Origin of the sequence: Arthrobacter sp. CG_A4 (assembly GCF_035985125.1) — a bacterium.
GTDB lineage: Bacteria > Actinomycetota > Actinomycetes > Actinomycetales > Micrococcaceae > Arthrobacter.
The window spans coordinates 1-113,112 of the sequence record NZ_JAXCID010000006.1 but is presented as its reverse complement, the minus strand read 5'-3'; the positions used below and the strand labels follow the sequence as shown (position 1 = coordinate 113,112).

Here is a 113,112-nt window from a genome sequence, read left to right as displayed (position 1 = left end):
CCCGTACGGGCAGCTTTTCCTCTGGATCGAGCAGCTGGTGGTCTGGTCCACCAATGTGCACCCGGAAGCCAGCATTATGCTTTTCCGGCTGGCCGCGCTGGCCGGCATCGCGCTTTGCGTGATTTACGTGCCCCGGCTCGCCGAGCTCCATGGCGTCAACCCGCACCGCGCCCTGTGGCTGACCGCCGCCAACCCGCTCTTCCTCACCAACTTCATCGCCAGCGTCCACAACGACGCCCTGATGATCGGGCTGGCACTCGCAGGCCTGTACTACTGCGCGACCCGGCGCGTCATCCTCGGCATCGTGCTGGTGACGCTTTCCATCTCGGTCAAGCCCATTACCATCGTCTTCCTCCCGTTCATCGGCCTGCTCTGGGCCGGCAGGAACGCCGGCTGGCCCCGGAAGTTTGTGTTCTGGGGTCTCACGGCCGGCCTTAGCCTGGCGATCCTCTATGCCATGAGCCTGGTCAACGGATTCGGCTTCGGCTGGATCAACGGCCTGTCCGCCCCGGGCAGCATCTGGATCTGGTACGCCCCGATCGGCCTGCTCGGACTGGTCGTCGCTTCCCTCTTCAACGCCTTCGGACTCGATGGCTGGGGGATGGCCAAGTGGGTGTACGACGCCGGCAAGCTGCTGGCGCTCGGGATGGTCGCCTGGCAGATCTTCCGCGGCGATTACGACCGGCTCATGCGCCGCCTCACGCTGGCGTTCGCGGCGATCGTCGTCCTGGCCCCGATGATCCAGTCCTGGTACGTTGTCTGGCTCATTCCGCTCTTTGCCGTCACAGGCATCCGCGACGACTGGCAGGTCAAAGCGCTCTACTTCATCGTGTCCTTCTTTATGGTGTACGCCATCTCGGACCAGCTGGAAGTCTTCCCTTACCTGCAGACCGCTGACCTCGGACTGGCCCTCGCCCTGGCACGGAACGCCGCGGCTATCATTGCCCTGCTCTTTGCCCTCTACCTGATCTTCCTCGACCCGAAGACGAAGCTCCTGTTCAGCAAGGCGGAGGAACCGGTCACCACGCGGCCGGTGATCTGATCATTCCGGAGCGCTTCCCTGCGGGAGAACGGGCCGTGGTCCGCACCGCTGGGAGAAGTCCAGGACCCAGCCCGGATCCGTGGCGGAGTAATCACGCAATGACCAGCGGTTCGCCTTCCGGATGAAGGTGCGCCTGCGGCAGCGCGCACAGCGGGTGCGAAACGCTGTTTGCGGCCATGGGCCAACGCTGGCCACCAGGCAACTCTTAGCCACGGGTGACTTCAGCCGCGGTGCGGGCCGGGCCTACAGTTGAGGCCATGTCGATGATCAAGAGTCCAGCCGAGATTGCCCTGATGCGCGAGGCCGGCCGGGTGGTGGCGAACACGCTGGCGAAGGTCAGGGAGTCGGCCGCCGTCGGGGTCTCGCTGAAGGAACTTGACGAGCTGGCCGCGGCGACCATCGCCGGCGCCGGAGCCACGCCGGCCTTCCTGGGCTACACGCCGCGCTGGGCCTCCGTTCCGTTCCCCGGTGTGATCTGCACGAGCGTGAACGATGCCGTGGTGCACGGTATCCCCAACGACTACCGGCTCCGGGACGGCGACCTGCTCAGCGTGGACTGCGGCGCGTTCCTCGAAGGCTGGTGCGGGGACGCGGCCATCAGCTTCATCGTGGGAACGGCGGACCCCGTGGACCAGGCCCTGATCGACGCCACCGATGCCGCGCTGGCCCGTGGCGTTGAGTCCGCCCGGACGGGGAACAAGATGGGGGATCTGGGCTACTCGATCGGCGGGGCGTCTCGCAGCGCCGGCTACGGCCTGCTGGCGGACCACGGCGGTCACGGGATCGGCAGGACCATGCACGCCGAGCCGCACGTTCCCAATGACGGCAGGCCCGGCCGGGGCATCAAGCTGACCGCAGGGCTGGTCATTGCCATCGAGCCGATGCTGATCCTGGGCGGCAAGGAGGACTACTTCCACGACGACGACGAATGGACCCTCCGCTCGGCAAACGGCCGCCGCGCTGCCCACAGCGAGCACACTGTGGCCATCACGGCGGACGGGCCGGTTATTCTGACGCTGCCGTAGGGGCAGGCCGGAAGGCTTACCCCGCGGAGCTATGACGGGCTGCCAGCCGCGGAGGGCGATCGCGCCGGGAGCCGGCGCGCCGCCGTCGAACTTTATGGCAGTGATGGTTCCCGCGGAACCGCTCGTCAGCCCAGCGATGTTTACGGGCCCAGGGAGAGGGTGTCGGGTCAGCGTCGTCCGGTTGCCCGGACCCGCTGGCGGTGGGCCGCGATCCGGAGCTGGATGATGCGGGCGGCGCCGGCGATGGCGACGAGCACCCCGCCGCCGACGGCCGCGATGAAGAGGGCGATGCCGAGCGGGACGGCACCCTGCAGGCCAAAGAACTTCACCTGGACGTAATCCTGGTTCTGCAGGATGAACGCGATGAGCAGTATCAGGACCACGAGGGCGCTGGCCACAGCGGCCCAGACCATTCCCGCGCGGGTGACCTGGCGTGGCTCCGGTCCGGGGCCGGCTGCGGGCTCCGCCTTGTCTGCGGCGGGGCGCGGCGCCTCTACCGCTGCCGGTTCCGTGTCGGGGACCGCCTCTACGCCGCTGCGGGTCGCGGCGGTCGAGTCATCCCCGGCATATCCGGACAGGGCGTCAGGGGTTCCGGGTTGCCGGGCAGCGGCCGGGTCTGTCGGCTCGAATCCGCTAGGGGTTTGGGTCATGGCGGCCATACCTTTCCGTTGGGGGCAGAACGCACCGGCACTCCCGGGTAGCCCTGCCTTTCCGCTCAATCGTAGGCGTGCCGATAGCGGAAATGGGTGAGCGGGAGGACGGCGCGCTGCGGCCCCGCGGGGGTTCCCTTCACCGTCCTTGAAAAATGACGGTTGACGGCCAACTTACACCGGCGCCCCCATCGACGCTCTGGAAACCCGGAAACCCGGATGCCCCGATGCCGCCACCGTTGCCCCGAGGCCCGCCGTGGTCATCGTTGACAACGCCGTCTGCGGGGACGGACGCCGCACCGCGGATCCGGCGCCGCTGGTCGCGATTCTACGGTCTCTGATGATTGAGCCGCCGGACCGCAATAACGGCCCGGGACCGCAGGACCAGGTCCAGGGTGTTCTGGGCCACGTGCTGCGGCTGAGTGAACGGATCACGGTCTTCCGAGCCCTGCTGCAGAATGCGCTGGCGGTAAACCCGGCGCTCGCTGAGCAGCGGCAGAAGGACGAAATGCGGCTGGTGACCGAGCCCGGCTATGCCCGCAACCCGCAGAAACCGGATTCACATCAAACACCCCGGCAGAACGGTGGATCAAGGCTTAGGGCTGATGGTGGGCGCGGGCCTGGCTCTTCTGGGCCTTCAGGCACAACAAGTTCATCCGACCGGCCGGTGCGCGGCGTCATTTCCGTGGGGATCCGCGGCCCTGGCCTGCGGAAGGTTCCGGCAGGCCAGAGCCGCGTTCTGGTGCCCCAGGAGGGAATCGAACCCCCGACCGGCGGATTAGAAGGCCGCTGCTCTATCCCCTGAGCTACTGGGGCACTTTCGGCGTGCCGTCCGGCTGCTGCCGGGGGTCGCCTCCAAAAGTTTACCGTGCGTTGCGTGCCCCCGTGATCCGAGCGTCGGTGTGCCGCAGGACGGGCTGCACCGTCTGCTCCTCAACAGGTATCTCCGGCCCAGGTTTTCCACATACCGCATCTCTTCTCTCGCCGTCGGCTGGATCCGGTATGAAGCTTGAATTGCCTGCTAGGGCGGATCAATTTCGAGACAGGACATGAGAATGAGTGACAACATCACGGTCCGTGGCTTTGTTGCCTCGGAGATTAAGAGTTCGACGACGCCCGGCGGTGTGGGGACAGCGTCCTTCCGCCTGGGGTCAACCGAGCGACGATATGACAGGGCCTCCAGTTCCTGGGTTGACGGGAACACGAACTGGTTCACGGTCCAGGGCTACCGGCAACTGGCGGGAAACATCGGCTGCAGCATCAAGAAGGGCCAGCGCGTCATCGTCGTCGGCCGGCTGAAAATGCGGAGTTGGGAGAAGGACGGCAGGATCTACCACGTGGCCGAAATCGACGCCGAGTCCGTCGGCCACGACCTCATGTGGGGTTCCGCCAACTTCATTCGCACGGCCGGCATTGGCACTGTGGCCAGCGGCGGGCAGCCTGCGGACGCTCCCTCCGGGTCGGACGGCGGCCAGGGCGGGCAGCAGGCCCCCGGGGGTGAAGGCAACGAGGGCGATACCCCCGCTCCCGTTTTCGTCGAAGACGACAACGGCGAGTTGGAGGAGCTAGACGAGGCAACCGGAGAGCTGAAAGGGGTCGCTGCCTGACCCGGAGCGGCTGTGCTGCCGTCGTTCGCCTGGGTGCCGGGCCCGGACAAGACAGCCGGCGCCGTGGCCGGATGCCGGATGCCGGGTACCGGGTACAGCGCGGACCCGGACCGCAGTGACCGAAGCCGGTTTCTCCCCGGACGCAGAGGAAGTCACCGCGAGCCGGACGCCCACTGGCCTGGCCGCCGACGCCGCTAAAGCCGCGTTCAGGCGGACGGGAACCGCATCAATGCCCATGTCCGCCAAGGCAGCGTCAGTGCTGTCATCCTCCCGGTGCGGAACGACGGCGGGTGCCCCGTGGGCTCAACGGGGACCCGCTGAATGTGAGTTATCCCGGTTGAGCCACTAGGTTTATAGGCATGGCGGAATTTATTTACACAATGACCAAGGCCCGCAAGGCTGTTGGCGAAAAACTTATCCTCGACGACGTGAGCATGTCCTTCTTCCCGGGGGCCAAGATCGGTGTTGTCGGCCCCAATGGTGCCGGTAAGTCCACCATTCTCAAGATCATGGCCGGATTGGACACTCCCTCAAACGGCGAGGCCAGGCTCAGCCCCGGCTACACGGTGGGCATCCTGCTGCAGGAACCGCCGCTGAACGAGGAGAAGACGGTCCTGGGCAATGTCCAGGAAGGCGTCGGCGAGATCATCGGCAAGATCCAGCGCTTCAACGAGATCTCCGAGGAGATGGCCAGCCCCGACGCTGACTACGATGTCCTCCTTGAGGAAATGGGTCAGCTGCAGGAAGCGATCGACACTGCCGATGCCTGGGATCTTGACTCCCAGCTCGAGCAGGCCATGGACGCCCTCCGCTGCCCGCCGCCGGAAGCCGACGTCACGCTGCTGTCCGGTGGTGAGCGCCGCCGCGTCGCCCTCTGCAAGCTCCTGCTCCAGAAGCCGGACCTGCTGCTCCTCGATGAGCCCACCAACCACCTCGACGCCGAGAGCGTGCTCTGGCTCGAGCAGCACCTTTCCGCCTACCCCGGCGCCGTTCTCGCCGTGACCCACGACCGGTACTTCCTGGACCACGTTGCCGAGTGGATCGCCGAAGTGGACCGCGGCCACCTGTACCCGTACGAGGGTAACTACTCCACTTACCTCGAGAAGAAGCGAGCCCGCCTGGAAGTCCAGGGCAAGAAGGACGCCAAGCAGGCCAAGCGCCTCACCGAAGAACTCGAGTGGGTCCGTTCCAACGCCAAGGGCCGCCAGACCAAGTCCAAGGCCCGTCTGGCCCGGTACGAGGAAATGGCTGCCGAAGCGGACCGCACCCGCAAGCTGGACTTCGAAGAGATCCAGATCCCGCCGGGACCGCGCCTGGGTGGCCTGGTGCTGGAGGCGAAGAACCTCCAGAAGGGCTTCGAGGACCGCACCCTGATCGATGGGCTGTCGTTCACGCTGCCCCGTAACGGCATCGTTGGCGTCATCGGCCCCAACGGCGTCGGCAAGACCACCTTGTTCAAGACCATCGTCGGGCTGGAGCCCCTCGACGGCGGCGAGCTGAAGATCGGCGATTCCGTCAAGATCTCCTACGCGGACCAGAGCCGCGGCGGCATCGACCCGAACAAGACTCTCTGGGAGGTTGTCTCCGACGGCCTCGACTACATCCAGGTCGGCCACGTCGAAATGCCGTCCCGCGCCTACGTCGCCGCCTTCGGCTTCAAGGGCCCGGACCAGCAGAAGAAGGCCGGGGTGCTCTCCGGTGGTGAGCGCAACCGCCTGAACCTGGCTCTGACCCTGAAACAGGGCGGCAACCTGCTTCTCCTCGATGAGCCCACTAACGACCTCGACGTCGAGACGCTCAGCAGCCTTGAAAACGCCCTGCTCGAATTCCCGGGCTGCGCCGTCGTGGTCTCGCACGACAGGTGGTTCCTGGACCGGGTGTCCACGCACATCCTGGCCTACGAGGGCGACGAGGAGAACCCCTCCAAGTGGTACTGGTTCGAGGGCAACTTCGAGTCCTACGAGGAAAACAAGATTGAGCGTCTGGGCCCGGATGCGGCAAAGCCGCACCGTGTCACCCACCGCCGCCTCACCCGCGACTGATACAGCCGCCAACACAGCGACTAAAACGGCAGCCAAAACCGCGAGGCTCTGTGGGCCAGGCGGCGATAGAAAAGGCCGGCTCCCCCGCGGGGGAGCCGGCCTCTTCCATGTCAAGGTGGTGGGTCAACGCGGCAGGCGTGTCAGCCGCGCCCGGCCTTCCGCAGCCGGTGCTGCAACACCTTGGTCTGCACGGCGCCCCTGACTTTGTTCTTCAGGTCGGTGGGGACCCTGATCATACCCTCCTGCGCCACCGTGGCCACGTGCCGGCCGTCGCGGCTGAAGATTTTGCCCGTCGCAAGTCCGCGCGCGCCCTGGGCACTGGGGGACTCCTGGACATACAGCAGCCACTCGTCCACGCGCACCGGGCGGTGCCACCACATCGCGTGGTCCAGGCTCGCCACGGACATTCCCGGGGTAATCCAGCTCATGCCGTGCTGGCGGAGGATGGACTCCAGGATTGTGTAGTCGCTGGCGTAGGCCAGAGCCGCGCGGTGCAGTTCAGGGTCATCCGGCATCGGCCCGAAGGTCTTCATCCAGACGGCGTTGCGCGGCTCCTTGTCTCCCTCGGCCGAGACGTAAAGGGCCGGATCGACGTGCCGGATATCGAAAGGCCGCTCATAGGCCCAGTGCCGGGCCACCGGATGGTCATACTTGCCGAGCAAATCCGCGGTGCTCGGCAGCGACTCCGGCCCGGGGATCCCGGCGGGCATCTCGGACTGGTGCTCGATGCCCTCGTCCTCGTCCTGGAAGGACGCGATCATGGACAGGATGGGCACGCCCTCCTGGTAGGCATGGACCCGCCGCGCGGAAAAGGACCGCCCGTCGCGCAGCCGCTGCACACCGAAAGTGATGGGCTTGTTGGCGTCCCCCGGGCGCAGGAAATAGCCATGCATGGAGTGCACGCCGCGCCCCTCGGCGACGGTGCGGCTGCCGGCGATGAGGGACTGTGCCAGCACCTGGCCGCCAAAAACCCGGTGCCTGGGCTGCTGCTGCGAAGGTCCCATGAAGATGTCCTCATCCGTCCGGGCACCCTCAAGTTCGCCGAGGTTCAGGAGTTGGAGGAGCGAGGAGGTGGGGTCCTGCGTGGGCGGGCCCGGCAATCCGGCTTCGGGTTCAGTCATGGTTCGACTCTAGACGTCCCTGTGACACTGCTCAAAAAAGGCGGCGCCGCCCCAAGGAGGCACAGCCGGTAGAGTCGATATTGTGTCCGACGTCCTAACCCAGCCCCTGCAATTCACCGATCCCCGCGATCTCGCCGATCTGCGCACCTTTGCCACGCGCGCCAAATCCATCGACGACGGCGCCATCCGGCTCCAGGCATCCGGCGGCGTGCTCGCGGCCTACGTATGCGTGTTGCGGCCCCGGCTGCTGGGGGAGTCCACCCCCACCATTCTCGGGCTGCGGACCATGGCGCTGGCCCGGCCTGCCGACGCTGACGTGACCGTGCCGCTCGCCGCGGTGCTGGACCGGCTGGCGCGGGCGGGGGAGCACGACGTCGAGCTGCCGCTGCCGCCGGTGGCCGTCACCGAATCCTGGGCGGGGGTGGGCGCTCCCCGGACAGGCTGGGCGCTCGTAGGCGGGCTGCAGGATTCCGCGCTGCGGCTGGCCGCCGAGGCCGGCATCACCGAGGTCGCCGCAATCATGCCGGACAAGCCAGGTGCACTGATCGTCAACAATGCCCGCGCCAGCGTCTGGGGCAGGGAACTGCCGGGCGCCGAGGGACTTCCGCTGGGCGCCGCCTTCGCTGCTCTGACCCTGGGTTTCCTCGCCGATGGCGAACAAAAGCTCTACCGGGCAGGGCGCTGGTTCCGGCTGAGCGGGGCCCGCGGGCACGTGCTGGCCCGCTCCGGCTCCGGCCTCTGAGTGCAGCGGCGTCCGGGCCGAACGGCAGCTGACCTCACAGGGCCGGATCAGGCCCCGGAGGGGCTGTTCACCATGGAGAGGGCAGCCCGCTCCATGTAGTCCCACAAGGTTCCCTCGTGCAGCGGCGGGAGCTCCAGGTCATCCACCGCGGTGCGCATATGGTGCAGCCAGCGCTCCTTGGCCTCCGGAGTGACCCGGAACGGCTGGTGGCGCATCCGCAGCCGCGGATGCCCGCGCTCCTCACCGTACGTCGTCGGGCCGCCCCAGTACTGCTCCAGGAACATCAGGAAGCGCCGCTTCGCAGGCTCGAGGTCTTCTTCCGGATACATCGGCCGCAGCAGCGGATCCGTCGCGACGCCGTCGTAGAACACGTCCACGAGCTTGACGAACGTCTCGTGGCCGCCCACGGCGTCGTAGAAGTTGTCTGTGTAGCCGGGCTGGTTGAACGGATCGTTCTGCAGCAGCTGCCGGGGCTGCCGGGGTTCGCCGGCGCTGGGAGTCGTCATTGCCTTATTCTCCGGCCTTCTGCCGGGGTGCCCCGGCGTCCCGGGCTTCCCGGGCCTCCCGGGTTTCCTCGGTGTCCTCGACGGAGTCGGTGCCCGCCTGGTCGGGAGCGGGAGGGACGTAGGTGCCCTGGGAGCGGTTGCCCACGCGCAGGATTTCGCCGTTGCGCAGGTACCAGATGGTGCCGTCCTCGGCCCGGACCCGGGTGATCCGCAGGTTCATGGACTCCACTGTGCCCACCACCTCGGAGGTCTCGATGATGTCGCCGATCCCGTACTGGTCCTCGATGGTGATGAAGAGGCCGGCCAGGAAGTCCCGGATCAGCTGCTGGGCGCCGAAGCCGATGGCGATACCGAGGATTCCCACGCTGGTCAGCAGCGGGGCAATGTTCACATTCAGGTTGCTCAACACGTACATGATGGTGAGGACGGCCACCAGGACCCCGACCACGCTGTTGAGCAGTGCGCCGATGGTGTTGGCCCGCTGGACCCGGCGTTCGTGGTCGAGGGCACGCAGCGCGGGCGCCACCCAGCGGAAGTGCGGTTTCTTGAAGAACGTGGTTCCGGCGGCGACGCGCTTGGTAATTCCGGCGATCACGAAGGACGCCACCAGCCAGACGGTGACGCCGACCCCAATGCTGATGAGGACTCCGGGCAGGTTGATGGCCGACATATCCGGCGGCGTGATCGGTGCGGTGGTGGTCATGCGGTACATCGGCGGGGGTGCTCCTTGCTGCTGCTGCGTGCTGCTGCCGGCCGGCAGCGTTCGGCGGGGCGTGCGGTTGTGCGGCCGGCGTTCGCCGGCGGCATAACACTCTGTTCTCCTTCAACACTAGCGCCGTAGCGTGGCCCCATGCGCATTCTGGTTCTGGGCGGTACGGCCTTCCTGTCTGCAGAAATTGCCCGGCAGGCACTGGCCGCCGGCCACCACGTCACCTGCCTGGCGCGGGGGACCGTGTCCCCACCGCCGGACGGCGCGGCCTGGCTGCCGGCGGACCGCTCGCACGGCCCGGCCGCCTATGCCGCCGCTGCCGCTGCCGCTGCCGGCGGGTGGGACGCCGTTGTCGACGTCGCCTGCGATCCCGGACAGGCGCGTGAGGCGCTCGAAGCCCTGGCCGGTGCCGCCGGGCACTGGACCTTCGTTTCGAGCTGTTCCGTGTACGCGGACCATTCCGTGGCCGGAGCGGGGGAGGACGCTGCCGTGCTGGAGCCGCTCGCGGCCGGCACGGAACCCGGCGCCGGAAACTATGGCGAGGCCAAGTCCGCGATCGAACGGTGGACCAGGGAGCTGGCCGGGGACAAGGCCCATCTCTGCCGGGCGGGGCTGATCGGTGGCCCGGGGGACGGCTCGGACCGCTACGGATACTGGCCGGCGCGCTTTGCCCGGGACTCGGAGCCCGTGTTGGTCCCGGACATCCCGACGGACGCAACCCAGATTATCGACGTCCGCGACCTCGCCGCCTGGGTCCTCACCGCGGCAGCAAACGCAGTCACCGGGGCTTTGAACGCCGTCGGTGAGCCGGTGCCTTTTGCCGCCTATCTCGAAGAGTCCCGGCAGGTCGCCGACGGGGGAGCCGACGTCGTGGCCGCCCCCGAGGGCTGGCTGGCCGCGCACGGGGCAAACTATTGGGCCGGCCCGGATTCGCTGCCGCTCTGGCTGCCGCCGGGGCACGAGGGCTTCGCCGCCCGCAGCAACGCCGCCGCCCGGGCCGCCGGACTGCAGACCCGCCCCTGGATGGATACGCTGCGGGACACCCTGGCGGATGAGCGTCGCCGCGGACTCGGAAGGGAACGCAGGGCCGGGATGAGCCCGGAGACGGAGCGGAGGATCCTGGCCGGGTACAGGGCGGAGTTCGGCTAAGCCACTCAGCCCTGCAGGTGCTCCACCACCGCGGTGGGCCGGTGCAGGACGGGAAAGTTGACGCTGCGGGCGATGAAGCAGACCTTGTTCGCCTCGGAGTGCAGCTGCTCCATGAGTTCTTCCGCAACCGGAGCGGCCACCGTCACCCGGGGCTTGAGCGTGGCCGATTCGAACTGGCCGCTGCCGTCCCGGTTGGTCCGCATCAGGGCCTCGGCCCGGTCCTCGTACGCCGTAACCACCACGCCGTGTTTCACCGCGACGTGCAGGAAAGACAGCATGTGGCACTGGGACAGAGCGGCCAGAAGCAGCTGCTCCGGGTTGTAGCGGGTCCGGTCGCCGTGGAAGGTCGGGTCCGCTGAACCCTGCAGCGCGGGCAGCCCCGGGATCTCGACGTCGTGGTCGCGTGAATAGCCACGGTACGATGCCGTCCCCTCGCCGAGGTTCCCGGTCCAGCGGACAGTCAGGGCGTAGCGGTGCTCATCAAGGCTCATGGGTCCAGCCTAGAACGAAGGAACCCCGGCGCCACAAAGGTTTGCCGGGGTTCCAGGGTTCCGAGGACGGCTTAGCCGACGTCGGCCTGGCGGGCGCGCAGGGCGCGTGCCACGCCGTCGCGGTTTTCCAGCATCATCCGGCGCAGCGCGGCGCCGTCCGCCGGCAGTGCGGCGAGGAACGCATCCGTGCGGTCCACGGTTGCCTGCGCGGTCAGCTGTGCCGGGTAGAGCCCGACGACGATCTGCTGCGCGAGCGCGTGGGTGCGGTCCCTGACGATGCCAGGGACGGCTTCGAAGTATTTCTCGGCGTAGGGTGCCAGCAGCGACGTGTCCAGCACGCGGGTGAAGCCGGTCACCGCCGAGCCCTGGAGCGCGTTGGACAGCTCGCCCGTCACCACGATCGATTCCCAGGCCACGGCCTTGGCCTCGGCGGTGGGGACGGCTGCCGTGGCGAGGGCGGCCGCGTTCTGCCCGGTGGCCGTATTGTCCGTCGCCAGCTCGGCGTTGATCCGGTCCTGGCTGGCCCGGCCGCCGACGACGAGGGACGCGATTAGTTCCCAGCGAAGGTCCTGGTCCACCGTGAGGCCTTCGAGCGTCAGGGTGCCATCCAGCAGCCCGGCGACGGTGTCCAGCTGCCCGGCGCTGCGGGCCAGCAGGGCGTAGGACTTCACAAACTGCAGCTGCGCGTCGGAACCGGCCGGGACGCCCGAGGCGAGCTCCCAGAGCCGGTCGGCGGCGGCCACGGCGGTGGCTTCCTTGTGCTCCGCGGCGACGTAAAAGTTCAGCGTGGTAGCGAGCTGGCGGAGCTGGACCAGGATCACGGAGGAATCGGATTCCTCCGCAATGTTGGCGAGAATCAAATCCACGTAGCCGCGGGCCGGAGTTTCGCCGTCACGCGCCGCGTCCCAGGCCGAACCCCACACCAGGGTGCGGGGGAGGCTCTGGCTGAAGTCCTTCAGATGCGACGTGGCGGTCGCGAGGGACTTCGGGTCGAGGCGGACCTTGGCGTAGGCGAGGTCGTCGTCGTTGAGTAGGATCAGGTCGGGCCGGGCCAGACCGGCCAGCGCCGGAACTTCGGTGCGCCCGCCGTCGACGTCGAGCTCCTCGCGGTGCACACGCTCCAGCTTCCCTGCTGCGGTGACGTTGTAGAAGCCGACGGCGAGGCGGTGCGGCCGAAGGGTGGGCTGGGCCTCGGTGGCCGACTGCAGGATCGCGAAGGACGAAATCGTGCCGTCCCCGGCCACGGTCAGCTCGGGCTTGAGCGTGTTGACGCCCGCGGTCTCCAGCCAGAGGCGGCCCCACTGGTCCAGGTCGCGGCCACTGGCCGTTTCCAGTTCGGCCATCAGATCGCTGAGCTCGGTGTTCTGCCAGGCGTGCTTGCGGAAATACTGGCGGACGCCGGCCATGAACTCCTCTGGACCCACCCAGGCCACCAGCTGGCGCAGCACCGAGGCGCCCTTGGCGTAGGTGATGCCGTCGAAGTTCACCTCGACGTCCTGCAAATCGTTGATCTCGGCGAAGATCGGGTGCGTCGTGGGCAGCTGGTCCTGGCGGTAGGCCCAGGACTTCTCCACGGAGGCGAAGGTGGTCCAGGCGTGGTCGAACGTCGTGTTCTCGACGGCGGCCAGGTGGGACATGTACTCGGCGAAGGACTCGTTGAGCCAGAGGTCGTTCCACCAGCGCATGGTGACGAGGTCCCCGAACCACATGTGGGCGAGCTCGTGCAGCACGGTGATGGCGCGGCGTTCCACCTGGGCGTCCGTGACCTTGCTGCGGAAGATGTAGCCCTCCAGGATCGTGACGGCCCCGGCGTTCTCCATGGCCCCGGCGTTGAACTCCGGCACGAAAAGCTGGTCGTACTTTTCAAACGGGTAGGGGCAGCCGAACTGCGCCTCGTAGAACTCGAAGCCCTGGCGGGTGAGTTCGAAGATGTTGTCCGCATCCAGGTGCTGCATAAGGGACTTGCGGGCAAAGATACCCAGCGGGGTGACCTTGCCGTTGGCGGAGGTCACCTCGCTGCGGACCGACTGGTACGGCCCGGCGATCAGGGCGGTGACATAAGAGGAGAGCCGCGGCGTCGGCGGGAATTCCCAGACGGAGCGGGCGCCGCCGTCCGTACCGGGGATGGTCGGCACCGGCACGGGCGTGGGGGAGTTGGAGACGAGATCCCAGTGCGAGGGTGCTGTCACAGTGAAGGTGAAGCTGGCCTTGAGGTCGGGCTGTTCGAAGACGGCGAACACCCGCCGGGAATCCGGCACCTCGAACTGGGTGTACAGGTAGACCTCGTTGTCCACCGGATCCACGAAGCGGTGCAGGCCCTCACCGGTATTCATGTAGGGCGCTTCCGCCACCACCAGCAGATCGTTCACGGCTTCCAGGTTCCGGAGCTGGATGCGGACGCCGTCGGAGACCTCCGCCGGGTCCAGTTCGCGTCCGTTCAGGGTCACGCTGTGCACCGCATGCGTCACGGCATCGATGAAAGTCGAGGACCCCGGCGTCGCCGTGAATTTGACGGCAGTGGTGGAAGCGAAGACTTTCTCGCCGCGGGTCAGGTCGAGGCTGACCTCGTAGCACTCGACGGCGATCAGTGCGGCGCGCTCGCGTGCTTCGGCGCGGGTCAGGTTCATACCGGGCAAGGGTGTGCCTCCAGATAGTGAGAGCGGTAACGTGAAATCATTCTTTCACGTCAGCGGCGCTTGGCAAGTTGCGTGCATCACATCATCTCCCGCCGCGGCGGGAGTAGCGTGGAGGATATGGGAACGTTCCGTAACTCCGTCGACGCCAGGGCGCTGCGCTTCGCCGTGGGATTCCCTCTGATGCTGGCAACCGCCTTCGTGGTCTGCGCCTTCCTGATCCGTTCCGATCTGCCCGATCCGCTGGCCGTCCGGTGGGACGGGGCCGGCGCGGCGGGCTTCGCGCCCTTCGAGGCCGTGGTGAGCGCTGGGGCGGCCATGATCGTGCTGATTGGCTGGGCCGTGCTGGTGCAGGCGGTGCCGCTGTCGCGCCCGGCGGTGATGCGACGGATCATGATGGGCGCCGGCCTGACGATGAGCCTCTTCATCACCACCGTTCTCGCCGCCGTCCTCGTCGGCCAGGTAGGCCTGGAAAACGCCAGGGAATCCCGGGTGGACGCCGCAGTGCTGGCGCTGGGCAGCGGCGCGGCGCTGGGCCTGGGTTTTGTTATGGGCTTCGTGTTCAAGGCTGACGAGCGCTGGTCCACGGACGATGACCGCGCTTTGCAGGTGGCTCTGCAACGTGAACTCGACCCCGATCTGGCCAGGGACTCCGTGAGCCTCTGGGTCCATGCCCGCAGCTCCGTCTTCGTGATGCTCGGGATCGCCACCCTGCTTCCGGCCGCCCTCCTGACCATCGCCGTGCCCTGGCTGGCCGCCGTCCTGGCCGGAACGGCCCTGGGTGCGGCCGCGTTTCTGTTCGCCCGGATCCGGGTGGACCGCAGCGGCCTGAAGGTCTTCGCCGCGGGTTTCGTGCGGGTCATGGACGTGCCCGCCGCCGCCATCGACTCGGCGACGCCGAAAGAGGTCAAGGCCGCCGACTATGGCGGCTGGGGATACCGGAGCCATGGCACCACGACGGCGCTGCTCGTCAGCAGCGGTCCCGCCGTCGTCGTCGACCGCTCCGACGGACGAAAGCTGACGGTAAGCGGCGGCAGCGCCACGACGGCGGACAACGTCGCGCAGGCGCTGTCCCGGGTGGCGGCCCGGGCGCGACGCAACGGCGGCACTCCGGAGTCGTAACCCCGGCGACCCGGCACTAGTAGGCTTGGAGCCAGCCCTCACGACCAGCCCCGGCAGTTCACCGGTGCCCAACTGAACGGATCCGCCGTGACCCCCACTGATCTCCCGCGCGTGCACATCGCCACGGACCACGCCGGCATGGAACTCAGCGCCCACCTCGTGAGGCACCTCAGCGCCAAGGGCTACGACGTGGTCGACCATGGCCCCAGGGCCTACGACGCCCTGGATGACTATCCCTCCTTCTGCCTCAACGCCGCGCTCGCCGTCGTGGCCGACCAGGAGGCCGGGACCCCCGCCCTGGGCGTCGTGCTCGGTGGCTCCGGCAACGGCGAGCAGATTGCCGCGAACAAGGTCAAAGGCGTCCGTGCCGCGCTGGCCTGGAACCTGTCCACCGCGAAGCTGGCCCGCGACCACAACGACGCCAACGTGGTCGCCGTCGGCGGCCGGCAGCACAGCGTCGAGGAGGCCACCGCCATCATCGAAGCCTTCCTCGCCGAGCCCTTCAGCAACGACGAGCGCCACGTCCGCCGGATCACCAAGATTGCCGTGTACGAGCGCACCGGCGAGGTCATCGAGTAGTGCCGGAGGGGCATTCCGTCCACCGGCTGGCCCGCCAGTTCGGAGACGTCTTCGTGGGGGCGCAACTCGCGGTCACCAGTCCGCAGGGCAGGTTCGTGCACGGCGCGGCGCTGCTGGACGGCCACGTCCTGACCGGATCCACCGCGCACGGGAAACACCTCTTCCTCGAGTTCGCGCACGGACTGCTGCTGCACGTCCATCTGGGCCTCTACGGCGCCTGGAACTTCGGCGGCGACGCCGGCTTCCGCGGCGCCTCCAGCATCGGCGCGCCCCGCAAAGTGGGGGAGCGCGAAGTCTACGACGGCGACGGCGGCGGTTCGGGTGCGGATCGGGATGCTGCCTCTGGCTCCGGTCCTGACGGCTACGCCGGTCCGCCGCCTCCGGTAGGCGCCGTCCGGGTCCGGCTGGCCAGCGGGCACGGCTGGGCCGATCTTCGGGGTGCCACGACGTGCGCGGCGGTCACCGGGGCGGAAGCGGCGGCCGTTGTGGCCCGGCTCGGCCCCGACCCGCTGCGTAATCTGCCCGGCGACCGGGATGCCTTTGTCGCCCGGGTCCGGACCAGGCAGACGCCGCTGGCAGCACTGCTGATGGACCAGAAGCTGGTGGCCGGCATCGGGAATGTCTACCGCGCCGAACTGTTGTTTCGGCAGCGCCTTGACCCCTGGCTGCCGGGAACGGCGCTACCGGCAAAGGCGGCGCGGCTGCTGTGGGATGATGCCGTCGCCATCATGTCCGACGGCGTCCGGGACGGCCGTATCATCACCACGCCGCCGCGGTACTGGAGCGGGCCCGACGGCGGCCAGCGAGGCGGCGGCCAGTCGGGCGGCGGTGGATCAGCCAGCGGCCGGTTGGGCGGCGGTGGATCAGCCATCATGCTGCCGGTCCCCGACGAGTCACACTTCGTGTACCGAAGGCAGGGCCAGGATTGCCGCGACTGCGGCACCGCGGTGGCACTGACCGACCTGGGGGCCAGGAAACTCTACTGGTGCCCGTCCTGCCAGGCTCCCTGATCCGACACACGGTCCCAACCGCATCGATTGCTCCGCAACTGCCGTTTTGACCCGCCAGAAGGGCAGTTATGGAGCAATCGATGCGGTTGGGCACTAAAAAAGCCCCTCCGGAGAGGGGCTCGATACGGCTGGAGGGGACGACGGGAATCGAACCCGCGTCATCAGTTTGGAAAACTGAGGCTTTACCATTAAGCTACGTCCCCGGGAATCCGCTGGAATGTCAGCAAAAGTTCCGGACGGCTGTTCAAGCCGGATACAACTAAACCCAATTCAGGGCCCCGGTGTCAAATGTGCAAATCGACGCAGTATGGCCGTAGACTGTTCTGTGCACTTACGGGGTGTAGCTCAGCTTGGCTAGAGCACCTGCTTTGGGAGCAGGAAGTCGCAGGTTCAAATCCTGTCACCCCGACTCTGCAGCACCGCCAGAACGTGGCAAGGCAGAACCCCACCCCCTAAAAACCAGGAGTACCTAGACTGTGAAGAGCGCTGTCGAGAACCTCACCCCCACGCGGGTCAAGCTCAATGTTGAGGTCCCCTTTGAGGAATTGAAGCCCAGCATCGCAGAGGCATACAAGACTGTTGCTTCGCAGATCCAGGTCCCCGGTTTCCGCAAGGGCAAGGTCCCCGCCAAGCTCATTGACCAGCGCGTTGGCCGCGGCTATGTGCTGGAAACCGCAATCAACGACGGCCTCAACGGCTGGTACCAGGCAGCTGTCCAGGAAACCGGAATCCGTCCGCTGAGCCGCCCCGAGGTTGAAATCACCGAGGTTCCGGACCCGACGTCCACCGACGGCGAGCTCAAGTTCCACGCCGAGGTAGACATCCGCCCCGAGATCGAGCTGCCCGACTACGCCGGCATCAAGGTTGAGGTTGCCGCCGCAGAGTCCACCGACGGCGACGTCGACAAGGCCCTGGACGAGCTCCGCGGCCGCTTCGGCACGCTGAAGTCGGTGGACCGCCCGGCAGCTGACAAGGACTTCCTGACGATCGACATCGCCGCCACCATCGACGGCGCCGACGTCGATTCCGCCTCCGGCCTGTCCTACCAGGTCGGTGCCGGCACCATGCTCGAAGGCCTCGACGAAGCCATCACCGGCCTCAGCGCCGACGAAGACGCGATCTTCGACACCATCCTCGTCGGCGGCGAGCATGCCGGTGAATCCGCCCAGGTCAAGGTAGTGGTCAAGTCCGTCAAGGAACGCGAACTGCCCGACGCCGACGACGACTTCGCCCAGCTGGCGTCCGAGTTCGACACCCTGGCCGAACTGCGCGAGGACCTCGCCAAGCAGGCCGCCGAGTCCAAGATTGTCGAGCAGGGCGTCGAAGCCCGCGACAAGGTCCTCGACAAGCTCATTGAGCTCGTTGAGGTCCCCGTCCCGGCCTCCGTCGTCGAAGAGCAAATCGAGACACACTTCAACGCCGAGAACTCCCACGGTGACGGCGAGCACGACACCGAGGAGCACCGCGCCGAGGTCAGGGCCAACACCGAGCGGGCCTTCCAGAACGAGGTCATCCTCGACGCCATCGCTGAAAAAGAAGAAGTCAGTGTCAGCCAGAACGAGCTGATCGACTACATCGTCACCGCCGCCAGCGAGTACGGCATGGACCCCAACCAGTTCGCCCAGATCATCGATCAAAGCGGCCAGGTCCCCATGATGGTTTCCGAGGTGCGCCGCCGCAAGGCACTGGCCGTCGTCCTGGGCCAGGCCGAGGTCACCGACACCGAGGGCAACAAGATCGACCTGAGCGACTTCGTCCGCCCCGGCGGCGACGAGGCACCGGTTGAGGCCGATCCCGAGGAAGCAACGGCCGGGGAGGCAGCATCCGAGGAATCAGCAGCCGCCGGTGCCACGAACGATGACCCGGCGGCAGTGAAGTTCTAATGCCACCGGCGTCCACCTAGCTACCGCAGCCAGGTACGTTGGCAGCCCCCGGATCGTTGATCCGGGGGCTGCCGCATTTAAGCCCTGCGCTTCATGCCTCCGGAACTCCGCGGGACGCGCCCCGGCAATCGTGCGCCGTCAGCGAACAGCCCTGCGGCTGAGCACAAACGGGGTGGGAAAACCGTTAGTGTCCATGTAGGAAAGTTCAGTGATGTCGTCCAATGATGTCACCGTCGCCAGCGAGAGGTAAGTACATATGTCACAGCAAGCAGGGGCACCCCGGATGGCTACTGTCGATCCGGCAGCCCAGGATAACTACATTTACAACCGCCTGCTGAAAGAACGCATCATCTGGCTCGGCTCCGAGGTCCGCGACGAGAACGCTAACGCGATCTGCTCGCAGCTGCTGTTGCTTTCGGCGGAGAATCCTGAGAAGGATATCTACCTCTACATCAACTCACCGGGCGGCTCCGTCACCGCCGGCATGGCGATCTATGACACCATGCAGTTCATCCCGAACGACGTCGTCACCGTGGCCACCGGCCTCGCCGCCTCGATGGGGCAGTTCCTGCTCTCCTCCGGTACCAAGGGCAAGCGCTACGCCACCCCCAACGCCCGCATCCTCATGCACCAGCCCTCCGGCGGCATCGGCGGAACGGCTTCGGACATCAAGATCCAGGCCGAACTGATCCTGCACATGAAGAAGGTCATGGCCGAGCTGACCGCCAGCCAGACCGGGCAGACGGTGGACACCATCCTCAAGGACAACGACCGCGACAAGTGGTTTACGGCGAAAGATGCCCTCGAGTACGGCTTCTTCGACAAGATCGCGGCACACGCTGGATCCGTGGCTGGCGGCGGTGGAACCAACGCCGGTGGCGACGGTCCCGGCATGGGCAGCGGCACCGAGAACTGACCGGCATGCAGACAGCAATGAATTCAGGAGCAATGAACATGAACTACAACTTCGGTTCGACTGCCGGCAACCTGCCGAGCAGCCGCTACGTGCTGCCGCAGTTCGAAGAGCGCACGCCATACGGCTTCAAGCGCCAGGACCCGTACACCAAGCTGTTCGAGGACCGCATCATCTTCCTCGGCGTCCAGGTTGACGACGCCTCGGCTGATGATGTCATGGCCCAGCTGCTGGTGCTCGAATCCACCGACCCGGACCGCGACATCACCCTGTACATCAACTCCCCGGGCGGATCCTTCACCGCCATGACCGCGATCTACGACACCATGACGTACATCCGGCCGGAGATCCAGACCGTCTGCCTCGGCCAGGCCGCCAGCGCCGCTGCTGTGCTCCTCGCAGCCGGCACCCCGGGCAAGCGGCTCGCCCTGCCGAACGCCCGCGTCCTGATCCACCAGCCCTCGCTGTCCGGCGGGCAGGGTGGCCAGGCCTCAGACCTGGAGATTCAGGCCGCCGAGGTCATGCGGATGCGTGCCTGGCTCGAAGATACGCTGGCCAAGCACTCCGGCCGGACGCCGGAGCAGGTCAACAACGACATCGAACGTGACAAGATCCTCACCGCCGCCGAGGCCATGCAGTATGGCCTGATTGACCAGGTCCTGGATTCCCGCAAGATGAAGCCCCAGGCGATCACCAAGTAGGGATTCGCTGTTCCGCCGGGAGGCGTTCGATTCACAGCGCCGGTGCGGCCCACCTCAAAAAGGCCGCACCGGCGTCGGGGTTTCCACCCAACAGGGGAGAAGTGACCTAGAGTGGAACCTGTCACGGGGAACTTTCGGGATGATCCGTGATGTCTCAACGGGTGCACCGCTACGCAGTTGTTAATTTCACAGGTTGCTGATAACACCGGCAGCTGGTCACAGCGTGCAGCAAGATACAAAGGGGTTCACATATGGCTCGGATTGGCGAGAGCACGGATCTGCTGAAGTGTTCTTTCTGCGGAAAGAGCCAGAAGCAGGTTCGGAAGCTCATTGCCGGGCCCGGCGTCTACATCTGCGACGAGTGCATTGAACTCTGTAACGAGATCATTGAAGAAGAGCTCGCCGAAGTAGCAGACCTGGGCAGTTTCGACCTGCCCAAGCCCCGCGAGATCTTTGACTTCCTGCAGGAATACGTGATTGGCCAGGAGCCCGCCAAGCGCTCTCTCGCCGTCGCGGTTTACAACCACTACAAACGTATCCAGGCCGGCCACGCCCCCAAGAGCGGCAGTCTCGCCGAGGGCGTACACCACGACGACGTCGAGATCGCCAAGTCGAACATCCTCCTGATCGGCCCCACGGGCTGCGGCAAGACCTACCTGGCCCAGACCCTGGCCCGGCGCCTCAACGTCCCCTTCGCCGTCGCCGATGCCACCGCGCTGACTGAGGCCGGCTACGTGGGGGAGGACGTCGAGAACATCCTCCTCAAGCTCATTCAGGCCGCCGACTACGACGTCAAAAAAGCCGAACAAGGCATCATCTACATCGACGAGATCGACAAGATCTCCCGCAAGAGCGAGAACCCCTCCATCACCCGGGACGTTTCGGGTGAGGGTGTGCAACAGGCGCTGCTGAAAATCCTTGAGGGCACAGTCGCCTCGGTTCCGCCGCAGGGCGGTCGCAAGCACCCGCACCAGGAATTCATCCAGATCGACACCACCAACGTGCTGTTCATCGTGGCCGGCGCCTTTGCCGGCCTCGAGGAGATCATCGGTTCGCGCTCCGGGCGCAAGGGCATCGGCTTCGGTGCCCCGCTCATCGAGGTCAAAAACAACACGGATTCCTACGGCGAGGTCATGCCGGAGGACTTACTGAAGTTCGGGCTCATTCCTGAATTTATCGGCCGCCTCCCGGTCATCACCACGGTCTCCAACCTTGACCGCTCGGCACTGATCCAGATCCTGTCGACGCCCAAAAACGCCCTCGTGAAGCAATACCAGAAGATGTTCCTGCTCGACGGCGTGGAGCTGATCTTCGAGGACGAGGCGCTCAACACGATTGCAGACCAGGCCCTTGAGCGCGGAACCGGCGCCCGCGGACTGCGCGCCATCATGGAGGAAGTCCTGCTTCCGGTGATGTTCGACCTGCCCAGCAGGGACGACATCGCCAGCGTTGTGATCACGGAGGACGTCGTCTCAAAGAAGGCCGAGCCCACCATGATCCCGCACGACGTCAAGCGGCGTAAGTCCGCCTGATCTGGAATAAATCCGCTGCCCGGGCCGCTAACAGTAAGTGATTGCGCCCATGTATATAGGCGGCACAGCGCCAGCGGCGCTGCCTTAGTAACACTGCCATAGTGACGCTGCCTTAGTGACGCTGCCTTAGTGACGCTGCCTTAGTGACGCTGCCTTAGTGACGCTGCGCCACGCCCCCTGACTTTCCTGAGGAGATCATCCGTGTCTGAGACCACCAGCAACAAAGCCGAATTCTGGTTTGACCCGATGTGCCCCTTCGCCTGGGTGACCTCCCGCTGGATCGGCGAGGTCGAAGTTGTCCGCGACATCAGCACCGAATGGCACGTCATGAGCCTTGCCATGCTGAATGAAGGCCGCGAGGAACTCCCGGCGGAGTACAAGGCCTTCCTGACCAGCGCCTGGGCACCCGTGCGCGTCATCGTCGCCGCGGCGCAACAGCACGGCACCAAATACATCAAGCCGCTCTACGACGCCATGGGCACCAAGATCCACAATGAGGGCAACGGCGACATCGCCGAAGTCATCGCCAAGTCGCTCGCCGAGGTGGGCCTGCCGGCGGAGCTCGCGGCCGCAGGCCAGGGCACGGAAAACGACGCCACGCTGCGCACCAGCCACGAGGCCGGCATCGCACTGGTGGGCCAGGACGTGGGCACTCCGGTGGTGGCGTTCAACGGCATTGCGTTCTTCGGCCCCGTGCTGACCCGCATCCCGCGCGGCGAAGAGGCAGGACGCCTCTGGGATGCGGCCGTGACGCTGGCATCCTTCCCATACTTCTTTGAAATCAAGCGCAGCCGCACCGAAAGCCCGGTCTTCGTTTAGTCTCTGGGGGACGCCAACTGGCGCCAACAGACGGTGCCCAGGGGCCCCGGAAGAACTACTTTGATGTAGTTCTTGCGGGGCTCTTGTGTATCTGGAATTGCGGGAGAACAATAGAGCTTACCCACTTCGCAGGAAGTGGGACGCAGGAACCGAAGATTCAGTGACACAAATCCGACGCAGCCTTCGGCAAAGTCAGATGGTGGCTACCAGTGACGAGGTAGGAAGACCTGAAGATCAGAGGATCCCGCCAGATTGTCTGAGACGTCACGGGACAGTCGAAAGTCGAAGCCCCACCAACGGCAAAACGCTGATGGGGCTTCCCCTTTGCCCAATGATAAGGCCGGCCCTACCTGGGCCAGCCCAGAACAGCCAGCCCAGAACAGCCAGCCCTACACAGCAGGCCACATCGGTCGGCCGCACCGGTCAGGGTATGCCCATGAGCAGTGAACCCATTGCGGACTATGCCCTGCTGTCCGACTGCTCCTCCGCGGCACTCGTCAGCGCTGCCGGTTCCGTGGACTGGCTGTGCTTCCCGCGCTTTGACAGCCCCTCCGTGTTCGGACGCCTGCTGGGCCCGGATGCGGGGTTCTGGTCGATCCGCCCAGCCGGCGAATACTCCACCAGAAGGCGCTACCTGGACCCGACCATGGTGCTGGAGACCACCCACACGACCGGGGAAGGCAGCATTACCGTCACGGATGCCTTGGTCCTCGGCGACGGCACGAGGGGCCATGACCTCGGGGCGGAATCGCCCGGGACCCTCCTCCGTCAGGTGTCCTGCACCGCAGGAACCGTCGAGATCGACGTCGTCTTCAGTCCCCGCCCGGACTACGGCCTCACCAAGCCGGAGTTTCGCGCGGCGGACGGCGGCATCCTGGTCACCACCGGAAACGCCGTTCTCCTGGCGCTGTCCGCTGCGGTGACCTTCGAGTACAGCGGAGGTACCGCGCAGTCCCGCCTGGTGCTCGGCGCCGGAGAAAAATGTGGCTTCGCCCTCCAATACCAAACCAGGGGCAGCGCGGACCCCGCCTTCTGGAGCCAGCCGGAGATCGCACGGCGGCTCGCGGACACGGTGCAGTGCTGGAGCAGCTGGTCCAGGCTGCACCAGAACTACCGGGGTCCATGGCAGGAACTCATCGCCGGCAGCGGGCGCGTTCTGCAGGCCCTCAGCTACTTTCCCACCGGGGCCATTGTGGCCGCCCCGACGACGTCGCTGCCGGAGGTGGCCGGAGGAACGCGCAACTGGGATTACCGGTACACCTGGATCCGGGACGCGAGCATGACGCTGCAGGCACTCTGGGTGGCCGCCTGCCCGGACGAGGCCGGGAAGTTCTTCCAGTTCCTGGCAACGGCAGCCGCACGGCAGCTGGCCAGCGGCGAAGAGCTGCAGATCATGTTCGGCGCCGGCGGGGAACGCGAGTTACCCGAACGAGAACTTCCGCACCTGCCGGGCTGGCGTTCCAGTTCCCCGGTCCGGGTGGGAAACGGTGCGTGGGACCAGCGCCAGCTCGATGTCTACGGTGAACTGCTCGACGCCGCCGCCACGCTGCCGGAGTACCTCGCCGAGCTCGCACCGGAGACGCGGCGGTTCCTCGCCGACGCCGCTGATGCCGCGGCCTCACGCTGGCGCTCCGCCGACCACGGCATCTGGGAGGTCCGCGGGGAGCCGCGCCACTACCTGCACTCCAAGCTCATGTGCTGGGTCGCCGTCGACCGGGCCATCACCCTGGCAGAGCTCCTCCAGACACCCGAAAGGATTCAGCGCTGGGAGGACGCGCGGGAGCAGATCGCGGCGTCAATCCGCACCGAGGGCTGGAGCGACACCGCGAAAGCGTACACGCAGGCCTACGGCTCCGAGGACCTCGACGCGTCGGCGCTTATGCTCGCCATCGTGGGATTCCTCCCGGCCGATGACCCTCGCCTCCTCGCCACGATCGAAGCCATCGAGCAACGCCTCACCGATCCGCGCGGCCTGGTCTACCGGTACCGGGTCGAGGACGGGTTTCCGGGGGAGGAGGGCAGTTTCCTGCTTTGCACGTTCTGGCTGGCCCACGCCCTGGCCCTCGCCGGGCGCACCGAACACGCCCGGGCGGTCTTCGAACGGGCTGCCGGATTCGCCACAGACCTGGGCCTGATGTCCGAGGAAGTCGCACCGAACAGTAGCGAACTGCTGGGCAATTTCCCGCAGGCATTCAGCCACATCGGCCTCGTCAACGCCGCCTGGGCCATCCGCCAGGCCGAGGATCGGGCCGGCTATGGGGCATGATGGTTTCCAGCGGCTGGCTGGATCCTTGATCAACGGATCTATCCGGACCGCGGTATCCCCGGAGATCAAGGAATGAAAACCATGAAACGTCATCTGACACGTACGGCCGCCGTAGCGGCGGGAGCCCTGCTGACGCTGGCGCTGGCAGCCTGCGGCAGCGGGAGTCCACTGGACAGCGGGAAGTCAGCGCCGCCGGCCGGCTCGGCAAGCCCGGGAACCCCGCTGGTCATTGGTTCAGCCAGCTTCCCGGAGAGTCAGACCCTGGCTGAGGTGTACGCAGGGGCGCTGAACGCCGCCGGCATAGCGGCATCCACCAAACCGAACATCGGCTCGCGCGAGGTGTACGTCCGGGCGGTGCAGGATGGTTCCGTCGACATCGTCCCCGACTACAGCGGAAATCTGCTGCGTTACGTGGACAAGACGGCTACCGCCTCCAGCGCCGAGGACGTTATGAAGGCGCTCCCCGGAAAGCTCCCGGCCGATCTGTCGATACTCGAACCGGCCAAAGCCGAGGATAAGGACTCGATCGTGGTCACCAAAGCGACGGCGGAGAAGTTCGGGCTGAAGACGCTGGCGGACCTCGGCAGGATTTGCGACCAGATAGCCCTGGGTATGCCGGCCGAAGCCAAGGAGCGGCCGCAGGGTCTTCCCGGACTCAAGGCTGCCTATGGCTGTGTGCCCAAGGAATTCGTCCCGTTCAGCGATGGAGGCGGGCCCGTAACCATCAAGGCGTTGTTGGACGACCGGATCCAGGCCGCGGATGTTTTCACAACGTCTCCGCTGATCTCGAAGAACCAGCTGGTGGTCCTCGAGGACCCGAAGAGCAACTTCGCCGCGCAGCAGGTCCTTCCCCTCGTCCGCAAGGACCGGCTTGATGGCAAAGCCGCCGAGGTGCTCAACAAAGTCTCCGCAGTCCTCACCACGGATGATTTGTTGCGCCTTAACGAGGACGTGTCCGGTGACAAGAAGATGAGCTCCAAGGACGCTGCTGCGGCGTGGCTCAAGGAGAAGGGTTTCAGCAAGTAACACGCAGGCCGCACGCTGCGGCCGCTGCCCGTTGAAGGGCCCTCCGCCTGGCCAAAGCCGGACGGAGGGCCCTTTTTCGCCGCTGTGCCGCCTCGTCGTGGCTGTGCCGCCTCGTCGTGGCTGTGCCGCCTCGTCGGGGCGGCGGGCTACGCCTGTGCGGGTTCCTCAGGCGGCACCAGAACGACGTCGCTGACTGTCAGTTCGCCCTCTCCGGCCACCAGCGTCAGCTCGCGCGCGTTGGCCGCCGACTTCAGGTCGGTGAGTCCGGCCTTGAGCTGTGTGGTGAGGGATTCGGAGGCCGTGATAGTCGCGGACAGGACCTCCGTGCGCTGCTTGACCTTGGCCTCGGACTTGGCCTTGCGGAGGCCGCTCAGCGCCGCCCCCACGGTGGCCAGCAGAGTGGTGTCGCCGGCCATCTCCACGGCGGCGGGCCAGGCGGCGCGGTGCACCGAACCGGTACGCCACCAGCTCCAGACTTCTTCGGTAGCGAAAGGCAGGAAAGGGGCGAACAGGCGCAGCAGCGTATCCAGGCTCGTGGCCAGCGCGGCCAGCACGGAGGCCTGCTGGGCTTCGCCGGCGGCACCGTAGGCGCGGTCCTTGATCAGCTCCACGTAGTCGTCCGTGAAGTGCCAGAAGAAGCTTTCCGTGATCTGCAGGGCCCGGGCATAGTCGTAGTTCTCGAATGCCTTCGTGGCCTGCTGGACAACATCGGCGAGCTGCGCCAGCACGGCCTGGTCCAGGGGGTTAATCAACAATGAAAGGTTCGAAGACACCACCGAGTTTTCGGTGGCACCGAGGTTCAGCACGAACTTTGAGGCGTTGAGCAGTTTGATGGCCAGGCGGCGGCCGATCTTCATCTGCGCGATCTCATAGGCCGTGTCCGCGCCGAGCTTGGCCGAGGCCGCCCAGTACCGCACGGCATCGGAGCCGTACTCCTCGAGGACATCCGTGGGGACAATGACGTTGCCCTTGGACTTGGACATCTTCTTGCGGTCCGGGTCCAGGATCCAGCCGGAGATGGCGGCGTGCTTCCACGGGGCGGCGTCCTGCAGGGCATCGGCGCGCACGGCGGAGGAGAACAGCCAGGTCCGGATGATGTCGTGTCCCTGCGGGCGCACGTCGAAGGGGTAGACCTTGGCGAAGAGCGCCTCGTCGGTGCTCCAGCCGCCCACGATCTGCGGCGTCAGCGAGGACGTGGCCCAGGTGTCCAGGACGTCGGCGTCGCCGGTGAAGCCGCCCGGCACGTCGCGCCGGGCTTCCTCGTAGCCGGGGGCAGCGTCTGCGGCCGGGTCAACGGGCAGCTGCGCGTCGGACGGAACAATCGGGGCGTCGTATTCGGGATTCCCGTCGGCGTCGAGCGGGTACCAGACCGGCACCGGCACGCCGAAGAAGCGCTGGCGGGAGACCAGCCAGTCGCCGTTCAGGCCGGAGATCCAGTTCTCGTAGCGTGAGCGCATAAAGGCCGGGTGGAACTGGATCTCTTGACCGCGGGCAATGAGCCGCTCGCGGCGGTCGGCGTCGCGGCCGCCGTTGCGGATATACCACTGCCGGCTGGTCACCACCTCGAGAGGCTTGTCGCCCTTTTCGAAGAAGTTCACCGGGTGCATGATCTTCTTCGGCTCGCCCTCGAGCAGCCCGGCGCCGGTGAGGAGCTCCACCACGGCTTCCTTGGCGCTAAAGACCGTCTTGCCGGCGATCGCGGCGAAGTTGGCGCGGCCTTCCTCGCCGGTGATCCAGTCCGGGGTCTCACCGAGGATGCGGCCGTCGCGGCCCACGATCGCGCGGGTGGGCAGCTGGAGTTCGCGCCACCAGGTGACGTCGGTGAGGTCGCCGAAGGTGCAGACCATCGCGATGCCGGAGCCCTTGTCCGCCTTGGCAAGCGGGTGGGCCATGACCTCCACCTCGACGCCGAACAGGGGAGAGGTGACTTTCTTGCCGAACAGCGGCTGGTACCGTTCGTCGTCGGGATTCGCCACGAGCGCGGCGCAGGCGGCCAGCAGTTCCGGGCGCGTGGTCTCGATGTAGATTTTCTCGCCCTCGGCGGTGAAGAAGGGGTAGCGGTAGTAGGCGCCGGCAACTTCGCGGTCTTCCAGCTCGGCCTGGGCCACCGCGGTGCGGAAGGTGACGTCCCAGAGGGTGGGCGCTTCTGCCATGTAGGCGTCGCCAGCGGCGAGATTCGCCAGGAAGGCGCGCTGCGAGATGGCCCGGGACTTGTCATCGATGGTGCGGTAGGTCAGATCCCAGTCCACGGAGAGGCCGAGGGTCTGGAAAAGGTTTTCGAAGACTTTTTCGTCTTCGACGGCGAGTTCCTCGCAGAGTTCGATAAAGTTCCGGCGCGAGACGACGTCGAAGTCGCGCTGGTTCTTGGCGGGCTCGGCGGGCGGGCGGTAGCCGGCGTCGTAAGCGGTGGTGGGATCGCAGCGCACACCGTAATAGTTCTGCACGCGGCGTTCGGTGGGCAGGCCGTTGTCGTCCCAGCCCATCGGGTAGAAGACGTTCTTTCCGGTCATGCGCTGGTAGCGCGCCATAACGTCGGTCTGCGTGTAGGAAAACATGTGACCTACGTGCAGGGATCCCGACGCGGTGGGCGGGGGAGTGTCGATCGAGTAGACCTGCTCCCGGGTGGTGTCCGGGTTGAACTTGTAAGTTCCTTCGTCGAGCCAGCGCCGGGTGAGGGCGTCTTCCAGCCCCTCCAGGGCGGGCTTGTCCGGAACATTGATGGGGGCAGTGATGGGCGTGTCTGTACCCTGAGTGTCTTCAGCCATCCGGCAATTCTTCCACTAAATTCCCTCACACTCCCTCACCTCCGCTACTGAAAGGGATCATGGGGGCTGCCGTAGCATGCCAATATGGACAAATCTGCCGCCAGTTTTGCGATCAAGCGCGTCTATGACGCCCCCGCGGACGACGACGGCTGCAGGGTCCTGGTGGACCGGCTCTGGCCGCGCGGGGTCAGCAAGGAACGCGCGCAGCTGGCGCTGTGGCTCAAGGAGGTGGCGCCGTCGCCGCCGCTGCGCCAGGAATTCGCGCATCGGAAGGAACGGTTCGCTGACTTCAGCGTCGCCTACGCAGCGGAATTGGAAGACAATCCCGCCGTTCAGACGCTGCTGGACCTCGCGGCCGAACACGGGAAGGTGACGCTGCTCTTCGGTGCCAGGGATCCGGAGACCAACCATGCCCGGGTGCTGCAGGAGTTTTTGGCGCGTTGATTCAACCGCCGGCATAGCGGTTAGGGTGGTGCCATGACTGAGGGAATCCGTAACACGGCAGCAGTAGCCAAAGCAGCAGTTGTCACCGGTGCCAGCACCGGAATCGGCGAGGCGACCGTGCGTGCCCTCCGGTCCGAGGGCTGGACGGTCTACGCTGTCGCCCGCCGTGCGGACCGGCTGGCGGCGCTCGCGGCTGAAACCGGCGCCGTCGCCCTTCCGGCCGATGTGACCGACGATGCCGATATCGCGCGGGTTGTCGACGAGGTGACCCGCGCCGGCGGGATCGACACCCTCATCAACATCGCCGGCGGCGCCCGCGGCGCGGACAAGGTGGCCGAGGCAAAAACCGAGGACTGGGAATGGATGTTCGAGGTCAACGTGCTGGGCACCTTGAAGCTCACCCGGGCCTTCCTGCCGATGCTCCGGGCCGGCGGCGAGGGAACCGTCCTGAACCTCACCTCGACGGCGGGGCTGTCCGCCTACGAGGGCGGCGGCGGTTACAACGCGGCGAAGTTCGCCCAGCATGCCCTCACCGGTGCGCTGCGCCTTGAGGAGGCCGAGCACAACCTCCGGGTGATCGAGGTGGCCCCCGGCCTGGTGCAGACCGAGGAGTTCGCGCTGAACCGGCTCGGCGGGAATCCAGAAGCGGCAGCGAAGGTGTACGCCGGGGTCGAGAAGCCGCTGACCGCGGACGACGTTGCCGACGTCGTCCGCTACGCCGTCATCCTTCCGCATCACGTCAACCTGGACCAGATCGTAATCCGCCCGGTGGCGCAGGCAGCCAACCATAAGCTGATCCGCAAGGGCTAGGCCTCAGCCGCGGTATGACAGCCGGGACACCACGGCCAGATGGTCCGTGCCCGGGATGGAGACAGTGGTGAAGGACTCCACCGTCAGTTCCCTGCTGACCAGAACGTGGTCGATCTGCACGAACGGGAAAGCGGAGGAGTTCGCCGGCCAGGTCGGCCAGAGGCCCCGGCCGGTGGCCGCGGCGGCGTCGCTGAGTCCGGTGGTCAGCAGGCTCCGGAGCCCCCGGTGGTCCAGGCTTGCATTGAAATCGCCCAGCAGCACAGCGGGCGTGCCGTCCGGCGCCGCCCGCTGCAGCCTCGAGAGTTCTTTGAGGTCCTTGCGCCAGCCGGACACCTGACCCGGCCGCGGTGACTCCACATGGACCGCCGTCAAGCGAATCCCCGGACGTATACCGGGCACGGCGGCCACGGCCCTGCTTTGGAAGGACCCGCTGCCGGGGACGCGTTTCTGCTTTGTCAGCGCGAAGACCGAGAAAATCCCGCTCCCGGTGTTCGCCCCGTCAACATCCAATGCCCGGTAAGGAAGCAGCCTGGCGATGCCCGCGTCCTCGAGGCGCTGCAGCGTCACCGGGCTGAGCTCCGGAAGGGCCAGGATCTCGACGCCGTGTGCGTTCACCGCTTTGAGCACCGCGGCGGCGTCCAGCGTCGCGCCGCCGACGTTCAGGGCCATGACCGTCAACCACCTGCCCTGTTCCCCGCCCGCCTGGCCTTGACCCGGCGGTCCGGCCCGGTTCGCCGCCAGCGGGTTCCAGCCGTCGGAGAGCAGCCGGGGAGCAACCATCGAGAGCTGGGCGGCAAGCAACAGGACCACGCCGGCCAAGGCCACCAGACGGACACGACGGCGCCGGCCTATCAGTACCGCCGCAAGCACCGCGGCGAACGTCGAGACCAACGTCAGGGGATAGCCCGAGAGCAGCTGGACCCACGGCGACCCCAGTTCCCACGGGCCCACCCGGGCGGCTGTGAGCACACCCCCCGGAAGGGCGAGCACAACGGCCAGGAGGCTCAGCAGCGCTGCGCGCGTAACGCCGGCGCTCCGGGGCGGCAACGCAGCTTGTCCCTCAGCTGGGGTGGCGGTCATCAGTTCAGTATCAGCGGTAAACCTTGGGCTGGCCATGGGAAGCGGCGGGGCCTTCGGGGAAGAGGGTAGAATTGACGTGAACCGGGTAGAACCGGCTCAAAAGCACTGACCCGGCCATCACCGGTGAGCTTTCCGGAAGAAAGCCCTACCGCCACTCACAGCGCGGCAGGGCAAGTAGAACCGGACGGGTAAGCCCGTTATAGCAGTAATGAGCGGCCGTCGCCGATGCTCTTCCTTTGACCAGGGGGTTTTCCTTTGACCAGGGGCGGGTCCGGCGCCGGTAAGTGAGGTGGTACCACGGTGCCGGTGCTGTCGAAAGACAGCGCAGGGGCCGTCCTCGCATCCTGAATGAACCCCTTTTGTTCACTAGCTCAACCCAGGATGTCGAGATGACGTATTACCCGAAGGCCTCCGCCGCACCCGCCGGCGCAGGCGCCTCTGCTTCTACCGCCTCCGCTTCCACCACCTCTGGTGTGCCGGCCTCCGTGAAGTTCCCGGAGATCGAAGAGCGCATCCTCAAGTATTGGGATGAGGACGGTACCTTCCAGGCCAGCATCGACCAGCGCGGCTCTGACCTTCCCGGCGGAAAACCGGGCAGCAACGAATTCGTCTTCTACGACGGTCCCCCCTTCGCCAACGGCCTGCCGCACTACGGACACCTCCTGACCGGCTACGCCAAGGACCTTGTGGGCCGTTACCAGACCCAGCGCGGCCGCCGGGTCGAGCGACGCTTCGGCTGGGACACCCACGGCCTGCCCGCCGAGCTCGAAGCCATGAAGCAGCTGGGCATGACGGACAAGACCCAGATCGAAGCGATGGGCATCGACAAGTTCAACGACGCCTGCCGCGCCTCGGTGATGAAATACGCCGACGAGTGGAAGAGCTACGTCACCCGCCAGGCGCGCTGGGTCGACTTCGAGAACGACTACAAGACGCTCAACGTCGAGTACATGGAGTCGGTGCTCTGGGCCTTCAAGCAGTTGCACGAGAAGGGCCTCACCTACAACGGCTACCGTGTGCTGCCGTACTGCTGGAAGGACGAGACGCCGCTGTCCAACCATGAACTGCGCATGGATGACGACGTCTACAAGAACCGCCAGGACCAGACCGTCACGGTCACGTTCCCCATCACGGCGGGGGAGACGGAGCTGTCCAGGCAGCTCGCCGGTGTGCAGGCGCTCGCCTGGACCACCACGCCGTGGACGCTGCCCACCAACCTGGCGCTCGCCGTCGGGCCCGCCATCAACTACGTTGTCCTGCCGGCAGGCCCGCACGGCATCAAGGCCGCCGCCGCGGAGGCTCCCGTCAGGGGCAGCTTCCTGCTGGCCGCGGAGCTGCTGGGCGCCTACGCCAAGGACCTCGGCTACGGCGACGGCGCCGAAGGTGCCGCCGCCGCCCACGCCGCCGTGACCTCCAGCCACACCGGCGCCGAGCTTGAGGGCCTGGCGTACCATCCGCTCTGGGACTACTTCGACGACGCCGAGAAATACGGCACCGAAAATGCCTGGCGCTTCCTCGTCGCGGACTACGTCACCACCACGGACGGTACCGGCATCGTCCACCAGGCTCCCGCCTACGGTGAAGACGACCAGAAGGTCTGTGAAGAGGCCGGCATCCCGGTGGTCCTCTCGGTGGACGAGGGAGCGAAGTTCCTGCCGCTGTTCGGCCACGGCGACCTCGCCGAAATCGCCGGACTGCAGGTCTTCGACGCCAACAAGCCCATCACCCAGGTGCTCCGTGCGCAAGGCCGCCTGGTCCGCCAGGCAAGCTATGAACACAGCTACCCGCACTGCTGGCGCTGCCGCAACCCGCTGATCTACCGCGCCGTGTCCTCCTGGTACGTCGAGGTCACCAAGATCAAGGACCGCATGTCCGAACTGAACCAGGAGATCAACTGGATCCCGGGCAACGTCAAGGACGGCCAGTTCGGCAAGTGGCTCGCCAACGCCCGCGACTGGTCCATCAGCCGCAACCGCTACTGGGGCAGCCCCATCCCGGTCTGGCAGTCCACCGACCCGGACTACCCGCGCACCGACGTGTACGGCTCCCTCGCCGAGATCGACGCCGACTTCGGCCGCCTGCCGCTGAACAAGGCCGGCCAGGTTGACCTGCACCGGCCCTTCATCGATGAACTCACGCGCCCCAACCCGGACGACCCCCGTACCGTGGCGGAGGGCCAGTCCGTGATGCGCCGCGTCGAGGATGTCCTGGACGTCTGGTTTGACTCCGGCTCCATGCCCTATGGCCAGGTGCACTACCCGTTCCAGAACGAGGAATGGTTCGACACCCACAACCCCGCGGACTTCATCGTGGAGTACATCGGCCAGACCCGCGGCTGGTTCTACATGCTGCACATCCTCTCCACCGCGCTGTTCGACCGGCCGGCCTTCCGGAACGTCATCAGCCACGGCATCGTGCTGGGTTCGGACGGGCAGAAGATGTCCAAGAGCCTGCACAACTACCCGGACGTCTCCGAAGTCCTGGACCGCGACGGCTCCGATGCGATGCGCTGGTTCCTGATGTCCAGCCCCATCCTGCGCGGCGGCAACCTCGTGGTCACCGAGCAGGGCATCCGCGACGGCGTCCGGCAGGTCATCCTGCCGCTGTGGAACGTGTACAGCTTCTTCACGCTCTACACCAACGCTTCCGGCGCAGCCGGTGGACAAGCGAAGGGGTATGACGCGAAGCTGCGCTACGACGGCTACGCCGACACCCTGGATGCGTACCTCATGGCCAACACCGGGGAGCTGGTCCGCAACATGACCGTCCAGCTTGACAGCTACGACATCTCCGGTGCCTGCGACGAACTCCGCAGCTACCTGGACATGCTCACCAACTGGTACGTCCGGCGCAGCCGCCAGCGCTTCTTCGACGAGAATGTTGACGCCTTCGACGCGCTCTACACTGCGCTGGAGACCGTGTGCCGGGTCTCCGCCTCACTGCTTCCCCTCGTGACCGAGGAAATCTGGCGCGGACTCACCGGCGGGCGCTCCGTGCACCTGGCCGACTGGCCGGACGCGGACCTGTTCCCCGCCAACGCCGGCCTCGTCGAGGCGATGGACCGGGTCCAGCAGATCTGCTCCACCGGCTCCTCGCTGCGCAAGGCCGCCAACCTCCGGGTCCGCCTGCCGCTGCAGGAGCTCACCGTCGTGGCGCCCGGCGCGGATGCGCTGGAAGGCTTCGCCGCCGTCGTCGCCGATGAACTGAACCTGCGCTCGGTCCGCCTGCTCGACGCCGGGAGCGCCTCCCCGGCGGAGTTCGGCATCGAACAGAAGCTTGTGGTCAACGCCCGCGCCGCCGGGCCGCGCCTGGGCAAGAACGTGCAGCAGGCCATTAAGGGCGCCAAATCCGGCGACTGGTCCGTGCAAACAATCGACGGTGTCGTTGTAGCGGGCGGCCTGGCGCTTGAGCCGCAGGAGTACACGCTGGAAACCGTTGTGGCGGAGGCCGCGGACGGCCCAGGATCTGGTCCTGCCACAAGGGCGGCGGCGGTGCTGCCGGGCGGCGGCTTCGTGGTGCTCAACACCGAGGTCACCCCTGAGCTTGAGGCCGAGGGCGCCGCCCGGGACATGGTCCGTGCCATCCAGCAGGCCCGCAAGGACGCCGGGCTCAACGTCAGCGACCGGATCCGCACGTCCATCACGGCGGCGCAGGATATTGTCGACGCCGTGAAAGCACACGAACACCTCGTGGTCGCCGAAACCCTGACCGTCGAACTCGGTCTCAGTTCCTCCGGGGACGGCACCGAGCTGCAAATCATCGTCGAAAAAGTAGAGGCCTGAGCCATGACCGACGAATTTTCCGTGGAAAGCGTCTACGCCGAGCTGCTGGGCCGGGCGCCGGAAAACAGAATGGAGCCGCGGCTTGCCCCGCTGCACCGGGCGATGGACATCCTGGGGGAGCCGAACAAGGCCTTCCCGATCATCCACATCACGGGCACCAACGGCAAGACGTCCACGGCCCGCATGATCGAGGCCGGGCTGCGCGCCCACGGCCTGAGCACCGGGCGGTACACCAGCCCGCACCTTTCCAGGGTCACCGAGCGGATCAGCATCGACGGCGAGCCGGTCTCGGATGAGACCTTTGTCCGGATCTGGGACGAGATCCGCCCGTACCTGGCCATCGTGGACGGCGAACTCGAAGCGGAGGGCCAGCCCCGGCTGACGTACTTCGAGTGCCTGACCATCCTGGGCTTCGCCATCTTCGCTGACCAGCCCGTCAACGTGGCCGTCATCGAGGTGGGCCTGGGCGGCATTACCGACGCCACCAACGTCGGCGACGGGCAGGTCTTTGTGGTCACCCCGATTTCGCTGGACCACACGGAACTCCTCGGTGACACCACCGAGGACATCGCCCACGAAAAGGCGGGCATCATCAAGCCCGGCGGCTTCCTGGTCAGCGCCGTGCAGCCCCGGGACGCGGCCCAGGTGCTGCTGGAGAAGGCCAAGGAAACCCAGGTCCCGTTCCGCTTCGAAGGCGTGGAGTTCGGCGTCGAATCCCGGACCGTCGCCGTCGGCGGCCAGATGGTGAATATCCAGGGCATCGCCGGCCGCTACGACGATCTGCTGGTCCCCCTGCACGGCGCACACCAGGCGGAGAACGCCGCCGTCGCGATTGCCGCGCTGGAGGCGTTCTTCGGCGGGGAGAAGGCGCTCGACGCCGACGTCCTGCAGGAGGCTTTCGCCTCGGTCACCTCCCCGGGCCGTCTCGAGGTGGTGCGCACCGCGCCGACCATTATTGTGGACGCCGCCCACAACCCCGAGGGCATCCGTGTCTCGGCCGAGGCCATCCACGAGGCGTTCGGCTTCAGTAAACTCGTGGTGGTGGTGGGTGTCCTGCGCGAAAAGGACGCCGAGGAAATCCTCCGCCAGCTCAAGGAATCCCTCGGCGACCTCGCGGCCGAGTACTGCTTCACCCAGTCCAACTCGCCCCGTGCCGTTCCGGCCGAGGACCTCGCGGAACTCGCCCTGGACCTTGGCTTCGGCGAGGACAACGTCCACGTCACGGCGAAGCTCGACGACGCACTCGAGTGGGCTGTGGAACGTGCCGAAGCCAACGATGACCTCGCCGGCGGCGTGCTCGTCACCGGTTCCATCACCCTGGTGGCGGACGCCCGGATCCTGCTCGGCAAGACGGACGCCTAAGCCATGGCGAAACTCACCAAAGCCCAGCGCGACTGGCGCCCGGGCATGCCCAAGAAGCGCCGCTCCACGAAGGCCATGTTTGCCTCGACGGTCCTGCTGCTGGAAGCCTTTGTGGTGCTCTTCGGCACCCTCACGGTCTTCGGGCTGCGGCGGGACGAATTCCCGCCGGTCCTGATCTTCGGGGTCGGGTTCACGCTGTGCCTCGTGTACGTCCTGACCTGCGCCGTTGTCTCCAGGCCCTGGGGGGTGGGCCTCGGCTGGATCCTGCAGTTGGTGCTGATCCTCACCGGCATCCTGGAACCGGCGATGTTCCTGGTGGGCGGTCTCTTCGCGGTGGCCTGGTGGTACGGCATCCGCACCGGAATCCGGATCGACCGCGAGGCCGCGCAGCGCGAACGCGAGCAGGCCGCCTGGGACACGGCCCACCCGGCGGGCCCCGGTCCGGAACCGGAGCCCGGCTCCGGAGCCCAGGCCCGCTGACCCATAGACCCGTAGACTAATTCCACGCCACCACCACCCCACATCATTGGAGCAACTGTGAGCATTGAGCGCACCCTCGTCCTGATCAAGCCCGACGGCGTCGCCCGGAACCTGACCGGCAGCATCATCGCCCGGATCGAGGCCAAGGGGTACACCCTGGCCGAACTCAAGAAGGTCGATGCAAGCCGGGAACTGCTGGAGCAGCACTACGCGGAGCACCTCGGCAAGCCGTTCTACGAGCCGCTCGTTGAGTTCATGCTGAGCGGACCCGTCGTGGCTGCGATCTTCGAGGGACACCGTGTGATCGAGGGCTTCCGCTCGCTCGCCGGCACCACGGACCCGACGACGGCGGCCCCCGGCACCATCCGCGGCGACTTCGGCCGCGACTGGGGGGTGAAGGTTCAGCAGAACCTGGTCCACGGCTCTGACTCAGTGGAGTCCGCCGAGCGTGAGATCAAGATCTGGTTCCAGGCCTAGGTTCCCGGACACGGCCCCGGGACACGCTCCCGGGCCGCGCTCCCCGCCGAGGTGAGAGTTAAGGCCCATGTTCAACGTGAACATCGGCCTTAACTCTCACCTCGGGGCGGTTATCCGGGGGTCCGTCTCCTCAGTAGCCGGAGGTCCCGATGAAGACCTGGATGAAGGCGAAAAAGATCGAGGCGATCACGGCGACGTAGATCAGCGCCGTGATGATCCAGCCGGAGTCGGCCAGGACCCTGGTGGGCCCGGCCGGCAGCCGGATCACGCCGTGCGACACGTTTCGGACGGTCACCCAGACGAACAACGGAATCATCGCCGCCCAGACGATCATGCAGAACGGGCACAGGATGTGGATGGAGTACAGCGCCTGGGACCAGAGCCAGATCACGAAGGCGAAGCCGAGCGTCACGCCGGCCTGCAGGCCCAGCCAGTACCAGCGGGCAAACGTGGCGCCGGCCAGCATGGCCATGCCTGTGGTTATGACGACGGCGAACGCCACGATGCCGATAAACATATTGGGGAAGCCAAAGAGCGAACCCTGCCAGGTCTGCATCACCTGGCCGCAGGAGATCCACGGGTTTACGTCGCAGACGGTTACGTGGTTGGGATCCTTGAGGACCTCAAGCTTCTCCAGCACCAGGGTTCCGGAGGCCAGCCAACCGACGACGCCGGTGATCAGCAGGAGCCATGCAAAAGGGCGGTCTCGGGTCATCGGAGGGAGGGGCCGGTCTGCGACGGCTGAACCGGGGGACCGCCGTTGGACGGTCGCGTCGCCGGGGGCACTGGAGATGCTGGGCATGGAATAAGGGTCCTTTGCGTCGGGTGCTTCTGGCCCTGATTGTATCGCCGCAGCCTGAACCTTGCCGGGGAACCTCCTGCGGCGGCTCATGTCCCGCCGTCCGCCGCGGGCTTGACACCCCGCTTACGCCTCCTTTGACGGCTCCTGTGAGACAATAAGCATGGCTGGAACCCGATCCACATCCGGATTCCGGTCCGGCGACTTTGTTCCCAAGACTGCCAATGATGAGCAGGGAGCTACGGATCCTCTGATCCTGGCTATCCCGCAATGCCATTGGTCGGCACCTGGTTGTGGTGTGTAGATCAACGGGTTTCAGAACAATTCCGCCGGCCCGCCAGGGCTGCCGCACCCCACTGCCGGTGCGAACCTGAGGGTATTCAATTGACTTCTGTCAATGCCTGCGGGTGTTGACAATAATTGCCCTAACGGGTGCCGGATGTGGCGGCACGTCAGGGGCAGGAGTGTCGCCACATATGGATAATGACCAGGTTGTAGCCGGAAACGAAGAACTGGCAGTTGCTGCAGAAAATGCAGAAGCCACACCACCCAAGCGGCCCGTCAGGACCCGCCGCAAGGCACTCCCCAAGGCAGCCTCTGCCGAGCCCGCCGCTGACGGACCCGCCGCGGAAGAACCGGCCGCGGAAGAACCCGCCGCGGAAGAACCGGCCGCGGAGGCACCGGTCAAGGCTCGCGCCGGGGACGCCCCTGCGCCTGAGGCCAAGAAGCCACCTGTCCGCCGCACCCGTGCCCGCAAGGCCGCCGCGCCGGCCGAGCCCCTCCCTGCCTTCGCCGAAGAGACCGCAGCAGAACCGGTAGCCGCAGAACCTGTAGCCGCAGCCGAGGCTGTCGTCGCAGGTCCGGCAGAGAAGAAGCCCGTGCGACGCCGCGCCAGCCGCGCCAAGGCAGCCATCCCCGCAGCCGAGGAAGTCGCAGCTGCCGCCCCAGCCCCCGTCCCCGCAACCGAGGTAGCCGCCGCCGCCCCCGTAACAGCAGACCCAGCCGCCACCGCAACAGCCACCCCTGCAACAGCCACCCCTGCAACAGCAGCCCCCGACGCCGAGGAGGCAGAAGCTGCGCCGGCCGAATCGCCGTCGGCAGCCTCCTCGCTCTTCCTGGAGCCCGGTGCCGTCACCTCGATGATCTTCCAGGCCCCGGACCTGACCGCCGCCGTCCGTCCGGCACCGGCCGCCGCGGAGGAAGCCGAAGACGAAGAAGGCGAGGAAGGCGAAGATGGCGACGGCCGCCGCCGTCGCCGCAGCCGTGGCCGTCGTGGCCGCAGTCGCACCGCCGAGACCGGGACTGAGACCGAGACCGAGACCGACGGGGAAGGCGAAGGCGACGGTGCCACCGGGGAAGCCGAAGACGGTTCCGAGGAGACGCTGGCCGACGGCGTGACGTCCCGCCGCCGCCGCCGCCGTCGCCGCGGTGACCAGGACCTGGAACTGACCGGCGGGGAGGATGACGATCCGCCCAACACGGTGACCCGTGTCCGTGCGCCCCGCGCGGCCAGCGAGGCTCCGGTCAACAACCGGGTCACCTCACTCAAGGGCTCCACCCGCCTCGAGGCCAAGAAGCAGCGCCGCCGCGAATCCCGCGATACCGGCCGACGCCGCACCGTCATCACCGAGGCGGAGTTCCTGGCCCGCCGCGAGTCCGTGGACCGCCAGATGATCGTCCGCCAGCGCGACGACAGAATCCAGATCGGCGTCCTGGAAGACGGTGTCCTGGCCGAGCACTTCGTCTCCAAAACCCAGCAGGACTCCCTGATCGGCAACGTCTACCTGGGCAGGGTCCAGAACGTGCTGCCCTCCATGGAAGCCGCTTTCGTTGACATCGGACGCGGCCGCAACGCCGTGCTCTACGCCGGTGAGGTGAACTGGGAATCCGTCAACCTCGCAGGCAAGCAGCGCCGGATCGAGAATGCGCTGAAGTCCGGCGACTCCGTCCTGGTCCAGGTCACCAAGGATCCGGTGGGCCACAAGGGCGCCCGGCTCACGAGCCAGATCTCATTGCCCGGCCGCTACCTCGTGTACGTGCCCGGCGGTTCCATGACCGGCATCTCCCGCAAGCTGCCCGACGTCGAACGCAACCGCCTCAAACGGATCCTCAAGGACCGCCTGCCGGAGGATGCGGGCGTCATTGTCCGCACCGCGGCCGAGGGTGCGTCCGAGGAAGAGCTCACGCACGACATCAACCGCCTCCGTGCGCAGTGGGAAGGGATCGAGAGCCAGTCGACGTCGTCCAAGATGCTCGCCCCTGAACTGCTCTACGGCGAACCCGACCTGACCATCAAGGTGGTCCGGGACGTCTTCAATGAGGACTTCTCCAAGCTGATCGTCTCCGGCGAGGAAGCCTGGGACACCATCGAGGCCTACGTCACGTACGTGGCTCCGGACCTCGTGGGCCGGCTCGAGAAGTGGACCAAGGACACGGATATCTTCGCGGCCTGGCGCATCGACGAGCAGATCCACAAGGCACTGGACCGCAAGGTCTTCCTGCCCTCCGGCGGGTCTCTCGTGATCGATCGCACCGAAGCCATGACCGTGGTGGACGTCAACACCGGCAAGTTCACCGGCAGCGGCGGCAACCTGGAGGAAACCGTCACCAAGAACAACCTGGAAGCAGCAGAGGAAGTCATCCGGCAGCTCCGGCTCCGCGACATCGGCGGCATCATCGTCATCGACTTCATCGACATGGTGCTCGAGTCCAACCGCGATCTCGTGCTGCGCCGCATGGTGGAGTGCCTGGGCCGTGACCGGACCAAGCACCAGGTGGCGGAGGTGACCTCGCTGGGCCTCGTGCAGATGACGCGCAAGCGGATGGGCACCGGGCTGCTGGAAGTCTTCGGCGAACAGTGCGAAACCTGCGATGGCCGCGGCATTGTCACCCACGACGAGCCGGTGGAGCACCGCCGGGCCAACACGGTTGCCGCCGAGCACTACGTCCCGCGGGCCGAGAGCCAGCCCGCGGCACGGACCGAGCGCAAGGGCCGCCGCCGCGGCCGGGGCGGCCAGGGCACCGAGGACCAGTCCGCCCAGGCACCAGTCCATGCCGAGCCCACCGAGGCCGAGCGCCACGCCAAGGCCGAAACAACCCGCGCCGCCCTGGCGAATATTGCCGCAGCGGCGCACGCCTCCCACCTGCACGACGGCGACGCCGACGCCGGAACCCGCCAGGCCGACGCCGAGGCGCGTCGGGCCGCCGTCGACGCCGTCGCGCAGTTCGCCGCCACGGAGGAAGCTGCCGGACGGCCCGCTGCCGTGCTGACCTTCGGTGGCGAGCAAGTCGCCCTGCCGTTCGTCGAGCACGCGGACGAGTCCCCGGCAACGGCCCTGACCCTGGACCTGCTGACCGAAGCCTTCGCCCAGCTGGGCGAAACCGAGGACAGCACGCCGGCCACAGGCCGAGCAGCTGCGGCGGCTCCGGCCCGTGCCGGCGGCACCGGACCGGGACGTGCCCAGGGGCCGGGTTCCAAGACTGAGGCCGAGACAGAGGCCGGCACGTCCCGAGCACGCCGCGGCCGCCGCAACCGGAGCGCCAGCCGCGCCCAGGGTGCAGCCAACGCGACGTCCGTTGAACACCGTGAGGCCACGGAGCACCGACGGACAGCCACGCAGCCAGCAGCAGGTGGAGTGCACGAGGCCAAGGCTCCGGCCGCCGCACCGGCAGCAGTGAAGCCGGCCGCGAACCAGCCGATCATCCTCGGCGTCGGCGTACCGGCGTCGGAGCTGTAACAGCCCAACACGGCAGCAGCCCAGCACGGCAGCACTTCAGTAGAGCAGCAGGACCGCGGGTGCGGTCCGGACCCGGCGTAGCGATGCGCAGGGTTCGGGCAGCACCCGCGACTTCGTTAACGCGACTTCGTTGGGCGGTACGGCTAGGCTGAAGCACTGACACGGGGTGCCGCGTATCGAGCCGGCTGAGATCCAGACCCGTTGAACCTGTCCGGTTAGCACCGGCGAAGGGATGTCTCTCTTGGCTTCATCCGCCTTTGCAGTCCCCACTTTAGAAGTATCGACTTTTGCGGCCGCACTTCTGCCGCACGCCCAGCGCACCGCCGAGCCCAGGATCCCGCGCGTGCTCGCCATCGCCGGCTCGGACCCCTCCGGCGGGGCAGGCATCCAGGCCGATCTGAAGAGCATTGCGGCGCACGGCGGCTACGGCATGGCGGCGATCACGGCCCTGACCGCCCAGAACACCCGGGGCGTCAGTGCGGTCCACGTCCCGCCGGCGGCGTTCCTGACCGCCCAGCTGGACGCGATCAGCGCGGATATCAGTATCGACGCCGTCAAGATCGGCATGCTGGGGGACACCGACGTGATCGACGCCGTCCACGGCTGGCTCGAAAAGGCGAGGCCCGGCGTCGTGGTCCTGGACCCGGTGATGGTGGCAACAAGCGGTGACCGTCTGCTGCCGGAGTCATCCGGGGCGGCCCTGCACGCGCTGCTCCCCTACGCGGACCTGATCACGCCCAACCTCGCGGAGCTGGCGATCCTGCTCAGGGAACCCGTCGCCGCGGACTGGGACGAGGCCCTGGCTCAGGGCAAGCGGCTCGCCGCACTGGCCGGCACCACGGTCCTTGTGAAGGGAGGCCACCTGGACGGCGGGACCGGCCCGGGGGGAGACGGTGCCGATGGCGGCTGCCCCGATGCGCTCGTCAACACCGGCGGATTGCTGCGCCAGGACGTCGTGGTGGTGCAGGGGGAGAGGGTGCCCACCCGCAACAGCCACGGCACGGGCTGCTCGCTGTCCTCGGCGATCGCCACCGTGCAGGTCCGTGTGGGGGACTGGGAGGCGGCGCTCCGCGAGGTCAAACCGTGGCTGGCGGGTGCGCTGCGCGATTCGGAGCGTCTCGGCGTCGGAAGCGGGAACGGCCCGGTCCACCATTTCCACCATGTGCAGCATCTGACCCAGCACCATGCCGGCCCGCAGCACCACGCGCCGGCGGAGGGCGAGTTCGCCGCCGGCCTCCGTAACAGCGCCGCCGCGGACCTGGAGGCGATCTACGGGCTGGAGTTCATCAAGGCGCTGGCCGACGGCACGCTGCCGGAGAAGGACTTCGCCTACTACTTGGCGCAGGACGCCCGATACCTCAACGGCTATTCCCGCGTGCTGGCCCGGGCGGCGGCCATCGCGCCCACCGAAGCCGAACAACTCTTTTGGGCGCGCTCCGCGCAGAACTGCCTTGAGGTCGAGTCCGGGTTGCACCGGAACTGGCTCAGCACCCGCACGGCAGACCTGCGGCTGGGGCCGGTCACCAAGTCCTATGTGGACCATCTGCTGGCCGCCTCCGTCTCCGGCAGCTACGGAGTGCTGGTGGCCGCCGTCCTGCCGTGCTTCTGGCTCTACGCCGAGGTGGGGGAAACCCTGCACGGACAGTTCCTGGCCGCCGGGGCGCCGGAAGCGCACCCCTACGCCGTGTGGCTGCGGGCCTACGCCAATGAGGAATTTGCCGCCGCGACCCGGCAGGCGATCGCTTACACGGATGCGGCGGCCCGGCTGGCCTCGGGGCATGAGCGGGAGGCCATGGCGCTGGCCTTCCGTCAGTCAGCCGGCTACGAAGTGGAGTTCTTCGACGCGCCGCGGCTGTACGCCTGACCCGGTCTACGGGCCCGGCCTGTACGATAGTCGGGCACGGTACCGGAAGTCGCGGCGGCACCACTCGGTCACTACCAATTGGTCAGTATCAATTGGTCACCGCCAAGTGGCGCCTATCACGAACTACCCGCCGGAACCAGCCTCATTTGCGACCGAAGGCAAAATTAGCGTAGTCTGAATCTTCGGTGCTTACGCCAACACTTGGGTTATGACCTTGAGGACAATCCGTTTCCGTATTGTCCACGGGATAGCTCATGGGTTCCCCCGGGGAACCCACCGGCGTAGAGGCACAGCGTGAGCCGGACCAAGTAACTTGGACCCAGGTTCCGCACGCAAATCTAGTAATAAACGTCGAGAGAAGTGAGTTCCCCAGTGGTGTACGCGATTGTCCGCGCAGGCGGCCGCCAAGAGAAGGTTTCCGTTGGAGACTTCGTTACCCTGAACCGCGTCCCCGGTGGAGCCGGCAGCACCTTTGCGCTGCCCGCACTGCTCCTGGTGGACGGCGACAAGGTGACGTCCGCTGCCGCGGACCTGGCCAAGGTAACGGTTACGGCTGAGATCCTCGAAGACCTTCGTGGTCCGAAGATCGTCATCCAGAAGTTCAAGAACAAGACCGGCTACAAGAAGCGCCAGGGTCACCGTCAGGAATTGACCAAGGTCAAGATCACCGGTATCAAGTAACTACCCGTTACTGTTCAGGTTTTCAGCAGATTCCCCAGAATTTTTAAGGCAGGCATTTTCAAATGGCACATAAAAAAGGCGCGAGTTCCACTCGCAACGGTCGTGACTCCAACGCCCAGTACCTCGGCGTCAAGCGCTTCGGCGGCCAGGTAGTTTCCGCAGGCGAGATCATCGTCCGCCAGCGTGGCACCCACTTCCACCCGGGCGCCGGCGTAGGCCGCGGCGGGGACGACACCCTATTCGCACTGGCCCCCGGCGCCGTCGAGTTCGGCACCCGCCGTGGTCGCCGCGTTGTGAACATCGTGGCTGCTGCAGCTGCAGAGTAACAACAAGCAATAAAATCGGTGGGGCGGGCCAATAGGTCCGCTCCACCGGTGTTTTAACCGCATTACAATCATCTTGGGCCGCTTCGGGGGCCTAAGGAACAGCACTGAGGAGATCCACGTGGCGAGCTTTGTAGACCGGGTAGTACTGCACGTATCCGGCGGTACCGGCGGCCATGGTTGTGTCTCCGTCCACCGCGAGAAGTTCAAGCCGCTCGGCGGTCCCGACGGCGGCAACGGCGGTAACGGCGGCGACGTCATCCTGCGTGTTGATCCCCAGACCACCACCCTGCTTGACTACCACCACGCGCCCCACCGGCACGCCACCAACGGCGGCCCCGGCATGGGTGACTGGCGCGGCGGCAAAAACGGCGAAACCCTGATCCTTCCGGTGCCTGAGGGTACCGTGGTGAAGTCGAAGGACGGCGCTGTCCTCGCGGACCTCGTGGGCGAAGGCGCCGAATACATTGCGGCCGCCGGCGGCATCGGCGGGCTCGGCAACGCCTCGCTCTCGTCCCAGAAGCGCCGGGCCCCCGGCTTCGCCCTGCTCGGCATCGAAGGCGAGTCCAGCGACGTCGTCCTGGAACTGAAGTCCATCGCGGATATCGCCCTCGTCGGCTTCCCGTCCGCCGGCAAATCCAGCCTCATCGCCGCCATGTCGGCGGCGCGGCCCAAGATCGCCGACTACCCCTTCACCACCCTGATCCCGAACCTCGGCGTCGTCCAGGCCGGCGAGATGCGCTTCACCATCGCCGACGTCCCGGGACTGATCGAGGGTGCCAGCGAAGGCAAGGGCCTCGGCCACTACTTCCTGCGCCACGTCGAACGCTGCGCCGCCCTGGTGCACGTGCTGGACTGCGGCACGCTCGAGTCGGACCGCGACCCGCTCTCGGACCTGGCCATCATCGAAGCCGAGCTCGAGAAGTACGCGGTGGACATGAGCTACAGCGGAGCCGACGGCGAGGTGGTGCCGCTGAACCACCGCCCCCGCCTCATCGCCCTGAACAAGGTGGACCTGCCGGACGGCAAGGACATGGCCGGATTCGTCCGCCCGGAACTCGAATCCCGCGGCTACAAGGTCTTCGAGATCTCAGCCACGAGCCATGAAGGCCTGCGCCAGCTCGGCTTCGCCATGGGCGAGATCGTCCAGGCCGCCCGCGACGCCCTCGCCGCCGCCCCGCCGAAGGTCCACGCCCCCGTGCTCAAGCCCCGGGCGGTCAACGAATCAGGCTTCAAGATCCGCCGCGAAGAAAAGAACCTCGAACCGCTGTTCCGCGTCATCGGCGACAAGCCCGTGCGCTGGGTCAAGCAGACCGACTTCACCAACGAGGAAGCTATCGGCTATCTCGCCGACCGCCTCGCCAAGCTCGGCGTCGAAAACGAACTCTTCAAGCAGGGCGCCGTGCCGGGCGACACGGTCGTGATCGGCGAGGATGACGGCGTCGTCTTCGACTGGGAGCCGACCATGATGGCTGGTGCCGAGCTGCTCGCCGCGCCGCGGGGCACCGACGTGCGCTTCGCCGACATCGGCGACCGCCCCACCCGCGGACAGAAGCGTGACGAGCAGGTGGAACGCCGCGAGGCCAAAGCCGCCGCCCGCGCCGAGCTCGAAGCCGAGCGCAAAGCCGGCATCTGGACCGAATCCGTCAGCAGCCGCAGGGTCGCCAAGCCGCTCAAGGAGAGTGCACTGGGCGAAGAAAATGCGGAGTGAGCCCGCAGACGTGAGTGTGGGGTCCGCAGCCATTATCGAGGAACCAGGCAACGGCAGGAGCGTGCTTGCCAGAGCGCGCCGCATCGTGGTCAAGGTCGGCTCGTCGTCGTTGACCAGCATCAAGGGCGGCATATCGGAAGAAGCGCTCATCGCGCTGTCGGATGCCCTTGCGGCCAAGAGCAATGCGGGCATGGAAATCATCCTGGTGTCGTCGGGGGCCATCGCGGCGGGCCTGGCACCGCTGGGACTGGCCAAACGTCCCCGGGACCTGGCTACCCAGCAGGCTGCGGCCAGCGTGGGCCAGGGACTCCTCATGGCGCGGTACACCCAGGCGTTCGGTGCGCACGGCGTGACTGTAAGCCAGGTGCTGCTCACCGCCGATGACCTCATGCGGCGCAGCCATCACACGAACGCCTTCCGCGCCCTGAACAGACTGCTCAACCTCGGCGTGGTGCCGGTGGTAAATGAAAACGACACCGTGGCCACGCACAAGATCCGCTTCGGCGACAATGACCGCCTGTCGGCACTCGTTGCCCACCTGGTGCGTGCCGATGCCCTGCTGCTGCTCTCCGACGTTGATTCGCTCTATGACGGCCCTCCCGCGAAGGGCGCCAAGCGGATTCCCCGGGTGGATGGTCCGCAGGACCTCGAGGGCGTGACCATTGGCGCGCCCGGCAAGGCCGGAGTGGGAACCGGCGGAATGCAGACAAAGGTCGAGGCGGCCATCATGGCGGCTGATTCCGGGATCCCCGCGATGGTCACGTCGACGGCCAATGTGGCGGCAGCGCTGGCCGGCGACGACGTTGGCACGTGGTTCACCGTGAACGGGGCCCGCAAGCCCGTGCGGATGATGTGGCTTGCGCACCTCGCGCATGTGCAGGGCCGGCTGATCCTCGACGACGGCGCGGTGACGGCTGTCTGTGACCACCACACCTCGCTGCTCCCGGCCGGGATCTCCGCGGTTGAAGGCAGTTTCGAGGCCGGCGACGCCGTGGAAATGGTCGCCGCCGACGGCACGGTCATTGCGCGCGGTCTGGTCAACTATTCAGCGGCTGAGTTGCCGCAGATGCTGGGCCGTTCCACGGTGGAACTCGGGGAGTCGCTGGGACGCGGATTTGACCGTGAGGTTGTCCACGTTGACGACCTGGTTCTGGTTTAGCCGCTGCACCTGCCTAGACTTGAAGGATGACTGAGGCACTGATTCCCCAAGCCGCTGAGACTTCCGACGACGCCACGCAGGCGGCCTTTGTTCCCGGGCAGGAGACGGAGCGTCTTTCATCCGCCGACGTCGAGGCCGCCGTCCACGCGATTGCCGACCGTTCCCGCAACGCCGCCCGCCGGATGGCGCGCGCCAACCGGGCGTGGAAGGACCGCGGCCTGCGCGCCGTCGCCGCCGCCCTGCTGGCGCACCAGAGCCAGATCCTCGCGGCGAACGCCCAGGATGTTGCCGCGGGCCGGGCCAGCGGAACCTCCGCGGCACTGCTGGACCGCCTCACGCTCACCAGCGACCGCATCCGGGCGCTTGCCGCGGCGCTTGAAAACCTCGCGAACCTACCCGATCCGGTGGGTAATGTGGTGCGCGGCCAGACCCTCCCCAACGGGCTGCGCCTGCGCCAGATCAACGTACCCATGGGCGTCGTCGCCGCCATTTACGAGGCGCGTCCCAACGTCACCGTGGACATTGCCGGGCTGGGCCTGAAGAGCGGCAACGCAGTGATCCTGCGCGGCGGGAGCGCCGCCGCCGCTACGAACTCGGCCCTGGTCACTGTCCTCCGCGAGGCCCTGGAGTCGGCAGGCCTGCCCGCCGACGCCGTGCAGAGCGTGGACCAGTTCGGACGCGAAGGCGCGAACGCCCTCATGCGGGCCCGAGGCCGCGTCGACGTGCTCATTCCCCGCGGCGGCCGCGAGCTGATCCAGTCGGTGGTGACCAACGCCAAGGTGCCGGTGATTGAGACCGGCGAAGGCAATGTCCACATCTTCCTGGACTCCTCGGCCAACGAAGACATGGCCGTGGATATCCTGCTCAACGCCAAGACCCAGCGGCCCAGCGTCTGCAATACCGTGGAAACCCTCCTTGTCCACTCGGATTCCACCGTGCTGCCCGCCGTCGCCGCCGCCCTGCGCTCCGCCGGCGTCACCCTGCACGTCGATGACAGGATCCGGGCGGCCCTGCCGGCGACGGTCGCATCCGTCCCCGCCACCGAAGAGGACTGGGCCACCGAGTACATGGACCTGGACCTCGCCGTCGCCATGGTGGACAGCCTGGACGACGCCGTCAAGCACATCCGCACCTGGTCAACCGGGCACACCGAGGCCATCCTGACCAACGACCTCGCCAACGCCGAACGCTTTATCGCGGAGGTCGATTCGGCCGCAGTGATCGTCAACGCGTCCACCCGGTTTACCGACGGCGGCGAGCTGGGCTTGGGCGCCGAGGTGGGGATTTCCACCCAGAAGCTGCACGCGCGCGGTCCGATGGGACTGACCGAGCTCACCACCACCAAGTGGATTGTGCAGGGCGAGGGCCAGATCAGGGGCTAGCAACGCTGTAACATGGAACAGAAGTCCGGAACGGCGGGGACATCCGCCGTCGCTAAATTTTGAACTCACTAGGGGAGAACATGCTGTCGCAGCAGATCGCCACCATCATTGCCGTCGTCGGCGAAGCCGGCCAGGAGGAACTCGCACCGATTTGGGCGCCGCCGTGGGTTTTCGGGGCATCGATCTTCGCAATCCTCCTCGTCATGTTGTTCGTCACGCTGTCCTACTCCAATCTGGGCAAGCGGCACGCGGCCGTCGAGGAGCACGCGGATCCGCACCGCCAGCACCCGAATAAGCACGATAACGGCCACGGGCACTAATATTTCCGCCACAGCAAAGCAGCGCGGCGCCCAGCGCCGCCTGCGGCTTGGTGTGATGGGCGGCACCTTCGACCCGATCCACCATGGCCACCTTGTCGCGGCCAGCGAGGTCGCGGCCAAGTTCGACTTGGATGAAGTGGTGTTTGTACCGACGGGCCAGCCGTGGCAGAAGCTGAGCAAGAAGGTCAGCGAGGCCGAGCACCGCTACCTTATGACTGTGATCGCCACGGCCTCGAACCCGCGCTTCACCGTAAGCAGGGTCGACGTTGACCGGCCTGGCCCCACGTACACGATTGACACGCTGCGGGATCTGCGCACGCAGCGGCCCGACGCTGATTTGTTCTTCATCACCGGGGCCGATGCCCTGGGCCAGATTCTGTCCTGGAAGGACATCGACGAGCTGTGGTCCCTGGCGCACTTTGTCGGCGTCACCCGCCCCGGCCACGTCCTGGACGGGATGGGTCGCAAGGACGTCAGCCTGTTGGAAGTTCCCGCCATGGCGATCTCCTCGACGGACTGCCGCAGCAGGGTCGCGGCGGGGAATCCCGTCTGGTACCTCGTGCCGGACGGTGTGGTCCAGTACATCGCCAAGTACGGACTGTACGACGGCGACCCAGCAACCGTCGACCGCGGGGCCGGACACCGCGCCGCACGATATGACCGAGCCACCGAGACAGCCCAACCCGCCAGCATTGAATGAGTCTGCAATGAGTCAGGAACAGCCACCCGTCCGCAGCCGTCGCGAACTGCGACAGGCCAGAGATGAACGCCTGGAAGCGAACCAGGAGTCCGGGCCGGATACTCCCGGGGGTCCGGGCGAGGTTTCGCCTGCCTCAAACCGGCTTGCCTCAAAGCCCGCCGCGCAGGTTGACCCCGGCGAGCCCACCCCCGCCGAAACCACCGGCCGCAGCCGCCGCGTGGCCGAGGGCCCCGTGGACTCCGTGCGAACGGGGTCCGAACGGTCCTCCCAGGTCCGCGCCCGGGACCGCGCCGCATTGCGCACCATCAAAGAACTTGCCGAAAAAGAGGGCCACCTGGCAGGCAGCGGACCGCTCACACGGCGCCAGCTCCGGCTCCTACAGCTGGCCGCCGAAACAGCCCCCGCGACGTCGGCCAACCTGATTGTCCCCACCTCGCCGCGGACCCGGGCCACGCCCGTTGTGCCCCAGCCGGACGGGCCCCAGCCGGGCGGGCCCCAGCCGGGCGCTACGTCGGGAGAGCAGCCGGCGGTGCCCAAGGGCACGAAGGCCGCAAACCGGGACACCGGTGCCCCCGGTCCCGGCGGCAAGGGTCCCGAGGGTATGACCGTGGAACAGGCCCTGGCCGCGCGTGAGCTCCTCGCCCGGCAGGCCCAGAACCAGCTGGCCAAAATCGAGCACATCAACGCAGCGGATCCCGACGCCGTCGATCCTGCCGTACTGGCCGAGCAGATTGCCCTGGCCGAGCGGGCTGCCGTGCTGAACCGCAGGGCCGCCGCCAAGCAGAAGCTCGCCGACCAGAACAGTCAGCCGGAGCCAGCGCGGAACGATCCCACCACCGCCAACAACCTGGCGATGGTGACACCCCTGGAGTTCGTCCAGGTTCCCGGCGTGGAGCGGCCCGTCATGAAGCGCCCGGCCACGTCCTACGTTCCGGTGGTCACCAACTCGGGTCCCCGGGTGGAGAAACCCCGGAAATCTGGGAACCGCCGTCCCGGTTCCTCCCGAGAGCACGGCCCGGGACCTGAGGCGGGCCGGGCCGGAGTGCTCGCCCGCGCCGAGGCGGCCGCCAGGGCAGCGCCCGGGACTCCGGCACCGTCGCAGCAGACCGCGGGAGCCCCCGCGGTGAACCGGCCCGACGACGAGTTGGAGGGCCGGCCGCCGGTGGCGGCGAATTCGGCCTATGGACTCGATCCGCTGGATGCGGCCACTGCCGGCCTCGGCCGGGCCCGGCGCCTCCGGTTGCTGCAGCTGGGCGTGCTGACCCTGGGTGTGCTGGCGCTCGTTGCCGGCATCACCCTGATCATCACCGGCCTAGGCCGATAACCCCGCAGGCTTCTGCACCGGTTCTTCCGCCGGGGCCCCTTAGCCCGTCCTTTCAACCCCGCAGAATTCAACACCACAGCTTTTCACCCCAATAAGGAGTCCCGTGACTGCAACAGAATCAGCCATCGCCACAGCCCGACATGCAGCCCGAGCTGCCGCGGAGAAACTCGCCGAGGACATTATGGCCATGGACGTCAGCGAGCGTCTGGCCCTGGCCGACATCTTCCTGATCGCCTCGGCACCGTCCGAACGCCAGGTCAACGGCATCGTGGACGGCATCGAAGACGAACTTTCCAAGTTCGACCTCAAGCCGATCCGCCGCGAGGGACGCTCCGGCGGCCGCTGGGTCCTGCTGGACTACGGCGACATTGTCATCCACGTCCAGCACGAGGAAGACCGCGTATTCTACGCCCTTGAGCGGCTCTGGAAGGACTGCCCCGTCGTCGACCTGCAACTGGGCGACGACAGCTCGGCCAAGGCTCCCGTGGCCTCCGAAACCGAGTAGCAGACGGGAGCGGCCGGGCCTGAAGCCCGAATATGCCCGATTTGGAATTTTCCGAAAGGCTGTTCTAAGATATTTGAGTTGCTTCGGAGAGATCCGGACCAAGAGACGGAGCCGGAAGCGTAAGCTGACGGAGTCGGGGCAACCAAAATTCGGGGCTGTGGCGCAGCTGGTAGCGCACCTGCATGGCATGCAGGGGGTCAGGGGTTCGAGTCCCCTCAGCTCCACCGAATGATCCGCTGGAATCGAAAGATTCCGGCGGATTTTTTTGTGCCTATTTCGTTAGCTGGCGACCATAGCCGGCTCCACCGCGCCGCGGTCACGGTATCTGGCCGGGCTGCTGGCGCAGCGCGTGGAAGAAGGCGCGGATGTCCCCGGTGAGCAGTTCCGGCTCCTCCAGGGCGGCGAAGTGTCCGCCGCGGTCCTCGACGTCGGTCCAGCGGGTGATGGTGTTTTCAGTTTCGGCGTAACGGCGGATGCCGACGTCGTGGGCGAACATGATCACGCCGGTCGGCACTCCGGAGGGCTCCTTGGGTTCGCCCCACGCGGATGCTTGGGCGTAGCCCACGTAGGCGGAGGAGCCGGCCGTCGCGGTGAGCCAGTAGATCATGACGTTGGTCAGCAGCCGGTCGCGGCCGATGACCAGATCGGGCAGTGTGGTGCGGGGGTGGGACCATTCGCGGAACTTGTCCACGATCCACGCCAGCTGTCCGACCGGGGAATCAGTGAGGGCTGTGGCGAGCGTCTGGGGCCGGGTGGACTGGATGGAGATGTAACCGAATTCCTCGGCCATGAAGGCCTCCACCCGGGCCACCCGGTCGCGTTCGAGGTCTGTGAGGGTTTCCTGTTCGGCTTGGTCGGGGCCGTGCAGGGGCGTGCCGAGGCTGCCGTTGACGTGGACGCCGGTGACCCGCCCGGGTGCGAGCCGCGCTATTGCGGCGGAGACGCCCGCGCCGATGTCTCCACCCTGAACCCCGAACCGTTCGTAGTCCAGGCGCTGCATCAGCTCGGTCCAGGCCGCGGCGATGCGGGTGGTGTTCCAGCCGGCGTCGGTGACGGGTGCGGAGAAGCCAAAGCCCGGCAGGCTGGGAATCACCAAGTGGAACGCGTCCGCTGCGTTGCCGCCATGAGCGACCGGATTGGTGAGCGGGCCGATCACGTCCAGGAACTCCACGAAGGATCCCGGCCACCCGTGCGTGAGCAGCAGCGGCATGGCGTCCGGTTCGGGGGAGCGCACATGCAGGAAGTGGATGTTCTGTCCGAAGATTTCAGTGGTGAACTGCGGGTGCCGGTTCAGTGTGGATTCCTGGGCGCGCCAGTCGTACCCCGTTGACCAGTAGTGCACCAGCTCGCGCAGATAGGCCACCGGAACTCCGGTGTCCCACCCGTCGCCGGGCAGCGGAGCCGGAAACCGGGTCCGGGACAGCCGCTGGGCCAGGTCTTCAAGCTCAGACTGCGGAACCTCGATACGGAAAGGGTGGATGCTCTGCGCGTTCGTCATGGAAGGAGCCTGCCCGTAGTTCCGGACAGCTATGGTCCGGAACTAGTGACAGAATCTGAAGAATGTTGGAAACCTCCGCCCGGCTGCTGCAGTTGCTCTCCCTACTGCAGACCCACAGGGACTGGTCCGCCGTCGAGCTGTCCGCGCGGCTGGAGATCACTGAGCGTACCGTTCGCCGCGACATGGCGCGGTTGCGGTTGCTGGGGTATCCGGTGGAGGCCCGGCCCGGAACAGGTGGCGGTTACCGGCTTGGAATCGGTGCGGCGCTTCCACCGCTGCTGCTCGATGATGACGAGGCGGTGGCGGTGGCGGTGGGACTGCGAGGCGCCACCGTCAGCGGACTGGCCGGCATAGATGAAACCGCAGTCCGCGCATTGGCCAAACTCGAACAGTTCCTGCCGTCCAGGCTGCGGCACCGGGTGCAGACACTCAACGCTGCGATTGTTCCGATGACGGGTTCCGGAACCGTCGTCGACGTTGACGTGCTTGTAGCCGTGGCCGCTGCTATCCGTGACCACCAGCAACTGCGCGCTGACTATCGGAACCACGACGGCGCTCCGGCCCGGCGTGTGCTTGAACCCCACCGCATTGTTCACTCCGGCCGCCGCTGGTACCTCGTGGCGTGGGATCTGGGCCGGCTGGACTGGCGGACCTTTCGCTTGGACCGGTTCATGCCGAGGACTCCGACCGGTCCGCGGTTCGTCCCCCGGGCAGCGCCCGGACCGGATATCGCCGCCTACGTCTCACGGGGAGTATCAACCGGGGCCTACCGCTACCAGTGCCGGGTGACTATCGAGGCCTCAGCGGGGCTCGTGGCAGAGCGAATTGGACCCGGCATCGGCGTCATCACAGGACACGACGACGGCCGCTGCGAGTTAGTCACAGGATCCAATTCCCTAGACGAATTGGCGCTCCACCTCGGGCTGATCGGCGAGGACTTCACCGTCCACAGCCCGGCCGCACTGCGCGAGCGAATGGCCACCCTGGGTGCCCGGCTTACGCGTGCCTCGGAGCAACCCGGAGATACTCCTTGAACCGAACATCCAGGAGCGTCGACCTGCCCGACCTCCCCGACTCCGCACTGAACAGGTCAAGAAGCTGCGGCGCCAATGCCGAACGAGGTGCGGAGTGCCCGCGTAAGATCTGACCCAAATTTGACAAGAAAGGTGGATATACGGTCGGGGGTGCGCGTATTGACCCTCCGACTTCGCGTACGCCCCAACCGGCTGCTATCTTCCGATGTCGCTTGCACGGAATGTCAGAAATTGTCCGCACAACTCCGACCGGAGCTACCGGTGCGGTTTTTTGCCGAGACGAAAAGCTCGCAAGTTTCGTTGTAATAGGCGGAGGTGAGGCCTTCGTGTGTCATATCGATACGGGTGCAAACTTTCTGCGATGCGGCGTTAGCTGGTTCGGTATCCGCGATAACTCTCCCCAGGCCCGCGTCGAAGGCATACTCCAAGACGGCGGACGCCGCCTCGGAAGCGTAGCCGTTGGCCCACGCATCAGGATGAAGATGCCAGCCTATTTCAGTGTCTGAGGACGGCTGCAGCGGGATAGCCAGTCCTGATGCCGGAATAAATTTCAACAGCAGAGTGCCAATAAGTCTTCCCGAATGCTGCTCTTCAATGGCCCAGGAGCCATGAACGGGATGGTCCATTGCCCGCCAAATATTTATGCGATCTTCAGCTTCCGATCGGCTCTCCATTACACGAGGAGCCGCCGCTCCGCCGATGAAACGCTGCACTTCCCAGCGAGAGTACATGTCGAAAACAAAGTCAGCATCCGACTCCTCCCAGCGGCGTAGGGTCAACCGTTCGGACCTGAGCTTTTTCATTCTTCAATACTCACATACCGCCCGCTACCGACGTCCGACGGCAGGTAGGCCTGGTCATTGACGAGCGCTGGCAGGCAGGTGCGTCCGCGCCGCTGAACTGCGTGGCGCGTCGATTCGCGCCAGCGCACAATGTGGATTAAGCTGATCTGGTTGCTTCCGGGAAACCGGTTCTTCACCAGTAATTCGGGGCTGTGGCGCAGCTGGTAGCGCACCTGCATGGCATGCAGGGGGTCAGGGGTTCGAGTCCCCTCAGCTCCACCGAAGAGGCCCTGCTCAGTGAGCGGGGCCTCAGCTGTTTTCCGGCCGGCTCTCCTGCCGCCGGGTCCGCCACGACCGCCAGGCACCCGTCGCCCACAGGGCCCACACCACGAGCAGCGGCTGGAAGAGGAGTCGGATCCCGCGGCTCAGGTCCGAGTTGAGACCGAAGGAATCGGTTGCCGTGACGAACTGCGAGATGTTTCCCGGGAACACCGCCACGAAGAAGGCCGCAACGATCCAGCCGAGGGATGCGCGCCTCCGCCAGAGCAGGATCAGACCCAGTCCCAGGGCGATTTCCACCAGCCCGGACGCCACCACCACGAAGTCCACATCCATCGGCAGCCAGGGCGGAACCTGGGCGCGGAAGGCCTCACGGCTCCAGCTCAGATGGCTGACGCCGGCCAGGACCAGGAACCCGCCCAGGAGCAGACGGCCGGCGGTCCGCAACACTGAGCGCAGCCGGGAATCCGCGGGGTGGGACGGAATCGGATCTGGTGTCCGGACCGGACCGTGGGATTGAACTGGACTGTCGGACATGCGGCGCCGCCTTCGCTGGGATCGAATCAGCTTAGCAAGGCGGCTCAGGAGTCCCTCGCCCCGCCGGCGCCACTAATATTGGGGACATGAATGCAACCCTGCCCCCGTGCCCCGAATGCGCCAGCGAATACGCCTACCAGATGGGGGCGCTCCTGGTCTGCCCCGAGTGCGCGCACGAATGGTCCCCGGCCGGGGCAGAGAATAGCGGAGAGCAGGAAGCGAAGCCGGTCAAGGACGCCGTCGGCAACATCCTCGCCGATGGGGACACCGTCACGGTCATCAAAGACCTCAGGATCAAGGGCAGCTCCACCGTGATCAAGGTGGGCACCAAGGTCCGCGGCATCCGGATGGTGAACGGCGTGGGCGGCCATAACATCGACTGCAAGGTGGACGGCGTCGGTCCCATGCAGCTCAAGTCCAGCGTGGTGAAGAAGACCTGACCGGAGCAGGATAAGTTGGCAGTAAGAACTTGGAAATCACCGGTGGTTCCAGGTCACAGACACTTGGCATGAACAGAACAGGCGGCAGCTCGCGCGTGGCGGACAACAATCTCGAATCCCTCTTCTCCCGGCTGAGGAGGTTCCCGGATGTGGAGGCGGCGAACCTGCAGGCCTGGGACGCCACGGACAAGCTCCTGCTGGACACTGCCCGCGAAATGCCGGCCCCCGGGCTCCTGGAACCGGGCAGCAGGCTCGCCATCGTGGGGGACCGCTACGGCGCGCTGACGCTGGGGGCACTTGGCGTTCTTGGCCCGGATGCCGCCCCCGTTGCCGGCCTTTTTGCCGGCCCGGTCCGCGTCCACCAGGACCTCATCACGGGAGAACGCGCCCTTCGCCACAACGCCGGGACGCTGGGCGTCACCGGCGGCTTTGAACAGCTCCCGCTCGGCGCCGGGCTCCTGGCCGGGGCCACCGTGGTGCTCCTCCAGCTGCCCAAGTCCCTCGCCGAACTGGAAGAAATCGCCGACGCCGTGGCCCGCCACGCCGCGCCCGACGTCGTACTCCTCGCCGGCGGGCGGGTCAAACACATGAGCCTGGGCATGAATGCCGTACTGGAGCGCTTCTTCGGCGAGGTCCGGCCGCAGCTCGCCCGGCAGAAGTCCCGGATCCTGCTGGCCAGCAGCCCCAAACCGGCCATTGCGGCCCCGCGGTTCCCGCTCTCCGCGGACAACGCCGAGCTGGGCCTGACGGTCTATGCCCGCGGGGCCGTCTTTGCCGGAACGGGACTGGACCTGGGAACCCGCTTCCTCCTGGACTTCCTCCCGCAGATGCCAGCTGCGGCCCATGCCGTCGATCTGGGGTGCGGCACCGGGATCCTCGCGGCCATGTATGCCCGCACCCACCCGGCGGCCAGGGTCACGGCCACGGACCAGTCCGCGGCCGCCGTCGACTCCGCCCGTGCCACCGCCCTGGCCAACGGGCTCCAGGACCGGGTCGAAGTCCGGCAGGACGACGCCATGGACTCGCTGCCGGCGGACAGCGCCCAGCTGATCCTGCTGAATCCGCCCTTCCATGTGGGGGCCGCGGTCCATGCCGGGGCGGGCATCAAGCTGATAGAAGCTGCGGGGCGGGTCCTCGCTCCGGGCGGGGAACTTTGGACGGTGTTCAACAGCCACCTGCACTACCGGCCGGTGCTGGAGCGGCTGATAGGCCCCACCCGGGAGATCGGCCGGAACCCGAAATTCACCGTGACGGCGAGTATCCGTAAATCTGCGGACGTATGAAGCAGGGTTGTGGGCGGCTCCCGGCGCGTGAGCTAGCATTCTCACATAAGCAGTGCTTGGCCAAGATGTTTAGGGGTACCAGTGTCTGAGATCCGTCAGCCCTCGCCGAGGCGCGGAACCAATCTGCCCCGGATGGGCGATTTCAACCTTACGGTCATCGTCGATGCCATCCGGCGCTCCCGGGCCGGACTGAGCCGGGTGGAGCTGGCTAAGATCGTCGGCCTGTCCCCGCAGACGATCTCCAACATCACCCGCCGCCTGCTCGACCAGAACCTGATCTACGAGGCTGGCAAGGCGGGCACCGGGCCCGGCAAGCCGCGGACCATTCTCCGGCTCAATGCCGCCGGAATGTCTGCCGTGGGCGTTCACCTGGACCCCGCTTTGACCACCTTCGTGGTGCTGGACCTCCTGGGCGCCGTGGTCAAACACTCCAGGATTAAGACTCCAGCCGGCACCGATTCCAAGGCCGTCATCAACACCATCGCCGGCGAGATCAAGCAGCTCATCTCAGACTCCGGTGTGGACCCGTCCAGGATCGCCGGACTGGGTATCGCCTCGCCCGGCCCCATCGACCTCAACGAAGGCACGGTCGTTGACCCTCCGCTCCTGCTCGGCTGGGACCGGGTCCCGCTGCGCGATGCCCTGGCGGAAGCCACCGGGCTGTCCACCATTGTGGATAAGGACGTGACCAGCGCGGCGGTGGCCGAAACCTGGGCCGGCGGCCCCAGCGGCGCGGGCAGCTTCATCTTCATGTACATGGGAACCGGGATCGGCTGCGGGATCGTCCTCAACGACGAAGTGGTCCGCGGCACCTCCGGGAACGCCGGCGAAATCGGCCACATCATGGTTGACCCGGACGGGGACCCCTGTGACTGCGGGCTGCGCGGCTGCGTGAAATCCTCCTGCATCCCGCAGGTGCTGGTGGCCCAGGCCGTCGAGGCCGGTGTGCTGGCCGCCTCCCACCAGGCCGCCAACGGCCCTGCGATCCAGGAAAGCTTCGATGCGCTGTGCGCCGCGGCCACCGCAGGGGACCAGCGCGCCGCCGACATCATCGACCGCTCTGCCGTGCTTGTCGCCCGGGCCGTCTCGACCATCACCAACGCCCTGGACGTGGACCGGGTGGTTTTCGGCGGCCCTTTTTGGACCTGCCTCGCGGACCGCTACTTGGCCCGGATCCCGGATCTGGTCAGGGAAAGCAGCGCCACCCGGAAGATCCACGAAATCGAGGTGGTGGGCACCGGCGTCGGCGAAGATGTGGGAGCCATCGGAGCAGCCTGCCTTGTCCTGGAGCACATGCTGGCGCCCCGCTCGCAGCGCCTCCTGCTGGAGGGCTAGCCGGCCGGGCCGCTGGTCCGCGCCCGGCGACGTGCCGCCGGGCTCCGGTCGGCCCCCATCGATGCGACGCTCAGTCGATATCCTCGATGACGGTGCCGAAGGGGATATTGTCGTCGAGGTGCGCCTGATGGCCGTGCGGAAGCACGAGAATCCTGACGCCGTGCGCCTTGTCCGCCGCGGACTGCATGAGTACGGGCCGGACCGTGTTGACGAAACTCTCGCTCTTGCCGGCGAGGTACTCCTGGTAACTGGCTGGAAGCTGGATCATGGCAACAGGATAGTCCTGCGCAGGCGCGATGGGGAGGGGTCCCCATTGCCGGATCCATGGGCACGGGCTTGGATAGGATGGCCGGTGGTGCGGCAGCTGCCGCCGCCGGACCAGACTAGCTACCAGGGGGACCTCAACGTGCTTCAGACTATGGCCGCCGGCCGGATCGAACCGGCGGAACTGGCCCGGGCGCAGCAGATTCTGGCCGCGATTTCCCGCAGCTTCGAGGCCAAGGTGGTGGGCCAGGGCAGGCTCCGCGAATCCCTGCTCGTGGGGCTCATGACCGGCGGGCACATCCTGCTCGAAAGCGTGCCGGGCCTGGCGAAGACCACGGCCGCCCGGACCGTGGCCGAGGCGATCAGCGCCGACTTCCGCCGGATCCAGTGCACGCCTGACCTGCTGCCCAGCGACATTGTCGGAACCCAGATCTACGACGCCGGCCAGGGCACCTTTGTCACCCGGCTCGGCCCGGTGCACGCCAACATCGTCCTGCTGGATGAAATCAACCGCTCCAGCGCCAAAACCCAGAGCGCCATGCTCGAGGCCATGCAGGAGCGCCAGACCTCCATCGGGGGACAGGTGCACCCGCTGCCTGCCCCATTCCTGGTGCTGGCCACCCAGAATCCCATCGAGCAGGAAGGCACCTACCTGCTGCCCGAGGCCCAGATGGACCGTTTTATGCTCAAGGATGTGCTGGACTACCCCACCCCCGCCGAAGAGGCCGAGATCATCCGCCGGATCGACGCCGGTGTCTTCAGTCCGGAGCAGAAGCCGGCGGCCGCCGCCTCCCTCGATGCCGTCTCGGAGCTGCAGGAAACCGTCCGCCGGGTGTACATCGATCCGGCCATTGTCCGGTACATCGTGGGCCTGGCCTTCGTCACCCGCAACGCCGGCCAATACATCGATGCGCGGCTTGCCGGTTTCATCGAGTTCGGTGCCAGCCCGCGGGCCAGCATCGCCTTCAGCCAGGCCGCCCGCGCCGTAGCCCTGCTCCACGGACGGGACCATGTCATCCCGGAGGACGTGAAATCGCTCGCGCACCGAGTCCTCCGGCACCGGCTGATCCTGGGCTTCGAGGCGGTTGCCGAGCAGGTGCCGGTGGAAACCGTGATCGACGCCATCGTCGCCGCCGTCCAGACTCCTTAGAGATGGCTCTCCTCCGCCGCGTGAAGTCGCAGATGTCGATCTTCGCGCACCGCAGGGCCCGCGGCCTGCTCGAAGGCGAATATGGCTCCGTCTTCAAGGGCCGCAGCCTCGACTTCGATGACCTGCGCGCCTACGTGCCCGGCGATGAGGTCCGCGACATCGATTGGAAAGCCACGGCCCGCCACGGCTCACCGCTGGTCCGCCATTACCTCGCCGTCCGCCGGCAGACCGTCCTCCTCGTCACCGATACCGGGCGCAACATGGCCGCCGAATCCCGCGACGGCGAGGAGAAGAAGGACGTCGCCGTGATGGTCCTCGGCGTCGTCGGGTACCTTGCCCACCGCCACGGCGACGCCGTCGGACTGGTCAGTGGCGACGCCGGCGATTCCCGGACGCTGCCGGCCAAGACGGGCGAAGCGCACCTCGAGCGGCTGCTGCGGGCAGTCCATGACGGTACCTCCCTGTGTTCCGCGCCGAGCCGGATCGAAACCCAGCTGGACTTCGTTGCCCGGAACTACGCGCAGCGGATGCTGCTCCTGGTTGTCGTCGATGAAGGGCTGCCCGGTGCGGAGACGGAACGGCTGCTCCGCCGGCTGCGGGCCCAGCACGAGATTCTATGGTTCACCGTCCGGGACGCGGAACTGGCAGGGGCGGGGGCGCGGGCCGGGGACGCCATCGACGTGGCAACTTCCGGACTGCTGCCGGGCCGCCTCGCCGCGTCCGCCTCGCTGGCCGGCGCCTACACGCGGGCCAGGGACGAACGCGACGCCGCACGGCTGTCCCTGCTGCGCCGGCTGGGCATCGCCGAAGCCGACGCCGGAGGCAGCCACGACGTGGTCCCCGCGGTCTTTTCGCTCCTGGAACGGCACCGCCGTGGACGGTAGCTTCTACGGGCCCCTCGGCTACAGCGGGTGGTTCCCCTGGGCCGCCCTGGGCCTCCTGGTCCTCGTGGCGGTCTGGTACGCCTACGTCGTCCTGAGCACCCGCCGCCGGACCGGGCCGGGGGTGCAAGAAGCGACGCGGTTCACACCGCCGTCGGACATCTCCGGGCTCCAACAGGACTACCTGCGGCGGATCGATTCGGTCGCCCGGGAGGCCCAGGCTGGCGCGCGCTCTGCCCGCGCCGCCCACCAGGAGCTGAGCCTGCTGATCCGCAGCTTCACCCGGGATGTCTCGGGGGTGGACGCTCCGCGCATGACGCTTGCCGACCTCCGGTCCGTGGACCCGCACGGCGGGAACCTACCCGCCGTGGCGGAGGCCATCGGCCGGTTCTACCCGGCAGAATTCGCGGCCGCGCCGGGCTGTGCTGTGCCAGGCTTTGCTGTGCAAGGCTCGGCCTGCCAGGCTTCCGCTGTCCCGGAAGCGGCCGAGACCGCGCGGGAGGTGATCCGGTCATGGAACTGACCTTCTGGTGGATCCTGCCCGCTGCCCTGGTCACTGCCGTCGCAGCTTGGTACCTGGCGAACCGACGGTCCCGTCCGCTGGAGGCCCGACGCCGGCCGGTCGCGCACAGCGACCGTCTCACGGCGCTGCCCGAGTACCAGGCGGCCCTGAGGCGGCACCGCAACGGACTGAGGGTCATCGCAGCAGCGGGCGTCGTGCTGGCGGTTGCCGCCGTCGTGGCCGCGGCCCGGCCTGCCGAGCGCAGCACCGTCCGCCCCGAACAGCACAAACGGGACATCATCCTCTGCCTGGACGCCTCCGGGTCCATGACCGGTGCCGACGCCGCCGTCGCGGAGGTCTTCGGCCGGCTCGCGAAGGAGTTCGACGGCGAGCGCATCGGCCTCACGGTCTTCGACAGCAGTGCGGTGCAGGTCTTTCCCCTGACCGACGACTACGACTATGTCCAGGAGCAGCTGCGGCAGGCGAAAGAGGCCTTCGAAGGTGCCGGCAGCCGCAGTTTCCTCGACGGGACCTGGAACGGCGAGGGCTCCTCCCTGATCGGCGACGGGCTGGCGTCCTGCGTCCAGGGCTTCCCCACCGCCAATGCCGTCAACGCCACGACGGGAACGGGGGAACGCGCCCGCTCGGTCATCCTGGCCACGGACAACTTCCTCGCCGGCACGCCCATCCTCACCCTGGCGGCGGCCGGCAGCCTGGCGAAGGACCGGAACGTAGCGGTCTACGCCCTCAACCCCGGCGACTACGACTTCGGCGACGGCACCGGTTACGGCGCCGACGCAGCCACGGAACCGCGGCAGCCGGGCGCCTCGCTGCGCGCGGTGGCGGAGGGTTCCGGCGGCGCTTACTACGCCCTCGACAGCCCCGGGGCGGTGCCCGGCATCGTCGCGGGGATCGAGTTGGGCCAGGCCGCGGCACTCCGGGGGGCGCCCCGGGCCGTGGTCTCAGACCGCGCCGAGGCGCCGCTTCTTGTGGCACTGTTCGCGGGCCTGGTCCTGGCCGGCGCGTCCTGGCGGCTGACGCGATGACGTTCAACCCCGTGCTGCCGTGGTGGCTCATGGCCGCGCTGGCCGCCGGCATTGTTCTGGGCATCTGCCGGGTCCTGTTCCGTTCCCGGCAGCAGCTCGCGCCTTCGGGGGAGCTCCGCGGCTGGCTCTTTCGTGGCAGTCTGGTGCTCCTGCTTCTTCTGGCCACAGCCCGTCCCGGGGTCCCGGGCGGTGCCGTGCCGGCGGCCGCCAGCGGGCTGAATGTGTTCTTTGTGGTGGACACGAGCAGCAGCATCGTTGCCGAGGACTTTTCCCCGGCCGGGCAGCAGGGCGACGGCGGTACGCGGTTCGACGGCGTCCGCCGGGACATCCGGACCATCGCCGAGGAGCTGGCCGGCGCCCGCTACTCGCTCATCAGTTTCGACTCAGAGTCAGTGGTGCGGATGCCCCTGACAGCGGACGCCTCCGCGCTGGACACCGCGGTGTCCGTGCTGGGCCCCCAGATCACCTCCTACTCCAAGGGCAGCAGCGTCACCGCGGCCCGCACTGTGCTGACCCAACGGCTCGCGGCGGCCCGCGACAGCCACCCGGACCGGCCCCGCCTGGTGTTCTACTTCGGCGACGGCGAACAGACCAGCGCCACGGCACCCCAGGCGATGGGGCTGGACGCCCCGCTGGTGAGCGGCGGCGCCGTGCTGGGCTACGGCACTGCGGCAGGCGGAAGGATGAAAGAGAACAGCGGCGACCCGGCCCGGCCCGCCGTGGACTACATCCAGGACCCCGGCGCCGGGGGCCCCGGCGGAGGGGCCCCCGGCAGCCGCAGCCAGGCCGCGGTTTCGCGGATCGACGAGGAGATGCTGCGGGACATCGCCCGCGGGCTCTCCGTGCCCTACGTCCACCGGGCCGCCGGCGATTCCGCCGCCCCGATGCTGCAAAAGGCCATGCCCGGCACGCTGGAACGCACGGGGGAGCCGCTCGAGGGCAGGACCGAGCTGTATTGGCTTCCCGCGCTCGCCGCCTTCCTGCTGGCGCTGCGCGAAACCCTGCTGGTGTTCCGCCAGCTCCGGGAGCTGCGGCCGGTCCGCAGTGCATCTCCGGGCACGGCACCGGCTGCGGCCAAAGGGCTGAACACTTGAGCGGCCGGCCCGCCAACCGGCGCCGTCGGCTGCTGCTCTGGTCCGCACTGCCCGTGCTGCTGGCGCTCGCCCTGGCCGCCAAACTGCTGGCCGCGGCGTGGTTCGGCGGGCAGGCCGCAGCGGCCTTCGCCCGCAATGACGCACCCGCCGCCGGGTCCGCCGCCTCCGCCCTGGCCTTCGCGAACATCCTGGAGCCGCACAAGGCACCCTTTGCCGCGGGTGACGCCCTGGCGCTCCGGGGCGACTACGCCGGTGCACGCACCGCCTTCGAGGCGGCCCTGGACGGCGCCCCGCCGGAGGATGAATGCCGGGTACGGGTGAACCTTTCCCTCAGTATCGAGCGGCTCGGCGATGCCGCCAGCGCCGCAGGTGCCGCCAGCGCCGGCACTGACGGCACTGACGACGGCGTCCGACTGCTGGAGGAGGCCCTGGCAGTGGTCAGGGCCGCGCCGCCCGGCTGCTCTGGCGTCGACGCCGACAGGGCCGACGGCGGGGCGGGGGATAAGCTGCAGACCGCCGGGCAGCGGCTGGAGGAGAAAATCGAGCGGCTGCGCGGCCAGCCGGAATCCGTCGATCCCGGCACAAAACCCGGACCGGAAGACGACGGCGCCGCGGACCCGGGGGGCTCTCCCGAGACGCAGCTTGAACAGCTCAGGGAGTCCGGAGAGTCCGCCCAGCAGGAGCGAAACCGCGGCCTGCAGCGGGAGGAGTATCTCAACGGCAGCAGCCCCGGCCCGTTCACGGACAGGCCCTGGTGACTTCCCCGGCGAAGAATATTCTGCCCCACCCCGAAATATGCCGTAAAGGTGCGTCTTAATTCGGCGGCGGACTTGAACGTCCCCGCCGCCGTGTCCTAGAGTTCAATACAAGTTACCCCGGTAACGTGTCAGCGATCCTCCGCTGAAGGCCAGCCCCTGGAACATTTCACGGGCGGCCCAGGAGGGTGTGGGTGCCCCCATGTGGGCCTGACATTTGCTCACGGACAACTTCGTATCAGGCGTAACAGTCGCGGCTGCGTCCTGCCGAAGTTTCACCGTGTTCCCCACCTCAATTCACCGACGGCCCCCGTCTTCCGGGCAAAGCCGTCAGTGTTCACAGCCAAGGACGCAAATGTCTCCACCAAGCCTTATTGACACCCATCCGAATCTTGCCGGCGCGGCCCCCGTGGCCCTGTCCTATGAACTGTTCCCGCCGCGGTCGCCCGCGGCTGCGGAATCGCTCTGGGCCACCATCGGCGAACTGGAAACCACGGACCCGGACTACGTTTCCGTGACCTACGGCGCCAGCGGCTCCAACCGGAACACCGCCGTCGAGCTCATCAACCGGCTCGTGCAGGAAACCACGCTCCGGCCGCTGGCCCACCTGACATGCGTGGGAAACTCCCCGCAGGAACTCGCGGACATCATCGGCGAACTGCTCGACGTCGGCGTTCGCGGCATCCTGGCCCTGCGCGGCGACCAGCCCAGGGACGGCGTTATCCCTCCCGAGGGATCGCTGCGCTACGCCCAGGACCTGATCGAGCTCATCCGGCGCGTGGAACAGCGCCGGTCGGCGCTGCTGTGCGCCGGAAAAGTGGCCGTCGGCGTCGCCGCCTACCCCACCCGGCACCCGGAATCCCCGAGCGAGGCGCACGACGTCGAGGTGCTGCTCGCCAAACAGCGCTCCGGCGCCGACTTCGCCATCACCCAGGTCTTCTTCCACACCGAGCAGTACGCGGACCTGCTGGCCCGGGCGCGCCGGGCCGGCGTCACCATCCCGATCATTCCCGGCGTAATGCCGCTGACCAGCATCCGCCGGCTCACCCGCCTGGCCGAGCTGACCGGCGTCGAACCGGACCCGCACGTGATCGAACGGCTCGCCGCAGCCGATACTGACGCCGAACGGACCCGGATCGGGGTCAGTGCCACCGTCGACCTCGCTAATGCGGCACTCGACGCCGGCGCCCCGGGCCTGCACCTCTACACGTTCAACGAACACACGGCCGCCCTCGAAGTGCTGGACAGGCTCGCGCTGCCCCGTCCGCGCAGCGGCAACCGGCACAGGGGCAACCGGCACGGTGGCCAGCAGCGCAATGCCGGCCGCCGCCAGCTCGCCAGCTGACCGCACCAGGAACAAAACATCCCTCCGCACCAAGCCACCAACTTTTAGGACCTCCCATGACTGACCAGCACACGCCCCACAGCACCACCCCCTTCCCGTCCGCCTCGATCCTGGGCTACCCGCGCATCGGCCGCCGCCGTGAACTCAAGAAGGCCGTTGAAGCCTACTGGGCCGGCACCATCGACGCCGCCGCACTCGACGCCGCCGCCAAGGAGATCCAGCTCGGCACCGCCCGGCGCCTCCAGGGACTGGGCCTCACCGAAGACGCGGCGGTCCCCGGCACGTTCTCCTTCTACGACCAGGTGCTCGACGCCGCCGCCCACCTCGGCGCCGTGCCCGCCCGCTTCGGCAACCTCCTCGACGCCGGTGGCCAGCTCGACATCGACGCATACTTCACCCTGGCCCGCGGCACCAAGGACCAGCAGCCGCTGGAAATGACCAAGTGGTTCGACACCAACTACCACTACCTCGTCCCGGAAATCGGCCCGGACACCACCTTCGCGCTGACCTCCCACCGGATCGTCGAGGAATTCGCCTACGCCCTCGCCAACGGGGTTCACACCCGCCCGTACCTCGTCGGCCCGGTCACGTTCCTGCTGCTGAGCAAGGCCTCCGACGACGCCGCGGCCGGCTTCAGCCCGCTGTCCCGCCTCGAGGATATCCTCCCGGTCTACGCCGCGCTGCTCGAAAAGCTTGCCGCCGCCGGCGCCAGCTGGGTCCAGCTGGACGAGCCCGCCCTCGTGGTGGACCAGGACACCCCGGCCGGGGAGATCCAGGCCGCCGTCGCCCGCTCCTACGAGGTCCTCTCCGCCGTCTCGGTTCGCCCGCAGCTGTTCGTCTCCACCCCCTACGGCGCGCTCAACGGCCAGCTCGGCACCCTGGCCGCGACTGGCATCGACGCCCTGCACCTTGACGTCTTCAAGGGTGAGGTCCCGTCCGCCGCGGCACTGGCCGCGCTGGGCGATACCACCCTCGTCGCCGGCGTCGTGGACGGTCACAACATCTGGCGCAACGACCTCGCCGCCTCAGCGGACAAGATCGCCGGGCTGAAGAAGTCCGTCGCCAGGCTGGCGGTCAGCACCTCCACCACCACCGCGCACGTCCCGCACGACGTCGACGAGGAGACCCAGCTCTCCGCGCAGCTGCGCAGCTGGCTGGCCTTCGCCGACCAGAAGGCCACCGAGGTTGTGACCCTCGCCGGACTGCTGACCGACGAGGCAACCGGCGCCCCATCACGGGATGTCCAGCCGGCCATCGACGAGGCCACCCGCATCATCGCCGACCGCGCCGCCGCCGACGGCGTCCGCCGCGCCGAGGTCCGGAACCGCACCGCCGCACTCACCGACGCCGACTTCAGCCGCTCGGCGTACGGCGTCCGCGAAGCCGCCCAGACCGCGGCCCTGCACCTGCCGCCGCTGCCCACCACCACCATCGGCTCCTTCCCGCAGACGTCCGAAATCCGCACCGCGCGGGCCCGCGCCAACAAGGGCGAACTCAGCACGGAACAGTACGAGCAGCTCATGAAGGATGAGATCAAGCGCGTTGTGGAGCTGCAGGAAGAACTCGGCTTTGACGTCCTGGTCCACGGCGAGCCCGAGCGCAACGACATGGTCCAGTACTTCGCCGAGAACCTCGAAGGCTTCGACGTCACCGTGCACGGCTGGGTCCAGTCCTACGGCTCACGCTGCACCCGGCCGTCCATCCTGTGGGGCGACGTCACCCGCAGCGCCCCGATCACGGTGGAATGGGCCCGCTACGCGCAGTCCCTGACGAACAAACCGATGAAGGGCATGCTCACCGGTCCGGTCACCATCCTCGCGTGGTCCTTCGTCCGCGACGACCAGCCCCTCGGCGAGACCGCCAACCAGGTGGCGCTGGCCCTCCGGGATGAGATCGCCGACCTCGAAACCGCCGGCATCCAGGTCATCCAGGTGGACGAGCCCGCCCTGCGCGAACTCCTGCCGCTGCGTACGGCGGACCAGGCCGCGTACCTGGACTGGTCCGTGAAGTCCTTCCGCCTCGCCACTGCCGGCGCCGGGGACAGCACCCAGGTCCACACCCACCTGTGCTACTCGGAATTCGGCGCCATCATCGACGCGATCGACGGCCTCGACGCCGACGTCACCTCGATCGAGGCGGCACGGTCCCGGATGGAGGTGGTCCACGACCTCGAGTCCCACGGCTTCGGCCGCGGCGTGGGCCCGGGCGTCTATGACATCCACTCGCCGCGCGTCCCGGGCCAGCAGGAAGTCACCGAACTGCTCAGCACCGCCGTCCGGCACGTCCCGTCCCGCCAGCTCTGGGTCAACCCGGACTGCGGGCTGAAGACCCGCGGCTACACCGAGACTGAGGAGTCGCTGCGCAACCTGGTCGCGGCCACCAAAACGGTCCGCGCCGAACTGCTGGAAGCGGCCAAGTAGCAGGCGGCTGAACCACTAAGTTCATCGATTGCTGAGCAACTGCCGTTTTGAGGGCTCAAAAGGGCCGTATCGGAGCAATCGATTCAGGATTCCCAGAGGATCTCGTCGTCCACGACGCCGTCCTCGTCCGCGGAGGCTACGAGGACCTCGTCGGTGAAATGTGTGCCAAGGGTGAAGTCCAGCACGAAGTAGCGTTCCGGCTGGCCGGGGAAAATACCCACATGGCCCAGCTTCAGTGCCTTAAGGAAGACCTGGTCAGTGAGCTGGGCCTTGTCCTCGACGCCGAAGACCTTCCGCAGCTGCTCGTCCTTGATCGCGTTGCAGTGGAAGTGCCGGTACTCCTGCGGGCTGGTGCCTTCCTGCTCCAGTTCATCGGCGATCATCTCCCGGACCTGGTCCACGAGTTCGGGCAGGAAGCGCAGGCGGTAGTCGACTTTGTGCATGGCCGCCTCGTCGAAGTGGTCATGCGCGTTGACATTTAAGTCAAGCTCCACGGTGTGGCCCGCCAGGTCCTGCGTGGCGGTGAAATTGTGATCCCGTCCGTGGTTGAGCTCGACGTCGCCGAAGTGCTTGCTCGCTACCTTGTTCATATCTTCAACATAGTCCTGAATACCGGCCCGTTCCAGCGTTCCCAAGCTTTTCTCCGGTATCTGACCAGTTGGGAGGCCCGTGGCCGGTACATTGAGCGGATGCAAACAGTTGCCCCCGCCGTCGCCCGTTCCCGTGAAGTTTTTGACAGCGGGATCACCCGTCCGCTGGCCTGGCGGCTGGAGCAGCTGTCCAATCTGCGCCGGATGCTGATTGAGCGGCGCGACGACTTCGCGGCGGCACTCGGCAGCGATCTGGGCAAGCACGCCACCGAAGCGCAGCTGACGGAGATCGGCTTTGTCACGGCCGAGGCCGCGCACCTGGCGAAGAACCTTCAGGCCTGGCTGCGGCCGCGTCCGGTGCCGGTGCCGCTGTCCGTCCAGCCGGCCAAAGCCTGGACTGAACTGACGCCGCTGGGCGTGGTCCTGGTGATCGGCCCGTGGAACTACCCCCTGCAGCTGCTGCTCGCCCCGCTGGCCGGCGCCCTGGCAGCGGGCAACACCGTGGTGCTCAAGCCCAGCGAACACGCCCCGGCCACCTCGGCGGCTTTGGCACGCTGGATCCCGGAGTACCTGGCCGGAGCGGCCGAGGTGGTCCAGGGCGGCATCCCCGAGACCACCGCCCTCCTGGCGATGCGCTTCGACCACATTTTCTTCACGGGCGGCGAGGTCGCGGCCAAGGCGGTGCTGCGGGCGGCGGCGGAGAACCTCACCCCGGTGACCCTGGAGCTGGGCGGGAAGTCCCCGGCGTACGTGGACGCCTCCACTGACTTGGCCAGGGCGGCCAAGCGGATCGCGTGGGGCCGGTTCCTGAATGCGGGCCAGACCTGCGTGGCGCCCGATTACATCCTGGCCACCGAGGATGTGCTGGTTCCCTTGGAGTGCGAGCTGGTCAAGGCCATCCGTGCACTCTTCGGGGCGGATTCTGCCCTCAGTGAGTCCTATGGCCGGATCGTCAATGACCAGCACTTCGCGAGGCTCGCCGCCCTCGCGGACGGCAGCACCGTGGCCCACGGCGGGGAACGGGACGCCGCCAGCCGCCACTTCGCCCCGACGCTGCTGCGGCCCGCCCCGGGGGACACGGTGATGGGGGAGGAGATCTTCGGGCCGCTGCTTCCGCTGGTCCCGGTGGCCGGACGCGACGAGGCCATCAGGATGATCAACGACGGCGCGAAGCCCCTTGCGCTGTATGTCTTCAGCAACGACCCGGAGACCCGCCGGGCCTTCTCGGAACGGACCTCCTCGGGGGCCCTGTGCTTCGACGTCCCGGCCGCGCACCTCCTGGTGCCGGGGCTGCCGTTCGGCGGCGTGGGCGGCAGCGGCATGGGCGCTTACCACGGGAAACACTCGCTGCGGACGTTTTCGCATGAACGCTCCACCCTGTCCAAGCCGCACTGGCCCGAAACCCTGGAACTCATCTTCCCGCCCTACACCCGGGCGAAGCACCGGATCATCAGTTCGCTGGTGGCCCCGGCGGGAAAGCGGCCCGGGAAGCGCTAGCCGGCGGAGGGACACTCCGGGGGCGCGCTCAGCCCGTGCGGGCCGCAAGCTTGTGTAGCGTGTCGCCCAGCAGCTCCACGAAGAGCTGGACCTGGGCAGTCTGCTTTTCGTTGATCAGGAGTGCGAAGATGTTGCGGGCCAGCCGGATTTCCGGGACATCCAGGACCACCACCCCGGCGGGGCGGTGCCGCAGCGCGAGCTCGGGAACCAGGGCCGCGCCGAGCCCGGCCGCCGCCATCTCCAGGCTGGCATGGAAATCGTCGCTGTACGCCACCACCCGCGGGTGCAGGTTGCAGCTTGCGAAGAGCCGCTCGATCACGGTGGCGTCGGACGTGCCCGGGTGGTGGACGATCCACGGCATATCGGACAGGTGGTCCGCGGCCACCTTGGACTCCGTGCCGATGCCCCACGCCGCGGGCAGCACCACGCGGAAGTCGTCGTCGCCGATCCACTGCCGGTTCACCGAGTGCGGCCACGCGAGCCCGGACTGGCCCACCTGGTACACCAGGGCCACGTCCAGTTCGCCGCCGGTGCGCAGGCCCTGGATGGTCTGGGCGGGTTCGGCCACGGACACCCGGAGGTCGATCCCCAGCTTCTTCCACGCCGGGTTGTCCAGGATCCTGGGCAGCACATAGGTGGCGAGGCTGGGGAAGATGCCCAGCCGGAGCTCCTGGCGGGTGGTGTCTCCCGTACGCGAGGCCGCCGCCATGAGGGCCTCGATGTCCGTGAGGACTTTGGCCGCGTGCCGGGTCATCACCAGCGCGGCTTCGGTTGGGTGGATGCTGCGGGCCGAGCGCTGGAACAGTTCCACGCCGGTGTCGCGTTCCAGCGCGGCCATCTGCTGGGACACCGCCGACGCCGTGTAGCCAAGCCGGGTGGCGGCGGCCGCGAAGGAGCCCAGCCGGGTCACTTCAACGAAGGTCCGCAGATGGATGGGGTTGATCAAGGGGTGCCCTTCGCAGGTTCCGGTGAGGCGGGACCGCAATCCCGCTTCATTCTGGCACATTGGTCGAAGGCGAAATGCCTGGAAGCAATACACATCCGGAGCCCCGATGGTTACGAATTGCCCACAAGACGATTTACCGGGACGATTCAGGCAGTCGATGCAGGCAATCGAGTCACACAGCCAAATCGGTCCAACCAGCAAAATCAGCAAACAGGAGCAGATCAGTGTCACAAGCAGCAGGGATTCCGGCGGGCCGGCGGGTAGCCGTCATCGGCAGTGGCGTGGCAGGGCTGACCGCCGCCTATGTCCTCAACCGGCAGGACCGCGTGACCCTCTTCGAAGCCGACCCGCGGCTCGGCGGCCATGCCCACACCCATGACGTGCCGCAGGCGGACGGTCCCGTCCTTGGCATTGACACCGGCTTCATCGTCCACAACGAGCGGACCTACCCCACGCTGCTGCGGCTTTTCGCGGAGCTGGGCGTCGAAACCCAGGACTCGGAAATGAGCATGTCCGTCCGCTGCGACGGCTGCGGCCTCGAATACGCCGGCGCCCGTGCCAAGGGCCGCGGCATCATTCCGCGGCGCTCCACCCTGCTGCGCGGCCGGTACCTGCTGATGCTCGTGGAGGTCATGCGCTTCTACCGCCGGGCCCGCGCCCTGCTCGCGGAGGCGGCCCCCGCCGGGGCGGCCCCTGCCGGGGCGGCCCCTGCCGGGAAGGCCCCCGCCGGGAAGGCCGAGCTCACCCTGGGCGAGTTCTTGGCCCGCGAGAAGTTCAGCAGGTACTTCGTCTCCCACTTCATGACCCCGATCGTCAGCGCCGTCTGGTCCTGCGACCCCGCCACCGCGCTGTCCTACCCGGCCCGCTACCTCTTCACCTTCCTGGGCCACCACGGCCTGCTCGGCGTCGCGGGCTCGCCCCAGTGGCGCACCGTCACCGGCGGCTCGCGCGTTTACGTGGACAAGCTCGCCGCCACACTGCCGGATATCCGCCTGGGCACCCCGGTCACCGGCGTGCGCCGCCACGCTGACGGCGTCGAGCTGACCGCGAAGGACAGCACCGGCACCGTCAGCACCGAAACGTTCGACGCCGTCGTGATCGCCACGCACCCGGAGCAGGCGCTGCGTATTCTCACCGACGCGTCGCCCGCCGAGCGGGCGGCCCTGGCCGGGATGCCGTACTCGGTCAACCACACAGTCTTCCACCGCGACGGCTCCGTGCTGCCGGCCAGTGACAACGCCAAAGCCTCCTGGAACTACCGCCTGCCCTCCTGCGACGCCCGGCCGGACAAGGTCCTGGTCAGCTACGACATGACCCGGCTGCAGCGGCTGGATCCCGCGGACGGCGGCCGCTACATCGTCAGCCTCGGCGAATCCGGGCTGATCGCGGACGCCACGGTGCTGGAGCGCATGGTGTACGAGCACCCGCAGTACACCCCGGAATCCCTCAAGGCGCAGCAGCAGATCCTCGAACTCGGCGATGGCCGGCTGGCTTTCGCCGGTGCTTACCACGGCTGGGGATTCCATGAGGATGGCGCCCTCTCCGGTGTCCGGGCCGCCGCACGGCTGGGACGCGACTGGGACGAGGCGGCTTTCGTGCCGGCCGGCGTCTCCCTCGACCCGGACCTGCAGACCGTCGCCGCGGAGGGCGCATGAGTGCCCCGGCCGCCATCTACCGCACGTCCATCGCGCATGTGCGGCGCACGCCGCTGAAGAATGCCTTCACTTACCGCAGCTACAGCTGGTACGTGGACGTCGACCACCTTCCCACCCTGCCGCGCCTGCTCAGGCCGCTCGCCGGCTTCGCCGTGGCGGACCACCTGGGCGACCCGGACGGCACACTGCGGGGCAACGTTGAACGGTTCCTCGCCACCCGGGGGATAGCGCTCGACGGCGGCCGGATCACCATGCTGGCCAGCGCCCGCGTGTTCGGGTACGTTTTCAACCCCGTGAGTCTTTACTGGTGCCACAATGCCGCCGGGGAGCTGCGCTGCGTCGTCGCCGAGGTCCACAACACCTACGGCGAACGGCACTGCTACGTCCTGGAACCGGACGACGCCGGCCGGGCCAGCGTCCCGAAGGCGCACTACGTCTCGCCGTTCAACGACGTCGACGGCCAGTACCGGATGAAACTGCCGGAACCCGGCGAACGGGTCGCCGTCTCGATCGTCCTGGAGCGGGAGGGGCACCAGCCGTTCATCGCAACCATGGACGGGGACCGCCGGGACGCCACCGTGCCGAACATCCTCGCCGCGGCGCTCGCGGTCCCGCTGGCACCGCTGCGCGCCTCCGCCCAGATCCGCTGGCAGGGACTTAAACTCTGGGCACGCCGGCTGCCCATCATCAAACGACCACACCACCCTTCACAGGAGGCAGTTCAGTGACAATGACCGATGCGAGCGGATCCGCTGGCGCACAACGGGTTCCCGGCGCGGTGCCCTACACCGTTCCCCAGCCGCCTGCGGTTATCGACGCCGCCATCTGGCCAAGCATCGCTACCGTGCCCGCCGGGCTGAAAGCCGCTGTGGCCGGACGCGTGGCCCAGGCCATCTTCAAGGCAGCCGTCCGCCGGCTCCCCATCGAAGTCCGGTACCCGGACGGGACCGTCCTGGGCAACGCAGGGCCGGGCTCGGGAGTTCCGGTCATGACCATCAACCGGCCGGACGCCTTCGCGGCCCGGCTCGGCGACGGCGGCCTGATCGGCCTGGGCGAGTCCTACATGGCCGGCGACTGGGACGCCGACGACCTCACTGCCGTCATGGAGGTCTTCGCCGCCAGCGTCGGGACGCTTGTCCCTGAACCCCTGCAGAGGCTGCGTGCGCTCTACCTGCCGCGCCAGCCGCACAAGGAACGCAACACCGAGCAGAACACCCGCTCCAACATCTCGCGGCACTACGACCTCTCCAACGAACTCTTTGGGACCTTCCTGGACGGGAGCATGACGTACTCCAGTGCTCTCTTCCCTGAATCGGGAGAGGCCCTGAAGAGCGTCAAATGGGACGGGTTCGGCACCGCCCAGCATGCCAAGATCGACCGGCTGCTGGATAAGGCCGGCGTCACCGCGGGAACCCGTGTGCTGGAAATCGGCACCGGCTGGGGTGAGCTGGCCCTCCGCGCCGCCCAGCGCGGCGCCACGGTCTACTCCGTCACGCTCTCCAGCGAGCAGCAGGAACTGGCCCGCCGCCGCATCGCCGAGGCAGGCCACGCCGACGCCGTCACCATCGAGCTCAAGGACTACCGCGCGGTGGAAGGCGAGTACGACGCCGTCGTCTCGGTGGAGATGATCGAGGCCGTGGGCTTCGAGTACTGGGCCACCTACTTCCAGACGATCGAGCGTGTCCTCGCCCCCGGCGGAAAGGTGGCCATCCAAGCCATCACCATCGCGCACGACAGACTGCTGGCCACCCGCTCCAGCTACACCTGGGTGCACAAGTACATCTTCCCCGGCGGCGTCATTCCCTCCGTCCGCGCCATCGAGGACATCACAGCCACACAGACCGGGCTGCGGGTCCGTGAACGCCTCGCCATGGGGGAGCACTACGCGCAGACCCTGCGGCTCTGGGAAGAGCGCTTTATGGCCCGCGCCGAAGAGGTCCGCGGGCTGGGCTTCGACGAGATCTTCCAGCGCATGTGGCTGTTCTACCTCTGCTATTCCCGCGCCGGATTCGAGACCGGCTACCTGGACGTGCAGCAGATTGTGCTGGACCGGCGGACAGCGGGCGAGGCCGGCAGGGGAGCCTAGGACCGCAACCCGTTAGTTGCGTCACCCTGCGAGAGGCGGGCACCCCGGGGTGCCCGCCTCTTTCGTGTTCCCGGTCTCGTGTTCCCCGACACAACACACTCAGTGTTTGGCACCACCACCCGGCACCCGTCCGCGACGCCGCGACACGCCGTCCAGCACACGACACGCACGGGAGTTAACTGTGTACAGGTACTCCACAGCCTGTGGATTTCGTCCACTAAAACGGCGGAAATCCGGACATTTTTGGGCCCTCCGCCTGTGGACGGACAGTGCATAAAATGACATACTTGTAATACATCATCTAGGGGTCCGTGCCTACCTCGCGCACTACATGTAGTGCTGCATGTAGTATCGGACTACAGTTCCAGACCAGCGGCAAAGTCCGCCGGCTGGGGCCAGCAACGGATAAGGATTCCTGTCCCGCACCGGCCCGGCGAACGACCAAATACAGACTTCAGTAAAAGGGGACAGGAACCATGAACGTAACGGTTTACACCAAGCCGGCCTGTGTCCAGTGCAACGCGACCTACCGCGCACTGGATAAGAAGGGCATCACCTACCAGAGCGTCGACATCTCGCAGGACGCGGATGCGCTCGAGCGCCTGAAGGCCCTGGGGTACATGCAGGCCCCGGTGGTGGTCACGGACCAGGACCACTGGTCCGGTTTCCGTCCGGACAAGATCGCAGAACTGGCGCTGGCTTCCGCCGCCGCCGTAGCCTGAACCGCTTCGTAAGAATCCACGTCAGTTGAGGTGACTCCCATGGCACCAGTTGCAACAGCAGCGGCCCACGCGTCGCCGGCGGCGGACGGCCGGAACCCGGGCGCTGTCCGGACCACCGGCAGTCACCTCATCTATTTCTCCTCCACTTCGGAGAACACGGCACGCTTCGTCAGGAAGCTGGGTGTCGATGCCGCCAGGATTCCGCTCCATTCGAGGGAGTCCGCGCTGGTGGCCACCGAACCCTTCGTGCTGGTGCTTCCCACCTATGGGGGCACCGGGGGAGACGGATCCGTTCCGAAGCAGGTCATCCGCTTTCTGAACCATCCGGGGAACCGGCAACGGCTCCGGGGAGTGATCGGGGCGGGCAACACCAACTTTGGGGACAACTACTGCATGGCCGGCGACATCATCGCCGCGAAATGCCAGGTCCCGCACCTATATAGATTCGAACTCATGGGGACGCCGGAAGACGTCGGCCGTGTACAACAAGGATTGGAAGAATTTTGGACACGACTGTCGCAGACACCGAAGTGACCGGATCCAGCTCTCTCGGCTCCGCCGAGAAGCCCAGCGCCGCCGTCGAGAAGCACGTCGAGAAGCACACCGTCCCCGGTGAGAAGCCGGTCATGCCGGCCGCCTTCCAGGGCCTGGGCTACCACGAGCTGAACGCCATGCTGAACCTTTACGGGCCCAACGGCGAGATCCAGTTCGAGGCCGACCGCGAGGCTGCGCACCAGTACTTCCTGCAGCACGTGAACAACAACACCGTGTTCTTCCACGACCTCGAGGAAAAGCTCGACTACCTCGTGAAGAACGAGTACTACGAGCGCGAGACCCTCGACCAGTACACGATGAACTTCATCCGCGATCTCTACAACCGCGCGTACAAGAAGAAGTTCCGCTTCGAGACCTTCCTGGGCGCGTTCAAGTTCTACACCTCCTACACGCTGAAGACGTTTGACGGGAAGCGCTTCCTGGAGCGTTATGAGGACCGCGTCTGCATGGTGGCCCTGCACCTGGCCCGCGGCGACGAGCAGCTCGCCCTGCAGATGGTGGACGAGATCATCGAAGGCCGCTTCCAGCCGGCCACCCCCACGTTCCTGAACGCCGGCAAGCGCCAGCGCGGCGAGCTGGTCTCCTGCTTCCTGCTCCGCATCGAAGACAACATGGAGTCGATCGGCCGGTCCATCAACTCCGCCCTGCAGCTCTCCAAGCGCGGCGGCGGCGTGGCGTTCGCGCTGACCAACATCCGCGAGGTCGGCGCGCCGATCAAGCAGATCGAGAACCAGTCCTCCGGCGTTATCCCCGTGATGAAGCTCCTTGAGGACAGCTTCTCCTACGCCAACCAGCTCGGTGCCCGCCAGGGTGCGGGAGCTGTGTACCTGCACGCGCACCACCCGGACATCTACCGCTTCCTGGACACCAAGCGCGAGAACGCCGACGAGAAGATCCGCATCAAGACCCTGTCGCTGGGCGTCGTCATCCCGGACATCACCTTCGAGCTGGCCAAGAAGGACGAGGACATGTACCTGTTCTCGCCGTACGACGTCGAACGCGTCTACGGGATGCCGTTCTCCGACGTCTCGGTCACCGAGAAGTACTACGAGATGGTGGACGATTCCCGGATCAAGAAGACCAAGATCAAGGCGCGCGAGTTCTTCCAGACCCTCGCCGAGATCCAGTTCGAATCCGGCTACCCGTACATCATGTTCGAGGACACTGTGAACCGGGAAAACCCGATCGACGGCAAGATCATCATGTCCAACCTGTGCTCCGAGATCCTCCAGGTCTCCCAGCCCACCACGTACCACGATGACCTGTCCTACGACCAGACCGGCAAGGACATCTCCTGCAACCTGGGGTCGCTGAATATCGCCAAGGCCATGGACTCGCCGGACTTCGGCCTGACCATCGAGACGGCCATCCGCGCGCTCTCGGCCGTCTCGGACATGTCCAACATCACCTCGGTGCCCTCGATCGCCCGCGGCAACGACCAGAGCCACGCCATCGGCCTGGGCCAGATGAACCTGCACGGCTACCTGGCCCGCGAGCGGGTCCACTACGGCTCCGAAGAGGGCCTGGACTTCACCAACATCTACTTCTACTCGGTGGTGTACCACGCTGTCCGCGCCTCCAACCGGCTGGCCATCCAGACCGGCCAGACCTTCGGCGGCTTCGAGAAGTCCAAGTACGCCTCGGGTGAGTTCTTCGACAAGTACACCAACCAGGAATGGGTCCCGCAGACCGCCAAGGTCGCGGAGCTGTTCAAGAACATCCACATCCCCACCCAGGATGACTGGCGCGAGCTGAAGGCCTCCGTCATGGAGCACGGCATCTACAACCAGAACCTGCAGGCCGTCCCGCCGACCGGCTCGATCTCCTACATCAACAACTCCACCTCCTCGATTCACCCGGTGGCGTCCAAGATCGAGATCCGCAAGGAAGGCAAGCTGGGCCGCGTGTACTACCCGGCGCCGTACCTGACGAACGACAACCTGGAGTACTACCAGGACGCGTACGAGCTCGGCTTCGAGAAGGTTATCGACACCTACGCCGCCGCCACCCAGCACGTGGACCAGGGCCTGTCGCTGACGCTGTTCTTCAAGGACACCGCCACCACCCGCGACATCAACAAGGCCCAGATCTACGCCTGGAAAAAGGGCATCAAGACCATCTACTACATCCGTCTCCGCCAGCTCGCGCTGGAAGGGACTGAGGTGGACAACTGCGTCTCATGTATGTTGTAACCGATATCGGTTGATAACTGCTTAGGTACGACGGCGGGCAGCCGCCCGCCGTCGTACGCTTTACTTCACGAAGAACCCAACTCTTAGGGGATGACATGACCGCAAAGGTCAAGCTGCTTAGCCACGTTGAAGCCATTAACTGGAACCGTATCCAGGACGACAAGGACGTTGACGTCTGGAACCGCCTGGTCAACAACTTCTGGCTGCCGGAGAAGATCCCGCTGTCCAACGACGTGCAGTCGTGGGCGACGCTGACCCCGGACGAGCAGCAGCTCACCATGCGCGTGTTCACCGGGCTGACCCTGCTGGACACGATCCAGGGCACCGTCGGGGCCGTCTCGTTGATTCCGGATGCGATCACCCCGCACGAAGAGGCTGTCTACACGAACATCGCGTTCATGGAGTCCGTGCACGCTAAGAGCTACTCCTCCATCTTCTCCACCCTGGCCTCCACCAAGGAGATCGACGAGGCGTTCCGCTGGTCCACCGAAAACGTGAACCTGCAGAAGAAGGCCCAGATCGTCATGGACTACTACCAGGGCGACGATCCCCTGAAGCGCAAGGTGGCTTCGACGCTGCTGGAGAGCTTCCTGTTCTACTCGGGCTTCTACCTGCCGATGTACTGGTCCTCGCGGGCCAAGCTGACGAACACGGCCGACCTGATCCGCCTGATCATCCGCGACGAGGCCGTCCACGGTTACTACATCGGCTACAAGTTCCAGAAGGGCCTGGAAGGCCTGTCCGAGGAGCGCAAGCAGGAGATCAAGGACTACACCTTCGAGCTGCTCTTCGAGCTGTACGAAAACGAAGTCCAGTACACGCACGACCTCTACGACTCCGTCGGCCTGGCCGAGGACGTCAAGAAGTTCCTTCACTACAACGCCAACAAGGCCCTGATGAACCTGGGCTACGAGGCCATGTTCCCGGCTTCCGTCACCGACGTGAACCCGGCCATCCTGTCCGCGCTGTCGCCGAACGCCGACGAGAACCACGACTTCTTTAGTGGGTCTGGTTCTTCGTATGTCATTGGCAAGGCTGTTAACACTGAGGATGACGACTGGGACTTCTAGACTCCTCGGTCGCCCGCCTCTGGCTGTCAGATAGTGAGATAGAGAGATTACGGGCACATACACAAAAACTCTGTCGGCGTCCGCTGACAGAGTCAACGGTCCCACAGAGTCTTGTGCATTCTTTGGTCGGAATGGTCACTAGGTTAGCGTGTTTGGTCTTGATTTTCTAATTCAAGGCCAACTGCTTTGTGTGGGGCGCTAAGCCGCGAGTGTTTCACGCTAGCGGCAGTCAGGCACCTAAATTGTCCCTTGTTGACACAATCCTTGACGACGTACGAAGCCAGATTGAACCCTCGGGGGTGACTCTCTGCGAGGCGCGATCCCGGTTGGCAAACACTCGCGCGGCAGCCGCGTCTTTTTACGGGAGCTTGCGGACCTATCGAAGCGGCTCACTCGCCGTACATACGATGAACGAACCCGTCACGGATGGAGACGGCGGCCTCGTTCTCAATCGGAACTACTATCCGTCCTTGGGTCCGGATGGTATGGGGGACTCACCAGGGGACATCGTTGATGAACTCTGCGCGCATCTCGGCTCGATCCTCCGCGAAACGTACCCGGACGCCCGAGTTCACAAGTCTAAGCGTGGTCCGAAGATTCACTTTGGCGCAGAAGTTGAGGGGCAGGATCCTACTGTCGACATGGTGGTGGCCATGAACCGCAAGGATGGCCCCGGCATCTGGATTCCCAACCTGAAGACAGGCGAATGGGAAGCCTCCGACCCGGAAGGGCACGTAGAGCTTCTAAACTACGGTCAGTCGGCATTTCGATCGACCCGGCGCAAGGTTACCCGGCTGGCCAAGGCCTGGAACAAGCAGTTCTACGTGCCCGGAGTCTCATCGTTTGAGATCTCGGTGTGGGCATATGAATTTGTAACCCCTGGACTTGGTGCGGCCAAGGGCTTGTACACCCTTTTAGATGGCGCTGCAACGCGTCTTGAGTCAGGCGAGCCCACAGTAGACCCGGCCGGCGCCTCCGCCGACTTGAAACTTCTCAAGGAAGCCTCAACTGTTGCGGCGCGATTGAGGAAAGCGGCGAACGCCCTGGCTGTAGCGCTGCACTCAGACAGCGATGTTGAAGTCTTGGAAGCAATGAGCGTTGTGTTTTTTGGGTACATCGATGCGCCGCAGGAGTCGGCTCTGAAGAATGCTGTACAGCAGTTGAGCACAGGTATTCCGGTATCGGCAGCAGCCCTGGGTGTGCAGGTAGCTGCAACCACGAGTCCGTCCCGATCCTATGGAGGGCACGGCTAGAATGCGGAAGTCTTGGCGGCCTCCTCCGTGGTTTGCGAAACCTGCCAACCGGATTCTTTTCATGCGGGAACTTTCAGATCTCGATAACTTGCGCTCTGTGACGGACAAGCTCCATCCTGGTGGCTTCTGCCTGGCTCTGACCTTGACGCCGATTGGAGTCCCCGCAAGGAACGTCACCATCTGCTTCTCTCAAGGGGCCCCCGAGAAGCCGGTGGTGCGCGTTGACGGCCCAAGTGAATCGCCGCATCGATATGACGACGGGTCACTTTGCATGTGGTATCCACTCGATCCCCGAGAATTGCGATGGGTGTCGCGCGACAGGGCAGCCAGCCTCATCGCCCATATTGCAGCCCACTTGGTCAAGGAGGAGTGGTACCGGAAAACCGGCGATTGGGTGGGCGAAGAAATTTGGCATGGTGTTCACGACCCCAACAATGATCCTGAACAAGAGGAGAACTGACATTGTCTTGGCTTGATAGTGTTTTCGGCGCCCTGCCCACTATGGGAGGAGTCCTCTTCACGAGCGCCGTGGTGGCAGCCGGCGTCACTTTCATCCAGAACCTGTGGCTTGAGCGACGCCGTATCCGAGAGTTGGAGCGCACCCGGTTGCGCCAGTCGTTTGCAGAGGCGTTCGCTGTCTACAGTGACTACAAAGAATTTCCGTACGCAATACGGCGGCGGAGGCTAGACCAACCAGCAGAGGAACGAGCACGTCTTTCAGAGGAGCTCAGGGCTATCCAGAGCAAGGTCAGTTATTACCGCGTCTGGACTCTCTTCGAGAGCCCTGAAGTTGGGGCTGCGTATTCGGAGCTACTAGGGTCGATGCGCAGCGTGGCCGGAAAAGCCATGAAAGCGGCCTGGGTCGAGCCCCCTGCTCAGACTGACGCCCAAATGAATGTGTCGCTCGATCTGGTTGATCTGCGATCCCTCAAGACCAACGAAGACCAATTTGTTACTGCCGTTGCCAAACGCCTGGACCAACTTGCGCCTATCGTCGCGCGACGAAGGTAGTTATCAGGTGCACGAAGCCTGATAGGCGAGACGCGCCGTGATGGCCCGTCCCAGAAAAGTGGTCGGCCCATGAAATTCACCGAACGTTTCCGACGTAGTCGACAAAGGCCGTAGCTCGGAATGCCAACTAGTGCGTTCAGCCACGTGCCTCGGCAAACCGTGGCGCCATGGACTCCATCTGTTCCATGACCAGCTTGATGGCTTCGGGCTGCTTGTCCGGCGGATACCCGAACCGGACCAGGAGCCGCTTGATCGAGGAGCGGAGCTTGGCCCTGACATCGTCGCGGACGGTCCAGTCAGTTCGCACATCCCGGCGCATCACGGACACCAACTCCCTGGCAATATCCGCCAGGATGCCTTCGCCCTGGAATTCAACTGCGGATTCGTTCAAAGCAACGGCGTCGTAGAACGCGAGCTCATCCGAGTTCAGCGGGGGAGTGAACCGGGCTCCGCGGTTGCCTTCGGCGGCCACTTCGCGGGCCAGTTCCACCAGCTCGGCAATGACCTCGGCAGACGTCAGCTGCTGGTTGGTGTACTTCTTCATCAGCTCGGTGATCCGCTCGGAGAAGGCCCGCTGGCGGATCACGTTGTTCCGCGTCGTTGCGGCAGACTCGTCAGCGATGAGCTTCCGCAGCGCCTCGATGGCCAGCTGGGGGTTCCGGGCCTGCTGGGTCCTGGCGATGAACTCCGGCGTCAGGTCATCCAGCGAGGGTTTGGGCATGCCGGCAGCTTCGTAGATATCCAGCACCTCGCCGGAGGACGTTGCGGAGGCGATCAATGCGCCCAGCAGCCGCTGGATCTCCTCGGGCACCGGCTCGCCGCTTGCCTGCCGGTCGGCGGCGTCGAACTTGGCCATGTAAACGCGGGTCTCTTCGTAGACCTGGATCTCCGGCCGCAGCTCCGCCAGTGTCTCGGAGCCCGAGCACAGCGCCCAGGCACGGGAGAGCTGGCTGGAAAACCGCCGGTACTTCGAGGCCAGCGTCTCCTCGCCAGTGACCGGCTGGTTCCCCGGCGTCTCCGGGCTGCGCAGGTAGTTCGCCGACCCCGTCGCGGCGGACACAAACGCCTTCGGGCCGCCCTTCATTAGTACGTCCCGCCAGTCGTACCCGGCGAGCAGGCCGCGCAGGGACTCCACCAGACCGAGTGCCGCCACAACGGCCTCGTCGATGTTCTTACCCACCGGCTTGTTCGCCCGGTCATCCTTCGTGTATTCGCCCAGCGCCTTGGCCAGGTTCTCCGCCAGCGGCGCGTAGGCCACCAGCAGCCCGTCCTGCTTGCCGCGGAAGGTCCGGTTCACGCGCGCCAGGGTCTGCATCAGCAGCGCGCCCTTGAGCGGCCGGTCCAGGTACAGGGTGTGTAGCGGCGGGGAGTCGTAACCGGTGAGCATCATGTCCTTGACGATCACCAGTTCCAGCTCGTCGTCCACGTCCTTGAGCCGCTCCTTCACCACGGCGTTCAACGAGTCGCGGCGCACGTGGTCGGAGACCGGCGGGACATCGGACGCGGTGCCGGAGAAGACCACCTTGATCTTGCCCTTGGCGAGGTCATCGGAATGCCAGCCGGGCCGCAGCTCCACAATCGCCGTGTACAGCTTCGCGCAGATTTCCCGCGTCCCGCCCACGATCATCGCCTTGCCCGGCGCCTCGATGAACTTGCCCATCCGTGCCCTGCGGTTCTCCCAGTGAGCCACCAGATCGGCGGCCAGCGCAGCGATCCGCTGCGGCGCTCCGTAGACAGCGTTCACGACGGCGACACTCGCCTCCACGCGCGCCCGCTCTGTGTCGTCCAGGCCCAGGGTGGCCTCGTCGGCCGCCTGGTCAAGGATTTCCTCCGTCACGTCGGAGGCCAGACCCACTTTGATCAGCCGGGGTTCGAAATACACCGGGACCGTGGCGCCGTCCTCCACCGCCCGGGAGAGGTCATAGATGTCGATGTATTCGCCGAAAACGTCCTGGGTGTTGCGGTCATCGAAGGAGATGGGCGTCCCGGTGAAGGCGATCAGCGTGGCGTGCGGCAGGGCATCGCGGAGGTGCCGGGCGTAGCCGTCCAGGTCGTCGTAGTGGGACCGGTGCGCTTCGTCCACCACCACGATGATGTTCCGCCGGTCGGACAGCAGCGGGTGGTCGGCGCCGGCGTCCCTTTCGGACTTGCTGCGGCCGAACTTCTGCAGCGTGGTGAAGTAGATGCCGCCTGTGGTGCGGTTACTCAGTTCGTCCCGGAGTTCGGAGCGCTTCCTGATCTGCTGGGGGTTTTCCGCCAGCAGCAGGCTCCGGCTGAACCCCTCGAACAGCTGGCCATCGAGCTCGTTACGGTCGGTGATGACCACGACGGTGGGGTTCTTGAGCTTGGGGTGCCGGGCCACCAGATTGGCATAGAGCTCCATCTCCATGGACTTGCCGGAGCCCTGGGTGTGCCAGACGACGCCGGCCTTGCCGTTGCTTTCCACCGCCTGGACCGTGCTTCCCACCGCTTTGGTCACGGCGAAATACTGGTGTGGTTTGGCGATGCGCTTGGACAGCCCGTCCGGGCCGCCGTCGAACGCGGTGAAACTGCGCGTCAGCTGCAGGAAGCGATCCACGTTGTAGAGACCGTTGAGCGCGGTCTCCAGAGCAGTGACGGCTTCGCCGTTTTCCATGAACCCCGGCGCGACCGGCACGCCGTCGTCGTCGACGTTCCACGGTGAGAAGTGATTCAGGGGAGTAAACGGCGTTCCGTACTTGGCCTGGATCCCGTCCGAGGCGAGCGTGAAGACGCAGAAGCGGAAGGCCATGGGGAACTCGCGCAGGTAGGTCTGCAGCTGGGCGTGCGCGGAGGCGACGTCGGCCGTGGCGCTGCCGGCCTTCTTGAGTTCGATGACGCTGACCGGCATACCGTTGCAGTAGAGCACGACGTCGAAGCGGCGTTTGTAGTCGCCCTGCACCAGGGTGACCTGGTTGACGGCGAGCCAGTGGTTCTGGTCCGGGTCCGAGCTGAGCAGGTGGATGGTGGGGTTGGCCTCGTTGCCGTCCGGGTCGATGTAGTTGAGCCGGTAGCCGTCCACGAGGTAGCTGTGGATGCGGTGGTTCTCGGTGATGGCGTCGTTGGACGTGGGAGAGGCGATTTCGGCGAGGGCCTGCTGCAGGTACTGGGCCGGAACCGTCGGATTGAACCGCTGCAGCGCAGCGAGCAGCCGGGGCCGGATCAGCAGCTCGTCCCAGGAATCCCGCTCGCCCCTGCCGGGGGCAATGTCCTGCCCTGAAGCGGGCCGCCAGCCGAGCGGCTCGGCCAGGAATTCCAAAGCCACACCTTCCCAAGCGGCTTCGGAAAAGGCTACTGCGGGTGCTGCTGTCACGGTGGTTCCCCCTGGTTGACCGGATGTCATGCTAGATGTCGTGTGAAAGTTCGGCTTCGAGGTCGCTGATGCTGGGCAGCGTCGATGCGAAGTCCTCGGGCATCGAATCGACGATTTCCGCCTTCCACTCCGAGACGCCGATCGGCATTGCGGTGGTCCCTAGAGCGTACCCGGCCACCACATTGATCTTGGATTTTCAGAGCAGCAGACCGATGGTCGGTTTGTCCTTGGGGTGATCGCAATATAGACGCGCTTCACAGTTGATATTCTGCGACGCTTCAGGCCTCTGCTGAGAGGCGCCGTAGGGCTCGGATGTGGATCATTTCCTGTAGACCTCGCGCCGGTGGGCGACGCGCACGACGGTGACGGTCAGAATGTTGTCCTCGATCTCGTAGAGCACGCGGAAATCTCCGATCCGGATCCGCCAGGCGTGTTGTTCGCCGGCCAGCTTCTTGCATCCTTTGGGGCGCGGGTCAGTTCCGAGTTCTGCGATTGAGCTCAGGATCCTCCTTCGCGCTCCCGAGTCCAGCTTGCGGATCTCCTTGGCGGCTCCAGAGGTGAAATCGACCGAATAGCCCACGCCTAGAGTTCGGCCTGCAGCTCGGCTAGACCCACACGGCCGCCGTCATCCTCGGCTTTGGCTGCGCGGTATTCGGCCAAGTCCACAGCATCTTCGAGTTCCTCAAGGCGCGCATAGTCTTCCACGCCGATCAGAACAGCCACCGGCTTGCCATGACGGGTGATCTGCACGCGTTCGTGCCCGTAATTCGCCCTGTTGACGACGTCGGGCAAGTGTTCGCGCAAGGCCCCGATGGTGACAGAGTTCGGGTTAGGTTCCATGCCTGTAGATTACTCTTTTCCCATCGTTTTGTACATAATTAGCTAAATGCAAGAAACGTACACATTACAAGTTGCTCGGGCTCGTGATTTCCGGGTGCTCGTATCGTGCCGCCGTCGGGACATCCGCGGCACTCGGCATAGCCGATCCCGGCGCGTGCGCTATCGGGCTGTCTTGGAAGCGGCGATGGCGCGGTCCACGGCATCAACGTCCAGAAGTTCGGGATCGTAAGGCAGCGGCGTATTAAACGCGGTTGTCGGGATCGCTGAGATTCTGGATGAGGGCTATGTGGTGGTACCAAGGCAATTGTGAAAACGCCGCTTTCACAATTGCCTGCTCATTCCATGTGGCTGCCACCGCACGCATGAACATGAGATTTCGGGGCGGGAACCCACTGGATTGAGGAAACCGTTCCCGAAGGTCTGCGGCAAGGCGGCTGGTCACCTTCGCACCCCAGGCTTCCGCTCCGTGGCGATTGAGGATGTCGCGGCCTATAGCCCGGTATGTGGCACGAGTTCTTGATTGGTGGCCGCTACGGCGCGGGCCCGGCCCAGCTCAAACCGCTGGGAGATGCTGTCGAGTAGTTCCTAATACCACACTGGCATGGTGCTCTTCGCTGGCGTTTCGGGGAAGGATGCACCCCCGGCGCGTTTGCGTGTTCCGGTCCGGATGCCCATCTTGTTGGATTCTGTTGGGATCGGTTTACTTGGCGTGGACATGATAGGTTCCCTCCGCGGTCTTCGGTCTAGATACTTCGAAGGTACCGGCGGGGTAAGACATTGAGGCGGAACACGGAGGGCCAACCAAGGTGGCAAGCGGTGATTGCCACGTTTCCCCATTCTCCGACGGCATTGTTGCAATGCGTTGCACAATTGCGTTGGCGCCACTCGCCGTCACACGCCGACCCTGGCCAAAACGGATTCGGCATCTCTGACGCGTAGCTTGCCGGCCATGAGCTGCGGGAGGAGTGCGTCGCGGGTCGCGGCGAGCTTGAGGTTTTCGACTTCTGCTCCCAATGTTCGCTCCCAGAGCGTTGACATCAGCTCATCGTGCTTCCTAATCTCTTCGAGCGGCGGCACGGCCACCGCTTCGTCCAGGTGCTTTCGCTGGATGTGACCCATAGTGGTTGCTTTGTCGGCGGCGATGCTCTTGAAGTCGTCGAGCTTGCGCCGGAGAAGTTCGTGAACAAGCCAGTGGGGGTAGCCGTCGTTGGGGATCACTTTGAATATGTGCTGGTTGACAATGCCTTCAGGTCTGAACCACCGGTGAAGCGTAAGCGAGCCGGACCAAGCGAAGAGGAGATCGCCTTGTCTGGCAAGGTGCTGCTCGTCCACATCAATGTCGTTGTAGACCGTCGAACCACCGATCCCGGAGTTGAGCTCTGCAATTCGGATTACGACCCGTCCTGTGCCACTAGCGTTCTTTGTGAATGCCTTGCCGTTTACGAACTTTGCGGTCTCCGATAGGGGGACCAACTGGCTAACGGAAAGGCTCATGGAAAGGAAAACAGTGAGCGACAGTTCATCGGCCGTGGCGATGAGCGTGGTGTTGGCAGCGATCTTGTCGTCGAGCGCCCCCAGCACGTCCGCAATCGCCCGTTGTTCGCCAATATCCTCATGGATAGAAAATCGCAGTTTGCCGAAGTCGCCCTTCTTAAAGTGGGGGATCATGGAGCCTACGTGCATGTTGTTGATCTTTGCCTGCACCGATGGCGACTTGAGTGCATAGTAGAGATACCGCGGCCGTATCACTCGCTGGTCAGCCCGAAGAGCGACCATGTCCTGGGCAATGCAGAACGGGACCGGGTCTGGGACCATTGCGACCCTCCCCGGTGATCCTTTGCAGACAAAGATAATGTCGTTTGGCTTCGGATGTCCTCGAAACCACTTACCGACTGTTTCTTCATCGACGTAGCGAACATTTTCGAAGACCGGATAGAGATGGTCACTTTTGATGCAGTTCGTCGCGATCAATGGCAGCCCACTGTCGGCAGTAGGGCATGTTCGCCCGCGGTTGTCTACGATCTTTTCCAGCAGGTCAGTGAACGAGCACTCGATCATCTCGTTCACGAAACCCGCCCTAACTGCTCGCGCACAACCTGCGCGAGCCGCTCGGACTCCTCGAACTGCTCGAACAACTCCTTGGACAACCGCGCGATCTTATCCTCGATCGGCTCGCCGTCGTCCTCCACATCGGCCGCGCCTACATACCGGCCCGGCGCGAGCGCATAGTCTGTGGCCTTGACCTCCGCGAGACTGGCCGAATAGCAGAAGCCGGCTTCGTCGTCGTACGTCAGGCCGGACTCAACCGCCGAAGCAGTGCCGCGCCAGGCATGGAAGGTGTTGGCGATCTTGGCAATGTCCTCATCGGACAGGGCGCGTTCGGCGCGGTCCACCATGGAGCCGAGGTTGCGGGCGTCGATGAAGAGCACCTGCCCGGTCCGATCCACAGCGCCGTGCGGACCCGCGGTCTTGTCCTTCGCGAAGAACCAGGTGCAGACCGGGATGCCGGTGCTGCGGAAGAGCTGGGTGGGCAGCGCCACCATGCAGGAGACGAGGTCCGCCTCGACCAGCTGGGCGCGGATCTCGCCCTCGCCGCCGGAATTGGAGGACATGGAGCCGTTGGCCATAACCACGCCCGCGGACCCGCCGGGCGCCAGCTTGGCGATGATGTGCTGGATCCAGGCGTAGTTGGCGTTGCCGGCCGGGGGCACACCGTACTTCCAGCGGGAATCGGACTCGGAGCGGGCCCAGTCTTTGATGTTGAAGGGCGGGTTGGCCATGATGAAGTCGGCGCCGTTGTTCCCGCTCAGCTCGGGGTGCTGGTCCCTGGCGAAGGTGTCGCCCCAGCGGGAGGCGAGGTTGGCGTTGAGCCCGTGGATGGCGAGGTTCATCTTGGCCATCCGCCAGGTGCGCTCGTTGAGCTCCTGGCCGTAGACGGAGATGTCCGAGCCCTCCATATTGTGCGCCGCCAGGAACTTCTCGGCCTGGACAAACATGCCGCCCGAGCCGCAGCAGGGATCGTAGACCCGGCCGCGGTGCGGTTCCAGGACCTCCACCAGCACGCGGACCACACCGGCGGGGGTGTAGAACTCGCCGCCACGCTTGCCCTCGGCCTTGGCGAACTTCTCCAGGAAGTACTCGTACACCTCGCCCAGCAGGTCGCGTGCCCTGCTGGCACCCTGGCCGGTGAAGCGGGCGGAGTTGAACAGGTCCAGCAGCTCGCCGAGGCGGCGCTGGTCCACGTTGTCCCGGTTGTAGATGCGGGGAAGTGTGGCGGCCAGGGACTTGTTGTCGGCCATGATGAGGTCCATGGCTTCATCGATGAGCTGCCCGATCTGCTTGGGCTCGGCGCCGTCCATCGCGGAGAGGCCCTTGGCGTTCTCCGCCAGGTAGGTCCAGCGGGCGCGCTCGGACACCCAGAACACGCCGCGGCCGGTGTACTCGTCCACATCGTCGATCAGCTGGGCGATCTGCTCCTCATTGAGCCCGTCCGCTTCCAGCTCGGCTTGGATCTGCCCCTGGCGCTCCTCGAACGCGTCCGAGACGTACTTCAGGAACACCATGCCCAGGATCACGTCCTTGTACTGGGAGGCATCCATGGAACCGCGCAGTTTGTCCGCGGCCTTCCAGAGGGTGTCCTTGAGTTCCTTCATGGTGGACGGGGCGAGGTCCACCTTCAGTGCTGTACTTCTCTTTGCGGCGGGCATTACGTAGTTCCTTCGGTCTGTGGTTCGGCGAGCGTTGTGCCCGGCTCTGTCAGGGTGAGGCTTCCGCCCGCTACGCCGTCCGTAATCAGGGTAGCGAGTTCCTCCAGCCGCTTGAGGCGTTCGCGGGCCAGGTGCTGCCCGTGTTGCAGCCGGGACAGCGTTTCGGCAAGCTTCTTACGCTGGGCGTCCGGCACGCGGCGCAGCTGCCAGTGCCGCCAGTCCTTGTCCCTGCCGGACAATGCGTTGATGTCCGCGGCGACGACGTCGGGCAGCAGCCCGCCGGGGTCACCGGCTTCGATCCGCAGCACCCTCGCGGGGAACACGACGGCGCAGCCGCCGTCGGCGTCGACCATGGCCGCCGGCCGCGGGCTGGTGCAGAACACGACGTCGCCCGGCTCGGTGAGCCGGCCCCCGGGGTTGCTGGCGGCGAACTCCAGCAAGCTGATGTACCGGGACGGTGCGGTGTCCGGCTGGAGCAGATCCGCCGGGCCGATGACCCTGGTTCCGGACGCGGCGGTCAGGTGAGCGTCCGCCAGCCGGTTGCCCTTGCGGTAGCTGAGGGTGCCGGCGGTCATCAGTTCCTGGACGGAGGCGGGCTGCGCCTTCACCTTCGAATCGCCCGGAAGGACCCCCACGTTGCCGATGTTTTCCGGTCCGCCGGTTCGCAGCAGGCGCACGAGGTGCTCCCCTCGAAGAGCGGCGCCGGCGCCGTCGGCAGTCAGCGCCGGACCGCGGGATGTCACCGCCACCAAGGACCCCCTGCCGGCCAGCAGCACACGGGTCTGCACCAGCCGGGCGAAGCGGAAGGAGTGGGCGCGGAGGGTGGCGCGGTCACCCATGGACGCGACGATATCGCTGATGAGGTCCTGGCGGACGTCTTCTGTGAGGTCCCGGGTGCTCACGTCAGCCACCATGGTCCACCGCTCGGCAATAGGAACCTCGGCGAAGGCCGGTCCCAGGACCCACAGTGCCTGGGCTTCTCGGGGCTTGGAACGCAGGAGTCCCTGCGGCAGCCGGACGATGGCGCGCACCCGGCCGGTGCGCAGCAGTCCCGAACGGATACTCGCCGCGCCGGCTTCCGGCGGCACATCGGAGAGAACCCGTGCGGGGGCGATGATGACCGCCCGCTGCTGATCATCCATCTGCAGGACCAGGTGTTCCAGCGCCGCGAGAATCTGGGGTGCGTCCATGCCCGGCTGACCCGGGGACGGATATTGCGCCACATGGACCACGGGTCCGTGGACGGCGAACTCGCCGCTGGAATCCACCCGGATCTGTCCACCGTTCACGCCATGCACGCGGAGGCGGCGGCGCACCAGTCGGGCGGCGCCGCCGTCGTCGTCCGCTGTCAAAAACGTGACGGGGGCACTCTCGCCGGCAGCGTGCACGACGCCCATCAGCAGATCGCTGCCGCCACGGGTGGAGTCGGCAAACACGGCGTTCCCGCCGAGGGTCGCGGCGAGCTCGACGGCGGCCGCTGAAATCAGCCCCACGGCGGATTCGGTAAGGGCGGTATCCGAATGCTCGCGGAGCCCCACCCGGAACCGGGCCGCCAGCAGTTGCTCGAAGGCAGCGGCCGCGTTGTAGGCGCTATCGACCAGCCGGTCTGCGAACGCTGCAGCGGAGGCAAAGGACGGGCCCTGGGCCTCAAGCTCGGCGTAGAGAAACGAGTCATCAGGATCGCACTCGTCCGCTAGGTCCAGCAGCTCATCCCGGCTCAGCTGCCCAACCGTCTTGCCGGTCATCGCTTTAAGGGTCAGCAGGGCGGTGAGGGCGGCCAGGGTGTTTTCCGGGCTGTCGCTGGCTGTGGTGCGGGGCATCCGGGTGAAGGCGGCGGTGTCGCTGGCGGCCTCCGGGTTGTTGCCGCGTCCGGTGGCGTCCAGCCAGCTGGCGACATGGCAGGCGTCGAACAGTTCACGGCCGCCTTCGAGCGCTGCGGGCTGTGGAAACGGGTGAGCCGATCCGATGCTGCGTTTGCGCCACATGGACACGACGGGGCGCTGGACTTGAGCCAGGGCGGCGACGTCCGAAAGGGTCATACGCAGGGCTGCTGCTTCGTTCATGTGCGCCTCCTTACGACGTCGACCCCCAGCCTAACGGGGCGCTGTGACTTTAGTGCGGAGGTTTCGATAAGGGGGGTTATCAGTGTTGTTTAGTTCGGACGGTACGGGGCCACCGTAGCTTCGATTCTGCAGCGACGAGGGAATCCTCCGGAGCTGCGACGGCGGCGGGGAACCACGCATTGGGGGATCGGTATCCCGCCGCCGATCAGCAGCGATCCGACAACAGAGGAAGAGAACATGGTCAACACCGACACGACCGAACCGGCGGGACCGCACATCACAGACGTGCTGGGCGAGGCCCGGCCGGCCAGCGAAAAGGCTAAACCGGGACGGAAGCGGCGGATCTTCACCGTCGCAGCCGCCGTGGCACTGCTGGCGGGTGCGACCGCCGTCGGCACTACGCTGCCGGACCCCAAGTCCAGCGACGCCTACGTGGCATTGGCGGGGGAGAAGTCGGCCGTGGAGTCGGATCGTGACTCGGCTAAATCAAGCTACGAGTCGATGAAATCGAAATACGACACGCTGCAGAACGGCATTGCCGCCCGCGAAGCGAAGGTCGCGGCACGGGAAACCGAGGCTGGCAAGGCAGATGCAGCCGTCAAGACTGCTGATGCGGCCGTCAAGAAGCGCGAAGAGGCCGTGACCGGTGCTGAGAAGACGAAGGCGGCCAACACCATCGGGGACGGCACCTGGACCGTGGGTAAGGACATCGAGGCCGGCACCTACCGGGCGGCGGCCGACGTCGGCTCCTCCTGCTACTGGGGCATCTACGCCACGGGCAGCAACGGCAGCAACATCATTGACAACGATCTCCCCGGCGGCGGCCGGCCCTCAGTTGCGCTCTCCGGCGGGCAGGACTTCAAGTCCAGCCGCTGCGGCAAATGGGAAAAGCAGTAGCAGTCTCACACCTCACATCATTCATTCACCCTTGGAAAGGCATCACATGTCCCACGAAGTCTCGGAACAGCCCTTGACCGCTGCGATTGCAGCGTCTCAGCCGCGGCCGTTCTTCAAGAAGAAGCGCTTCCTCATCCCGGCCGGAGTCCTGGTGCTGGGAATCGCCCTGGGCTCCTGCTCCGGGGGCTCCAAGCAGGCCAGTGACGTGAGCCCCGCCGCGGCGCCGTCGTCGTCGGCTCCTGCGGCTACCACTTCGGCAGCTGCTGTACAGTCTGCAGCGCCCGCTGCCCCCGCTGCCCCCGCAGCGCCACCGGCGGCGCCGGCCGGACCCGCCGTCGGCGCCCCGTTCAGCGTCAAGATGGGCAACGGCAACGTCGCGAAGATCACGATTGTCTCGGCCGTGCGAACGGACGCTGTCGCCACCACGGCTTTTGCCACGGCACCAAAGAGTGGAAGTTACCTGCTCCTGGATGTCCTGTGGGAAACGGAGACGGGCAAGACCAGCTCCAACCCGTTCTACTTCTCTGCCAAGGACTCCACTGGGCGCAAAGCCGATCTGAGCCTCTTCGCGGACAACCAGCTTGGCTCCGGCGACGTTCTGCCGGGTGACAAGACTCGAGGATTCATTGCATTCGACATCGCGCCCGGTGCCTCGACAGTAATGATCTCCACCCCGCTGATGCAGGAAGCCGCACGGATCCAGATCCCGGGGTAGTGCGGCTGAGGAGCCGTGTCCGGGGGTGCCCGGCTCCCTCGCAACGCTTACAGTTCAACTGTTCACTTTCGCTTTATCTATTGGGGGATTCCTTGAGCATCAACAAAGAGCACGTTTCGGCGTATGGGCAGATGCCCGTCGCAGACTCCGGAACCATGGCGGCCACCGGTGCCGGGGCCGTCACTGGGGTACAGATCTATCAGTTTCGTGGCGGGGCTGCTTCCTGGTTCGGAACCCAGATCCTCGGCGTCCTGATTACGATCTGCACGATTGGGATCTGCTATCCGTTCGCCCTGGTCCTCGTTGAGCGGTGGCGGGCCAAGAACACCTACCTTCACGGCCGGCAGCTTATGTTCGTCGGCACCGGATGGGGCATCTTCGGGCTGTGGATCAAATGGGCGCTCCTGAGCATCATCACGCTTGGCATCTACACCTTCTGGGTCTACCCGAGGCTGATGCAGTGGAAGGTCGAAAAGACCGTCTTCGCTTAGACAGAACGGCCCTGCACCCTTCGGGGTGCAGGGCTTTTGCGGGGTGCGGATCGGGCTCTCCTTGTTTGTGCATGAGGGCAGGCGTTGGATAAAGATGCAGGGCGCCGATCTGGCGGAACTGGCAGATGCCCGCTATCTGGGACGGATCGCAGACTCACGGCATAGCCGAAAGTTCTTCGAGAACACCGCACACGGCTCGGACATGAAATTGCGGACGTATATACGAAGGCTAAATACGGGAAAGCAGACTTCACCGAACCGGCTCAGATTTACACGGCATTCATGTCATCTGCTTGTCGCGCATGGGATCTTGAGATGGATATGCCTAGTTTCTCCTTTCTTGACGCGGTTGACGACGGTCTCATGTCCGAACGAAACCGCAGATCCAGTCGGGTCTACGCCAACGCCTGCCCAGGCGTGTCCGATCCCGATGTGACCGGACTTCTGGCGGTGTTGCTGTCCATGCTCAATTTTCTGCGGTTCGTTCTTCGGCAAGACCGCACAGACGCCTCCCGGCAGACGATAGTCAAAATGGAGTATCTGACGGTCTACACCGTCCTCCGTAGTCTCCAGAAAATATGTCGCGACATGGAATCTGTGGTGACTCGAGACGCCTTGGAGAAATTGAAGGCGATCCATAACAGCGACATCGCAACGGACTTGTGCGGCGATGATAATAGACCCTTCCGCAACACCTTGATGCATTATGGAGTCGACAGCCGCATCGCTTTGGACGTACTGCGCCTCGATATCCTCCTATACGGGCTTGTCGACGCGTGTTTCCCGGGTCATGATTTCTTCAGCTTTGAGTCTCAATTGCACGAAGAGCTGTTCCGAATAGCGGACGCCCTTGAGGCGTGGGCCGCGATCAAAGCGTGAGCTGCTGCTAGGGCGTGTCGCTTCGATCAGCAGGGCTCGTGTCCGCGATCTGACCGCTGTGAGCACGAATGCCAGCGCACGCCCGCCGCCGGACCGGCACCGATCCGCGAGATCATCCTCGTGGAGGAGGCCCCGGCCATGGTCCTCCCGGTAGCCGCCCGACCTTACGCAGTGACAAGTTACGCGCTAGCATGAGGTGTAACAGATGTCATTGGGAGGGTAGCTGGGATGGCAACATCGCGACGCAAGGCGTTGCTCGTGAAGCGCGGCAAGCAGGCGGCCACGGGAATATACAGGTCGGGAGCAACAAGCACGTTTGTGACAACGAAGGACGCCTCTCCTGCGCCGCGCACGGCCGTCTTTAGAACAAAAGCCCTGGTGGTCGAGACGAGTACGCTCCTGCGCGTACTCAGCGAGGAACGAAGCATTGCCGCGCTAGGTTCGGCAATGGCGTCCAATCCGGAGCCGGTGTCGCCTGAGCTGGCCCGCAGCCTTCAGGCGGAAGAGAACTGGTGGCGGAAGATTGAACGGGAGCTGCCCTCGCTCACCAGCGCCGAGGCTGCGGAACTCCTGGGTGCCAAGCCCACCAATCGGAACTTCGCCTCATCGCAGCGCGCCGCCGGGAAGCTGCTCGGCTACACACGCCGGCACGCTGCCCGTTTCCCAAAGTTCCAATTCGACCTGGCCAAGGGATCGGTCCTGCCGGTCATCCCGCAGCTGATCGCGGTGGCACGGGACCTGGAGACCACGGACGAAGACTTGGTCCTGTGGCTGGCCGCGCCATCGTCGATGTTCGCTGAACAGGACCGCCCGGCGGATCACCTCAATGACCCGGATCGGCTGCTGGCTGCTGCCCGTACCGAATTCGGTGCCATCTGGTGACGGCACCGGAGACACCTGACCCACCCACCCCGTTCCTCCCGACCGAAGCTGTCCTCGCTGCCGGGGCCGTCTTCCAGCGTGTGCACGCAAATCGCTTCCGGCCCGCCGAATTCAATCCCGGACCGAACGGGCCCGGACGCTTCCATTTCTTCGGTGACCCGATGGTGCCCGTCCTTTACCTTGCGGAAACGCGGGAAGCGGCAGTCGCCGAAACACTACTGAAGAACATCCCCATCGGCGCCAGGGGACTGCTACGCCGGCCAACCTACCAGGACTCCGTCCTGGTAGGCCTGGAAATCACGCGACCGCTCAAGATCGCCGAGTTTTACGGACTGGGCCTCACCCGTCGCTTGGGCGTGGAGGCCAACCAGCTGACGGATACGCCGGAGATGAATTACCCCCAGACCCGCAAGTGGGCTGAGGCAGCGCACACGGCCGGGTATGACGGGATCGGCTGGATGTCCAAGCGGGACAACAGCGCCAAGGCGTACATGCTGTTCGGTGACCGGGTCGGGGAGGCTGATCTTGCCTTGGTCCCGGGCAGCGGCATGATGTTCGCTTCCGGCCTCGGCTTTGACTGGCTCGTGAATACGTGCGCGTTCCTGCAGATCGACGTCATGCCGCGCTAGCCCTAATATGCCGAATCATTGAAAAGTGCCGGCTGTGGCCAAAATTGGCGCATAGGATCAGGACACTTCCAGGAGGCGGGAGGAAAGAGTGCGGTCAAGCCATATCGAATAGTCCAGGTAGATCGTAATCTCACGGAGGCTGCAAGTTGGCTGCTGGCTCTTCGACTCATGGCGGGGATCCGTGCTTTGGAGCCCGGGCCCTTTGAGCATGATCAACCCCGGCTACCGGAATCTGGTCAGCGCGGCTTGCAAACATCGGATCGGTGTTCGATCCGATGAACATACAGGGTGTGCGCTTCAGGATCGAGTGTGAATAGGACGCGGTAATCACCACGGCGTGCAGTACGCAGGCCCAGAAGTTCATTGGTGAGCGGCTTGCTGAGCCTCCGAGGATTGTCAGCCATCGCTCCGGCAACGAACTCTATGATTGCGGCGGCAGCTTTCTCCGGCACCCGGCGAAATCCCTTCAGCGCGGGGCTGGTGGCTTCGACCATCCAAGGACTTCGGTCATCCGATGCTGCTGCGCTCACCTTGGCGGAAGTCCAGACTCGCGGCGGAGGTCATCGCCGCTGACCGTGTTGCCTTCCGCGATGTCGCGTTTGGCCTGCTCTATGTCTTCCCTGATGCCAGGCTGCGATAGCCAATGGATTGTTTCTTGAAGGGACTCCAAATCGTCGGCCGACATCAACACGGCCGACGGGTGCCCGTGCCGAGTGATCTGGATGATTTCATGGGTTCGGTCCGCCTCCTCGACCAAAGCGGAGAGTTTGTCTTTGGCCTCACTCAGCGGGACAGTTTTCATGTCCCGATTCTAGCCGAAAGTTTGGCTATAAACTCCCCTGAAATGTAGCCAATAATTGCCGGATTGTCATGTCCTCGCCCGCAGAACGTGCAGTGGGAATTGCGGCGATAGTTCGGTGGCCTATCTCTGGGGCACTCCTGCGGCGGCTTCAGCTACGGTCAGGGCCTCGCCGAACGCCGCCACGGCGGACTGGTATTCCGCCGTGTGGCCGTTTGACTTTGCCTGGTCGGCCTTCCGCCTTGCCTTGGTCATGGCCGCGGTAGCCGGGAAGGCAGTATCGGACATTGCCGGAAAATCGAACTGCAGGTGCGGGTCAACCTCATAGGCAAGCCACCGGCTCTCGAGGAGCTCATGCTGTGCGGTCGCTGCGCTGTAGGCCTGAGCGTCAACCAATGACAGCCCGGTCAGGTTCCCAGCGGCCATGCCGGCGGCCTGTTCCGCTGTCCGGGCCGCCTCGCGCTGGCGTTGCAGCGCCTGTGCCGTGCCCAGCCCTACGGGGCTCTTAAGCCGGTGCTTCAAAACCATGTTGTTCTCGTGGGCCCGGATCTCCTCCGGTGTCAGACTGTCGAGGTTCGCAGCGCCCTTGCTGACCACATCGGCGGGGCCTCTTCGGCTGGCGATGCTGCTGTCCGGGATAGGGAACAGGTACTTGCCTCCCAAGAAGCCCACGAGCAAAAGACCCAAGACAGCCCAATTTGGTAGGCCCGCTGACCCTGTCGATCCGGCAACAAAAAAGGCGCTCAAGTTGGTTATGGCTTCGCCTGTGGTGAATGTCAGGCGGGTCTTTCCAAGGCGCCTCACCCTGCGGTGCGTGGTGAGCTGTTGGTCGTGAAATGAACGGGCCTTTGCGATCCAATCGCGTGCTCGGTTCACCAGTTGCGGGCTTTCAGTCATGATCACGAGGATACCGGGGTCTACGCAGACGCCCGACAGGCGCTGCTGCTCGGCTTGTCCCGGTCTATCGAGACCGGTGTAGGGCTTCGCAGGCAGGACCTTTCATGTACACCTGATTTTCTTAGGTGTACATTAGTGGAATGTCGACTATCAACATCACGGACGCGCGATCCCATCTGCCAGAGCTCATCGCCGTGGCCGAATTGGAGCCGGTATTCATCGAGCGCCGGGGGCGTCGGGCAGCGGTTTTGGTATCGCCGGAGCGCTACGAGCAGATGCTGGCAGCTCTGGAAGAAGTCGAGGACATCGCAGCCTTCGATGCGGCCATGGCTGAGGAGGGAGCGAACATCCCCTGGGCACAGGTGAAGGTCGACCTCGGCTGGGTATGACGAACTACCGGATTGAGCTACGTCCAGCGGCCCTTCGCGCTCTCAGACAAATCCACCCCCAGGACCGTGATCGTATCCACGGCGGCATCGCACTCCTTGGGTCCGATCCCCGGCCGCCCAAAGCGCTCGCCCTGAGCGGACGCCCGGGCTTCCGGGTCCGTGTTGGCGACTATCGGATCATTTACACTATCCAAGACGATATCCTGCTGGTGGTTGTTGTCACCCTTGGTCATCGGCGTGATGTGTACGCCAAGTAGCCGGTCAGGGGGCGGCGACGGTCGCTGTCGGCGTGCCCGCTCCATTCCACGGACAATCAGTTCGCCGGCAACTCCCAGACCAATAAGGACCAGCAGGTTTCCATTCCGCATGGAACTTCCCGCGATGTAGCAGTTCTGGGCTGCCTGCACCACGGCAACGGCGTTAGAGTACCAACCGTTGACGACACTATGCTGCGGGGCGCCCTTGGTCTCGCCAGCGTTCAGTGACGAGTTTGCGGGCGATGTCAGCCAGGACCCGCGGGGCATAACGGTCAAAGCGATGTTGCAGACGCAGTCTGCAACATCGGCACGCGCCTCAATGGAAATTGTGCAGCGGACTGCTGCACGATTCAATTCGACCTAGGTTTTGCCACATGACCGGTGGCCAATGTCGGACGCCCAGGCCGTGGGCGGCCGCCAACTGCTGCAACTGCCCCCTGCAAATGATGGAACGGCTTCGCGACGGGCCAATTTTGCAAGTGCCGCTCGCAAGATTGAGAAAGGGCCCGTCCAAATTGTGCAAGCGGCGCTTGCACAATTGGCATCCCTCTTCTTGGCTAGTTGTGCAGCGCGTTGCACAACTACACGCCGGCCTTCTCCAACAGATTCTCAGCGTGTGTCTTCGGCACCTGCAGCGCCCGCTCCGACGGTAGCTGCCGGACCCGCCGTCGGCGCTCCGTTCAGCGTCAAGATGGGCAACGGCGACGTCGCGGAGATCACGATTGTCTCGGCTGTTCTGAAGGACGCGAATGGGCGCAAAGCCTATCTGAGCCTCTTCACGGACAAGCAGCTGGCCTCGGGCAACATTCTGCCGGGTGACAAGGCGCGGGGATTCCTTGCCTTCGACATCGCCCCCGGTGCGTCAACAGCAAAGATCTCCACCCCGCTGACGCAGGAAGCCGCACGAATCCAGATCCCGGGGTAGGTGCGTCCTGCTTTGGTACCCAGATCCCCGGAGTAATCCGCAGCCGCCGCTGCCACGTGGGTCGTCGTATAGAAGTCTGAGCTAAGAAGCGGGATCGGAGGTATGTTTCGCCGGATGAGAGCCGGCGACTTCGGTGCGGACGTCGTCCGCGCCGTGCCCGCCCGTCTTTTTGCCGAACGACAGCACTTTCAGCAGCGGGCCCACGATAGCCATGACGACGAGGCCCCAAGCGAGTCCGAGGACGGCCGAGCACAGGGTGTTCACGAGCCAGGCCAGGAAGCCGCCCGCCACGGGGATCCCTGCGAATGGGGCTTCGAGGACATGGACAAGGTCATACGGCACGTGCCAGCCGAGGTCATATGCCCCCTGCAGCATGATGTGGCCACCGACCCAAAGCATGGCGATCGTCCCGACGAGGGTTATTGCGGCGAGCACTGAGGGCATCCCCCTGACGAGCAGCTCGCCGAAGCGCTGGGAGCCAGCGGAGTCCTTAGAGGCCAGGTGCAGGCCGAAGTCGTCCATCTTGACAATGAGTGCGACGGCACCGTAAACGAGCACCGTGATCAGGACCGCGACGACGGCCAGGATGAGCGCCCGGACCAACAAAGACTCATCGGTCACCTCGTTCAACGAGATGACCATAATCTCGCAGGACAGGATGAAGTCGGTGGTGATGGCGCCCTTGGTGACCTTAGCCTCCGCCTCCGGACCCCGTTCGACCGCCGGCGCCTCTTCGTCCGCGTGGTGGCCGCGGAACTTGTGCCAGACTTTTTCGGCGCCCTCGTAGCAGAGGTAGGTGCCGCCGAGCATAAGGATGAACGGGATGGCACCCGGGACGAAGGCGCTGACGAGCAGCAGTGCCGGCAGGATGATCAGCAGCTTGTTCCGGAGCGAGCCCCAGAAGATCCGCTTGATCATCGGCAGTTCGCGGGACGGGTCCGCCCCCGACACGTACTGCGGGGTGACGGCGGCGTCGTCGATCACCACACCGGCGGCCTTGGCTCCCGCCTTCGCTGCTCCGGCAGCGACGTCGTCCACCGAGGCGGCTGCTATGCGGACCAGAGCTGCGACGTCATCCAGCAGGGCGACGAGACCGCCGCTCACAGACCGCTCCCGCACTGCTCGAGCGGGGACTGCAGGGCATGGAGGCCTCGATTGAGGCGCGTGATCGGCATCCTCAAATTATACAGTCAGCCGAAGCGGGTAATGCCCGTGGCCTCGACTATCCCCGAGAAGGACCGATCCTCCTGAGGTCTTCCTTCAGCGTTCTAATAGGTACTCTTTCATTGCCGGGGATCACCGGCTGCGCGGCGGGCCTGAAGGTGTTGTCGCAGGACCGGTAGACCCGCGCAGCACAAGGTCTGACGAGAGAACTACCGGCGAGCGGCTGGAGTGTTCGCCGGCCATGTCGGCAGCGAGGGCATGGACGGCAGCGTGCGCAATGGCGGCGGCAGGCTGGCGGAGTGTTGTCAGCGGCGGATTGGTGAGGGCCATCAGCGTGGAGTCATCGAAGCCGACGATTGACACGTCCTCGGGCACACGCAGCCCCCTGGCCCGCGCTGCGCGGATGGCTCCCAGCGCCATCACGTCCGAACCACACACAATCGCCGTGTGGCCGGAGTCGAGGAGTTCATTGGCCGCGCTCTGGCCGCCTTCCACCGTGAACATGCTGGTTGCTGTATGGGGTTCAGGGTTGTCAATATCCAGGAACTCGGCGAGTGCGATGCGGAATCCGGCCAGCTTCTGCCGGCTGGGAATGAAGCGGTGCGGGCCGATGGCCAGCCCCACGTTCCGGTGCCCCAGGCTGGCGAGATGCTGGACCGCGGTGCGGATCGCGCCGGCGTCGTCGTTGGACACCGAGGCTGCCCCAAGTTCCGGGCGGGGGCCGTTAACCAATACGTAGGGGATGCCCCGCCCGCGCAAACGGTGATAGCGCTCCAGGCTGGCCTGGCAATCGGCGTGGGCGCTGCAGATGAAAATGATGCCGGATGCCCCCTGCGCCACGAGCATCTCGATGTACTCGTCCTCTGTGCGTCCTCCGCCCGGCAAGGCACAGATCACGGGCATGAAGTCCTCCTGGGAGAGAAGGGAGACCACAGCCTGGGCGATGGCCGGAAAGATCGGATTGGTCAGGTCCGGGACAACGATCCCCACTTGCCCCCGGGTGGCGCTCCGGGCGCGGTCGGGGCGCTCGTAGCCCAGGTCGTCCATTGCAGCGAGGACTGCCTGGCGCACCTCCCGTGAAACCCCCTTTCGGCCGTTGACCACCCGGGACACAGTGGCGATGCTGACGCCGACCTTCCGTGCAAGGTCTTCCAGTTTTGGACGTTCGGCTGCGGCAGGTTCCGCCCCGCCCCGGGTCATGCTCATGTTGCTCCTTCGCCGGAACAGCTGTCCGGAAGCTATGGTGCTTCCCAGTGTACGGAATAGCAGATGATCACAACATGAAAAGAAAGCATGAAATTTTCAGCAAATCATTGACGTGCTCGAGAAAGGGAACCTAGGCTCGTGGATACCCCCGCCCCTCACCGCTGCCGGCCGGGGCGTATTCAAGGAAGGTCTTCCATGACTCACCGCTCCACACTTCTCGGGCCCCCAGCTGCCCTCAACAGAAAACTCGTGGCTGCCCTGGTGGCAGCCTGCGCCACTCCATTGGCATTGGGAGGGCTGGCCCTCCCCGCGTTTGCAGACCACACCGCCGCGCCCCAGGCCGTGGTGCTGGTCGGCTCGCTGCAATCCGAAATCGGCTGCACAAAAGACTGGCAGCCGGACTGCGCAGCCAGCAAGCTGCAACCCGTAGAGGGCTCCGCATCGCTCTACCGCGCCACGTTCGATATCCCGGCGGGCACCTACGGCATGAAGGTCGCCATCAACAATTCGTGGGATGAAAACTACGGTGCAGGCGGAGCAGCCGGGGGTGGCGACGTCGTGCTCAGTGCCCCCGGCGGGCCCGTAACTTTCACCTACGACCACGCCAGCCACACTCTCAGTGACGACGTCCCTGATGCGCCCGCGGCTGAGGCAGGATCGCACTGGCTGTCGGCGGACACCATCGCCTGGCAGGCGCCTGCGGCCGAAGGCACCACCTACCGGCTTTACAGTGCCCCCGATGGCGGCATGGCCGTGGCCGACGGACGGGTCACCGGCGGAAGCTACACAGCGCTGGAAAAGACCGGCGACGCGCTGGACGCCGGTCTGGCAGCCAAGTATCCCCATCTGGGGGACTTCGCCGCCTTTCGGCTGGCGGAAGGTGACAGCCTGCGCGCCAGAGAATTGCTCAAGGGTCAGTTGATCGTCGCCGCTGTCGGGGCGGACGGCAAGGTCACAGCCGCCACCGGAGTCCAGGTCCCCGGGGTCCTGGACACGCTTTACCGGGGCGCAGCGGAGCAGGAACTCGGACTGAGGTGGAAGGGTAACCGGCCAGAGCTTTCCCTGTGGGCGCCTACAGCGCGCAGCGTCACCGTCCACACTTACGCTTCCGGTTCAGCCGGCGATCCTGTATCCAGCCGGACTATGGAACCTGGCAAGGACGGCGTCTGGTCCATGACCGGGGACAAAGACTGGAAGGGCGCATACTACCTGTACGAGGTGGAGGTCTTTGTGCCGGAAACCGGCAAGGTTGAGCGGAACCTGGTCACCGATCCCTACAGTGTGGGCCTCTCCGCCAAATCCGAGCGCAGCCTTTTCGTTGACGTGGAGGACAAATCCCTGGCCCCCGCTGGCTGGAAGAAGCTGCAGAAGCCGGCGCTCAGCAAGCCGGAGGACCTCTCCCTCTACGAGCTGCAGGTCCGTGACTTCTCCATCACGGACGAGTCCGTTCCGGAGGCGCACCGCGGCACCTACAAGGCCTTTACCGATTCCGACAGCAACGGCATGCGGCGCCTCCGGGAGTTGACTGAGGCCGGGATGAACGCAGTCCACCTGCTGCCAGTCAATGACATCGGCACCATCGAGGAAAGGCGCAGCGACCGGCTCGAACCGGCCTGTGACCTCGCCGCCCTACCCGCAGATTCGGGGGAACAGCAGTCCTGCGTGGGAAAGACCGCGGCTAAGGACGGGTTCAACTGGGGCTACGATCCGCTGCACTACACGGCGCCTGAGGGCTCGTACGCCACCAACCCGGACGGGACAGCCAGGATCACCGAATTCCGCGAGATGGTGGCCGCGCTGAACACCGCCGGAGCGCGCGTCATCCAGGACGTCGTCTACAACCACACGTCGAGTGCAGGCCAGTCCGGGAGCAACAACCTTGACCGGATTGTTCCCGGGTACTACCACCGCCTGAACGCCGCCACCGGATCCCTTGAAACATCGACCTGCTGCGCCAATACGGCCACTGAGAACGCGATGATGGGCAAGCTCATGATCGATTCCCTGGTGACACTTGCCAAGACCTACAAGCTGGACGGCTTCCGGTTTGACCTCATGGGCCATCACTCCAAACAGAACTTGTTGGACGTCCGGGCGGCCCTCGACGAGCTGACGCCGGCCAAGGACGGCGTCGACGGCAAGAACATCACCCTGTACGGCGAAGGCTGGAACTTCGGTGAAGTGGCGGACAACGCCCGTTTTGTCCAGGCCACCCAGGCCAACATGGCCGGAACCGGCATCGGCACATTTAACGACCGCCTGCGCGATGCTGTCCGCGGGGGCGGTCCTTTTGATCCTGATCCGCGGGTCCAGGGCTTCGGGTCCGGCCTGTTCACGGACCCCAACAGTTCGCCGGCCAACGGCACCCCGGAACAGCAAAAAACGGCCCTCCTCCTTGCCCAGGACCTGGTCAAGGTAGGCCTGACCGGCAACCTGAAGGACTACTCCTTCGTTGACCGCACCGGAGCCCCCGTCACCGGGGCGGACGTGCCGTACAACGGCGCCCCCGCCGGCTACACCAGCGATCCGCAGGAAGCCGTCAGCTACGTCGAGGCCCACGACAATGAGACGCTCTTCGATTCCCTCGCCCTCAAACTGCCGCAGGACACGGTGATGGCTGACCGGACCCGGATGCAGACCCTTTCCCTCAGCACCACGGCCTTCAGCCAGGGCATCTCCTTCTGGCACGCGGGAGGCGAATCGCTGCGCAGCAAGTCACTGGACCGCAACAGTTACGACTCGGGCGACTGGTTCAACATCCTGGACCACACGGACGTCACCAACGGCTTCGGCCGCGGGTTGCCGCCCAAGGCTGACAACGAAGACAAGTACAACTACATGCGCCCGCTGCTTGCAGACCCCGCGCAGAAGCCTGCCTCCGCTGAGATTGCCGAAGCGCGCGGCCGGGCCGCTGAGCTGCTGCAGATCCGCAAGAGCACGCCGTTGTTCCACTTGGGCGAAGCCAGCCTCGTGCAGCAAAAGGTGTCCTTCCCTGCCGGCGGCCCCGAACAGGCGCCGGGCGTAGTGGTAATGCGCATCGACGATACCGTGGGCCCGGACGTGGACAAGGACCTGCGCGGGCTGGTGGTGGTGTTCAACGCCGCCGATGAGCCTGTCAGCCAGACTGTTGCCGGGACAACGGGGGCCGCTTATACCCTGCACCCGGTACAGTCCGGGGGCATCGATCCGGTGGTCAAGAAGGCCACCCACGATTCGGCGACCGGGACCTTCACCGTCCCCGCCCGCACGGTGGCGGTGTTCCAGGTCCGTTAGCGTTGCGCTGCCTGGCCGCAGGGCACCCGGGGCGTGCACTTGTCGACGACGGCGGACTCGGCTGCCGCGGCGGCCGGACCCGCCGTCGGCGCTCCGTTCAGCTAGCCTCGGCCCATCCAGGCAGTGTGGCCGAGGCAGTGTGGCCGGGTTAGACGCCGGCCGCCAGCCGCCCCGCCATGACCCGGGACAGGAACTCCTCAACCACTGCGGCGAACTCGTCGGGCCGTTCGATCTGCGGCATGTGGCCCGTCTTCGAGAATACGTACGACTCGGAACGGGGCAACGCCGCGGCGGCCGCCTTCAAGTGGCTGAAGGGAAGGACGTGGTCGTGGTCGCCCCAGACCACCAGCGTCGGAATGTCCAAAGGCGCCAAGGCCTCCAACAGAGCGGTCCGCCAGCCGGCCCTGATACCGGAGATCGTGCCGAGATCGCGGGCGATTTCTTCGACTGTTTGACGGTGGGCCGCCCGTTGCGACAACGCGAAAGCATGACCAACACGGGCTTCGGTCACCAGCTCCTTGTCGTAGAAGATCGACTCGACAGTGCGGCGGGAAGCCTTCACATCCGGACGCATAAGCAATGCCGCCAGCGGCCTGACCGTGAGCAGGCGCAGGACCAATGCAACCTCCTGGCCGAACCCGGCGCTGTTGGCCAAAACGAGGGCTGAGACGCGGCTGGGATTGTCGGCAGCGAACCTCATGGCGACGGCGCCGCCGAGCGAGTTGCCCATCACGGGCAGCGGCCGGTGCACCCCGACGGCGTCGAGGAAGGCGGGCAGGACGGCCGCCAGCTTCGCCAACGTCGCCGGCCCGGAGAGGCGCTCGGAGTATGCGAAGCCGGGCAGGTCAACGCTGTAGACGGTGTGGCGTGCCGAGAGACGTTCGTGCTGCTCGTTCCAGTCCTCCAGGCTCTGGCCAATGCCGTGCAGGAGCAGCACGGGATCTCCACTGCCGGTTTTCCGGTAGCGCAACCGCGTGCCGCCGACGTCGACGTGCCCTGTCCCGGGGAGGGAAAGCGGGTCCTGGGCCGGCGCCGAAGTTTCGGGCTCCGGCGCCGCCACCTGTTGCCCGCGGCGACCGAAGCGGACGTGGTCCGTCAGCCTGCCGGCTCTGAGCAGGGCGAAGTCGCGCACATAGTTCTGGTGCAGCCGCCACGGCGAGCCGGCGCCCTGCCTGGGCAGGTGGCCGGCGTCGCGCAGGATGTAGCCGGCCTTCAGATCGATCAGGGACGTCAGCCCAGCGTCCGCCGCGCCGGCGGGAGCTTGGGGTGCCACCCAGTGCAGGTCCCGGCGGTCGAGGTGCTTCAGCAGCCGGCAGATGTAGCCGGCCACCAGGTCCGCTTTGAGGGTCCAGGACGCGTTGGTGTAGCCGATGGTGAGCGCAAAGTTGGGGACGCCGTCGAGCATCATGCCCTTGTACGTCAGGGTCTTGCCTACGTCCACCGGCTCGCCGTCAACGGTCAGCGTCATGCCGCCGATCACCAGCAGGTTCAGTCCCGTTGCTGTGACAATCACGTCGGCCGGAATCGACCCGCCCGAGACCAGGTCGATCCCCTCCGGGGTGATCCGCGAGATCCTGTCGGTCATGATCTCCGCAGTGCCCGCGCTGATGGCGCGGTACAGGTCCCCATTGGGGATGGCGCAGACCCTCTGGTCCCACGGCTGATACGACGGGGCCAGATGTGTGTCCACCGCATAGCCCGCCGGCAGCTTGGCGACGGCCGACTTACGGAGGATCGCCTTCATCGTCTCCGGCCGGCGTCGGCTGAGCTAGTAGGTGAACATCGAAAAGAGAATGTTCTTGGCCCGTACGACGCCGTACGCCAGTTGGGCGGGCACCTTGCCCCGGAGGCGGTCCGCCAGGTGGTCCCGGGACGGGACGGGCGCGATGTAGCTGGGGGAGCGCTGCAGCATGGTGACTTTGGCAGCCGACTTTGCCATCGACGGGACGAGTGTCACCGCGGTGGCCCCGCTGCCGATGATCACCACCTGCTTGCCGTCGTAATCGAGGCCGGCCGGCCAGTGCTGCGGGTGGACGATCGAACCGGCGAAAGTGTCGGCACCCGCGATGGCCGGGGTAAAGCCTTCGTCATAGCGGTAGTAGCCCGAGCAGACGGACAGGAACGAGCAGGTAAATGTGACTGGATTGGCGGTCGACGCCGGATGGTCCTGCCGGTGTTCGCCGCCGGCCGTGCGGGCGGCCGTGACTGTCCACAGCGCGGTGTCGCTGGACCACTCGGCCGATACCACCCGGTGGTTCAGCCGGATCCGCGGTGCCAGGCCCTCGTCCGCGACCGTCGCTTCGATGTAGTCCCGGATTGAGTCGCCGTCGGCGATGGCCTTGGCTCCGGCCCAGGGCCGGAAGGAGTAGCCGAGCGTGAACATGTCGCTGTCCGAGCGGATGCCCGGGTACCGGAAAAGATCCCAGGTGCCTCCCACCGCTCCGCGGGACTCCAGGATCGTAAAGGTCTTTCCGGGTACCTCGCGTTTCAGCCGGCTGGCGAAACCTATGCCGCTCAGCCCGGCTCCAACAATCAACACATCCACGTGTTCGCTCATGAAGCCAAGCTATCGACTTAAAGTTGACAGAGTCAACACTGTGTCGAGAACCCGGGCTAGGATGGGCGCATGGCTCAACGAGGAAGACGTAGCGCACGGATCTCGGGGGATGAGCGCCAGGACGCCATCCTCGTCACGGCCGAGGCGCTCCTCGGCGAGCGGGGCTTTGATGACATTTCGATCGAGGATCTGGCCCGCGGCGCCGGCATCTCCCGTCCCACCTTCTATTTTTACTTCTCGTCCAAAGACGGGGTGCTGCTGGCCCTCCTGGATCGTGTTATCACCGAGGTGGAATACCGGGTGGGCCAGCTGCCGCGGGATTTTGACAGTGATCCCGCGGGAGCCTGGACCCGGTCCATCGGCGTGTTCGTCGAGGTGTTCACGTCCCACCGCGGCGTCGCCACCGCCGCGATCGCTGGATGCTCCCGCAACGAGGAGGTGCGGAAGCTCTGGTCCAAGTCGATGCAGTCCTGGGCCGACTTTTCGACCAACGTGATCACGTCAGAGCAAGCCCGGGGCGCCGCTCCCGGGGGCATTGACGCCCACGACCTCGCAGTGAGCCTCAACCTGATGAATGAGCGGGTGATCACCGCGGTCCTCAACCAGGAGAGTCCCGCCATCGCGGGGTCCCGCGCCCTGGACGTGTTATCGACCATCTGGATCCGCAGTATCTACGGATCCGTCCACCCGGGCAGCCCGTAGCGCCCGCCTCGAAAGGAAAAACCCGTATGCCCCACATCAAGACGCTGACCGTACTCGGTACCGGAGTGCTCGGCTCACAAATCGCCTTCCAGGCCGCGTTCCACGGATTTGCCGTTACGGCTTACGACATTGACGACGCGGCCCTGGACAAGGCCCGGGCCCGCTTCGCGCATCTCGCCGGCATCTACCGGGCCCAGGTCACCGGTGCCTCGGAGGGCCAGGCCGAGGCAGCCCTTGACAAGCTGAGCCTCAGCGCTGACCTCGGGGCCGCCGTGGCCGACGCAGATCTGGTGATTGAGGCCGTTCCCGAACTGCTCGAGCTCAAGCGGGACATGTACCGCAAGCTCGCGGACCTGGCCCCCGCCAGGACCATCTTCGCCACGAACTCCTCGACCCTGCTGCCCAGCGACCTCAAGGATTCCACCGGCCGTCCAGACCGTTTTCTTGCCATCCACTACGCCAACAACATCTGGGCGCAGAACATCGCCGAGGTGATGGGCACCGCCGAAACCGATCCGGCCGTGTTCGACGCCGTCGTCGAGTTCGCCCGGAACAGCGGGCTGGAGCCGATCGAGATCAAGAAGGAGAAAGCCGGCTACGTCCTGAACTCGCTTCTGGTCCCGCTCCTGAATGCGGCCGCCGGCCTGCTGCTGCAGGGCGTCGCCAGCCCGGAAACGATCGACAAGACCTGGCGCATTGCCACCGGGGCGCCGAGCGGACCGTTTCAGATCTTCGACGTCGTTGGCCTGGGTACCGCGTACAACATCTCCGCGTCCTCCCCGGACGCAGGGTCCCGGGCATTCGCCCAGTACCTGAAGGAGAACTACATCGACCAGGGCAAGCTCGGCGTCGCGACGGGCGAGGGCTTCTACACGTACTGAGTCCGCCGAGTGTCGCTGCGGCGGAATCGGAGCCGGAACGCCCGGGCTGCCGCGTCCGTGTTGGCGATCACCCTTCGTCATCGGCGCGACCTTGACACCAAGTAGAGGGCCAGGGTTGGCTGCGCGTCGTTTGTCTCCCGCGAAATTCGTTTCCCGCTTTTTCCGCGCTGACAATGAACGCAGCGTTGGTCAACCCTAAAGCCGGAAGGAAATAGTCCGGAATCCGGCGTCGTCCGTTTGCACGGTGGCGCGGACGGAAGTGTAGTCCCTGATGTGCAGCACGCCGTCGGGGAGCGGGCCGGTAGTCGGGCCCACTCCCACCGTGCGGATGCCGGCAGCCAGCCCGGATGCGATCCCGGCAGGCGCATCCTCGAAGATGAGGGCGTCCGCAGGCTCTACCCCCAGCAGTTCGGCCGCCCGCAGATACCCTTCCGGATGCGGCTTGCCATGGGTAATGAGGTCGGCGGTGACAGCGGTTGCGGGCATGGCCAGGCCGGCGGCTTCCATACGGATGTCTGCCAGGATCCGGTCGGCCGACGTCACCAGGGCCACAGCGTTGCCGGGAAGAAAACTCAGGAGCTCCGCGGCCCCGGGCAGCGGCAGAATCCCCTCGGTCCGGACACGTTCCATGGCGCCGAGCTCGGCTGCAAGCGCTGTGAGGTCCGAACCCGCAGGGGCGAACCGGCGGACAGTGTCGATGGCCTGCACGCCGTGGGAGGTGCGCAGAATCTCGGCGGCGTCGAGGCCGTACCGGGCCGCGAATTCACTCCAGACCTGTTCCACAACGGGCGTGGAATCAACCAGCGTGCCGTCCATGTCAAACAGGACCGCACGGCAGGTCAGGGTGCGTGGAACAGCGGGAGCGGGGATAGCCACCAGCCAATCATGGTCCACCTTGATGCTGGACGGACGAGTGTTACGCGCTGATGCCGCCCCAGCTCTCCCGCGGGTGGCGTGCCGCTAAACACCATATGCTGTGACGGCAACCATCGCGAGCACCAAAAAAAAAGACCAGGGGGACCCATGTCGACCAGCGAGTATGGACCACAAAACGCCTATCAGCACCCGGATCAGCAGCCAGTGACGATGGGGCAGCTGCGCTGGTACATGGAGGGCATGCGGCACGCGCGGCTGGCCACGGTGTTCGGAATCCTGGCGATCGTCAGCCTGGGGATCCTGTTCGGGCCGCTGGCGATATCCCGGTCGAAGAAGGCCGAGGCCTTCGGCGTTCCTGCGGCCGAAGGGCGGGTGCTCGGCTGGGTGGGGATCGGCCTGTTTATCATGTGGGTGGTGTTCTTCATCGCTTACCTGGCTCTGATTGTCACCCTCATCGGCAGCCTCCCGAACTCGGGCGTAACTGGCGCGTAGCCGCCTTACCTTAGTTTTGGGGACGTGCGTTTCCCGGCTGTGTCGGCCCGGCTGTGTCGGCCCGGCCGTGTCCGGCCGGCCGTGTCCGGCGGGCCGTGTCCGGCGGGCGGGCCCGTGGGTCCCGCCCGCCGGGCTTTTCAGCCGAAGTTGGCGACGTAGCTGGGCACCCCGACGGCGTCGACGGACACCGGCGCGCCGGTGTCGTTGATGACGTGATCCAGGGTCCCGGCGCCGAGGTTGACGGTCAGCAGGCCGTGGAGCTTCACACCGGGTGTGACCGGCACCTCAAAGCCCCGCGTGGCGTGGATCGTGGGGTCCACGTTGTTATAGACGTAGCTGCCCCCGCCCCAGAGCTCGTGGGTCTTGACCGAATCGGCAACCTTGTAGCCGGCCCAGCCCAGGACGCCGTCGTGCTGCCAGGCGGCCTGGTTGGGTGCATCGTAAGGCAGCTCGTTCTGGAAGAAGACGGTCTTGCCGTTCTCTCCGTTCCAGATGACGTTGTACTGCTGGTAGTGCTCTACGAAGAGTCCGGTGGCGGTGACGTTGTCGCCGTTGACGATGACGCCGTTCTGTCCGGTGCTGACGGTCCAACCGAAGCTGCCTGGGTTGCCGTGGTCCGCGCGCCAGGCCCAGATATGGTCCAGGAGGACGTTATCACTGTTGACCTCAAGGCTGACAGTGGCCTTGCCCACGTGCGGGCCGCCGATGCGGAAGAACACATCGTGCAGCGTGGTGGGGTTGGCGGCATCACTGTTATTGCCCGACTTGCCGGATTCGTCAGCCTTGGCGGGTTTTCCGTACTTGGCGGCCTTGCCGATGCGCATCAGCGCGGGCGAGTTCACCTCGCCCGCATCTATGGTTACGCCGGCAATGTCGACGCCGGGGACGTCCGCGACAGTCAGCGGCACGGCGCCGTCGACGGCAGTGAGGGTGGCCATGCCGAGTCCGAGCACGACGGTGTTGGCACGCTTGACCTCGATGCTCTGGCCGACGTCGTAGATCCCCGGGGTGAGCAGCAGGTTCTTGCCGCGCGCCAGCTGGGAATTGATGGTCTTGACCGAATCGGTGGGCCTGGCCACGAAGAAGTCGGACAGTGCGATGCTGCGGCCCGCCGTGGGACCGTTTTCCCATGTGGTGCCGGCGGAGTCCTTGCGGACGGCGGGAACGAAGACGCCGTACTGACCCGCCGCGTCGACGGTGAGGTAGGGCTTCTCCCGGCTGACCGGGGTGCTGGCCAGGTTGGTGTACGGCGGAGTGGGGAAGGACTGCGCCGGGGCGCCGTTGACGCCGGAGAAGACCTGGTTCCAGACGGCGTTGGACCAGCCGTCGATGTTGCTGTCCCGCACATAGTACTGCTGCTGTGAGCCGTTGATGACGGTGCCGGTCTTCGAGTCGGAGATGAAGCCGCCGCTGGCGAACTGCGGCCCGGCTGTGCAGTAGTCCATCAGGGAAAGATTGCCGCCGGTGACGTTGACCCGCCGCATGGGGGATGCCTGCGAGGCGGCCCAGAAGTTGGCCGAGCCGCGGCAGCCGTCGAGGGCTGTGACGTTAATAGTCAGGTTGGACAGCGAGCGCCAGAAGTTGTTCAGCGCGATGCAGTTGTCCGCGGTCAGGCACCGGTTATAAACGTTGACGCGGCCGTTGATGGTGACATCCGTGGGTGAGGCGCCCAGGCCCGCTACCTCGGTGGAGTAGCCCACCTGAACGATGAGGGGCTCCTCGGCGCTGCCGTAGGTGCCGGGCTTGAACAGCAGGGAATAGCGGTTGGTACCCATCTCGTCGTCGACCTGCTGGGCCGCAATGGCAGCGACGGCGGCCTGGATCTCGGCCACGGGCATGCTGGGGTCGAAAATCCGGACGTTGGGACCGAAGCCGGGGTCCACGGCCTGGGGGCCGGCCGGTGCGGGGGCTTTGGGCGCAGTTGGTGCGGGGGCCTGCGGCTTGGCCGGCACCGAGGCGGCGGCGACGCCACCGCCGCTGCCGATGAGGCCGATGAGGAGGGCGACGGTGCCGGCGATGAGGCGGCCCCGGGCGCGCCGCGGCTGCGGAATCTCGCGCCGGGCGGCCCGTGGCCGAAGGGGGAAGTGGGCTAGCGGCATTGCTGGTCCTGTTCTCTGTGGGGAAGGGCTCCAGGCGTGCGGTGGTGACTTTACGTCCGTACCGTGCGCGCCTGGTAGACGGTGCCGGCTGAAGGGCGGGACCCTTGCGCCAGCGCAGTGGGTGTGCCGATGGACGGACTATCGGCACGGAAAATCGGGCTGGATAAACAACGAGAGCCGGTCACGACAACTGTTGTGGGAGCGCTCCCGCATCGGTAGCCTAGCATCGCCCCCGGGCCCCGGCAAGAGTCTGGGCCGGGGGAGAAGCCCGCTCTTGACAACGGGATGTGAGGTGGGACACCATGACCGTGAGAGCGCTCCCATCGGGATCGTTCACCATGCCAACGGTGCTGTTGCCCCCAACCCAGCAACGGCGAATTTCCGCTTCCGGCCCTGCGAAGCGGATGGAATTTTGACGAAGGAGTCTTCCCCTGTGAAAAACCAAAGCAAGTTCACTGTGTTCTCTGCTGCGGCCGCCTGCCTGGCCCTGTCGCTGACAGCCTGCGGATCGGCCGCTCCCGAAAAGGCCGGCGCTAAGGGCTCGCTGATTATTTAGTTGGTGTGTCTCTGGTTTTGAGGGTGTAGTTCCATTCGGGGTGCCATTCGTGTCTGGTCAGGGTGCCGCTGTCTTCTAGTTCCACCATTTCCTTGTCGGGTACTTTCACG

104 protein-coding genes, 5 tRNA genes, 1 pseudogene and 1 riboswitch (1 of these 111 only partly in view) are annotated in these 113,112 nt (G+C 66.0%); of the genes and pseudogenes, 74 read left to right on the top strand and 36 right to left on the bottom strand.

Annotated features, from left to right (window positions below; all coding sequences use genetic code 11):
• Window positions 1-1,042: the 3' portion of a polyprenol phosphomannose-dependent alpha 1,6 mannosyltransferase MptB gene (gene mptB, locus RCH07_RS04460; RefSeq protein WP_326966263.1), read on the top strand. The gene continues 524 nt to the left of window position 1, outside the view; the window shows 1,042 of its 1,566 coding nt (coding positions 525-1,566); its start codon lies beyond the left edge, outside the window; its stop codon occupies window positions 1,040-1,042.
• On the opposite strand, the gene RCH07_RS04455 is transcribed toward mptB, so the two are convergent.
• Complete coding sequence (locus tag RCH07_RS04455; protein WP_326966262.1) at window positions 1,043-1,237, bottom strand: DNA alkylation repair protein; 195 nt, start codon at window positions 1,235-1,237, stop codon at window positions 1,043-1,045.
• A gap of 62 nt (window positions 1,238-1,299) precedes the next feature.
• Between RCH07_RS04455 and map the strand changes: the two genes are divergently transcribed.
• Window positions 1,300-2,067 carry a type I methionyl aminopeptidase gene (gene map / locus RCH07_RS04450; RefSeq protein ID WP_326966261.1) on the top strand — a complete coding sequence of 256 codons (768 nt, stop codon included), beginning with the start codon at window positions 1,300-1,302 and terminating at the stop codon, window positions 2,065-2,067.
• 167 nt (window positions 2,068-2,234) lie between these two features.
• On the opposite strand, the gene RCH07_RS04445 is transcribed toward map, so the two are convergent.
• Window positions 2,235-2,717, bottom strand: a complete 483-nt coding sequence (locus tag RCH07_RS04445) for a LapA family protein (RefSeq protein WP_326966260.1) — start codon at window positions 2,715-2,717, stop codon at window positions 2,235-2,237.
• Window positions 2,718-3,457: 740 nt separating this feature from the next.
• Window positions 3,458-3,533, bottom strand: a tRNA-Arg gene (locus RCH07_RS04440).
• Between the two features lie 239 nt (window positions 3,534-3,772).
• Here RCH07_RS04440 and RCH07_RS04435 point away from each other — a divergent pair.
• From RCH07_RS04435 to ettA, 3 genes are read left to right on the top strand one after another with little or no spacing between them, the layout of a single operon-like run.
• Entirely contained in the window at window positions 3,773-4,324 is a 552-nt protein-coding gene (locus tag RCH07_RS04435) for a single-stranded DNA-binding protein (RefSeq protein WP_326966259.1), read from the top strand.
• Window positions 4,317-4,673, top strand: a complete 357-nt coding sequence (locus RCH07_RS19255; RefSeq protein WP_442784770.1) for a DUF6993 domain-containing protein — start codon at window positions 4,317-4,319, stop codon at window positions 4,671-4,673. Before RCH07_RS04435 ends, RCH07_RS19255 begins: the two co-directional genes overlap by 8 nt.
• Before the next feature lie 10 nt (window positions 4,674-4,683).
• Window positions 4,684-6,366 carry an energy-dependent translational throttle protein EttA gene (ettA, locus tag RCH07_RS04430; protein WP_326966258.1) on the top strand — a complete coding sequence of 561 codons (1,683 nt, stop codon included), beginning with the start codon at window positions 4,684-4,686 and terminating at the stop codon, window positions 6,364-6,366.
• 140 nt (window positions 6,367-6,506) lie between these two features.
• Here the strand turns inward: ettA and RCH07_RS04425 are convergent, their stop codons facing one another.
• On the bottom strand, window positions 6,507-7,487 hold the full coding sequence (locus tag RCH07_RS04425) for an acyl-CoA thioesterase (RefSeq protein WP_326966257.1): 981 nt from the start codon (window positions 7,485-7,487) through the stop codon (window positions 6,507-6,509).
• A gap of 82 nt (window positions 7,488-7,569) precedes the next feature.
• Here RCH07_RS04425 and RCH07_RS04420 point away from each other — a divergent pair, with 82 nt between their 5' ends.
• Window positions 7,570-8,229, top strand: a complete 660-nt coding sequence (locus tag RCH07_RS04420; protein WP_326966256.1) for a hypothetical protein — start codon at window positions 7,570-7,572, stop codon at window positions 8,227-8,229.
• Between the two features lie 47 nt (window positions 8,230-8,276).
• Here RCH07_RS04420 and RCH07_RS04415 read toward each other — a convergent pair whose 3' ends face one another.
• Together RCH07_RS04415 and RCH07_RS04410 are read right to left on the bottom strand one after the other, a co-directional pair.
• On the bottom strand, window positions 8,277-8,735 hold the full coding sequence (locus RCH07_RS04415) for a globin (RefSeq protein ID WP_326966255.1): 459 nt from the start codon (window positions 8,733-8,735) through the stop codon (window positions 8,277-8,279).
• A 4-nt stretch (window positions 8,736-8,739) separates the two neighbouring features.
• Window positions 8,740-9,438 carry a mechanosensitive ion channel family protein gene (locus RCH07_RS04410; protein ID WP_326966279.1) on the bottom strand — a complete coding sequence of 233 codons (699 nt, stop codon included), beginning with the start codon at window positions 9,436-9,438 and terminating at the stop codon, window positions 8,740-8,742.
• 147 nt (window positions 9,439-9,585) lie between these two features.
• Here RCH07_RS04410 and RCH07_RS04405 point away from each other — a divergent pair, with 147 nt between their 5' ends.
• Window positions 9,586-10,593, top strand: coding sequence for an NAD-dependent epimerase/dehydratase family protein (locus tag RCH07_RS04405; RefSeq protein WP_326966254.1), 1,008 nt, complete (start codon window positions 9,586-9,588; stop codon window positions 10,591-10,593).
• Window positions 10,594-10,598: 5 nt separating this feature from the next.
• On the opposite strand, the gene RCH07_RS04400 is transcribed toward RCH07_RS04405, so the two are convergent.
• Both RCH07_RS04400 and pepN read right to left on the bottom strand, forming a co-directional pair.
• Window positions 10,599-11,084, bottom strand: coding sequence for an OsmC family protein (locus RCH07_RS04400; RefSeq protein ID WP_326966253.1), 486 nt, complete (start codon window positions 11,082-11,084; stop codon window positions 10,599-10,601).
• Between the two features lie 71 nt (window positions 11,085-11,155).
• The gene (gene pepN, locus RCH07_RS04395; protein ID WP_326966252.1) at window positions 11,156-13,711 is read right to left on the bottom strand and encodes an aminopeptidase N; all 2,556 of its coding nucleotides are present in this window, start codon (window positions 13,709-13,711) and stop codon (window positions 11,156-11,158) included.
• A gap of 126 nt (window positions 13,712-13,837) precedes the next feature.
• Here pepN and RCH07_RS04390 point away from each other — a divergent pair, with 126 nt between their 5' ends.
• The 3 genes from RCH07_RS04390 to RCH07_RS04380 all read left to right on the top strand — a co-directional run bounded on the left by RCH07_RS04390 (window position 13,838) and on the right by RCH07_RS04380 (window position 16,428).
• Window positions 13,838-14,839 carry a hypothetical protein gene (locus RCH07_RS04390; RefSeq protein WP_326966251.1) on the top strand — a complete coding sequence of 334 codons (1,002 nt, stop codon included), beginning with the start codon at window positions 13,838-13,840 and terminating at the stop codon, window positions 14,837-14,839.
• An 87-nt stretch (window positions 14,840-14,926) separates the two neighbouring features.
• Window positions 14,927-15,418: a ribose-5-phosphate isomerase gene (locus RCH07_RS04385; RefSeq protein ID WP_326966250.1), complete on the top strand. Its 492-nt coding sequence runs from the start codon at window positions 14,927-14,929 to the stop codon at window positions 15,416-15,418.
• On the top strand, window positions 15,418-16,428 hold the full coding sequence (locus tag RCH07_RS04380; protein WP_326966249.1) for an Fpg/Nei family DNA glycosylase: 1,011 nt from the start codon (window positions 15,418-15,420) through the stop codon (window positions 16,426-16,428). The genes RCH07_RS04385 and RCH07_RS04380 overlap by 1 nt, the downstream gene beginning before the upstream one ends.
• 129 nt (window positions 16,429-16,557) lie before the next feature.
• Here RCH07_RS04380 and RCH07_RS04375 read toward each other — a convergent pair.
• Window positions 16,558-16,631: transfer RNA gene (locus RCH07_RS04375), tRNA-Gly, on the bottom strand.
• Between the two features lie 131 nt (window positions 16,632-16,762).
• Between RCH07_RS04375 and RCH07_RS04370 the strand changes: the two genes are divergently transcribed.
• The 8 genes from RCH07_RS04370 to RCH07_RS04335 all read left to right on the top strand — a co-directional run bounded on the left by RCH07_RS04370 (window position 16,763) and on the right by RCH07_RS04335 (window position 25,568).
• Window positions 16,763-16,837: transfer RNA gene (locus RCH07_RS04370), tRNA-Pro, on the top strand.
• Window positions 16,838-16,904: 67 nt separating this feature from the next.
• Window positions 16,905-18,311: a trigger factor gene (gene tig, locus RCH07_RS04365; RefSeq protein WP_326966248.1), complete on the top strand. Its 1,407-nt coding sequence runs from the start codon at window positions 16,905-16,907 to the stop codon at window positions 18,309-18,311.
• A 283-nt stretch (window positions 18,312-18,594) separates the two neighbouring features.
• Entirely contained in the window at window positions 18,595-19,227 is a 633-nt protein-coding gene (locus RCH07_RS04360) for an ATP-dependent Clp protease proteolytic subunit (protein ID WP_326966247.1), read from the top strand.
• Window positions 19,228-19,265: 38 nt separating this feature from the next.
• Window positions 19,266-19,925, top strand: a complete 660-nt coding sequence (locus tag RCH07_RS04355) for an ATP-dependent Clp protease proteolytic subunit (RefSeq protein WP_282380489.1) — start codon at window positions 19,266-19,268, stop codon at window positions 19,923-19,925.
• Window positions 19,926-20,176: 251 nt separating this feature from the next.
• Window positions 20,177-21,457: an ATP-dependent Clp protease ATP-binding subunit ClpX gene (clpX, locus tag RCH07_RS04350; protein ID WP_326966246.1), complete on the top strand. Its 1,281-nt coding sequence runs from the start codon at window positions 20,177-20,179 to the stop codon at window positions 21,455-21,457.
• 201 nt (window positions 21,458-21,658) lie between these two features.
• On the top strand, window positions 21,659-22,276 hold the full coding sequence (locus RCH07_RS04345; RefSeq protein WP_326966245.1) for a mycothiol-dependent nitroreductase Rv2466c family protein: 618 nt from the start codon (window positions 21,659-21,661) through the stop codon (window positions 22,274-22,276).
• A 436-nt stretch (window positions 22,277-22,712) separates the two neighbouring features.
• Window positions 22,713-24,542, top strand: a complete 1,830-nt coding sequence (locus tag RCH07_RS04340) for a glycoside hydrolase family 15 protein (protein ID WP_326966244.1) — start codon at window positions 22,713-22,715, stop codon at window positions 24,540-24,542.
• A 72-nt stretch (window positions 24,543-24,614) separates the two neighbouring features.
• Window positions 24,615-25,568: an ABC transporter substrate-binding protein gene (locus RCH07_RS04335; RefSeq protein WP_326966243.1), complete on the top strand. Its 954-nt coding sequence runs from the start codon at window positions 24,615-24,617 to the stop codon at window positions 25,566-25,568.
• A gap of 146 nt (window positions 25,569-25,714) precedes the next feature.
• Here the strand turns inward: RCH07_RS04335 and valS are convergent, their stop codons facing one another.
• A complete protein-coding gene (gene valS, locus RCH07_RS04330; protein ID WP_326966242.1) occupies window positions 25,715-28,333 on the bottom strand; it encodes a valine--tRNA ligase in 2,619 nt (872 codons plus the stop codon).
• 84 nt (window positions 28,334-28,417) lie between these two features.
• On the opposite strand from valS, the gene RCH07_RS04325 reads away from it, so the two are divergent.
• Both RCH07_RS04325 and RCH07_RS04320 read left to right on the top strand, forming a co-directional pair.
• The gene (locus RCH07_RS04325) at window positions 28,418-28,777 is read left to right on the top strand and encodes a DUF488 domain-containing protein (protein ID WP_326966241.1); all 360 of its coding nucleotides are present in this window, start codon (window positions 28,418-28,420) and stop codon (window positions 28,775-28,777) included.
• A gap of 33 nt (window positions 28,778-28,810) precedes the next feature.
• Window positions 28,811-29,587 (top strand): SDR family oxidoreductase, encoded by a 777-nt coding sequence (locus RCH07_RS04320; protein ID WP_326966240.1) that lies wholly within the window; start codon window positions 28,811-28,813, stop codon window positions 29,585-29,587.
• A 3-nt stretch (window positions 29,588-29,590) separates the two neighbouring features.
• Here the strand turns inward: RCH07_RS04320 and RCH07_RS04315 are convergent, their stop codons facing one another.
• Window positions 29,591-30,667, bottom strand: a complete 1,077-nt coding sequence (locus RCH07_RS04315) for an endonuclease/exonuclease/phosphatase family protein (RefSeq protein WP_326966239.1) — start codon at window positions 30,665-30,667, stop codon at window positions 29,591-29,593.
• A gap of 389 nt (window positions 30,668-31,056) precedes the next feature.
• Here RCH07_RS04315 and ileS point away from each other — a divergent pair, with 389 nt between their 5' ends.
• From ileS to ndk, 4 genes are read left to right on the top strand one after another with little or no spacing between them, the layout of a single operon-like run.
• Window positions 31,057-34,449 carry an isoleucine--tRNA ligase gene (gene ileS / locus RCH07_RS04310; protein ID WP_326966238.1) on the top strand — a complete coding sequence of 1,131 codons (3,393 nt, stop codon included), beginning with the start codon at window positions 31,057-31,059 and terminating at the stop codon, window positions 34,447-34,449.
• Between the two features lie 3 nt (window positions 34,450-34,452).
• On the top strand, window positions 34,453-35,811 hold the full coding sequence (locus RCH07_RS04305) for a bifunctional folylpolyglutamate synthase/dihydrofolate synthase (protein WP_326966237.1): 1,359 nt from the start codon (window positions 34,453-34,455) through the stop codon (window positions 35,809-35,811).
• A gap of 3 nt (window positions 35,812-35,814) precedes the next feature.
• A complete protein-coding gene (locus tag RCH07_RS04300) occupies window positions 35,815-36,291 on the top strand; it encodes a DUF4233 domain-containing protein (RefSeq protein WP_326966236.1) in 477 nt (158 codons plus the stop codon).
• Between the two features lie 57 nt (window positions 36,292-36,348).
• Window positions 36,349-36,768 (top strand): nucleoside-diphosphate kinase, encoded by a 420-nt coding sequence (ndk, locus tag RCH07_RS04295; RefSeq protein ID WP_326966235.1) that lies wholly within the window; start codon window positions 36,349-36,351, stop codon window positions 36,766-36,768.
• A 130-nt stretch (window positions 36,769-36,898) separates the two neighbouring features.
• Here the strand turns inward: ndk and RCH07_RS04290 are convergent, their stop codons facing one another.
• The gene (locus tag RCH07_RS04290; RefSeq protein ID WP_326966234.1) at window positions 36,899-37,570 is read right to left on the bottom strand and encodes a vitamin K epoxide reductase family protein; all 672 of its coding nucleotides are present in this window, start codon (window positions 37,568-37,570) and stop codon (window positions 36,899-36,901) included.
• A 473-nt stretch (window positions 37,571-38,043) separates the two neighbouring features.
• On the opposite strand from RCH07_RS04290, the gene RCH07_RS04285 reads away from it, so the two are divergent.
• From RCH07_RS04285 to RCH07_RS04230, 12 genes are all read left to right on the top strand, one after another.
• A complete protein-coding gene (locus tag RCH07_RS04285) occupies window positions 38,044-41,304 on the top strand; it encodes an Rne/Rng family ribonuclease (protein ID WP_326966233.1) in 3,261 nt (1,086 codons plus the stop codon).
• Between the two features lie 152 nt (window positions 41,305-41,456).
• Window positions 41,457-41,554, top strand: a riboswitch (TPP riboswitch).
• Window positions 41,537-43,168 (top strand): bifunctional hydroxymethylpyrimidine kinase/phosphomethylpyrimidine kinase, encoded by a 1,632-nt coding sequence (locus RCH07_RS04280; protein ID WP_326966232.1) that lies wholly within the window; start codon window positions 41,537-41,539, stop codon window positions 43,166-43,168. Its footprint overlaps the riboswitch before it by 18 nt.
• A 372-nt stretch (window positions 43,169-43,540) precedes the next feature.
• Window positions 43,541-43,849: a 50S ribosomal protein L21 gene (rplU, locus tag RCH07_RS04275; protein WP_326966278.1), complete on the top strand. Its 309-nt coding sequence runs from the start codon at window positions 43,541-43,543 to the stop codon at window positions 43,847-43,849.
• Between the two features lie 62 nt (window positions 43,850-43,911).
• On the top strand, window positions 43,912-44,175 hold the full coding sequence (rpmA, locus tag RCH07_RS04270; RefSeq protein WP_069952019.1) for a 50S ribosomal protein L27: 264 nt from the start codon (window positions 43,912-43,914) through the stop codon (window positions 44,173-44,175).
• Window positions 44,176-44,293: 118 nt separating this feature from the next.
• Complete coding sequence (obgE, locus tag RCH07_RS04265) at window positions 44,294-45,883, top strand: GTPase ObgE (RefSeq protein WP_326966231.1); 1,590 nt, start codon at window positions 44,294-44,296, stop codon at window positions 45,881-45,883.
• Window positions 45,873-47,042, top strand: coding sequence for a glutamate 5-kinase (gene proB, locus RCH07_RS04260; RefSeq protein WP_326966230.1), 1,170 nt, complete (start codon window positions 45,873-45,875; stop codon window positions 47,040-47,042). The genes obgE and proB overlap by 11 nt, the downstream gene beginning before the upstream one ends.
• Window positions 47,043-47,068: 26 nt before the next feature.
• Entirely contained in the window at window positions 47,069-48,424 is a 1,356-nt protein-coding gene (locus RCH07_RS04255; protein ID WP_326966229.1) for a glutamate-5-semialdehyde dehydrogenase, read from the top strand.
• An 80-nt stretch (window positions 48,425-48,504) separates the two neighbouring features.
• On the top strand, window positions 48,505-48,744 hold the full coding sequence (locus tag RCH07_RS04250; RefSeq protein ID WP_326966228.1) for a hypothetical protein: 240 nt from the start codon (window positions 48,505-48,507) through the stop codon (window positions 48,742-48,744).
• Window positions 48,745-48,799: 55 nt separating this feature from the next.
• On the top strand, window positions 48,800-49,444 hold the full coding sequence (nadD, locus tag RCH07_RS04245) for a nicotinate-nucleotide adenylyltransferase (RefSeq protein WP_326966227.1): 645 nt from the start codon (window positions 48,800-48,802) through the stop codon (window positions 49,442-49,444).
• Window positions 49,445-49,451: 7 nt separating this feature from the next.
• A complete protein-coding gene (locus tag RCH07_RS04240; protein WP_326966226.1) occupies window positions 49,452-50,768 on the top strand; it encodes a hypothetical protein in 1,317 nt (438 codons plus the stop codon).
• Window positions 50,769-50,871: 103 nt separating this feature from the next.
• Window positions 50,872-51,273, top strand: coding sequence for a ribosome silencing factor (gene rsfS / locus RCH07_RS04235; RefSeq protein ID WP_326966225.1), 402 nt, complete (start codon window positions 50,872-50,874; stop codon window positions 51,271-51,273).
• A 151-nt stretch (window positions 51,274-51,424) separates the two neighbouring features.
• Window positions 51,425-51,497, top strand: a tRNA-Ala gene (locus tag RCH07_RS04230).
• A 92-nt stretch (window positions 51,498-51,589) separates the two neighbouring features.
• Here the strand turns inward: RCH07_RS04230 and RCH07_RS04225 are convergent.
• The gene (locus RCH07_RS04225; protein WP_326966224.1) at window positions 51,590-52,771 is read right to left on the bottom strand and encodes an epoxide hydrolase family protein; all 1,182 of its coding nucleotides are present in this window, start codon (window positions 52,769-52,771) and stop codon (window positions 51,590-51,592) included.
• A gap of 62 nt (window positions 52,772-52,833) precedes the next feature.
• Here RCH07_RS04225 and RCH07_RS04220 point away from each other — a divergent pair, with 62 nt between their 5' ends.
• The gene (locus RCH07_RS04220) at window positions 52,834-53,805 is read left to right on the top strand and encodes a helix-turn-helix transcriptional regulator (RefSeq protein WP_326966223.1); all 972 of its coding nucleotides are present in this window, start codon (window positions 52,834-52,836) and stop codon (window positions 53,803-53,805) included.
• A gap of 224 nt (window positions 53,806-54,029) precedes the next feature.
• On the opposite strand, the gene RCH07_RS04215 is transcribed toward RCH07_RS04220, so the two are convergent.
• Together RCH07_RS04215 and RCH07_RS04210 are read right to left on the bottom strand one after the other, a co-directional pair.
• Complete coding sequence (locus RCH07_RS04215) at window positions 54,030-54,608, bottom strand: GNAT family N-acetyltransferase (protein WP_326966222.1); 579 nt, start codon at window positions 54,606-54,608, stop codon at window positions 54,030-54,032.
• On the bottom strand, window positions 54,605-54,826 hold the full coding sequence (locus tag RCH07_RS04210) for a hypothetical protein (RefSeq protein ID WP_326966221.1): 222 nt from the start codon (window positions 54,824-54,826) through the stop codon (window positions 54,605-54,607). The genes RCH07_RS04215 and RCH07_RS04210 overlap by 4 nt, the downstream gene beginning before the upstream one ends.
• Here RCH07_RS04210 and RCH07_RS04205 point away from each other — a divergent pair.
• Window positions 54,794-54,866: transfer RNA gene (locus RCH07_RS04205), tRNA-Ala, on the top strand. The two genes, RCH07_RS04210 and RCH07_RS04205, sit on opposite strands and share 33 nt — an antisense overlap.
• A 30-nt stretch (window positions 54,867-54,896) precedes the next feature.
• On the opposite strand, the gene RCH07_RS04200 is transcribed toward RCH07_RS04205, so the two are convergent.
• Window positions 54,897-55,403 (bottom strand): DoxX family protein, encoded by a 507-nt coding sequence (locus RCH07_RS04200; protein WP_326966220.1) that lies wholly within the window; start codon window positions 55,401-55,403, stop codon window positions 54,897-54,899.
• An 86-nt stretch (window positions 55,404-55,489) separates the two neighbouring features.
• Here RCH07_RS04200 and RCH07_RS04195 point away from each other — a divergent pair, with 86 nt between their 5' ends.
• The 3 genes from RCH07_RS04195 (at window position 55,490) to RCH07_RS04185 (ending at window position 58,461) form a co-directional block, all read left to right on the top strand.
• Window positions 55,490-55,843: a zinc ribbon domain-containing protein YjdM gene (locus tag RCH07_RS04195; RefSeq protein WP_326966219.1), complete on the top strand. Its 354-nt coding sequence runs from the start codon at window positions 55,490-55,492 to the stop codon at window positions 55,841-55,843.
• Window positions 55,844-55,911: 68 nt separating this feature from the next.
• Window positions 55,912-57,126 (top strand): class I SAM-dependent methyltransferase, encoded by a 1,215-nt coding sequence (locus tag RCH07_RS04190; RefSeq protein WP_326966218.1) that lies wholly within the window; start codon window positions 55,912-55,914, stop codon window positions 57,124-57,126.
• A gap of 81 nt (window positions 57,127-57,207) precedes the next feature.
• A complete protein-coding gene (locus tag RCH07_RS04185; RefSeq protein ID WP_326966217.1) occupies window positions 57,208-58,461 on the top strand; it encodes an ROK family protein in 1,254 nt (417 codons plus the stop codon).
• A 70-nt stretch (window positions 58,462-58,531) separates the two neighbouring features.
• Here RCH07_RS04185 and RCH07_RS04180 read toward each other — a convergent pair whose 3' ends face one another.
• On the bottom strand, window positions 58,532-58,729 hold the full coding sequence (locus tag RCH07_RS04180; RefSeq protein ID WP_326966216.1) for a hypothetical protein: 198 nt from the start codon (window positions 58,727-58,729) through the stop codon (window positions 58,532-58,534).
• Window positions 58,730-58,879: 150 nt separating this feature from the next.
• On the opposite strand from RCH07_RS04180, the gene RCH07_RS04175 reads away from it, so the two are divergent.
• From RCH07_RS04175 to metE, 8 genes are all read left to right on the top strand, one after another.
• Window positions 58,880-59,875 carry an AAA family ATPase gene (locus RCH07_RS04175; protein WP_326966277.1) on the top strand — a complete coding sequence of 332 codons (996 nt, stop codon included), beginning with the start codon at window positions 58,880-58,882 and terminating at the stop codon, window positions 59,873-59,875.
• A gap of 2 nt (window positions 59,876-59,877) precedes the next feature.
• Window positions 59,878-60,759 carry a DUF58 domain-containing protein gene (locus RCH07_RS04170; protein WP_326966215.1) on the top strand — a complete coding sequence of 294 codons (882 nt, stop codon included), beginning with the start codon at window positions 59,878-59,880 and terminating at the stop codon, window positions 60,757-60,759.
• Window positions 60,749-61,279, top strand: a complete 531-nt coding sequence (locus RCH07_RS04165) for a hypothetical protein (RefSeq protein WP_326966214.1) — start codon at window positions 60,749-60,751, stop codon at window positions 61,277-61,279. Before RCH07_RS04170 ends, RCH07_RS04165 begins: the two co-directional genes overlap by 11 nt.
• The gene (locus RCH07_RS04160; protein ID WP_326966213.1) at window positions 61,270-62,304 is read left to right on the top strand and encodes a vWA domain-containing protein; all 1,035 of its coding nucleotides are present in this window, start codon (window positions 61,270-61,272) and stop codon (window positions 62,302-62,304) included. Before RCH07_RS04165 ends, RCH07_RS04160 begins: the two co-directional genes overlap by 10 nt.
• Entirely contained in the window at window positions 62,301-63,398 is a 1,098-nt protein-coding gene (locus RCH07_RS04155; RefSeq protein WP_326966212.1) for a vWA domain-containing protein, read from the top strand. The genes RCH07_RS04160 and RCH07_RS04155 overlap by 4 nt, the downstream gene beginning before the upstream one ends.
• Entirely contained in the window at window positions 63,395-64,156 is a 762-nt protein-coding gene (locus RCH07_RS04150) for a hypothetical protein (protein WP_326966211.1), read from the top strand. Before RCH07_RS04155 ends, RCH07_RS04150 begins: the two co-directional genes overlap by 4 nt.
• Window positions 64,157-64,508: 352 nt before the next feature.
• Entirely contained in the window at window positions 64,509-65,498 is a 990-nt protein-coding gene (locus RCH07_RS04145) for a methylenetetrahydrofolate reductase (protein WP_326966210.1), read from the top strand.
• A gap of 56 nt (window positions 65,499-65,554) precedes the next feature.
• Complete coding sequence (metE, locus tag RCH07_RS04140) at window positions 65,555-67,918, top strand: 5-methyltetrahydropteroyltriglutamate--homocysteine S-methyltransferase (protein WP_326966209.1); 2,364 nt, start codon at window positions 65,555-65,557, stop codon at window positions 67,916-67,918.
• Between the two features lie 83 nt (window positions 67,919-68,001).
• Here metE and RCH07_RS04135 read toward each other — a convergent pair whose 3' ends face one another.
• On the bottom strand, window positions 68,002-68,508 hold the full coding sequence (locus RCH07_RS04135) for a DUF2004 domain-containing protein (RefSeq protein ID WP_326966208.1): 507 nt from the start codon (window positions 68,506-68,508) through the stop codon (window positions 68,002-68,004).
• A 99-nt stretch (window positions 68,509-68,607) separates the two neighbouring features.
• Here RCH07_RS04135 and RCH07_RS04130 point away from each other — a divergent pair, with 99 nt between their 5' ends.
• Entirely contained in the window at window positions 68,608-70,005 is a 1,398-nt protein-coding gene (locus tag RCH07_RS04130; protein WP_326966207.1) for an aldehyde dehydrogenase family protein, read from the top strand.
• Window positions 70,006-70,033: 28 nt separating this feature from the next.
• Here the strand turns inward: RCH07_RS04130 and RCH07_RS04125 are convergent, their stop codons facing one another.
• On the bottom strand, window positions 70,034-70,951 hold the full coding sequence (locus RCH07_RS04125) for a LysR family transcriptional regulator (protein WP_326966206.1): 918 nt from the start codon (window positions 70,949-70,951) through the stop codon (window positions 70,034-70,036).
• A 224-nt stretch (window positions 70,952-71,175) separates the two neighbouring features.
• Here RCH07_RS04125 and RCH07_RS04120 point away from each other — a divergent pair, with 224 nt between their 5' ends.
• The 10 genes from RCH07_RS04120 (at window position 71,176) to RCH07_RS04075 (ending at window position 81,495) form a co-directional block, all read left to right on the top strand.
• Window positions 71,176-72,606 carry an NAD(P)/FAD-dependent oxidoreductase gene (locus RCH07_RS04120; RefSeq protein ID WP_326966205.1) on the top strand — a complete coding sequence of 477 codons (1,431 nt, stop codon included), beginning with the start codon at window positions 71,176-71,178 and terminating at the stop codon, window positions 72,604-72,606.
• A complete protein-coding gene (locus RCH07_RS04115) occupies window positions 72,603-73,334 on the top strand; it encodes a DUF1365 domain-containing protein (RefSeq protein ID WP_326966204.1) in 732 nt (243 codons plus the stop codon). Before RCH07_RS04120 ends, RCH07_RS04115 begins: the two co-directional genes overlap by 4 nt.
• Entirely contained in the window at window positions 73,331-74,692 is a 1,362-nt protein-coding gene (locus RCH07_RS04110; protein WP_442784769.1) for a class I SAM-dependent methyltransferase, read from the top strand. Before RCH07_RS04115 ends, RCH07_RS04110 begins: the two co-directional genes overlap by 4 nt.
• A 476-nt stretch (window positions 74,693-75,168) precedes the next feature.
• Window positions 75,169-75,414, top strand: a complete 246-nt coding sequence (nrdH, locus tag RCH07_RS04105) for a glutaredoxin-like protein NrdH (protein ID WP_326966203.1) — start codon at window positions 75,169-75,171, stop codon at window positions 75,412-75,414.
• Between the two features lie 39 nt (window positions 75,415-75,453).
• Entirely contained in the window at window positions 75,454-75,948 is a 495-nt protein-coding gene (gene nrdI, locus RCH07_RS04100; protein ID WP_326966202.1) for a class Ib ribonucleoside-diphosphate reductase assembly flavoprotein NrdI, read from the top strand.
• 92 nt (window positions 75,949-76,040) lie between these two features.
• Window positions 76,041-78,161: a class 1b ribonucleoside-diphosphate reductase subunit alpha gene (gene nrdE, locus RCH07_RS04095; protein WP_326966275.1), complete on the top strand. Its 2,121-nt coding sequence runs from the start codon at window positions 76,041-76,043 to the stop codon at window positions 78,159-78,161.
• Between the two features lie 95 nt (window positions 78,162-78,256).
• Window positions 78,257-79,231 carry a class 1b ribonucleoside-diphosphate reductase subunit beta gene (gene nrdF, locus RCH07_RS04090; RefSeq protein WP_326966201.1) on the top strand — a complete coding sequence of 325 codons (975 nt, stop codon included), beginning with the start codon at window positions 78,257-78,259 and terminating at the stop codon, window positions 79,229-79,231.
• A gap of 407 nt (window positions 79,232-79,638) precedes the next feature.
• Window positions 79,639-80,484 carry a hypothetical protein gene (locus tag RCH07_RS04085; protein ID WP_326966200.1) on the top strand — a complete coding sequence of 282 codons (846 nt, stop codon included), beginning with the start codon at window positions 79,639-79,641 and terminating at the stop codon, window positions 80,482-80,484.
• 97 nt (window positions 80,485-80,581) lie between these two features.
• On the top strand, window positions 80,582-80,944 hold the full coding sequence (locus tag RCH07_RS04080; RefSeq protein ID WP_326966199.1) for a hypothetical protein: 363 nt from the start codon (window positions 80,582-80,584) through the stop codon (window positions 80,942-80,944).
• A gap of 2 nt (window positions 80,945-80,946) precedes the next feature.
• Window positions 80,947-81,495, top strand: coding sequence for a hypothetical protein (locus RCH07_RS04075; RefSeq protein ID WP_326966198.1), 549 nt, complete (start codon window positions 80,947-80,949; stop codon window positions 81,493-81,495).
• Window positions 81,496-81,631: 136 nt separating this feature from the next.
• On the opposite strand, the gene RCH07_RS04070 is transcribed toward RCH07_RS04075, so the two are convergent.
• From RCH07_RS04070 to RCH07_RS04040, 8 genes and pseudogenes are all read right to left on the bottom strand, one after another.
• Window positions 81,632-84,856 (bottom strand): type I restriction endonuclease subunit R, encoded by a 3,225-nt coding sequence (locus RCH07_RS04070; protein ID WP_326966197.1) that lies wholly within the window; start codon window positions 84,854-84,856, stop codon window positions 81,632-81,634.
• A 1-nt stretch (window position 84,857) separates the two neighbouring features.
• Window positions 84,858-85,004, bottom strand: a complete 147-nt coding sequence (locus RCH07_RS04065) for a hypothetical protein (protein WP_326966196.1) — start codon at window positions 85,002-85,004, stop codon at window positions 84,858-84,860.
• A 141-nt stretch (window positions 85,005-85,145) separates the two neighbouring features.
• Window positions 85,146-85,406 (bottom strand): type II toxin-antitoxin system RelE family toxin, encoded by a 261-nt coding sequence (locus tag RCH07_RS04060; RefSeq protein ID WP_326966195.1) that lies wholly within the window; start codon window positions 85,404-85,406, stop codon window positions 85,146-85,148.
• A 2-nt stretch (window positions 85,407-85,408) separates the two neighbouring features.
• Window positions 85,409-85,666: a type II toxin-antitoxin system Phd/YefM family antitoxin gene (locus RCH07_RS04055; RefSeq protein ID WP_326966194.1), complete on the bottom strand. Its 258-nt coding sequence runs from the start codon at window positions 85,664-85,666 to the stop codon at window positions 85,409-85,411.
• A 241-nt stretch (window positions 85,667-85,907) separates the two neighbouring features.
• Window positions 85,908-86,162, bottom strand: a pseudogene (locus RCH07_RS19250) (DUF1016 N-terminal domain-containing protein); the annotation flags it as partial.
• 395 nt (window positions 86,163-86,557) lie between these two features.
• Window positions 86,558-87,724, bottom strand: a complete 1,167-nt coding sequence (locus RCH07_RS04050; protein WP_326966274.1) for a restriction endonuclease subunit S — start codon at window positions 87,722-87,724, stop codon at window positions 86,558-86,560.
• A 5-nt stretch (window positions 87,725-87,729) separates the two neighbouring features.
• The gene (locus RCH07_RS04045; protein ID WP_326966193.1) at window positions 87,730-89,373 is read right to left on the bottom strand and encodes a class I SAM-dependent DNA methyltransferase; all 1,644 of its coding nucleotides are present in this window, start codon (window positions 89,371-89,373) and stop codon (window positions 87,730-87,732) included.
• Window positions 89,373-91,436, bottom strand: a complete 2,064-nt coding sequence (locus tag RCH07_RS04040) for a hypothetical protein (RefSeq protein ID WP_326966192.1) — start codon at window positions 91,434-91,436, stop codon at window positions 89,373-89,375. The genes RCH07_RS04045 and RCH07_RS04040 overlap by 1 nt, the downstream gene beginning before the upstream one ends.
• Before the next feature lie 237 nt (window positions 91,437-91,673).
• Here RCH07_RS04040 and RCH07_RS04035 point away from each other — a divergent pair, with 237 nt between their 5' ends.
• From RCH07_RS04035 to RCH07_RS04010, 6 genes are all read left to right on the top strand, one after another.
• Window positions 91,674-92,333, top strand: coding sequence for a hypothetical protein (locus RCH07_RS04035; protein WP_326966191.1), 660 nt, complete (start codon window positions 91,674-91,676; stop codon window positions 92,331-92,333).
• Between the two features lie 46 nt (window positions 92,334-92,379).
• Window positions 92,380-93,048 (top strand): hypothetical protein, encoded by a 669-nt coding sequence (locus tag RCH07_RS04030; RefSeq protein ID WP_326966190.1) that lies wholly within the window; start codon window positions 92,380-92,382, stop codon window positions 93,046-93,048.
• 92 nt (window positions 93,049-93,140) lie between these two features.
• A complete protein-coding gene (locus RCH07_RS04025) occupies window positions 93,141-93,539 on the top strand; it encodes a DUF898 family protein (protein ID WP_326966189.1) in 399 nt (132 codons plus the stop codon).
• A gap of 315 nt (window positions 93,540-93,854) precedes the next feature.
• Window positions 93,855-94,418, top strand: a complete 564-nt coding sequence (locus RCH07_RS04020; protein ID WP_326966188.1) for a hypothetical protein — start codon at window positions 93,855-93,857, stop codon at window positions 94,416-94,418.
• A gap of 228 nt (window positions 94,419-94,646) precedes the next feature.
• On the top strand, window positions 94,647-95,300 hold the full coding sequence (locus RCH07_RS04015) for a hypothetical protein (RefSeq protein ID WP_326966187.1): 654 nt from the start codon (window positions 94,647-94,649) through the stop codon (window positions 95,298-95,300).
• Window positions 95,297-95,929, top strand: a complete 633-nt coding sequence (locus RCH07_RS04010; protein WP_326966186.1) for an RES family NAD+ phosphorylase — start codon at window positions 95,297-95,299, stop codon at window positions 95,927-95,929. Before RCH07_RS04015 ends, RCH07_RS04010 begins: the two co-directional genes overlap by 4 nt.
• Before the next feature lie 236 nt (window positions 95,930-96,165).
• Here RCH07_RS04010 and RCH07_RS04005 read toward each other — a convergent pair whose 3' ends face one another.
• From RCH07_RS04005 to RCH07_RS03995, 3 genes are all read right to left on the bottom strand, one after another.
• A complete protein-coding gene (locus tag RCH07_RS04005; RefSeq protein ID WP_326966185.1) occupies window positions 96,166-96,423 on the bottom strand; it encodes a type II toxin-antitoxin system RelE family toxin in 258 nt (85 codons plus the stop codon).
• 32 nt (window positions 96,424-96,455) lie between these two features.
• Entirely contained in the window at window positions 96,456-96,731 is a 276-nt protein-coding gene (locus RCH07_RS04000; protein WP_326966184.1) for a type II toxin-antitoxin system Phd/YefM family antitoxin, read from the bottom strand.
• Window positions 96,732-96,851: 120 nt separating this feature from the next.
• A complete protein-coding gene (locus RCH07_RS03995; protein WP_326966183.1) occupies window positions 96,852-97,625 on the bottom strand; it encodes a hypothetical protein in 774 nt (257 codons plus the stop codon).
• A 140-nt stretch (window positions 97,626-97,765) separates the two neighbouring features.
• Between RCH07_RS03995 and RCH07_RS03990 the strand changes: the two genes are divergently transcribed.
• The 3 genes from RCH07_RS03990 to RCH07_RS03980 all read left to right on the top strand — a co-directional run bounded on the left by RCH07_RS03990 (window position 97,766) and on the right by RCH07_RS03980 (window position 99,196).
• Window positions 97,766-98,014 carry a type II toxin-antitoxin system Phd/YefM family antitoxin gene (locus tag RCH07_RS03990; protein WP_326966182.1) on the top strand — a complete coding sequence of 83 codons (249 nt, stop codon included), beginning with the start codon at window positions 97,766-97,768 and terminating at the stop codon, window positions 98,012-98,014.
• Window positions 98,011-98,271, top strand: coding sequence for a type II toxin-antitoxin system RelE family toxin (locus tag RCH07_RS03985; protein WP_326966181.1), 261 nt, complete (start codon window positions 98,011-98,013; stop codon window positions 98,269-98,271). The genes RCH07_RS03990 and RCH07_RS03985 overlap by 4 nt, the downstream gene beginning before the upstream one ends.
• Before the next feature lie 616 nt (window positions 98,272-98,887).
• A complete protein-coding gene (locus RCH07_RS03980; protein ID WP_326966180.1) occupies window positions 98,888-99,196 on the top strand; it encodes a hypothetical protein in 309 nt (102 codons plus the stop codon).
• An 81-nt stretch (window positions 99,197-99,277) separates the two neighbouring features.
• On the opposite strand, the gene RCH07_RS03975 is transcribed toward RCH07_RS03980, so the two are convergent.
• Both RCH07_RS03975 and RCH07_RS03970 read right to left on the bottom strand, forming a co-directional pair.
• A complete protein-coding gene (locus tag RCH07_RS03975) occupies window positions 99,278-100,300 on the bottom strand; it encodes a DUF808 domain-containing protein (RefSeq protein ID WP_326966179.1) in 1,023 nt (340 codons plus the stop codon).
• A gap of 192 nt (window positions 100,301-100,492) precedes the next feature.
• Window positions 100,493-101,566, bottom strand: coding sequence for a LacI family DNA-binding transcriptional regulator (locus RCH07_RS03970; protein ID WP_326966178.1), 1,074 nt, complete (start codon window positions 101,564-101,566; stop codon window positions 100,493-100,495).
• Window positions 101,567-101,761: 195 nt separating this feature from the next.
• Here RCH07_RS03970 and pulA point away from each other — a divergent pair, with 195 nt between their 5' ends.
• The gene (gene pulA / locus RCH07_RS03965; protein ID WP_326966177.1) at window positions 101,762-104,839 is read left to right on the top strand and encodes a pullulanase-type alpha-1,6-glucosidase; all 3,078 of its coding nucleotides are present in this window, start codon (window positions 101,762-101,764) and stop codon (window positions 104,837-104,839) included.
• Window positions 104,840-104,987: 148 nt separating this feature from the next.
• Here the strand turns inward: pulA and RCH07_RS03960 are convergent, their stop codons facing one another.
• Window positions 104,988-106,583 carry an alpha/beta fold hydrolase gene (locus RCH07_RS03960; RefSeq protein WP_326966176.1) on the bottom strand — a complete coding sequence of 532 codons (1,596 nt, stop codon included), beginning with the start codon at window positions 106,581-106,583 and terminating at the stop codon, window positions 104,988-104,990.
• A gap of 24 nt (window positions 106,584-106,607) precedes the next feature.
• Window positions 106,608-107,396: a flavin-containing monooxygenase gene (locus RCH07_RS03955; protein ID WP_326966175.1), complete on the bottom strand. Its 789-nt coding sequence runs from the start codon at window positions 107,394-107,396 to the stop codon at window positions 106,608-106,610.
• Window positions 107,397-107,465: 69 nt separating this feature from the next.
• On the opposite strand from RCH07_RS03955, the gene RCH07_RS03950 reads away from it, so the two are divergent.
• Window positions 107,466-108,098, top strand: coding sequence for a TetR/AcrR family transcriptional regulator (locus tag RCH07_RS03950; RefSeq protein ID WP_326966174.1), 633 nt, complete (start codon window positions 107,466-107,468; stop codon window positions 108,096-108,098).
• 26 nt (window positions 108,099-108,124) lie between these two features.
• Window positions 108,125-108,979: a 3-hydroxyacyl-CoA dehydrogenase gene (locus RCH07_RS03945; RefSeq protein ID WP_326966173.1), complete on the top strand. Its 855-nt coding sequence runs from the start codon at window positions 108,125-108,127 to the stop codon at window positions 108,977-108,979.
• Between the two features lie 195 nt (window positions 108,980-109,174).
• On the opposite strand, the gene RCH07_RS03940 is transcribed toward RCH07_RS03945, so the two are convergent.
• Window positions 109,175-109,855 (bottom strand): HAD-IA family hydrolase, encoded by a 681-nt coding sequence (locus RCH07_RS03940; RefSeq protein ID WP_326966172.1) that lies wholly within the window; start codon window positions 109,853-109,855, stop codon window positions 109,175-109,177.
• A gap of 147 nt (window positions 109,856-110,002) precedes the next feature.
• Between RCH07_RS03940 and RCH07_RS03935 the strand changes: the two genes are divergently transcribed.
• Entirely contained in the window at window positions 110,003-110,347 is a 345-nt protein-coding gene (locus RCH07_RS03935) for a hypothetical protein (protein ID WP_326966171.1), read from the top strand.
• A 137-nt stretch (window positions 110,348-110,484) separates the two neighbouring features.
• Here RCH07_RS03935 and RCH07_RS03930 read toward each other — a convergent pair whose 3' ends face one another.
• Entirely contained in the window at window positions 110,485-112,446 is a 1,962-nt protein-coding gene (locus tag RCH07_RS03930) for an adenylyl cyclase (RefSeq protein ID WP_326966170.1), read from the bottom strand.
• Between the two features lie 433 nt (window positions 112,447-112,879).
• Between RCH07_RS03930 and RCH07_RS03925 the strand changes: the two genes are divergently transcribed.
• The gene (locus tag RCH07_RS03925) at window positions 112,880-113,002 is read left to right on the top strand and encodes a hypothetical protein (RefSeq protein WP_326966169.1); all 123 of its coding nucleotides are present in this window, start codon (window positions 112,880-112,882) and stop codon (window positions 113,000-113,002) included.
• Window positions 113,003-113,112 lie beyond the last annotated feature (110 nt).

Excerpts from the sequence above, each read along its gene's own strand:
- map (WP_326966261.1), top strand. The coding sequence starts at position 1,300 with ATGTCGATGATCAAGAGTCCAGCCGAGATTGCCCTGATGCGCGAGGCC.
- RCH07_RS04445 (WP_326966260.1), bottom strand. The coding sequence starts at position 2,717 with ATGACCCAAACCCCTAGCGGATTCGAGCCGACAGACCCGGCCGCTGCC.
- RCH07_RS04435 (WP_326966259.1), top strand. The coding sequence starts at position 3,773 with ATGAGTGACAACATCACGGTCCGTGGCTTTGTTGCCTCGGAGATTAAG.
- ettA (WP_326966258.1), top strand. The coding sequence starts at position 4,684 with ATGGCGGAATTTATTTACACAATGACCAAGGCCCGCAAGGCTGTTGGC.
- RCH07_RS04425 (WP_326966257.1), bottom strand. The coding sequence starts at position 7,487 with ATGACTGAACCCGAAGCCGGATTGCCGGGCCCGCCCACGCAGGACCCC.
- RCH07_RS04415 (WP_326966255.1), bottom strand. The coding sequence starts at position 8,735 with ATGACGACTCCCAGCGCCGGCGAACCCCGGCAGCCCCGGCAGCTGCTG.
- RCH07_RS04410 (WP_326966279.1), bottom strand. The coding sequence starts at position 9,438 with ATGACCACCACCGCACCGATCACGCCGCCGGATATGTCGGCCATCAAC.
- RCH07_RS04405 (WP_326966254.1), top strand. The coding sequence starts at position 9,586 with ATGCGCATTCTGGTTCTGGGCGGTACGGCCTTCCTGTCTGCAGAAATT.
- RCH07_RS04400 (WP_326966253.1), bottom strand. The coding sequence starts at position 11,084 with ATGAGCCTTGATGAGCACCGCTACGCCCTGACTGTCCGCTGGACCGGG.
- pepN (WP_326966252.1), bottom strand. The coding sequence starts at position 13,711 with ATGAACCTGACCCGCGCCGAAGCACGCGAGCGCGCCGCACTGATCGCC.
- RCH07_RS04390 (WP_326966251.1), top strand. The coding sequence starts at position 13,838 with ATGGGAACGTTCCGTAACTCCGTCGACGCCAGGGCGCTGCGCTTCGCC.
- RCH07_RS04360 (WP_326966247.1), top strand. The coding sequence starts at position 18,595 with ATGGCTACTGTCGATCCGGCAGCCCAGGATAACTACATTTACAACCGC.
- RCH07_RS04355 (WP_282380489.1), top strand. The coding sequence starts at position 19,266 with ATGAACTACAACTTCGGTTCGACTGCCGGCAACCTGCCGAGCAGCCGC.
- clpX (WP_326966246.1), top strand. The coding sequence starts at position 20,177 with ATGGCTCGGATTGGCGAGAGCACGGATCTGCTGAAGTGTTCTTTCTGC.
- RCH07_RS04340 (WP_326966244.1), top strand. The coding sequence starts at position 22,713 with ATGAGCAGTGAACCCATTGCGGACTATGCCCTGCTGTCCGACTGCTCC.
- RCH07_RS04335 (WP_326966243.1), top strand. The coding sequence starts at position 24,615 with ATGAAAACCATGAAACGTCATCTGACACGTACGGCCGCCGTAGCGGCG.
- valS (WP_326966242.1), bottom strand. The coding sequence starts at position 28,333 with ATGGCTGAAGACACTCAGGGTACAGACACGCCCATCACTGCCCCCATC.
- RCH07_RS04325 (WP_326966241.1), top strand. The coding sequence starts at position 28,418 with ATGGACAAATCTGCCGCCAGTTTTGCGATCAAGCGCGTCTATGACGCC.
- RCH07_RS04320 (WP_326966240.1), top strand. The coding sequence starts at position 28,811 with ATGACTGAGGGAATCCGTAACACGGCAGCAGTAGCCAAAGCAGCAGTT.
- RCH07_RS04315 (WP_326966239.1), bottom strand. The coding sequence starts at position 30,667 with ATGACCGCCACCCCAGCTGAGGGACAAGCTGCGTTGCCGCCCCGGAGC.
- ileS (WP_326966238.1), top strand. The coding sequence starts at position 31,057 with ATGACGTATTACCCGAAGGCCTCCGCCGCACCCGCCGGCGCAGGCGCC.
- RCH07_RS04305 (WP_326966237.1), top strand. The coding sequence starts at position 34,453 with ATGACCGACGAATTTTCCGTGGAAAGCGTCTACGCCGAGCTGCTGGGC.
- RCH07_RS04300 (WP_326966236.1), top strand. The coding sequence starts at position 35,815 with ATGGCGAAACTCACCAAAGCCCAGCGCGACTGGCGCCCGGGCATGCCC.
- RCH07_RS04290 (WP_326966234.1), bottom strand. The coding sequence starts at position 37,570 with ATGCCCAGCATCTCCAGTGCCCCCGGCGACGCGACCGTCCAACGGCGG.
- RCH07_RS04285 (WP_326966233.1), top strand. The coding sequence starts at position 38,044 with ATGGATAATGACCAGGTTGTAGCCGGAAACGAAGAACTGGCAGTTGCT.
- RCH07_RS04280 (WP_326966232.1), top strand. The coding sequence starts at position 41,537 with ATGTCTCTCTTGGCTTCATCCGCCTTTGCAGTCCCCACTTTAGAAGTA.
- rpmA (WP_069952019.1), top strand. The coding sequence starts at position 43,912 with ATGGCACATAAAAAAGGCGCGAGTTCCACTCGCAACGGTCGTGACTCC.
- proB (WP_326966230.1), top strand. The coding sequence starts at position 45,873 with ATGCGGAGTGAGCCCGCAGACGTGAGTGTGGGGTCCGCAGCCATTATC.
- RCH07_RS04255 (WP_326966229.1), top strand. The coding sequence starts at position 47,069 with ATGACTGAGGCACTGATTCCCCAAGCCGCTGAGACTTCCGACGACGCC.
- RCH07_RS04250 (WP_326966228.1), top strand. The coding sequence starts at position 48,505 with ATGCTGTCGCAGCAGATCGCCACCATCATTGCCGTCGTCGGCGAAGCC.
- nadD (WP_326966227.1), top strand. The coding sequence starts at position 48,800 with ATGGGCGGCACCTTCGACCCGATCCACCATGGCCACCTTGTCGCGGCC.
- RCH07_RS04240 (WP_326966226.1), top strand. The coding sequence starts at position 49,452 with ATGAGTCAGGAACAGCCACCCGTCCGCAGCCGTCGCGAACTGCGACAG.
- RCH07_RS04225 (WP_326966224.1), bottom strand. The coding sequence starts at position 52,771 with ATGACGAACGCGCAGAGCATCCACCCTTTCCGTATCGAGGTTCCGCAG.
- RCH07_RS04220 (WP_326966223.1), top strand. The coding sequence starts at position 52,834 with ATGTTGGAAACCTCCGCCCGGCTGCTGCAGTTGCTCTCCCTACTGCAG.
- RCH07_RS04215 (WP_326966222.1), bottom strand. The coding sequence starts at position 54,608 with ATGAAAAAGCTCAGGTCCGAACGGTTGACCCTACGCCGCTGGGAGGAG.
- RCH07_RS04210 (WP_326966221.1), bottom strand. The coding sequence starts at position 54,826 with ATGCAGGTGCGCTACCAGCTGCGCCACAGCCCCGAATTACTGGTGAAG.
- RCH07_RS04200 (WP_326966220.1), bottom strand. The coding sequence starts at position 55,403 with ATGTCCGACAGTCCAGTTCAATCCCACGGTCCGGTCCGGACACCAGAT.
- RCH07_RS04195 (WP_326966219.1), top strand. The coding sequence starts at position 55,490 with ATGAATGCAACCCTGCCCCCGTGCCCCGAATGCGCCAGCGAATACGCC.
- RCH07_RS04190 (WP_326966218.1), top strand. The coding sequence starts at position 55,912 with ATGAACAGAACAGGCGGCAGCTCGCGCGTGGCGGACAACAATCTCGAA.
- RCH07_RS04180 (WP_326966216.1), bottom strand. The coding sequence starts at position 58,729 with ATGATCCAGCTTCCAGCCAGTTACCAGGAGTACCTCGCCGGCAAGAGC.
- RCH07_RS04175 (WP_326966277.1), top strand. The coding sequence starts at position 58,880 with ATGGCCGCCGGCCGGATCGAACCGGCGGAACTGGCCCGGGCGCAGCAG.
- RCH07_RS04170 (WP_326966215.1), top strand. The coding sequence starts at position 59,878 with ATGGCTCTCCTCCGCCGCGTGAAGTCGCAGATGTCGATCTTCGCGCAC.
- RCH07_RS04160 (WP_326966213.1), top strand. The coding sequence starts at position 61,270 with ATGGAACTGACCTTCTGGTGGATCCTGCCCGCTGCCCTGGTCACTGCC.
- RCH07_RS04155 (WP_326966212.1), top strand. The coding sequence starts at position 62,301 with ATGACGTTCAACCCCGTGCTGCCGTGGTGGCTCATGGCCGCGCTGGCC.
- RCH07_RS04145 (WP_326966210.1), top strand. The coding sequence starts at position 64,509 with ATGTCTCCACCAAGCCTTATTGACACCCATCCGAATCTTGCCGGCGCG.
- metE (WP_326966209.1), top strand. The coding sequence starts at position 65,555 with ATGACTGACCAGCACACGCCCCACAGCACCACCCCCTTCCCGTCCGCC.
- RCH07_RS04135 (WP_326966208.1), bottom strand. The coding sequence starts at position 68,508 with ATGAACAAGGTAGCGAGCAAGCACTTCGGCGACGTCGAGCTCAACCAC.
- RCH07_RS04130 (WP_326966207.1), top strand. The coding sequence starts at position 68,608 with ATGCAAACAGTTGCCCCCGCCGTCGCCCGTTCCCGTGAAGTTTTTGAC.
- RCH07_RS04115 (WP_326966204.1), top strand. The coding sequence starts at position 72,603 with ATGAGTGCCCCGGCCGCCATCTACCGCACGTCCATCGCGCATGTGCGG.
- nrdH (WP_326966203.1), top strand. The coding sequence starts at position 75,169 with ATGAACGTAACGGTTTACACCAAGCCGGCCTGTGTCCAGTGCAACGCG.
- nrdI (WP_326966202.1), top strand. The coding sequence starts at position 75,454 with ATGGCACCAGTTGCAACAGCAGCGGCCCACGCGTCGCCGGCGGCGGAC.
- nrdE (WP_326966275.1), top strand. The coding sequence starts at position 76,041 with ATGCCGGCCGCCTTCCAGGGCCTGGGCTACCACGAGCTGAACGCCATG.
- nrdF (WP_326966201.1), top strand. The coding sequence starts at position 78,257 with ATGACCGCAAAGGTCAAGCTGCTTAGCCACGTTGAAGCCATTAACTGG.
- RCH07_RS04085 (WP_326966200.1), top strand. The coding sequence starts at position 79,639 with ATGAACGAACCCGTCACGGATGGAGACGGCGGCCTCGTTCTCAATCGG.
- RCH07_RS04070 (WP_326966197.1), bottom strand. The coding sequence starts at position 84,856 with ATGACATCCGGTCAACCAGGGGGAACCACCGTGACAGCAGCACCCGCA.
- RCH07_RS04055 (WP_326966194.1), bottom strand. The coding sequence starts at position 85,666 with ATGGAACCTAACCCGAACTCTGTCACCATCGGGGCCTTGCGCGAACAC.
- RCH07_RS04050 (WP_326966274.1), bottom strand. The coding sequence starts at position 87,724 with ATGATCGAGTGCTCGTTCACTGACCTGCTGGAAAAGATCGTAGACAAC.
- RCH07_RS04045 (WP_326966193.1), bottom strand. The coding sequence starts at position 89,373 with ATGCCCGCCGCAAAGAGAAGTACAGCACTGAAGGTGGACCTCGCCCCG.
- RCH07_RS04040 (WP_326966192.1), bottom strand. The coding sequence starts at position 91,436 with ATGAACGAAGCAGCAGCCCTGCGTATGACCCTTTCGGACGTCGCCGCC.
- RCH07_RS04035 (WP_326966191.1), top strand. The coding sequence starts at position 91,674 with ATGGTCAACACCGACACGACCGAACCGGCGGGACCGCACATCACAGAC.
- RCH07_RS04030 (WP_326966190.1), top strand. The coding sequence starts at position 92,380 with ATGTCCCACGAAGTCTCGGAACAGCCCTTGACCGCTGCGATTGCAGCG.
- RCH07_RS04020 (WP_326966188.1), top strand. The coding sequence starts at position 93,855 with ATGGATATGCCTAGTTTCTCCTTTCTTGACGCGGTTGACGACGGTCTC.
- RCH07_RS04015 (WP_326966187.1), top strand. The coding sequence starts at position 94,647 with ATGGCAACATCGCGACGCAAGGCGTTGCTCGTGAAGCGCGGCAAGCAG.
- RCH07_RS04005 (WP_326966185.1), bottom strand. The coding sequence starts at position 96,423 with ATGGTCGAAGCCACCAGCCCCGCGCTGAAGGGATTTCGCCGGGTGCCG.
- RCH07_RS04000 (WP_326966184.1), bottom strand. The coding sequence starts at position 96,731 with ATGAAAACTGTCCCGCTGAGTGAGGCCAAAGACAAACTCTCCGCTTTG.
- RCH07_RS03995 (WP_326966183.1), bottom strand. The coding sequence starts at position 97,625 with ATGACTGAAAGCCCGCAACTGGTGAACCGAGCACGCGATTGGATCGCA.
- RCH07_RS03990 (WP_326966182.1), top strand. The coding sequence starts at position 97,766 with ATGTCGACTATCAACATCACGGACGCGCGATCCCATCTGCCAGAGCTC.
- RCH07_RS03985 (WP_326966181.1), top strand. The coding sequence starts at position 98,011 with ATGACGAACTACCGGATTGAGCTACGTCCAGCGGCCCTTCGCGCTCTC.
- RCH07_RS03970 (WP_326966178.1), bottom strand. The coding sequence starts at position 101,566 with ATGAGCATGACCCGGGGCGGGGCGGAACCTGCCGCAGCCGAACGTCCA.
- pulA (WP_326966177.1), top strand. The coding sequence starts at position 101,762 with ATGACTCACCGCTCCACACTTCTCGGGCCCCCAGCTGCCCTCAACAGA.
- RCH07_RS03960 (WP_326966176.1), bottom strand. The coding sequence starts at position 106,583 with ATGAAGGCGATCCTCCGTAAGTCGGCCGTCGCCAAGCTGCCGGCGGGC.
- RCH07_RS03955 (WP_326966175.1), bottom strand. The coding sequence starts at position 107,396 with ATGAGCGAACACGTGGATGTGTTGATTGTTGGAGCCGGGCTGAGCGGC.
- RCH07_RS03950 (WP_326966174.1), top strand. The coding sequence starts at position 107,466 with ATGGCTCAACGAGGAAGACGTAGCGCACGGATCTCGGGGGATGAGCGC.
- RCH07_RS03945 (WP_326966173.1), top strand. The coding sequence starts at position 108,125 with ATGCCCCACATCAAGACGCTGACCGTACTCGGTACCGGAGTGCTCGGC.
- RCH07_RS03935 (WP_326966171.1), top strand. The coding sequence starts at position 110,003 with ATGTCGACCAGCGAGTATGGACCACAAAACGCCTATCAGCACCCGGAT.
- RCH07_RS03930 (WP_326966170.1), bottom strand. The coding sequence starts at position 112,446 with ATGCCGCTAGCCCACTTCCCCCTTCGGCCACGGGCCGCCCGGCGCGAG.